The 112,045-nt window shown below is 59.4% G+C and carries 111 protein-coding genes and 6 tRNA genes (1 of these 117 cut by a window edge); 40 read left to right on the top strand and 77 right to left on the bottom strand.

The annotated features are described in order from the left end of the window. A protein-coding gene (gene ubiT, locus ACUTQY_RS13635) for a ubiquinone anaerobic biosynthesis accessory factor UbiT (RefSeq protein ID WP_033644181.1) crosses the window boundary here: on the bottom strand, positions 1 to 50 show its 5' portion. It extends 472 nt beyond the left edge of the window; the window shows 50 of its 522 coding nt (coding positions 1-50); its start codon is at positions 48 to 50; its stop codon lies off the left edge, out of view. A 258-nt stretch (positions 51 to 308) separates the two neighbouring features. Between ubiT and ubiU the strand changes: the two genes are divergently transcribed. After that, positions 309 to 1,304, top strand: a complete 996-nt coding sequence (gene ubiU / locus ACUTQY_RS13630) for a ubiquinone anaerobic biosynthesis protein UbiU (RefSeq protein WP_033641666.1) — start codon at positions 309 to 311, stop codon at positions 1,302 to 1,304. Positions 1,305 to 1,315: 11 nt separating this feature from the next. Continuing rightward, positions 1,316 to 2,194 carry a U32 family peptidase gene (locus ACUTQY_RS13625; protein WP_033641665.1) on the top strand — a complete coding sequence of 293 codons (879 nt, stop codon included), beginning with the start codon at positions 1,316 to 1,318 and terminating at the stop codon, positions 2,192 to 2,194. Between the two features lie 128 nt (positions 2,195 to 2,322). Here ACUTQY_RS13625 and ACUTQY_RS13620 read toward each other — a convergent pair whose 3' ends face one another. The 5 genes from ACUTQY_RS13620 to ACUTQY_RS13600 all read right to left on the bottom strand — a co-directional run bounded on the left by ACUTQY_RS13620 (position 2,323) and on the right by ACUTQY_RS13600 (position 7,479). Further along, on the bottom strand, positions 2,323 to 2,865 hold the full coding sequence (locus tag ACUTQY_RS13620; RefSeq protein ID WP_042783539.1) for a chorismate mutase: 543 nt from the start codon (positions 2,863 to 2,865) through the stop codon (positions 2,323 to 2,325). Between the two features lie 13 nt (positions 2,866 to 2,878). Next, the gene (locus ACUTQY_RS13615) at positions 2,879 to 3,667 is read right to left on the bottom strand and encodes an alpha/beta hydrolase (protein WP_033641663.1); all 789 of its coding nucleotides are present in this window, start codon (positions 3,665 to 3,667) and stop codon (positions 2,879 to 2,881) included. 568 nt (positions 3,668 to 4,235) lie between these two features. Beyond that, a complete protein-coding gene (locus ACUTQY_RS13610; protein WP_016929316.1) occupies positions 4,236 to 5,375 on the bottom strand; it encodes an ABC transporter permease in 1,140 nt (379 codons plus the stop codon). Next, positions 5,372 to 6,526, bottom strand: coding sequence for an ABC transporter permease (locus tag ACUTQY_RS13605; protein ID WP_028127576.1), 1,155 nt, complete (start codon positions 6,524 to 6,526; stop codon positions 5,372 to 5,374). Before ACUTQY_RS13605 ends, ACUTQY_RS13610 begins: the two co-directional genes overlap by 4 nt. After that, positions 6,508 to 7,479 (bottom strand): HlyD family secretion protein, encoded by a 972-nt coding sequence (locus tag ACUTQY_RS13600; protein ID WP_033638900.1) that lies wholly within the window; start codon positions 7,477 to 7,479, stop codon positions 6,508 to 6,510. Before ACUTQY_RS13600 ends, ACUTQY_RS13605 begins: the two co-directional genes overlap by 19 nt. A gap of 232 nt (positions 7,480 to 7,711) precedes the next feature. Between ACUTQY_RS13600 and ACUTQY_RS13595 the strand changes: the two genes are divergently transcribed. Then, entirely contained in the window at positions 7,712 to 8,725 is a 1,014-nt protein-coding gene (locus tag ACUTQY_RS13595) for a luciferase-like monooxygenase (RefSeq protein WP_046688570.1), read from the top strand. Between the two features lie 37 nt (positions 8,726 to 8,762). On the opposite strand, the gene yedF is transcribed toward ACUTQY_RS13595, so the two are convergent. From yedF to rlmE, 19 genes are all read right to left on the bottom strand, one after another. Then, on the bottom strand, positions 8,763 to 9,002 hold the full coding sequence (yedF, locus tag ACUTQY_RS13590) for a sulfurtransferase-like selenium metabolism protein YedF (protein ID WP_033641662.1): 240 nt from the start codon (positions 9,000 to 9,002) through the stop codon (positions 8,763 to 8,765). Further along, a complete protein-coding gene (gene yedE, locus ACUTQY_RS13585) occupies positions 8,999 to 10,213 on the bottom strand; it encodes a selenium metabolism membrane protein YedE/FdhT (protein WP_016929320.1) in 1,215 nt (404 codons plus the stop codon). The genes yedF and yedE overlap by 4 nt, the downstream gene beginning before the upstream one ends. Positions 10,214 to 10,358: 145 nt before the next feature. Continuing rightward, positions 10,359 to 12,245, bottom strand: a complete 1,887-nt coding sequence (locus tag ACUTQY_RS13580) for a DEAD/DEAH family ATP-dependent RNA helicase (RefSeq protein WP_342188252.1) — start codon at positions 12,243 to 12,245, stop codon at positions 10,359 to 10,361. Continuing rightward, the gene (yrbN, locus tag ACUTQY_RS13575) at positions 12,235 to 12,309 is read right to left on the bottom strand and encodes a protein YrbN (RefSeq protein ID WP_223182019.1); all 75 of its coding nucleotides are present in this window, start codon (positions 12,307 to 12,309) and stop codon (positions 12,235 to 12,237) included. Before yrbN ends, ACUTQY_RS13580 begins: the two co-directional genes overlap by 11 nt. Positions 12,310 to 12,431: 122 nt before the next feature. Further along, positions 12,432 to 13,316, bottom strand: coding sequence for a lipoprotein NlpI (gene nlpI, locus ACUTQY_RS13570; RefSeq protein ID WP_004933495.1), 885 nt, complete (start codon positions 13,314 to 13,316; stop codon positions 12,432 to 12,434). 128 nt (positions 13,317 to 13,444) lie between these two features. Next, positions 13,445 to 15,562: a polyribonucleotide nucleotidyltransferase gene (pnp, locus tag ACUTQY_RS13565; RefSeq protein WP_016929321.1), complete on the bottom strand. Its 2,118-nt coding sequence runs from the start codon at positions 15,560 to 15,562 to the stop codon at positions 13,445 to 13,447. 256 nt (positions 15,563 to 15,818) lie between these two features. Beyond that, the gene (rpsO, locus tag ACUTQY_RS13560) at positions 15,819 to 16,088 is read right to left on the bottom strand and encodes a 30S ribosomal protein S15 (RefSeq protein ID WP_004933502.1); all 270 of its coding nucleotides are present in this window, start codon (positions 16,086 to 16,088) and stop codon (positions 15,819 to 15,821) included. Between the two features lie 124 nt (positions 16,089 to 16,212). After that, positions 16,213 to 17,157, bottom strand: coding sequence for a tRNA pseudouridine(55) synthase TruB (truB, locus tag ACUTQY_RS13555; protein WP_033641660.1), 945 nt, complete (start codon positions 17,155 to 17,157; stop codon positions 16,213 to 16,215). Continuing rightward, a complete protein-coding gene (gene rbfA, locus ACUTQY_RS13550) occupies positions 17,157 to 17,567 on the bottom strand; it encodes a 30S ribosome-binding factor RbfA (protein ID WP_004933508.1) in 411 nt (136 codons plus the stop codon). The genes truB and rbfA overlap by 1 nt, the downstream gene beginning before the upstream one ends. Before the next feature lie 70 nt (positions 17,568 to 17,637). Continuing rightward, complete coding sequence (gene infB / locus ACUTQY_RS13545) at positions 17,638 to 20,328, bottom strand: translation initiation factor IF-2 (RefSeq protein WP_019453339.1); 2,691 nt, start codon at positions 20,326 to 20,328, stop codon at positions 17,638 to 17,640. A 23-nt stretch (positions 20,329 to 20,351) separates the two neighbouring features. Next, positions 20,352 to 21,860, bottom strand: a complete 1,509-nt coding sequence (gene nusA, locus ACUTQY_RS13540) for a transcription termination factor NusA (RefSeq protein ID WP_004933514.1) — start codon at positions 21,858 to 21,860, stop codon at positions 20,352 to 20,354. A gap of 21 nt (positions 21,861 to 21,881) precedes the next feature. Then, entirely contained in the window at positions 21,882 to 22,334 is a 453-nt protein-coding gene (rimP, locus tag ACUTQY_RS13535) for a ribosome maturation factor RimP (RefSeq protein ID WP_033644179.1), read from the bottom strand. A gap of 217 nt (positions 22,335 to 22,551) precedes the next feature. After that, positions 22,552 to 22,628 (bottom strand) — tRNA-Met (locus ACUTQY_RS13530). 60 nt (positions 22,629 to 22,688) lie between these two features. Next, positions 22,689 to 22,775, bottom strand: a tRNA-Leu gene (locus tag ACUTQY_RS13525). 70 nt (positions 22,776 to 22,845) lie between these two features. Then, entirely contained in the window at positions 22,846 to 23,181 is a 336-nt protein-coding gene (secG, locus tag ACUTQY_RS13520; RefSeq protein ID WP_004933519.1) for a preprotein translocase subunit SecG, read from the bottom strand. 220 nt (positions 23,182 to 23,401) lie between these two features. Further along, entirely contained in the window at positions 23,402 to 24,739 is a 1,338-nt protein-coding gene (gene glmM, locus ACUTQY_RS13515) for a phosphoglucosamine mutase (protein ID WP_033648671.1), read from the bottom strand. A 4-nt stretch (positions 24,740 to 24,743) separates the two neighbouring features. Continuing rightward, the gene (folP, locus tag ACUTQY_RS13510; protein WP_042783532.1) at positions 24,744 to 25,580 is read right to left on the bottom strand and encodes a dihydropteroate synthase; all 837 of its coding nucleotides are present in this window, start codon (positions 25,578 to 25,580) and stop codon (positions 24,744 to 24,746) included. Positions 25,581 to 25,672: 92 nt separating this feature from the next. Beyond that, entirely contained in the window at positions 25,673 to 27,604 is a 1,932-nt protein-coding gene (ftsH, locus tag ACUTQY_RS13505; RefSeq protein WP_004933529.1) for an ATP-dependent zinc metalloprotease FtsH, read from the bottom strand. A gap of 56 nt (positions 27,605 to 27,660) precedes the next feature. Further along, the gene (rlmE, locus tag ACUTQY_RS13500) at positions 27,661 to 28,290 is read right to left on the bottom strand and encodes a 23S rRNA (uridine(2552)-2'-O)-methyltransferase RlmE (protein ID WP_004933533.1); all 630 of its coding nucleotides are present in this window, start codon (positions 28,288 to 28,290) and stop codon (positions 27,661 to 27,663) included. A gap of 143 nt (positions 28,291 to 28,433) precedes the next feature. Between rlmE and yhbY the strand changes: the two genes are divergently transcribed. Further along, complete coding sequence (gene yhbY, locus ACUTQY_RS13495; protein ID WP_004933536.1) at positions 28,434 to 28,727, top strand: ribosome assembly RNA-binding protein YhbY; 294 nt, start codon at positions 28,434 to 28,436, stop codon at positions 28,725 to 28,727. Positions 28,728 to 28,839: 112 nt separating this feature from the next. On the opposite strand, the gene greA is transcribed toward yhbY, so the two are convergent. Further along, positions 28,840 to 29,316 (bottom strand): transcription elongation factor GreA, encoded by a 477-nt coding sequence (greA, locus tag ACUTQY_RS13490; protein ID WP_004933539.1) that lies wholly within the window; start codon positions 29,314 to 29,316, stop codon positions 28,840 to 28,842. Positions 29,317 to 29,572: 256 nt separating this feature from the next. Between greA and dacB the strand changes: the two genes are divergently transcribed. The 3 genes from dacB to pmrB are packed head-to-tail and all read left to right on the top strand — an operon-like array spanning position 29,573 to position 32,735. Further along, positions 29,573 to 31,006: a serine-type D-Ala-D-Ala carboxypeptidase gene (gene dacB / locus ACUTQY_RS13485; protein WP_025159591.1), complete on the top strand. Its 1,434-nt coding sequence runs from the start codon at positions 29,573 to 29,575 to the stop codon at positions 31,004 to 31,006. Positions 31,007 to 31,014: 8 nt separating this feature from the next. Beyond that, positions 31,015 to 31,677, top strand: a complete 663-nt coding sequence (pmrA, locus tag ACUTQY_RS13480; protein ID WP_033641655.1) for a two-component system response regulator PmrA — start codon at positions 31,015 to 31,017, stop codon at positions 31,675 to 31,677. Continuing rightward, on the top strand, positions 31,674 to 32,735 hold the full coding sequence (pmrB, locus tag ACUTQY_RS13475; protein WP_046688108.1) for a two-component system sensor histidine kinase PmrB: 1,062 nt from the start codon (positions 31,674 to 31,676) through the stop codon (positions 32,733 to 32,735). The genes pmrA and pmrB overlap by 4 nt, the downstream gene beginning before the upstream one ends. A gap of 36 nt (positions 32,736 to 32,771) precedes the next feature. Here the strand turns inward: pmrB and cgtA are convergent, their stop codons facing one another. The 4 genes from cgtA to rplU all read right to left on the bottom strand — a co-directional run bounded on the left by cgtA (position 32,772) and on the right by rplU (position 35,624). Continuing rightward, the gene (gene cgtA, locus ACUTQY_RS13470) at positions 32,772 to 33,944 is read right to left on the bottom strand and encodes an Obg family GTPase CgtA (RefSeq protein ID WP_033641651.1); all 1,173 of its coding nucleotides are present in this window, start codon (positions 33,942 to 33,944) and stop codon (positions 32,772 to 32,774) included. Positions 33,945 to 33,960: 16 nt separating this feature from the next. Beyond that, positions 33,961 to 34,932, bottom strand: a complete 972-nt coding sequence (locus tag ACUTQY_RS13465; RefSeq protein WP_033641649.1) for a DMT family transporter — start codon at positions 34,930 to 34,932, stop codon at positions 33,961 to 33,963. 105 nt (positions 34,933 to 35,037) lie between these two features. Beyond that, positions 35,038 to 35,295 (bottom strand): 50S ribosomal protein L27, encoded by a 258-nt coding sequence (gene rpmA / locus ACUTQY_RS13460; RefSeq protein ID WP_004933559.1) that lies wholly within the window; start codon positions 35,293 to 35,295, stop codon positions 35,038 to 35,040. Positions 35,296 to 35,312: 17 nt separating this feature from the next. After that, on the bottom strand, positions 35,313 to 35,624 hold the full coding sequence (gene rplU, locus ACUTQY_RS13455) for a 50S ribosomal protein L21 (RefSeq protein ID WP_004933561.1): 312 nt from the start codon (positions 35,622 to 35,624) through the stop codon (positions 35,313 to 35,315). Between the two features lie 270 nt (positions 35,625 to 35,894). On the opposite strand from rplU, the gene ispB reads away from it, so the two are divergent. Beyond that, positions 35,895 to 36,866 (top strand): octaprenyl diphosphate synthase, encoded by a 972-nt coding sequence (ispB, locus tag ACUTQY_RS13450; protein ID WP_033641648.1) that lies wholly within the window; start codon positions 35,895 to 35,897, stop codon positions 36,864 to 36,866. Positions 36,867 to 36,916: 50 nt separating this feature from the next. On the opposite strand, the gene ACUTQY_RS13445 is transcribed toward ispB, so the two are convergent. Next, positions 36,917 to 37,273: a DNA-binding protein gene (locus ACUTQY_RS13445; protein WP_033644178.1), complete on the bottom strand. Its 357-nt coding sequence runs from the start codon at positions 37,271 to 37,273 to the stop codon at positions 36,917 to 36,919. 180 nt (positions 37,274 to 37,453) lie between these two features. Between ACUTQY_RS13445 and ACUTQY_RS13440 the strand changes: the two genes are divergently transcribed. After that, on the top strand, positions 37,454 to 37,714 hold the full coding sequence (locus tag ACUTQY_RS13440) for a helix-turn-helix domain-containing protein (protein ID WP_004933567.1): 261 nt from the start codon (positions 37,454 to 37,456) through the stop codon (positions 37,712 to 37,714). Between the two features lie 71 nt (positions 37,715 to 37,785). Here ACUTQY_RS13440 and mdh read toward each other — a convergent pair whose 3' ends face one another. Next, positions 37,786 to 38,724 carry a malate dehydrogenase gene (mdh, locus tag ACUTQY_RS13435; protein ID WP_033636811.1) on the bottom strand — a complete coding sequence of 313 codons (939 nt, stop codon included), beginning with the start codon at positions 38,722 to 38,724 and terminating at the stop codon, positions 37,786 to 37,788. Between the two features lie 464 nt (positions 38,725 to 39,188). Between mdh and argR the strand changes: the two genes are divergently transcribed. The 3 genes from argR (at position 39,189) to yhcN (ACUTQY_RS13420) (ending at position 40,710) form a co-directional block, all read left to right on the top strand. Beyond that, positions 39,189 to 39,659 (top strand): transcriptional regulator ArgR, encoded by a 471-nt coding sequence (argR, locus tag ACUTQY_RS13430; protein WP_016929335.1) that lies wholly within the window; start codon positions 39,189 to 39,191, stop codon positions 39,657 to 39,659. Between the two features lie 403 nt (positions 39,660 to 40,062). Then, positions 40,063 to 40,326, top strand: coding sequence for a peroxide/acid stress response protein YhcN (gene yhcN, locus ACUTQY_RS13425; RefSeq protein ID WP_046688569.1), 264 nt, complete (start codon positions 40,063 to 40,065; stop codon positions 40,324 to 40,326). A gap of 120 nt (positions 40,327 to 40,446) precedes the next feature. Then, positions 40,447 to 40,710, top strand: a complete 264-nt coding sequence (yhcN, locus tag ACUTQY_RS13420) for a peroxide/acid stress response protein YhcN (RefSeq protein WP_025305042.1) — start codon at positions 40,447 to 40,449, stop codon at positions 40,708 to 40,710. A gap of 197 nt (positions 40,711 to 40,907) precedes the next feature. Here the strand turns inward: yhcN (ACUTQY_RS13420) and mpl are convergent, their stop codons facing one another. Next, positions 40,908 to 42,287, bottom strand: a complete 1,380-nt coding sequence (mpl, locus tag ACUTQY_RS13415; RefSeq protein ID WP_046688107.1) for a UDP-N-acetylmuramate:L-alanyl-gamma-D-glutamyl-meso-diaminopimelate ligase — start codon at positions 42,285 to 42,287, stop codon at positions 40,908 to 40,910. Between the two features lie 169 nt (positions 42,288 to 42,456). On the opposite strand from mpl, the gene fbp reads away from it, so the two are divergent. Continuing rightward, positions 42,457 to 43,461, top strand: a complete 1,005-nt coding sequence (gene fbp / locus ACUTQY_RS13410; protein ID WP_004933587.1) for a class 1 fructose-bisphosphatase — start codon at positions 42,457 to 42,459, stop codon at positions 43,459 to 43,461. Between the two features lie 45 nt (positions 43,462 to 43,506). Here the strand turns inward: fbp and ACUTQY_RS13405 are convergent, their stop codons facing one another. Next, complete coding sequence (locus ACUTQY_RS13405; protein WP_033651483.1) at positions 43,507 to 45,060, bottom strand: methyl-accepting chemotaxis protein; 1,554 nt, start codon at positions 45,058 to 45,060, stop codon at positions 43,507 to 43,509. 260 nt (positions 45,061 to 45,320) lie between these two features. On the opposite strand from ACUTQY_RS13405, the gene ppa reads away from it, so the two are divergent. After that, positions 45,321 to 45,851, top strand: a complete 531-nt coding sequence (gene ppa, locus ACUTQY_RS13400) for an inorganic diphosphatase (RefSeq protein ID WP_004933594.1) — start codon at positions 45,321 to 45,323, stop codon at positions 45,849 to 45,851. Positions 45,852 to 45,904: 53 nt separating this feature from the next. Here ppa and ACUTQY_RS13395 read toward each other — a convergent pair whose 3' ends face one another. From ACUTQY_RS13395 to tamA, 3 genes are read right to left on the bottom strand one after another with little or no spacing between them, the layout of a single operon-like run. Beyond that, entirely contained in the window at positions 45,905 to 46,252 is a 348-nt protein-coding gene (locus tag ACUTQY_RS13395) for a gamma-glutamylcyclotransferase family protein (RefSeq protein WP_025159589.1), read from the bottom strand. Between the two features lie 2 nt (positions 46,253 to 46,254). Then, on the bottom strand, positions 46,255 to 50,073 hold the full coding sequence (tamB, locus tag ACUTQY_RS13390) for an autotransporter assembly complex protein TamB (protein WP_033641644.1): 3,819 nt from the start codon (positions 50,071 to 50,073) through the stop codon (positions 46,255 to 46,257). Continuing rightward, positions 50,070 to 51,788 (bottom strand): autotransporter assembly complex protein TamA, encoded by a 1,719-nt coding sequence (gene tamA, locus ACUTQY_RS13385; protein WP_169539905.1) that lies wholly within the window; start codon positions 51,786 to 51,788, stop codon positions 50,070 to 50,072. Before tamA ends, tamB begins: the two co-directional genes overlap by 4 nt. A gap of 304 nt (positions 51,789 to 52,092) precedes the next feature. Between tamA and msrA the strand changes: the two genes are divergently transcribed. Beyond that, positions 52,093 to 52,731 carry a peptide-methionine (S)-S-oxide reductase MsrA gene (msrA, locus tag ACUTQY_RS13380; RefSeq protein ID WP_089195519.1) on the top strand — a complete coding sequence of 213 codons (639 nt, stop codon included), beginning with the start codon at positions 52,093 to 52,095 and terminating at the stop codon, positions 52,729 to 52,731. Positions 52,732 to 52,911: 180 nt separating this feature from the next. Beyond that, positions 52,912 to 54,243 (top strand): hemolysin family protein, encoded by a 1,332-nt coding sequence (locus tag ACUTQY_RS13375; protein WP_033641641.1) that lies wholly within the window; start codon positions 52,912 to 52,914, stop codon positions 54,241 to 54,243. Positions 54,244 to 54,312: 69 nt separating this feature from the next. On the opposite strand, the gene ACUTQY_RS13370 is transcribed toward ACUTQY_RS13375, so the two are convergent. Beyond that, positions 54,313 to 54,519 carry a DUF1107 domain-containing protein gene (locus tag ACUTQY_RS13370; protein WP_033641639.1) on the bottom strand — a complete coding sequence of 69 codons (207 nt, stop codon included), beginning with the start codon at positions 54,517 to 54,519 and terminating at the stop codon, positions 54,313 to 54,315. 330 nt (positions 54,520 to 54,849) lie between these two features. Between ACUTQY_RS13370 and ACUTQY_RS13365 the strand changes: the two genes are divergently transcribed. Further along, positions 54,850 to 55,407 carry a YtfJ family protein gene (locus ACUTQY_RS13365; RefSeq protein WP_025159587.1) on the top strand — a complete coding sequence of 186 codons (558 nt, stop codon included), beginning with the start codon at positions 54,850 to 54,852 and terminating at the stop codon, positions 55,405 to 55,407. A 1-nt stretch (position 55,408) separates the two neighbouring features. Here ACUTQY_RS13365 and cysQ read toward each other — a convergent pair whose 3' ends face one another. Further along, entirely contained in the window at positions 55,409 to 56,149 is a 741-nt protein-coding gene (gene cysQ, locus ACUTQY_RS13360; RefSeq protein ID WP_033644177.1) for a 3'(2'),5'-bisphosphate nucleotidase CysQ, read from the bottom strand. A 255-nt stretch (positions 56,150 to 56,404) separates the two neighbouring features. On the opposite strand from cysQ, the gene ACUTQY_RS13355 reads away from it, so the two are divergent. Beyond that, positions 56,405 to 58,357, top strand: coding sequence for a bifunctional 2',3'-cyclic-nucleotide 2'-phosphodiesterase/3'-nucleotidase (locus ACUTQY_RS13355; protein WP_046688105.1), 1,953 nt, complete (start codon positions 56,405 to 56,407; stop codon positions 58,355 to 58,357). Positions 58,358 to 58,470: 113 nt separating this feature from the next. Next, a complete protein-coding gene (gene ytfE / locus ACUTQY_RS13350) occupies positions 58,471 to 59,136 on the top strand; it encodes an iron-sulfur cluster repair protein YtfE (RefSeq protein WP_033641636.1) in 666 nt (221 codons plus the stop codon). Positions 59,137 to 59,179: 43 nt separating this feature from the next. On the opposite strand, the gene fklB is transcribed toward ytfE, so the two are convergent. Continuing rightward, positions 59,180 to 59,800 carry an FKBP-type peptidyl-prolyl cis-trans isomerase gene (gene fklB / locus ACUTQY_RS13345; RefSeq protein ID WP_004933618.1) on the bottom strand — a complete coding sequence of 207 codons (621 nt, stop codon included), beginning with the start codon at positions 59,798 to 59,800 and terminating at the stop codon, positions 59,180 to 59,182. A 267-nt stretch (positions 59,801 to 60,067) separates the two neighbouring features. Here fklB and ACUTQY_RS13340 point away from each other — a divergent pair, with 267 nt between their 5' ends. Continuing rightward, positions 60,068 to 60,742, top strand: a complete 675-nt coding sequence (locus tag ACUTQY_RS13340; protein WP_046688104.1) for an OapA family protein — start codon at positions 60,068 to 60,070, stop codon at positions 60,740 to 60,742. Between the two features lie 3 nt (positions 60,743 to 60,745). Here ACUTQY_RS13340 and ACUTQY_RS13335 read toward each other — a convergent pair whose 3' ends face one another. The 5 genes from ACUTQY_RS13335 to rpsF form a co-directional block, all read right to left on the bottom strand. Further along, complete coding sequence (locus tag ACUTQY_RS13335) at positions 60,746 to 61,099, bottom strand: DUF488 domain-containing protein (protein ID WP_042783523.1); 354 nt, start codon at positions 61,097 to 61,099, stop codon at positions 60,746 to 60,748. Positions 61,100 to 61,211: 112 nt separating this feature from the next. Beyond that, positions 61,212 to 61,664 carry a 50S ribosomal protein L9 gene (gene rplI / locus ACUTQY_RS13330; RefSeq protein WP_004933629.1) on the bottom strand — a complete coding sequence of 151 codons (453 nt, stop codon included), beginning with the start codon at positions 61,662 to 61,664 and terminating at the stop codon, positions 61,212 to 61,214. A gap of 39 nt (positions 61,665 to 61,703) precedes the next feature. Beyond that, positions 61,704 to 61,931, bottom strand: coding sequence for a 30S ribosomal protein S18 (gene rpsR, locus ACUTQY_RS13325; protein WP_000135199.1), 228 nt, complete (start codon positions 61,929 to 61,931; stop codon positions 61,704 to 61,706). Between the two features lie 4 nt (positions 61,932 to 61,935). Beyond that, positions 61,936 to 62,253, bottom strand: a complete 318-nt coding sequence (priB, locus tag ACUTQY_RS13320; RefSeq protein WP_049233092.1) for a primosomal replication protein N — start codon at positions 62,251 to 62,253, stop codon at positions 61,936 to 61,938. A gap of 8 nt (positions 62,254 to 62,261) precedes the next feature. After that, positions 62,262 to 62,660 carry a 30S ribosomal protein S6 gene (gene rpsF, locus ACUTQY_RS13315; protein WP_004933634.1) on the bottom strand — a complete coding sequence of 133 codons (399 nt, stop codon included), beginning with the start codon at positions 62,658 to 62,660 and terminating at the stop codon, positions 62,262 to 62,264. A gap of 236 nt (positions 62,661 to 62,896) precedes the next feature. Here rpsF and ACUTQY_RS13310 point away from each other — a divergent pair, with 236 nt between their 5' ends. Next, positions 62,897 to 63,103, top strand: coding sequence for a hypothetical protein (locus ACUTQY_RS13310; RefSeq protein ID WP_127897167.1), 207 nt, complete (start codon positions 62,897 to 62,899; stop codon positions 63,101 to 63,103). Between the two features lie 10 nt (positions 63,104 to 63,113). After that, the gene (locus ACUTQY_RS13305; RefSeq protein WP_033638913.1) at positions 63,114 to 63,380 is read left to right on the top strand and encodes a YdgH/BhsA/McbA family protein; all 267 of its coding nucleotides are present in this window, start codon (positions 63,114 to 63,116) and stop codon (positions 63,378 to 63,380) included. A 99-nt stretch (positions 63,381 to 63,479) separates the two neighbouring features. On the opposite strand, the gene ACUTQY_RS13300 is transcribed toward ACUTQY_RS13305, so the two are convergent. Beyond that, the gene (locus ACUTQY_RS13300) at positions 63,480 to 63,854 is read right to left on the bottom strand and encodes a hypothetical protein (protein WP_033641632.1); all 375 of its coding nucleotides are present in this window, start codon (positions 63,852 to 63,854) and stop codon (positions 63,480 to 63,482) included. A gap of 124 nt (positions 63,855 to 63,978) precedes the next feature. Further along, positions 63,979 to 64,731 carry an esterase gene (gene yjfP, locus ACUTQY_RS13295; RefSeq protein WP_046688103.1) on the bottom strand — a complete coding sequence of 251 codons (753 nt, stop codon included), beginning with the start codon at positions 64,729 to 64,731 and terminating at the stop codon, positions 63,979 to 63,981. A 127-nt stretch (positions 64,732 to 64,858) separates the two neighbouring features. On the opposite strand from yjfP, the gene bsmA reads away from it, so the two are divergent. Continuing rightward, entirely contained in the window at positions 64,859 to 65,167 is a 309-nt protein-coding gene (gene bsmA, locus ACUTQY_RS13290; protein ID WP_046688102.1) for a biofilm peroxide resistance protein BsmA, read from the top strand. Between the two features lie 123 nt (positions 65,168 to 65,290). Further along, a complete protein-coding gene (locus ACUTQY_RS13285; RefSeq protein WP_025305027.1) occupies positions 65,291 to 65,566 on the top strand; it encodes a YdgH/BhsA/McbA family protein in 276 nt (91 codons plus the stop codon). Here ACUTQY_RS13285 and ACUTQY_RS13280 read toward each other — a convergent pair. From ACUTQY_RS13280 to nnr, 16 genes are all read right to left on the bottom strand, one after another. After that, a complete protein-coding gene (locus ACUTQY_RS13280; protein WP_015376394.1) occupies positions 65,563 to 65,961 on the bottom strand; it encodes a DUF350 domain-containing protein in 399 nt (132 codons plus the stop codon). The genes ACUTQY_RS13285 and ACUTQY_RS13280 overlap by 4 nt on opposite strands. Before the next feature lie 66 nt (positions 65,962 to 66,027). Continuing rightward, complete coding sequence (locus ACUTQY_RS13275) at positions 66,028 to 67,656, bottom strand: isovaleryl-CoA dehydrogenase (RefSeq protein WP_046688101.1); 1,629 nt, start codon at positions 67,654 to 67,656, stop codon at positions 66,028 to 66,030. Positions 67,657 to 67,772: 116 nt separating this feature from the next. After that, a complete protein-coding gene (gene rlmB / locus ACUTQY_RS13270) occupies positions 67,773 to 68,504 on the bottom strand; it encodes a 23S rRNA (guanosine(2251)-2'-O)-methyltransferase RlmB (RefSeq protein ID WP_004933653.1) in 732 nt (243 codons plus the stop codon). Between the two features lie 61 nt (positions 68,505 to 68,565). Then, on the bottom strand, positions 68,566 to 71,040 hold the full coding sequence (gene rnr / locus ACUTQY_RS13265; protein ID WP_046688099.1) for a ribonuclease R: 2,475 nt from the start codon (positions 71,038 to 71,040) through the stop codon (positions 68,566 to 68,568). 59 nt (positions 71,041 to 71,099) lie between these two features. Then, a complete protein-coding gene (nsrR, locus tag ACUTQY_RS13260) occupies positions 71,100 to 71,525 on the bottom strand; it encodes a nitric oxide-sensing transcriptional repressor NsrR (protein ID WP_015376391.1) in 426 nt (141 codons plus the stop codon). Between the two features lie 233 nt (positions 71,526 to 71,758). Then, the gene (locus tag ACUTQY_RS13255) at positions 71,759 to 73,057 is read right to left on the bottom strand and encodes an adenylosuccinate synthase (RefSeq protein WP_025159583.1); all 1,299 of its coding nucleotides are present in this window, start codon (positions 73,055 to 73,057) and stop codon (positions 71,759 to 71,761) included. Between the two features lie 98 nt (positions 73,058 to 73,155). Further along, entirely contained in the window at positions 73,156 to 73,356 is a 201-nt protein-coding gene (locus ACUTQY_RS13250) for a DUF2065 domain-containing protein (protein ID WP_004933666.1), read from the bottom strand. Between the two features lie 63 nt (positions 73,357 to 73,419). Next, positions 73,420 to 74,424 (bottom strand): protease modulator HflC, encoded by a 1,005-nt coding sequence (gene hflC / locus ACUTQY_RS13245; protein WP_004933669.1) that lies wholly within the window; start codon positions 74,422 to 74,424, stop codon positions 73,420 to 73,422. Positions 74,425 to 74,427: 3 nt separating this feature from the next. After that, positions 74,428 to 75,678: an FtsH protease activity modulator HflK gene (gene hflK / locus ACUTQY_RS13240; protein WP_033641626.1), complete on the bottom strand. Its 1,251-nt coding sequence runs from the start codon at positions 75,676 to 75,678 to the stop codon at positions 74,428 to 74,430. Positions 75,679 to 75,746: 68 nt separating this feature from the next. Next, entirely contained in the window at positions 75,747 to 77,027 is a 1,281-nt protein-coding gene (gene hflX / locus ACUTQY_RS13235; RefSeq protein ID WP_033641625.1) for a ribosome rescue GTPase HflX, read from the bottom strand. Positions 77,028 to 77,125: 98 nt separating this feature from the next. Continuing rightward, entirely contained in the window at positions 77,126 to 77,434 is a 309-nt protein-coding gene (gene hfq, locus ACUTQY_RS13230) for an RNA chaperone Hfq (protein ID WP_004933678.1), read from the bottom strand. A 114-nt stretch (positions 77,435 to 77,548) separates the two neighbouring features. Further along, positions 77,549 to 78,490, bottom strand: a complete 942-nt coding sequence (gene miaA, locus ACUTQY_RS13225) for a tRNA (adenosine(37)-N6)-dimethylallyltransferase MiaA (RefSeq protein ID WP_033641624.1) — start codon at positions 78,488 to 78,490, stop codon at positions 77,549 to 77,551. Continuing rightward, complete coding sequence (mutL, locus tag ACUTQY_RS13220) at positions 78,483 to 80,366, bottom strand: DNA mismatch repair endonuclease MutL (protein ID WP_046688098.1); 1,884 nt, start codon at positions 80,364 to 80,366, stop codon at positions 78,483 to 78,485. The genes miaA and mutL overlap by 8 nt, the downstream gene beginning before the upstream one ends. Before the next feature lie 22 nt (positions 80,367 to 80,388). Beyond that, the gene (gene amiB / locus ACUTQY_RS13215) at positions 80,389 to 82,185 is read right to left on the bottom strand and encodes an N-acetylmuramoyl-L-alanine amidase AmiB (protein WP_033651497.1); all 1,797 of its coding nucleotides are present in this window, start codon (positions 82,183 to 82,185) and stop codon (positions 80,389 to 80,391) included. A 7-nt stretch (positions 82,186 to 82,192) separates the two neighbouring features. Further along, entirely contained in the window at positions 82,193 to 82,663 is a 471-nt protein-coding gene (tsaE, locus tag ACUTQY_RS13210; RefSeq protein ID WP_025305017.1) for a tRNA (adenosine(37)-N6)-threonylcarbamoyltransferase complex ATPase subunit type 1 TsaE, read from the bottom strand. A gap of 10 nt (positions 82,664 to 82,673) precedes the next feature. Then, positions 82,674 to 84,188: a bifunctional ADP-dependent NAD(P)H-hydrate dehydratase/NAD(P)H-hydrate epimerase gene (gene nnr / locus ACUTQY_RS13205; protein ID WP_046688097.1), complete on the bottom strand. Its 1,515-nt coding sequence runs from the start codon at positions 84,186 to 84,188 to the stop codon at positions 82,674 to 82,676. Between nnr and queG the strand changes: the two genes are divergently transcribed. After that, positions 84,187 to 85,326 carry a tRNA epoxyqueuosine(34) reductase QueG gene (gene queG / locus ACUTQY_RS13200; RefSeq protein WP_046688096.1) on the top strand — a complete coding sequence of 380 codons (1,140 nt, stop codon included), beginning with the start codon at positions 84,187 to 84,189 and terminating at the stop codon, positions 85,324 to 85,326. The genes nnr and queG overlap by 2 nt on opposite strands. Positions 85,327 to 85,637: 311 nt before the next feature. Here queG and ACUTQY_RS13195 read toward each other — a convergent pair. The 4 genes from ACUTQY_RS13195 to orn all read right to left on the bottom strand — a co-directional run bounded on the left by ACUTQY_RS13195 (position 85,638) and on the right by orn (position 86,723). Beyond that, positions 85,638 to 85,713 (bottom strand) — tRNA-Gly (locus ACUTQY_RS13195). 54 nt (positions 85,714 to 85,767) lie between these two features. Continuing rightward, positions 85,768 to 85,843: transfer RNA gene (locus tag ACUTQY_RS13190), tRNA-Gly, on the bottom strand. 66 nt (positions 85,844 to 85,909) lie between these two features. Further along, positions 85,910 to 85,985 (bottom strand) — tRNA-Gly (locus ACUTQY_RS13185). 192 nt (positions 85,986 to 86,177) lie between these two features. After that, complete coding sequence (orn, locus tag ACUTQY_RS13180; RefSeq protein WP_033641618.1) at positions 86,178 to 86,723, bottom strand: oligoribonuclease; 546 nt, start codon at positions 86,721 to 86,723, stop codon at positions 86,178 to 86,180. Between the two features lie 245 nt (positions 86,724 to 86,968). Between orn and rsgA the strand changes: the two genes are divergently transcribed. The 3 genes from rsgA (at position 86,969) to mscM (ending at position 92,349) form a co-directional block, all read left to right on the top strand. Beyond that, entirely contained in the window at positions 86,969 to 88,018 is a 1,050-nt protein-coding gene (gene rsgA / locus ACUTQY_RS13175) for a small ribosomal subunit biogenesis GTPase RsgA (RefSeq protein WP_033641617.1), read from the top strand. Between the two features lie 76 nt (positions 88,019 to 88,094). After that, on the top strand, positions 88,095 to 88,988 hold the full coding sequence (gene asd, locus ACUTQY_RS13170; RefSeq protein WP_033641616.1) for an archaetidylserine decarboxylase: 894 nt from the start codon (positions 88,095 to 88,097) through the stop codon (positions 88,986 to 88,988). Positions 88,989 to 89,001: 13 nt separating this feature from the next. After that, positions 89,002 to 92,349, top strand: a complete 3,348-nt coding sequence (gene mscM, locus ACUTQY_RS13165) for a miniconductance mechanosensitive channel MscM (RefSeq protein WP_033641615.1) — start codon at positions 89,002 to 89,004, stop codon at positions 92,347 to 92,349. 73 nt (positions 92,350 to 92,422) lie between these two features. Here mscM and epmA read toward each other — a convergent pair whose 3' ends face one another. Then, positions 92,423 to 93,400 (bottom strand): elongation factor P--(R)-beta-lysine ligase, encoded by a 978-nt coding sequence (gene epmA, locus ACUTQY_RS13160; protein ID WP_004929681.1) that lies wholly within the window; start codon positions 93,398 to 93,400, stop codon positions 92,423 to 92,425. A gap of 385 nt (positions 93,401 to 93,785) precedes the next feature. On the opposite strand from epmA, the gene frdA reads away from it, so the two are divergent. From frdA to blc, 5 genes are all read left to right on the top strand, one after another. Then, positions 93,786 to 95,582 carry a fumarate reductase (quinol) flavoprotein subunit gene (frdA, locus tag ACUTQY_RS13155; RefSeq protein ID WP_042783510.1) on the top strand — a complete coding sequence of 599 codons (1,797 nt, stop codon included), beginning with the start codon at positions 93,786 to 93,788 and terminating at the stop codon, positions 95,580 to 95,582. Further along, positions 95,575 to 96,309, top strand: a complete 735-nt coding sequence (locus ACUTQY_RS13150; protein ID WP_033648713.1) for a succinate dehydrogenase/fumarate reductase iron-sulfur subunit — start codon at positions 95,575 to 95,577, stop codon at positions 96,307 to 96,309. The genes frdA and ACUTQY_RS13150 overlap by 8 nt, the downstream gene beginning before the upstream one ends. Positions 96,310 to 96,323: 14 nt before the next feature. Beyond that, a complete protein-coding gene (gene frdC, locus ACUTQY_RS13145; protein WP_025305010.1) occupies positions 96,324 to 96,716 on the top strand; it encodes a fumarate reductase subunit FrdC in 393 nt (130 codons plus the stop codon). Between the two features lie 12 nt (positions 96,717 to 96,728). Beyond that, entirely contained in the window at positions 96,729 to 97,088 is a 360-nt protein-coding gene (frdD, locus tag ACUTQY_RS13140) for a fumarate reductase subunit FrdD (RefSeq protein ID WP_004929672.1), read from the top strand. A gap of 84 nt (positions 97,089 to 97,172) precedes the next feature. Next, the gene (gene blc / locus ACUTQY_RS13135; protein ID WP_033641611.1) at positions 97,173 to 97,706 is read left to right on the top strand and encodes an outer membrane lipoprotein Blc; all 534 of its coding nucleotides are present in this window, start codon (positions 97,173 to 97,175) and stop codon (positions 97,704 to 97,706) included. Here blc and sugE read toward each other — a convergent pair. From sugE to efp, 4 genes are all read right to left on the bottom strand, one after another. Next, positions 97,700 to 98,017, bottom strand: a complete 318-nt coding sequence (gene sugE / locus ACUTQY_RS13130) for a quaternary ammonium compound efflux SMR transporter SugE (protein ID WP_033641610.1) — start codon at positions 98,015 to 98,017, stop codon at positions 97,700 to 97,702. The genes blc and sugE overlap by 7 nt on opposite strands. A 192-nt stretch (positions 98,018 to 98,209) precedes the next feature. Further along, positions 98,210 to 98,341, bottom strand: a complete 132-nt coding sequence (locus ACUTQY_RS13125; RefSeq protein WP_004929668.1) for an entericidin A/B family lipoprotein — start codon at positions 98,339 to 98,341, stop codon at positions 98,210 to 98,212. A gap of 120 nt (positions 98,342 to 98,461) precedes the next feature. Beyond that, positions 98,462 to 98,593 carry an entericidin A/B family lipoprotein gene (locus tag ACUTQY_RS13120; RefSeq protein ID WP_004929667.1) on the bottom strand — a complete coding sequence of 44 codons (132 nt, stop codon included), beginning with the start codon at positions 98,591 to 98,593 and terminating at the stop codon, positions 98,462 to 98,464. A 70-nt stretch (positions 98,594 to 98,663) separates the two neighbouring features. Then, entirely contained in the window at positions 98,664 to 99,230 is a 567-nt protein-coding gene (gene efp, locus ACUTQY_RS13115; protein ID WP_004929666.1) for an elongation factor P, read from the bottom strand. A 42-nt stretch (positions 99,231 to 99,272) separates the two neighbouring features. Between efp and epmB the strand changes: the two genes are divergently transcribed. Further along, the gene (epmB, locus tag ACUTQY_RS13110; protein ID WP_033641609.1) at positions 99,273 to 100,301 is read left to right on the top strand and encodes an EF-P beta-lysylation protein EpmB; all 1,029 of its coding nucleotides are present in this window, start codon (positions 99,273 to 99,275) and stop codon (positions 100,299 to 100,301) included. 87 nt (positions 100,302 to 100,388) lie between these two features. On the opposite strand, the gene ACUTQY_RS13105 is transcribed toward epmB, so the two are convergent. The 5 genes from ACUTQY_RS13105 to ACUTQY_RS13085 all read right to left on the bottom strand — a co-directional run bounded on the left by ACUTQY_RS13105 (position 100,389) and on the right by ACUTQY_RS13085 (position 105,551). Then, the gene (locus tag ACUTQY_RS13105) at positions 100,389 to 100,733 is read right to left on the bottom strand and encodes a DUF4156 domain-containing protein (protein ID WP_025305007.1); all 345 of its coding nucleotides are present in this window, start codon (positions 100,731 to 100,733) and stop codon (positions 100,389 to 100,391) included. A 303-nt stretch (positions 100,734 to 101,036) separates the two neighbouring features. Further along, positions 101,037 to 102,662, bottom strand: coding sequence for a methyl-accepting chemotaxis protein (locus tag ACUTQY_RS13100; protein ID WP_046688095.1), 1,626 nt, complete (start codon positions 102,660 to 102,662; stop codon positions 101,037 to 101,039). A gap of 226 nt (positions 102,663 to 102,888) precedes the next feature. Further along, the gene (gene groL, locus ACUTQY_RS13095; RefSeq protein WP_004929662.1) at positions 102,889 to 104,535 is read right to left on the bottom strand and encodes a chaperonin GroEL; all 1,647 of its coding nucleotides are present in this window, start codon (positions 104,533 to 104,535) and stop codon (positions 102,889 to 102,891) included. 44 nt (positions 104,536 to 104,579) lie between these two features. Continuing rightward, complete coding sequence (locus ACUTQY_RS13090) at positions 104,580 to 104,873, bottom strand: co-chaperone GroES (RefSeq protein WP_004929661.1); 294 nt, start codon at positions 104,871 to 104,873, stop codon at positions 104,580 to 104,582. Positions 104,874 to 105,062: 189 nt separating this feature from the next. After that, positions 105,063 to 105,551: an FxsA family protein gene (locus ACUTQY_RS13085; protein WP_046688094.1), complete on the bottom strand. Its 489-nt coding sequence runs from the start codon at positions 105,549 to 105,551 to the stop codon at positions 105,063 to 105,065. A gap of 369 nt (positions 105,552 to 105,920) precedes the next feature. Between ACUTQY_RS13085 and aspA the strand changes: the two genes are divergently transcribed. From aspA to ACUTQY_RS13055, 6 genes are all read left to right on the top strand, one after another. Next, a complete protein-coding gene (gene aspA, locus ACUTQY_RS13080; protein WP_004929659.1) occupies positions 105,921 to 107,357 on the top strand; it encodes an aspartate ammonia-lyase in 1,437 nt (478 codons plus the stop codon). A 249-nt stretch (positions 107,358 to 107,606) separates the two neighbouring features. Further along, positions 107,607 to 108,908, top strand: a complete 1,302-nt coding sequence (locus ACUTQY_RS13075; protein WP_033641606.1) for an anaerobic C4-dicarboxylate transporter — start codon at positions 107,607 to 107,609, stop codon at positions 108,906 to 108,908. Positions 108,909 to 109,017: 109 nt separating this feature from the next. Beyond that, the gene (gene cutA / locus ACUTQY_RS13070) at positions 109,018 to 109,341 is read left to right on the top strand and encodes a divalent cation tolerance protein CutA (RefSeq protein WP_004929657.1); all 324 of its coding nucleotides are present in this window, start codon (positions 109,018 to 109,020) and stop codon (positions 109,339 to 109,341) included. Then, the gene (locus tag ACUTQY_RS13065) at positions 109,317 to 111,035 is read left to right on the top strand and encodes a protein-disulfide reductase DsbD (RefSeq protein ID WP_149542711.1); all 1,719 of its coding nucleotides are present in this window, start codon (positions 109,317 to 109,319) and stop codon (positions 111,033 to 111,035) included. The genes cutA and ACUTQY_RS13065 overlap by 25 nt, the downstream gene beginning before the upstream one ends. Positions 111,036 to 111,074: 39 nt before the next feature. After that, the gene (gene dicD / locus ACUTQY_RS13060) at positions 111,075 to 111,650 is read left to right on the top strand and encodes a division control transcriptional repressor DicD (protein WP_015376374.1); all 576 of its coding nucleotides are present in this window, start codon (positions 111,075 to 111,077) and stop codon (positions 111,648 to 111,650) included. A 161-nt stretch (positions 111,651 to 111,811) separates the two neighbouring features. Continuing rightward, positions 111,812 to 111,887, top strand: a tRNA-Phe gene (locus tag ACUTQY_RS13055). Positions 111,888 to 112,045 lie beyond the last annotated feature (158 nt).

The raw sequence follows: 112,045 nt of genomic DNA, 5'->3' as shown, positions 1-112,045 counted from the left end.
AGCAGCGACGGCCCCTGGCGCACAAGGCGTGCTCGTAGTTGTTCCAACACGGTCATCCACTCCTTTCAATACGGACTACCGCTATTTTGCCACACTGACGCGCGGCTTCAGCGGTCTATATCAACAAATAGTGCATTTCACCGCCATGTTTATCAATACGCCATAAGCTGCCTCAAATCAAAACCCGTGCGCGCCCCTTTGCCTAAAATGGCCTCCCCGATTCGCGTTTGCCGGCGGAACACCGTCGTCGGCAACCTTTAAAGACAGCGTGCGCCCGGCCGGGCGTACGGCTAAGCCAGGATAAATCTATGGAGCTGCTTTGTCCCGCCGGCAACCTGCCGGCCCTGAAGGCCGCGGTGGATAACGGCGCCGATGCCGTTTACATCGGGCTGAAAGACGATACCAACGCGCGCCACTTCGCCGGCCTCAACTTCACCGAGAAAAAGCTGCAGGAAGCGGTCGATTACGTGCATCGCCACGGCCGCAAACTGCATATCGCCATCAACACCTTCGCCCATCCCGACGGCTACGCCCGCTGGCAGCGTGCGGTGGATATGGCCGCCCAACTGGGCGCCGACGCGTTGATTCTGGCGGATCTGGCGATGCTGGAATACGCCGCCCAGCGCTACCCGCAGCTGGAGCGCCACGTTTCGGTGCAGGCTTCCGCCACCAATGAGGAGGCGATCCGTTTCTACCAACGCAACTTCGAGGTCGGCCGGGTGGTGCTGCCGCGGGTGCTGTCGATGCACCAGGTGAAACAGCTGGCGCGTACCAGCCCGGTGCCGCTGGAAGTGTTCGCTTTCGGCAGCCTATGCATCATGGCCGAGGGGCGCTGCTACCTCTCCTCCTACCTGACCGGCGAGTCGCCGAACACCGTCGGCGCCTGTTCGCCGGCGCGTTTCGTGCGCTGGCAGCAAACCGCACAGGGCATGGAGTCGCGCCTGAACGACGTGCTGATCGACCGCTATCAGGACCACGAAAACGCCGGTTACCCGACGCTGTGCAAGGGCCGCTATCTGGTGGACGACGTGCGCTACCACGCGCTGGAAGAGCCCACCAGCCTCAATACCCTGGAGCTGCTGCCGGAGCTGCTGGCCGCCAACATCGCTTCGGTGAAGATCGAAGGCCGCCAGCGCAGCCCGGCTTACGTCAGCCAGGTGGCGCGCGTCTGGCGCCAGGCGATCGACCGTTGCCAGGCCGATCCGGCCGCCTACCGCGCCGATGCCGCCTGGATGGAGACGCTGGGCGCGATGTCCGAAGGCACCCAAACCACGCTGGGCGCCTATCACCGCAAATGGCAGTAGCCGGAGGAAACATGAAATACGCACTCGGGCCGGTACTCTACTACTGGCCGAAAAACGACATCGCAACGTTCTATCAACAGGCAGCGGACAGCAGCGCCGACATCATTTATCTCGGCGAGAGCGTCTGCGCCAAGCGCCGCGAGATGAAGGTCGGCGATTGGCTGGCGCTGGCGCGCGAAATCGCCCGCAGCGGTAAACAGGTGGTGATCTCCACGCTGGCGCTGCTGCAGGCGCCGTCCGAACTGAATGAGCTGAAACGCTATGTGGAAAACGGCGAGTTCCTGTTTGAAGCCAACGATCTGGGCGCGGTGAACATGGCGGCGGAGCGCGGCCTGCCGTTCGTCGCCGGCCATGCGCTGAACTGCTACAACGCCTATACCCTGCGCCTGCTGCGCCGCCAGGGCATGATCCGCTGGTGCATGCCGGTCGAGCTGTCGCGCGACTGGCTGGCCAATCTGCTGACGCAGTGCGACGAGCTGGGCTTCCGCCACGACTTCGAGGTGGAGGTGCTGAGCTACGGCCATCTGCCGCTAGCCTATTCCGCGCGCTGCTTCACCGCCCGCTCGGAGAACCGCGGCAAGGACGAGTGCGAAACCTGCTGCATCAAGTATCCGCAGGGCCGCATGATGCGTTCGCAGGAACAACAGCAGGTGTTCGTACTCAACGGCATCCAGACGATGAGCGGTTACTGCTATAACCTCGGCAACGAGCTGCCGAACATGCAGGGGCTGGTGGACATCGTGCGGCTGTCGCCGCAGGGCGCCGAGACGCTGGCGCAGATCGATGCCTTCCGCGCCAACGAGCGCGGCGAGCAGCCGCTGGCCTTGACCGACCACGCCGACTGCAACGGCTACTGGCGCCGCGTGGCCGGGTTGGCGTTGGTGGGGTGATGGAGGCCGGCGCCGGGCTTTCCCTCGCCTGAGGGCCCTTTCAACGCCATTATTCGGCTGGCCGCCCGCGAGGAGAATGCGCCCGAAACCACACATCGGGCGCATTCAGCCAGAACAACGGCAGGCGATTACCCTTTCAACGCAATTCGCTTTAATGACTGCCACAGGCGTTCTTTATCGCCAACTTTCAGGTGGGTCTGTTCCAGGGATTTCATAAAAACAAACCTGTCATTAAAGCGCTCGCCTTTCTTCAATTTATTGCTGACGCTGGTCAAAATCTGGGTATTCAGCCGGCTGATTTTCGCTCTCACACTGTCCAGCGATTCAGGCTGCCAGCCGTTTTCCGGCGCCGACAGCCAGTCTGCCCGATAGCGATACTGAATCGCTTTGGCCGCATCCATTTGCGCCTGTATAAAAGGAGCCACCGACTTGCCATCCAATCCCAATGCTTCCGCCTCGCGGACTGAGTTGGCCAATACGTTGGCTTCCTGAGGCAAATCCTCAATGGCCAGATGGTTGTTTGCCTTATACCCGGCAACGTCTTTCATGTAAGACAATCGCTGGTTAATCAATGAGGCGGTCTCGTCGGTTTGAACAGGCTTTGCCACCGCCGTGATAGAGAAAAATAATCCAGCCAAAAGCAGCAACCCTCTCGTCACTTTAAAATCCATTTAACCTCTCCTGTCACAGCCCTGTTGGCAGTGGTTTTTGGCTCGCAACGAAATTCGCTATGCGTGCATAATCTTTTGCCACCGCCGGATGTTTGCGCCCGGGAAGAAACTCGAAGCTGCAGCGCTCGCCGTCTTTCACTAACTGCGACGCCAGATTCCTGACATTCAACCTTGGGTTATCCCCTATGCGCTGGAAGATCTCTTTCTCAAGATCGGTACTGTCCGGCTCCGCCCGCTCCTCGCGGCTGCCTAAGAGCAGCGATAACCAATCAATGCTTGCGGCAAGCTTAACGTCGCCTTCGGGCAGCACCGCGCCATTCGCCCACCAGAGCGCGGGACTGGCGGCAACATAGCGCTGAAAAGCCGTTTGATGATGAAACGCCACGTATAAGGTGAAATGCCCGCCAAACGAATGCCCCGCCAGCGTTTGCATTTGCTTATTGACCTTAAAACGACATTCGACCCACGGTTTGACGACATCCTGAATAAATCGATAAAATTGCTCCGCTCCGCCCCCGTCTTTAAAGCGCTCGCTGCCATCGCTCACCGTATAGTCGAATGTGCGAGCCGCCTTAATATCGACCCCCTCCTGATAACCGATTCCAATATAAAGCACAGGGGATACATCATCACCGTGATAACCCGCCTTAATTAGGGTCTCAAAGTGTCTGTTGGCATCTAAAAAATACAACGGATTTAATTCGTTGCACCCAACATGCCGTTTATCGCATGCCAGGAAGACCTTATATTTTTGTCCATGATATTCAAACAGAACCGTTTGAACGCTTAACTTACCCGTCATACATCATGCTCCTTCATATTTATTACATAACGGCACCTATCTGAAACATCCCGTTTACAGACCAATCTCATGACTATGAGCGAGCAATCCATTTAATTATCCTACAATTAATGATTTCCGCACGCTAAGATCGTAAATCCCGAGGAGTTCATCACACACATAAACAATTAAGCAAACTTAATCATTTTGGGCGAAATAGAAATATAACAATTAAAATTGGATAAGCAATGTTCTATCCCGGCAAATATCACTTTTGGCTAAATAGTCGAATGGTTATTTTTTAGGGATGATAAGGTTGAAAGAATTAGGAATAGCCTTATCAAAAAGAGAACATACCACTGCAACACAAACAGGCGTGATTGAAGGCGTGCGTGCTTGTCGGCGGGCCAGACCGAATTTCAAGAAGGGGTTGCTGCGTGCCGCTAACGAGGAGAGTTTATGCTCGGCCGAAACCCGATTGCCGGGTTGTGGTCGCTTTGCGTTATCTCCGCCGGCCTCGGGGATAACGCAATAACCCATTGGATTAATTATCTTTTAACGTCACCGGGAAAGGCATCAATGCCTCCCCTTACGCCCGCCGCTTCCTGAACATCCCGCGCAGCGCCACGCTGTTGCGCAAGAAGGCCACGCCGAAGCCCAGCAGGGTGTAGACCACGCCGAGTATCAACATCATCACCACGTCGCCCCACACTTCATTCAGCGACAGCCCCATCTGGTTGACGCCGGCGATCGCCTTGGTGCCCCAGGTGGAGGGAATGCTGTACGAGATGGCGCGCACCCAGGCCGGCATCGACTGCAGCGGCCAGATGGTGCCGGACAGGTAGAAGACCGGCGTAGTGATGAACGCCAGCGTCAGGTAGATCATCTCGACGCTGCGCAGGCACTCGGTCACCAGCTTGCCCAGCCCCAATACCGCCAGCAGGAACGGGAAGGTCAGCAGCAGCAGTTCGGCGATGTTCGCCGTCTGCCTATAGCCCAATACCCACGGCCACAGCACGAACAGCACGATCGACAGGAACAGCCAGATCGGCAGCAGCGCCGTCAGCCCGCCGAGGTGCGCCGCCAGCGGCGCTTTGCCGCCGGGCATGCTTTTCATGGCGATATTGACGCGGATACAGGCGATCAGCAACGAGTGCTGCAACAGCATCACCAACAGCCCGGGGAAGATGATCGCCGCAAAGCTGATGCCGGGGTTGAACACGTCCAGCGTTTGTCCCAGTATCGGCGTCAGCAGTATCTGCGCCTGCCGTTCGCTGAAGCCGCTGCGCAGCAGCAGCCCGTTGTTGTACTCCGTCAGCAGTTGCTGATAGGCCGCCACCACGTCTTGTTGGATCTGGCCGTTGGCCAGGCGGTTGGTGGCGTCGCCGTAGACCGGCACCACGATGTTTTGCCCGCTGAGAATTTTCTTCTCCAGATCCACCGGCATGATGATCACCGCAAACAGCTTGCGCCAGCTGAGATCGCGCTGCGCCTGTTCCAGGCTGTCGTAGGTTTCAATCGCGATCTTGGAGGTGGCGTCCAGTTGGCGGATCAGCTGGCGGCTGGCGGTGCTGTGATCCTGATCGACCACCCCCACCGGCAGATCCCACACCGTGCGGTTGGCGTACACCAGGCTCATGATGCACAGCGACAGGATCAGCATCAGCCACACCGGCCGCTCCAGCATGCCGAGCAGCACCTTAACGAAGGTTTGCCAATAGAGCTTCATCCGGCGTTCCCCTCTTTTGCCAACCGCGCCGGCAGGCGATTGCGCACCAGCAGCGCGGCCACCAGCGGATAGACCGCCAGCAGCGCGCACACGCTGAAGATGGCGCTGGCGTGCACCTGCCGCAGGAACACGTCGAACATCGCGTACAGCGCGTGGGTCAGTGGTTCGATGTTGGAAATGATGCGCGCCGGCAGCGGCATCGACAGCTCAGGCACCGCCATGCCGGAGAAGGTCATCGCGATACTGACCAAAATACCGATCAGGCTGTAGGCGGTGATGGTGCTGCCGGTAAAGGTGTACAGCAGCAGGCCGATGCTCTGCGCCGCCATCACGTAGAACAGGCCAATCATCAGCATAAACAGCGGGTTGCCGCTGACGCGGGCGTCAAAGATGCCCACCAGCGCCGCGATCTCGACCATCAGCAGGGTGGTGAAACACAGCGTGTACGGCGCCAGCTTGCCGAGTAGCGCCAGGCTGAACGGCTTGGCCTGCAGCAGCGACTTGCTGCGCGCCAGCACGTAGATCATGCAGGTCACCGCGAACAGCTGCAGCAGATGGATGGTGGCGGCGAACTGCTGGTAATAGATATAGCTGCCGCTGGCGTTGAACAGGCTGCCGTAGGAGAGCGTCACGTCCGCCAACGGCGGCAGCGTCTTGCCCATCTCGGTGGCGATGATGCTGCGGGTGCTGGCGTTGATTTCGTTCATCAGGCCGCCAAAGTCCTGGGTGGAGTACAGCCCGGCGCCGTAGAACAACGCATTGTAGTACATCACCACGCTCGGCTGTTTGCCCGACAGCGCGTTGGCCTCAAGGTCCGGCGGGATATACAGCAACGCGTAATCCTGCGCGCTGCGCAGGCGGCTCAGCGACTCCGGCAACCCGCCGCCGTAAGCCTCGACGTGGGCGTGCGAACCGGCGTCCAGCCGCCGCGTCAGCGATTTGGACAGCGGGCTGTGATCGCTGTCCACCACCGAGACCGGCAGATCGAGCAGCGTGCCTTCGGAGAAGTTGCTGCTGATCAGCGCAAACAGGATCAGCGGAAAGATCCAGCTCAGCCAGTGCACCACCGGGCTGCGAAAGGCGACGCGACACTCTTTGTCGAACGCGTGACTGAAGCAGCGCCAGCCGGCCCTTACTCTTTCCATTGCCATAAAGTGCTCATCCCCGGACGCAGGCCGTCCACCGGCTGTGACGGATACAGGCGCACTTCGAAGGTTTTCAGGTCGAAGTCGCCGGTGGCGCGGGTGGCGCGTTTGGTGGCGTAATCCCCCAGCGGCGCGATGTAGCGCACCTCGGTGTCGATCATTTTGTCCTTCAGCGCCGGCACCCGCAGCTTGACCTTGTCGCCTTTGCGCACGTGGGCCAGGATGTCTTCACGCAGGTTAAACACGAAGTAGGCGTCCGGCACCCGGATCAACGTCACCAGCGGGCTGCCGGCGTTCAGCAATTCGCCCACTTCGGCCGGGATCGGCCCCACTTCGCCGTCTACCGGCGCTTTCACCTGCAGATCGTCGCTCTGCGCCTGGATCTGCAGCAGGTTCTCTTCCGCCGCCCGCAGCGCCGCCGCATATTGCTGCCGCTGCTCGACGCGGTCGCCGTTGATGCCTTCATCCAGATTGGCCTTGGCGGCCTGCACCTGTTGGAAGGCGGTGTCGCGCGACCGGCGCGAAGCGTCCAGCTCGGACTTCGAGATATAGCCCTTGCCGGCCACGCTCAGGTTCCGGTTGTAGTCGTTTTGCGCATTGCGGTACTGCGCCTCGGCCTGCGCCAGGTTGGCGCGCAGGTTGCGGATGCTCTCTTCACGGGTGCCGTGCAGCGACAGCTCGAGCTGTGCCTTGGCCTCGTCGCGCGTCGCCTGTGCGGAACGCAGTTGCGCCATCAGTTCGGGGCTATCAAGTTGAATGATCAGTTGGCCGCTTTTCACGTCGTCGCCGCGTTCGATCAGGCGTTCAACGACCCGGCCTTTCGCCTTGGATGCGACGATCACTTCGGGGGCATCCACTTCACCCTGCAGCAACAGATCCTGATTGTGCGCGCGGAACAGGATCGCCAATGCGATCGCCGCCAACATCAGCAACAGGGTAAACAGCGTCTTTTTTTTCATTATGTCAGCTCCCGGAACGGTAAGCGGCGGGCGGGGATAATCATTTCCATGTCTCAAATTGCTCCAAAAAACACCATTGCACTCATGAGGATATCACAAGCACATATCTCCTCTTTTATAACTATAAATTGGATTATGCTTTTAACACTAAAAAGCATCTTTTTTTCGGCCTTTTAGTATGCAGACTCCTGCAATCGCCCTTTAAGCGATCCACTCTCTGATGGACGATGTCATGACTGAACACACTGCCGTACCGCTTTCGGTACTGGATTTATCGCCAATCCCGCAAGGGGCCAAGGCACGCGACGCTTTCCACTGTTCGCTGGACTTAGCGCAGCACTCCGAACGCTGGGGCTACCAGCGCTACTGGCTGGCCGAGCACCACAACATGACCGGCATCGGCAGCGCCGCCACCTCGGTGCTGCTGGGCTATCTGGCCGCCGGCACCCAGAGCATTCGCCTCGGCTCCGGCGGCGTGATGCTGCCGAACCATGCGCCGCTGGTGATCGCCGAACAATTCGGCACGCTGGAGTCGCTCTACCCGGGGCGCATCGATTTGGGGTTGGGCCGCGCGCCCGGCACCGATCAGCGCACCATGATGGCGCTGCGCCGCCACCTGTCCGGCGACGTGGATACTTTCCCGCGCGACGTGCAGGAACTGCAAAACTACTTCTGCGACGCGCAGCCCGGGCAACCGGTGCAGGCGGTGCCGGGCCAGGGGCTGCATGTGCCGCTCTGGCTGCTCGGTTCCAGCCTCTACAGCGCACAGCTGGCGGCGCAGCTTGGCCTGCCGTTCGCCTTCGCTTCACACTTCGCCCCGGATATGCTGTTCCAGGCGCTGCAGCTGTACCGCGAGAACTTCAAACCGTCCAAACAGCTGGCGCAGCCACACGCCATGGTGTGCGTCAACGTGATCGCCGCCGACAGCGACCGCGATGCGCGCTTCCTGTTCAGCTCGATGCAGCAGCAGTTCATCAATCTGCGCCGCGGTTCGCCCGGCCCGCTGCCGCCGCCGGTGGATAACATTCACGCGTTGTGGACCGCCGGCGAGCAATACGGCGTCGAGCAGGCGCTGCGGATGTCGATCGTCGGCGATGAAAAAACGGTGCGCCACGGGCTGCAAACGCTGCTGCGTGAAACCGATGCCGACGAGATCATGGTCAACGGCCAGATTTTCGATCATCAGGCGCGGCTGCGTTCGTTCGAGATCGTCGCTGGCGTGAAGGGCGACATCGTGAAGGGCTAAAAAGCGAAGAGGCGGTGGGATCCCCACCGCCTTGGCGTTAACGCTGGATCAGGTAGCGAATGGTCGGCCCGTCCTGCTGGATATCCAGCACCTTGTAGCCGTGGTTGCGCGCATCGAGCGGGATGTTGTTGATCGACTGCGGGCAATCGCTGATCACCTCCAGGATCTCCCCCGGCTTCAGCTGCGGCATCGCCTCCAGCGTCGCCACCGCCGGGTACGGGCAAGGCTCGCCCAGCATGTCCAGCCGGTAGTCCGGCACTATCGTTGTCGCTTTCATGGCATGCTCCTCAAATTCACCACCTGCGCCTCAGGCCGGGCGCGGAAAAAGCGTTTCTCCCACCACAGCATGGCGGCGAAGGCCAGCGCCAGCAGCAGGTAAGTCACCAGCAGGCCGCCGATCGGGCCGAAGGTATCGAGCAGGTTGATCTTGTCGTAGTCGGTCGCCAGCGCCGGCGCCAGGTCGTCCCAGTAATAGGCCAGCAGCGTAGCGCCGATGATGTTGCCCAGCCCCACCCACCAGTAGTGCACCTGCCCTTCCACGGCGCGGTACATCCAACCGGTCTCGCAGCCGCCGGCCAGCACGATGCCGAAGCCGAACAGCAAACCGCCCAGCACCGCATTCGGGCCGGCCCACATGATCTTCGGCGCCACGCCGAGCTGCACATAGCTGAAGATGCCGATGGCGCTCACCGCCATGCCGATGATGATGGCTTTCGCCATGTGAGTGCGGCCGGTGATCCACAGATCGCGGAACGCCGAAGTGAAGCAGATCTGCGCGCGCTCGATCAGCAGGCCAAAGCCGATGCCGAACAGCATGGCGATGCCGAGCTTCGGCGCATCGAACAGCGTCCACAGCGACCAGGCCACCGCGAGGCCGAAGACGGCCATGCCCAGCCGGAAGCGGCGGCGCGCCTGCTCAGGCTTCTGCGTCAGCGGCGCGGCGGCCTTCACCTTTTGCAATTTGACCGGGATGCGGAACATCGGCAGCAGCGTGAATTTGGCGCCGAAGTAAGAACCGGCGGCGGTCGCCAGCGCGAAAAACCAGGCGTGCAACGAGAACTGAGGAATGCCGGTGAAGAATGCCGCCAGGTTACACCCCATCGCCAGGCGCGCGCCGAAACCGGCGATGATGCCGCCCAGCAGCGCCTGCACGATGCGAATACGATGCTGCGGTTGACGCAGCTTGATGTTGTTGGCCCACAGCGCGGCGGCGATACAGCCGGCGAACATGCCGATGATCATGCGCCCGTCGATGCGCTCCAGCGGCGTGCCCTGCAAACCGATCACCTTGAAATAGCCCCACTGCTCAGGGTGCAGACCGAACCACTGCAGCACATGGCCACCCCAGCGCGTGAATTCGCCGGTCACCGCCCAGAAGGTGCCGGTCATGCCGAAGTAGTAGGTAGAGAGGATCCCGGCGGCGATCACCGCCGGCAGCGGCGCCCAAAAGCGCACCAGGTATTGAGATTTGAACTGCTGCCAACTCATGGCATCTCCCGTGCATATCATCCGTAAGAAAAAACCTTATGAATGATACGCCATTCAGGGGCGTTTGACGGCAATTTTCAGGCATAAAAAAACCAGCCCGCAGGCTGGTTTTTCAGAGCACTCACCGCGAACGGAGAATCGGCGATTACGCGTCGCCGAAACGACGACGTGGTGCCGCCGGTGCGCCGTCATCACGGCGTGGCGCCGGCTTGCCGTCACGGTTGTAGTTACCGCCACGACGCTCGCCGCCGTTACCGCCTTCACGACGTTCGCCGAAGGAACGACGTGGGCCGCCTTCGCGACGTTCGCCGTTGAACGGACGACCGTTGCCGCGACGTTCGAACGGCTGCGCATCGCCCAGCAGCTGCATGTTCATCGGCTTGTTCAGGATGCGAGTGCGAGTGAAGTGATTCAGGATCTCGCCCGGCATGCCTTTTGGCAGCTCGATGGTGGAGTGGGAAGCGAACAGCTTGATGTTGCCGATGTAACGGCTGCTGATGTCGCCTTCGTTAGCGATAGCGCCAACGATATGACGGACTTCTACGCCATCGTCACGGCCCACTTCGATGCGGTACAGCTGCATTTCGCCAACGTCACGACGTTCGCGACGCGGACGATCGCCGTCACGGCTGTCGCGGCTGTCACGACGGTCGCCGCGGCGATCGTCACGGTCGTTGAACTCACGACGCTGACGCGGCTTGAAGACCGGATCCGGCGGCAGGATCAGCGGACGTTCGCCCTGAGCCATTTTCAGCAGCGCTGCGGCCAGGGTTTCCATATCCAGCTCTTCTTCCGGCTGCAGTTTGGTCAGCAGTGCGCGGTACAGATCCAGATCGCTGCTTTCCAGCTGCTGCTGAACTTTCGCGGCAAACTTGGCCAGACGACGCTCGCCCAGCAGTTCTGCGTTCGGCAGCTCCACTTCAGGGATGGTCAGCTTCATGGTGCGTTCGATGTTGCGCAGCAGGCGGCGTTCGCGGTTTTCCACGAACAGCAGCGCGCGGCCGGCGCGACCCGCACGACCGGTACGGCCGATACGGTGAACGTAAGACTCGGAGTCCATCGGGATGTCATAGTTGACAACCAGGCTGATGCGCTCGACGTCCAGGCCACGGGCCGCAACGTCGGTCGCGATCAGGATATCCAGACGACCGTCTTTCAGGCGCTCCAGGGTCTGCTCACGCAGCGCCTGGTTCATGTCGCCGTTCAGCGCGGCGCTGCTGTAACCGCTGCGCTCCAGTGCTTCGGCCACTTCCAGGGTCGCGTTCTTGGTACGGACGAAGATGATCGCCGCGTCAAAGTCTTCGGCTTCCAGGAAACGCACCAGCGCTTCGTTTTTACGCATGCCGTAGACCGACCAGTAGCTCTGGCTGATGTCCGGACGGGTGGTCACGCTGGACTGGATGCGCACTTCCTGCGGCTCTTTCATGAAGCGGCGGGTAATGCGACGGATCGCTTCCGGCATGGTGGCGGAGAACAGCGCGGTCTGATGTTCAGCCGGGATCTCAGCCATGATGGTTTCTACGTCTTCGATAAAGCCCATGCGCAGCATTTCGTCGGCTTCATCCAGCACCAGACCGCTCAGGTTAGAGAGGTTCAGGGTGCCGCGCTTCAGGTGGTCCAGCAGGCGGCCTGGGGTACCCACAACGATTTGCGGGCCCTGGCGCAGAGCGCGCAGCTGCACGTCGTAACGCTGGCCGCCGTACAGGGCTACCACGTTGACGCCGTTCATGTGTTTGGAGAAATCGGTCATCGCTTCAGCAACCTGAACCGCCAGTTCGCGGGTCGGTGCCAGCACCAGGATCTGAGGTGCTTTCAGGTCTGCCTGCAGGTTGTGCAGCAGCGGCAGCGAGAACGCTGCAGTTTTACCACTACCGGTCTGTGCCATGCCCAGCACGTCGCGGCCGTTCAACAGGTGAGGAATACACTCAGCCTGGATCGGAGATGGTTTTTCATAGCCCAGATCGTTCAGGGCGGAAATGATTGGAGCAGACAGCCCCAGATCAGCAAAAGAGGTTTCAAACTCAGTCGTCATGTACACGTGCCTCATTAATAATGGCAGCCAGTCTACATAACTCGTCGAGAAAATTTTCAGTCATTTTCATTGAAAAGTGTGAACCGGCTCAAATTAGATTATAAAACGAACAAAAAAGCCCTCGCCCGTTAAGGCGATAACTTTGGTTAAAAACCAATGTTCATCAGGCTGATAGGTGTTCGTCAGCTATTGCTGGTCCGATTCCGATAGGTCGTCTTGCTCTTGGCCCAAAAGCGCCAATTCCAACAATGCATAGCGGTGCTCAACGAAGTTGTGAACGTTGTTAGACACCGTCAGTTTGAACAGCGCCGAAGCGGTGTCCTTGTCCCCCAGACTCAGGTAGTGTTTACCCAAATAGAAGTCAGTTTCACTGAGATGCTCAGCGAGCGAAGTGTTATCCGTTGCATCTGCCTTGAGGCGTTCCATCAGCGTTTTTTCGCTGATCTTGCCCAGGTAGAATTCGACAATATTCCATCCCCATTGCCCTCTGTCCGCTTTGTCATAGCGCTGCTGAAGCGCTACCTCGGCCTTCTTGGGATCGATTTCTCGCTCCACCAGATACAGCCATAACGAACGGAAGGGATCGTTTGGGTCGTCTTGATAAAACGCCTGCAGATCATCCTGCGCCAACGGGAAGCGGCCGCCATAATACAGTGCGATGCCCCGGTTTAAACGCGCGTAATTGTAAGTTGGATCAAGCTCTAGTACAGAATCAAACGCTTCATAGGCAGCATCAAAATTGCCTGCCTGCGTTAAGTAAATGCCCAGGTAGTTGAAAACTTCCGGCATGTCGGGACGTATCGCCAGCGCCTGCGAGAAATCATTGCGCGCTAATGCACGTAACCCGAGGCTATCATACAGCACACCGCGCTCATATAAAAGCTGTGCGCGTTCGTCATCCGTCAGTGCCCGGCTGGCAAGAATTTGTTCCATGCGCGCCAGGATCACTTCCTGCTGCAACGTAGGCTGCAACGGGATTGCCAAAACTTCGTCTTTACGCCAATCATGGTTGCTGCATCCTGCCAGCATGAGTGCTGTCGCAACGTAACACCAGCGCAAGAAAGGCTTCATTTCCCACTCCCGAAGACAAACATTGGATGAACGTCCTGTCCTCCGTTTGCTAAAACGCGGGCATCCTACCCGCGCGATACGAACAGCTCCCAACCCCGTGGCGGGGAGCTGTAAAACTATCTATACAGTTATTCTGCTTCAGGCGCAGGTGAACCTGCTTCCGGCGCCATCGCTTCTTTGATGCTCAGACGCACGCGGCCCTGACGGTCAACTTCCAGTACCTTAACCGGCACTTCCTGACCCATCTGCAGATAGTCGGTCACTTTCTCAACGCGCTTGTCGGCGATCTGAGAAATGTGCACCAGGCCTTCTTTACCACCGCCGATAGCGACGAATGCGCCGAAATCAACGATACGGGTCACTTTACCCTGGTAGATACGGCCCACTTCGATCTCTGCCGTGATCTCTTCGATGCGACGGATAGCGAATTTCGCTTTCTCACCGTCGGTCGCAGCGATTTTAACTGTACCATCATCTTCAATTTCGATGGTAGTGCCAGTCTCTTCGGTCAGCGCGCGGATAACGGAACCGCCCTTACCGATCACGTCTTTGATTTTATCCGGGTTGATGCGGATAGTATGAATACGCGGTGCGAATTCGGAGATATCGCCGCGCGGAGTGCTGATAGCCTGTTCCATTACGCCCAGGATGTGCAGACGCGCGCCCTTGGCCTGGTTCAGAGCCACCTGCATGATTTCGCGGGTGATGCCTTCGATTTTGATGTCCATCTGCAGCGCGGTGATACCGTCGCGGCTACCGGCCACTTTGAAGTCCATGTCGCCCAGGTGATCTTCGTCACCCAGAATGTCGGACAGAACCACATAGTTGTCGGCTTCTTTCACCAGGCCCATCGCGATACCCGCAACGGCAGCCTTGATTGGCACGCCGGCGTCCATCAGCGCCAGAGACGCGCCGCACACGGAAGCCATGGAAGAAGAACCGTTGGATTCGGTGATTTCAGACACCACGCGAACCGTGTACGGGAAATCTTCCGGTTTAGGCATCATAGCCAATACGCCGCGTTTCGCCAGGCGACCGTGACCGATTTCACGACGCTTAGGAGAACCGACCATGCCGGTTTCGCCTACGGAGTACGGAGGGAAGTTGTAGTGGAACAGGAAGCTGTCGGTCTTCTCGCCCATCAGCTCGTCCAGGTTCTGTGCGTCGCGCGCGGTGCCCAGGGTCGCGGTAACCAGCGCCTGAGTTTCGCCACGGGTGAACAGCGCGGAACCGTGGGTGCGCGGCAGTACGCCGGTGCGCACATCCAGGCCACGGATCATGTCTTTTTCACGGCCGTCGATACGCGGCTCGCCACGCAATACGCGGCTGCGCACCACGTTCTTCTCGACGGTGCCCAGGATGTCCTGGATTTCGCCGGCGTCCAGCGTTTCGTCCTGCGCCAGCAGGGTTTCAACCACGCTGTCTTTGATCGCGTCAACCTGAGCGTAACGCTCTTGTTTTTCGGTAATGTGGTAAGCGTCGCCCAGGCGAGCTTCAGCCAGTTCAGCCACGCGCGCGTGCAGCGCTTCGTTGACCGCAGGCGCCTGCCAATCCCACTTCGGCTTGCCGGCTTCGGCAACCAGCGCGTTGATGTTTTCGATAACCACTTGCTGCTGGTCATGGCCGAACACCACGGCGCCCAGCATCTGATCTTCGCTCAGCACGTCAGCTTCGGATTCCACCATCAGCACCGCGCCGGCGGTACCGGCAACCACCAGATCCAGACGGCTTTCTTTCAGTTCGTCGGTCGTTGGGTTCAGTACGTACTGATCGTTGATGTAACCTACGCGCGCGGCGCCGATTGGGCCGTTGAACGGAATACCGGACAGGCTCAGGGCGGCAGAGGCGCCGATCATCGCAACGATGTCCGGGTTCACCTGCGGGTTAACGGAAACCACGGTCGCGATCACCTGAACTTCGTTCAGGAAGCTGTCCGGGAACAGTGGACGGATCGGGCGGTCGATCAGACGGGAAGTCAGCGTCTCGCCTTCGCTCGGACGGCCTTCGCGGCGGAAGAAGCTGCCCGGGATACGGCCGGCGGCGTAGGTACGCTCTTGGTAGTTCACCGTCAGCGGGAAGAAGCTCTGGCCCGGCTTGGCTTTTTTCTGGCCAACGACGGTAACGAATACGGCGGTGTCATCCATGCTCACCATAACGGCGGCGGTGGCCTGACGCGCCATCATACCGGTTTCGATGGTGACGGTATGCTGGCCATATTGGAATTTGCGAATGATCGGTGTCAGCAAAATTATATCCTTGATTAACGGCGCGCAATCGCATTGACGACTCGACACGCCTGTGACTCGATTTGCCTTCTCACTACATCCTCGCGACTAATGACAATCCTTATCTCAGGCGGGAGATAAAGCCTCTCATTAGCCGCGCGAACCTCTGTAACGGAAGAACCTGTTTGGAAACATCAGTAATACATTAACCTGATTTGCTTATGCTTCCTAGAAGAAAGGGGCCAAAATAGGCCCCTTTCCACTGAAACTTGCTAGATTAGCGACGCAGACCCAGACGCTCGATCAGGCTGGTGTAACGTGCCACATCTTTACGCTTCAGGTAGTCCAGCAGCTTACGACGCTGAGAAACCATACGCAGCAGACCACGACGGCTGTGGTGATCTTTTTTGTGCTCGGAGAAGTGGCCTTGCAGATGGTTGATCTGCGCAGTCAGCAGGGCAACCTGAACTTCGGTAGAACCGCTGTCGTTAGTACCACGACCGAAATCAGCTACGATTTGAGCTTTAGCTTCAACACTTAGAGACATTGTAATACTCCAGATTATAGATAATAAAAACAGGCGCCGATCTCTAATTCAGCAACCCAATGCATAAGCTGCGCCATTCTACTCTTAGCGCAGTGCGATCGCAAGGCGACGCAGTGCCCCGCCGTCAGTCGAAATGCTCGACCACCAGGCGGCGCGGCGCCACGCGACCATCCTCGGCGATGTCGCCAACGCCGATGAATTTCCGCTCTTCACCCTCGGTGATGCGCACCAGGCCGGATGCCGGCGCGCCGGCCACTTGCACCGGTTGCCCCTGCTTGACGTAACCCGCCACCACCGGCAGCAAATTCACTTCCGGATAGTTCTCAACCGGGCTGTCCATCGGCATCAGCAGCGGATCGAGCAGCTCACCGGGCGCGATCGCTTGTTCCTGCGCCTGCGCCACCAAGGCGTTCAGCTGTTCCAGCGTCACCATGCGCGCGATGGGATAAGTCGCCACCTGCAGGCGGCGCAGATAGATCACGTGCGCGCCGCAGCCCAGCAGCTCGCCGAGATCGTCGGTGATGGTGCGGATGTAGGTGCCTTTCGAGCAGTGAATCTCCAGCTCGAGTTCATCCCCTTCCCAGCGGATAAACTGCAGCTCGTACACCGTAATGCTGCGCGCTTCGCGCGGCACTTCGATGCCCTGGCGCGCATACTCGTAGAGTTTCTTGCCCTGGTATTTCAACGCCGAATACATCGACGGCACCTGCTGGATGTCGCCGCGGAAGGTGTCCAGCGCCGCGTCGAGCTGCGCCTGGGTGAAGTTCACCGGGCGTTCCTGCACGATCTGCCCGTCGGCGTCGGAGGTATCGGTACGCTGCCCCAGCTTGGCGATCACCCGATAGCGCTTGTCGGAATCGAGCAGGTATTGCGAAAACTTGGTCGCTTCGCCCAGACAGATAGGCAACATGCCGGTCGCCAACGGATCGAGCGCGCCGGTATGGCCCGCTCGGTTGGCGTTGTACAGACGTTTTACTTTTTGCAGCGCATCGTTGGACGACAACCCCTGCGGCTTGTCCAGCAACAGCACGCCGTGGATGTCACGGCCGCGGCGACGAGGGCGACTCATTAATCCTCCTTGTCATCGCCTGAGGCGGAACGGCGCTCTGCGTCGTTCTTCACCACGTTGGTCACCAGGTTGGACATGCGCATGCCTTCCACCAAGGAGTTGTCGTAAGCGAAGGTCAGCTCCGGCACCACGCGCAGGCGCATCGCTTTGCCCAGCAGGGTGCGGATATAGCCGGAAGCGTCCTGCAACGCTTTGATGCCGTTGGTGACCAGATCCGGATCGTGGTTCTCGGTCAGCACGTTCAGGAAGGTGACGTAAACCTTGGCATACGCCAGGTCGCGGGACACTTCCACGCCGGAAACGGTCGCCATGCCGACGCGCGGATCTTTCACTTCACGCTGCAGAATGATCGCAATCTCTTTCTGCATCTCTTGCGCCACGCGTTGACCGCGGCTGAATTCTTTTGCCATTTTGGATTCTCCAGACAAATCGGGGGGCACAAAGGCCCCCCGTAAACAGATATAAGCAGATGTGCAATCGTTAAGCGATGGTGCGTTGGATCTCAATGATTTCGAACACTTCGATCATGTCGCCGACGCGCACGTCGTTATAGTTCTTAACGCCGATACCACATTCCATGCCGTTACGGACTTCGTTAACGTCATCTTTGAAGCGACGCAGGGATTCCAGCTCGCCTTCATAGATAACCACGTTGTCGCGCAGTACGCGGATTGGGTTGTGACGCTTGATGGTCCCTTCGGTAACCATACAGCCGGCGATAGCGCCGAACTTAGGCGATTTGAACACGTCGCGCACTTCGGCCAGGCCGATGATCTGCTGCTTGTATTCCGGCGCCAGCATACCGCTCATCGCCTGCTTCACTTCGTCGATCAGGTTATAGATCACGGAGTAGTAACGCAGATCCAGGCTTTCCGCTTCGATCACGCGGCGCGCAGAAGCGTCGGCACGCACGTTGAAGCCCAGGATGATGGCGTTGGAAGCCGCAGCCAGCGTCGCGTCGGTTTCGGTGATCCCACCTACGCCGGAGCCGACAATCTTCACCTTCACTTCGTCGGTGGAGAGTTTCAGCAGCGAGTCGCTGATCGCTTCGCAAGAACCCTGTACGTCGGATTTCAGTACGATGTTCAGCTCGGACACTTCGCCGTCGGTCATGTTGGCGAACATGTTTTCCAGCTTGGACTTCTGCTGACGCGCCAGTTTGACTTCGCGGAACTTGCCTTGACGGTACAGCGCCACTTCACGCGCTTTCTTCTCGTCACGCACCACGGTCGCTTCGTCACCCGCTGCAGGCACGCTGGACAGGCCGAGGATTTCCACAGGGATAGACGGACCGGCGGAGGTCACTTCACGACCCAGCTCGTCACGCATCGCACGCACGCGGCCGTATTCGAAGCCGCACAGGACGATATCGCCCTTGTTCAGCGTACCTTCCTGAACCAGCACGGTAGCAACCGGGCCACGGCCTTTATCCAGGAAGGACTCGATCACTACGCCGCTCGCCATGCCGCTGCGAACCGCTTTCAGCTCCAGAACTTCGGCCTGCAGCAGGATGGCCTGCAGCAGCTCGTCGATACCGGTACCGGCTTTCGCGGACACGTGAACGAACTGCGCTTCGCCGCCCCACTCTTCCGGCATAACGCCGTACTGAGACAGTTCCTGCTTAACGCGATCCGGATCGGCTTCCGGTTTGTCGATTTTGTTCACCGCAACCACCAATGGCACCTGCGCCGCTTTCGCGTGCTGGATAGCTTCGATGGTTTGTGGCATCACGCCGTCGTCGGCCGCCACCACCAGAACCACGATGTCAGTCGCCTGAGCACCGCGAGCACGCATCGAGGTAAACGCGGCGTGGCCCGGGGTGTCCAGGAAGGTGATCATGCCGTTCTCGGTTTCTACGTGGTAGGCACCGATGTGCTGGGTAATGCCGCCGGCTTCGCCCGCCGCCACTTTGGTGGAGCGGATGTAGTCCAGCAGAGAGGTTTTACCGTGGTCAACGTGGCCCATGATGGTCACGACCGGCGCGCGCGGCTCGGCCGCAGCGCCCGTATCACGGTCGCTCATCAGCGCTTCTTCCAGCTCGTTTTCACGACGCAGGATAACTTTGTGGCCCATCTCTTCGGCAACCAGCTGTGCGGTTTCCTGGTCGATAACCTGGTTGATGGTGGCCATGGCGCCCAGTTTCATCATCACTTTGATGACCTGAGAACCTTTGACCGCCATCTTGTTGGCCAGCTCGGCCACGGTGATGGTTTCACCGATCACCACGTCACGGTTAACCACCTGCGCCGGCTTGTTGAAGCCCTGCTGCAGAGCGCTAGGCTTGCGTTTGCCGCCTTTGCCGCCACGGGTAACGGCACGCGCTTCTTCGCGATCCGCTTTGGATTCGGACAGCTTGTTGCCTTTCTTCTGCTTGGTGGCTTTGCCGCCGCGGGTGCGGCTGCGACGATCGCCTTCAACTTTGGCGTCGTTTTCATCTTCAGCGGCACGGGCGTGCTGAGAGGTGGTCACGTGATAGTCGGCGCTTTCAACCGCAGCGCTAGCCGCGTCGGCCTGGGCCCACTTCTCGCCGTTCTCTTCGGCCATGCGACGGGCTTCTTCCGCCACGCGCTTGGCTTCCTCTTCAACCTTGCGGCGCACTTCCTCTTCCGCTTTACGTTTCAGTTCAGCGGCTTCGGCTTCACGGCGTGCTTTTTCCGCCTGAGCTGGCTTGGTCATTTCGTCGGTATGTTGATTGGTCACTTTTTCTTTTTCCGCTGAATTACGCTTAGCAATCTCCGCGGCCTCACGTTTGGCTTGCTCTTCGGCTGCGCGCTTCGCTTCCGCTTCGCGTTTTGCGAGCTCTTCCGCTTCGCGCCGTGCCTGCTCTTCCGCTTCACGCTGTGCCTGCTCTGCCGCTTCAGCCAACTGGGCTTCCTGCGTATCGCGATTTACATAAGTGCGTTTCTTGCGGACCTCAATTTGCACCGATTTACTTTTACCGCCGGTGCTCGGGATATTCAAGGTGCTGCGCGTTTTGCGCTGCAAAGTGAGTTTACCCGGCGCGCTGCCGTGTTCACGGTTCAGGTGCGCCAGTAATGTTTCTTTTTCTTGCTGGGTAACAGAGTCCGACTCGGACTTGTTGATCCCTGCATCAGCAAACTGCTGTACCAGGCGATCAACCGGAGTCTGAATCTCTGCTGCCAGCGATTTTACGGTTACATCTGTCGTCATGCTGTTCCTTCCTGCTACAGTTATTACGCGTTGTCGCCAAACCAACAGATATTGCGTGCAGCCATGATCAGCTCGCCGGCTTGCTCATCGCTAAGCCCTTCAATATCAGCCAGATCGTCAACACCCTGCTCGGCAAGATCTTCCAGCGTACAAACCCCACGCGCGGCCAGTTTAAAGGCCATGCTGCGCTCAAGACCCGGCAGGTTGAGCAAATCGTCGGCCGGTTTGTTGTCGCCCAGGCTTTCTTCTTGTGCCAGGGCCAGCGTGGTCAATGCAGCTTTGGCGCGTTCGCGCAATGCTTCAACCGTATCTTCATCCAGACCGTCGATTTCCAACAGCTCTTTGATCGGCACGTAGGCCAGCTCTTCCAGCGTGGAGAAGCCTTCTTCAACCAGTACGGTGGCGAAATCTTCGTCGATATCAAGATACTTGGTGAAGGTATCAATAGCGGCATGAGCCTCGGCCTGGTGCTTGGCCTGCAGGTCGTCCGCCGTCATCACGTTCAGTTCCCAACGATCGTCGCCGCGGTGTTGTTTCAGCAGCTGGGAAGCCAAACGCACGTTTTGGCCGTTACGGCCGATCGCCTGCGCCAGGTTGCTGGCTTCAACGGCGATATCCATGGTGCAGTTATCTTCGTCTACCACGATCGACGCGACGTCGGCCGGCGCCATGGCGTTGATGACGAATTGCGCTGGGTTATCATCCCACAGGATGATATCGATGCGCTCGCCGCCGAGCTCGCTCGACACGGCCTGAACGCGCGCACCGCGCATACCTACGCAGGCGCCGACCGGATCGATGCGCTTGTCGTTGGTTTTCACTGCAATTTTCGCACGGGAGCCTGGATCGCGGGCTGCCGCTTTAATCTCGATCACTTCTTCGCCGATTTCCGGCACTTCGATGCGGAACAGCTCTTTCAGCATTTCCGGGCTGGAACGGCTGACGAACAGCTGCGCGCCGCGAGCTTCGGGACGTACGGCATACAATACGCCGCGAATGCGGTCGCCCGGACGGAAGTTTTCGCGCGGCAGCATGTCTTCACGGCCAATGACCGCTTCGGCGTTGTTGCCCAGATCCAGCGCGATGCTGTCACGGTTCACTTTCTTCACCACGCCGGTGACGATCTCACCTTCGTGTTCACGGAAAGCGTCGACCACCATCGCGCGCTCGGCCTCGCGCACTTTCTGCACGATAACCTGCTTGGCGGTTTGGGTGGTGATGCGGTCGAAGGTCACGGATTCGATCTGATCTTCGACGTATCCGCCGAGCTCGATGCTCGGATCTTCAAACTGAGCGGCTTCCAGCGTGATTTCACGCGTCGGCTGAGTCACTTCGTCTACGGCGACCCAACGGCGGAAGGTATCGAAATCGCCGGTTCTGCGGTCAATGCTGACGCGCACGTCGATTTCCTGCTCGTATTTTTTCTTGGTTGCGGTGGCTAATGCAGTTTCCAGCGCTTCGAAAATCTTCTCGCGCGGAAGGGATTTTTCATTGGAAACTGCTTCAACAACAGCCAGAATCTCTTTGTTCATCCTAGTTGCCTCTTCCAAACTTTAAAAGTGGGGTACCAGGTTCGCTTTCTGGATGTTGCTCAGCGCGAACACTTCATCTTTCCCTTCCACAGTAACCGTGATCATCTCGCCTTCGACAGACTTGATAATACCCTGCCACTTGCGACGGTTCTGTACCGCCATGCGCAGGACCAGGCTGACTTCTTCACCGAGGTAACGCGTATAGTGTTCTGCGGTGAACATCGGGCGATCAAGGCCAGGAGAGGAGACTTCCAAGTTGTAAGCGACCGTGATTGGATCTTCGACGTCCAATACAGCGCTGACCTGGTGGCTGACATCAGCGCAATCATCAACATTGATGCCGTTATCACTATCAATATAGATGCGGAGCGTCGATTGGCGCGCACGAATGAATTCGATGCCTACAAGCTCAAAGCCCAACGCTTCTACCGGTGCCGAAAGCATCTCTGTTAACTTTTGCTCTAATGTGGACAAGCCCACCCCCAAGACATAAAAAAAGGGCTAAATAGCCCAGTGATTCTGTTGCCAAATAACAAAAAACCCCGAAAAATCGGGGCTTTATGCAACTGGACCCTGTTTGCCGCTAGGCGGCCTCGGTACAACTTTCGAGCAAGTGTCATTTTCAAATGTTGATCGAGAAAAGCGGGTTTCAATCGAAAAGTGTATTTGAAAATAAACACTTAAAGGAAAGTGGTTGCGGGGGCCGGATTTGAACCGACGACCTTCGGGTTATGAGCCCGACGAGCTACCAGGCTGCTCCACCCCGCGTCCGAAAACGTGGCAAATACTACGCCGATAATCGCAAAATTGCAAGTTATCTCTGGGATTTGGTACCGAGGATGGGACTCGAACCCACAAGCCCGTTAGGGCACTACCACCTCAAGGTAGCGTGTCTACCAATTCCACCACCTCGGTACTGATTCTTACTGCTAACGGCCGTTGTTCTTTCGAGTTCACAACCACCGCTTTCAAACTTTGTTACGGCTTACTGCGGGATATCGCTGCTCGGCTTGGCTGGTGCCGCCGGCGCGGTCGTCTGCTCAGTTTTCACTGGCTGACCCAGGTTTTCCCACTCGCTGCCTTTCTTGCTCTGGTTGCTGCTGAGGTTGCCCAGAATCAGGCTGATGACGAAGAACAGCGTCGCCAGCACAGCAGTCATGCGGGTCATAAAGTTACCGGAACCACTCGAACCGAACAATGTGCCTGATGCACCTGCTCCGAAAGAGGCTCCCATATCAGCGCCTTTACCTTGCTGCAACATAATCAGAGCAACCAGCCCGATTGAGATCAGCAGGAAAATTACCAGAAGAGCTTCGTACATAGTAGTACCCGTATCCTTGCGGCCTTACCGCATGCCAAATGCTTCACACTCATCAAGCAGGCGTTTTTATAAACTGCCTACTGAAGCGGGTGTGAATACTAACCAAAGCCGCCAACCCGCGCAAGGGCAATTTGCAGCCGCCGGCGCGTTTGCGGAAAAAAACGCCAACAATCGCCTGTTCGGGCTCAGCGATGCCAAGCCCGGCGGCTAACTGTCTGTTTTAACCTGCGGATTTCACCGCGTCGGCGATGCGATGCGCCAGCGCGGTCACCTGCTGCTCGTCTTCGCCTTCCACCATCACGCGGATCAGCGGCTCGGTGCCCGATTTGCGCAGCAGCACCCGGCCGCGGCCGGCCAGCTCGGCCTCCACTTGCTCGGTGACTTTGCGCACCGCGTCGGACTCCAGCGGATTGTGCTCGCCGGCGAAGCGCACGTTGACCAGGATCTGCGGCAGCAGCTTCATGCCGCTGCACAGGTCATGCAGGCTCATGTGGTTGCGCACCATGGCGGTCAGCACCTGCAGCCCGGCCACGATGCCGTCGCCGGTGGTGGTTTTGTCCAGCAGGATCACATGGCCGGAGTTTTCCGCGCCGATGCGCCAGCCCAACTCCTGCAGCTTCTCCAGCACGTAGCGGTCGCCCACTTTGGCGCGAGCGAACGGAATGCCCAGCTGTTTCAGCGCCAGCTCCAGCCCCATATTGCTCATCAGGGTGCCGACCGCGCCGCCGCGCAGCTGGCCCTGACGCAGGCCTTCACGGGCGATGATGTACAGGATCTGGTCGCCGTCCACCTTGTTGCCCAGGTGATCCACCATCATCACGCGGTCACCGTCGCCGTCGAACGCCAGGCCGACGTGCGCTTTTTCCTGCAACACGCGCTCCTGCAGCTGACGCACATCGGTAGCGCCGCATTTTTCGTTGATGTTCATCCCGTCCGGCTCAACGCCGATGGCTATCACCGTGGCGCCCAGCTCGCGCAGCACGCTCGGCGCGATGTGATAAGTCGCGCCGTTGGCGCAGTCAACCACGATTTTCAGCCCCTTCAGGCTCAGCTCGCTCGGGAAAGTGCCTTTGCAGAATTCGATATAGCGGCCGGCGGCGTCGATGATACGGCTGGCTTTACCCAGCTCGGCGGACTCTACGCAGGTCAGCGGTTTTTCCATCTCGGCTTCGATCGCCTCTTCGACGTTGTCCGGCAATTTGGCGCCGTCGATCGAGAAGAACTTGATGCCGTTGTCATAGAACGGGTTGTGCGAAGCGGAGATGACAATGCCCGCTTCCGCGCGGAAGGTGCGCGTCAGGTAGGCCACCGCCGGCGTAGGCATCGGCCCAGTGAAGGAGGCGGATAATCCGGCGGCCGCCAGGCCGGCTTCCAGAGCGGACTCCAGCATATAACCGGAGATGCGCGTATCCTTACCGATGATGATCTTGCGGGAACCGTGACGCGCCAGCACTTTACCGGCCGCCCAGCCCAGTTTCAGCACGAAGTCCGGCGTGATGGGGCTGTCCCCGACCTTGCCTCGGATGCCGTCGGTGCCAAAATATTTGCGCTCGCTCATGTCTCTACTGTCCTTTAGCTGAAAGTGTTGCCTCGACGACACGCATCGCCTCGACGGTTTCTTTAACGTCATGCACTCTGACAATCTGCGCCCCCTGCATCGCCGCGATCACCGCGCAGGCCACGCTGCCGATAACCCGTTGATCCGGCGGCACGTTCAGCAGTTGTCCAATCATCGATTTGCGCGACATGCCGACCAACAGCGGCAAACCGAAACGATGAAATTCCGACAACCGGGCCAGAAGCTGATAGTTGTGCGCCAAATTTTTACCGAAACCGAAGCCTGGGTCGAGCAGCAATTTCTGATTTGTTATCCCCGCCTCGTTACAGCGCCGGATATGGTGCTCGAAAAACGTCTGAACGTCGGCGATCAGATCGTCGTAGTGGGGCGCCTGCTGCATGGTGCGCGGCTGCCCCTGCATGTGCATCAGGCAGACCGGCAAACCGCTTTCCGCCGCCGCCGCCAGGGCGCCCGGCTCCTGCAGCGAACGGATGTCGTTGATCAAGTGTGCGCCGGCGTGCGCCGATTCGCGGATCACACCCGCTTTCGAGGTATCGACCGAGATAAAGACTTCAAAGCGCTGCGCCAGCGCTTCCACCACAGGCACGACCCGCTCAAGCTCCTCCTCTTCGCTCACTTCCGCCGCCCCCGGCCTTGTCGATTCGCCGCCGATATCAATCATCGTGGCGCCGGCCGAAATCAGCGCATGCGCATGTACCAGCGCCTGGTTCAGGGTGTTGTGGCGGCCGCCGTCGGAAAACGAATCCGGCGTCACGTTGAGGATGCCCATCACCTGAGGATGGGAGAGATTGAGCGTCATGTCGCGCACGGTTAACTGCATGGTTGGTCCACCTTACTGTTGCCTGGTTCACTGCCCGCCGGGCAAAAAAAAACCCCGGCATGCCGGGGTTTGATGTTATTACACAGCCGCTGTTACTTGTCGAGCTGTTCGGACATGGTGTTGCCCGGCGTTGGGGTGCGCGGCTCATCTACCGGCGTCGGGGCTTTCGGGGTGCCACCGTTGTCGGAGCTGTTGCCTTTGTTCGCATCGTCCCAGCCCGCCGGCGGACGCACGTCTTTGCGGTTCATCAGATCGTCGATCTGCGGCGCATCGATGGTTTCATACTTCATCAACGCATCCTTCATCGAGTGCAGGATGTCCATGTTTTCCATCAGCAGCGAGCGAGCACGCGTGTAGTTGCGTTCGATCAGCGACTTCACTTCCTGGTCGATGATACGCGCGGTTTCATCCGACATGTGCTTCGCCTTGGCCACGGAACGGCCCAGGAACACTTCGCCCTCTTCTTCCGCATACAGCAGCGGCCCCAGCTTCTCGGAGAAGCCCCATTGGGTCACCATGTTGCGGGCGATGGAGGTCGCCACTTTGATATCGTTCGACGCACCGGTAGAGACTTTTTCCGGCCCGTAGATGATCTCTTCCGCCAGACGACCGCCGTACAGGGTGGAGATTTGGCTCTCCAGCTTCTGACGGCTGGCGCTGATCGCATCCCCTTCCGGCAGGAAGAAGGTCACGCCGAGCGCCCGACCACGAGGAATGATGGTGACCTTGTGCACCGGGTCGTGTTCAGGAACCAGGCGGCCAATGATGGCGTGGCCCGCTTCGTGATACGCGGTCGACTCTTTCTGCGCTTCAGTCATCACCATGGAGCGGCGTTCCGCACCCATCATGATCTTGTCTTTGGCTTTCTCGAACTCCACCATCGACACCACGCGCTTGTTGCCGCGGGCGGCGAACAGCGCCGCTTCGTTGACCAGGTTGGCCAGATCGGCACCGGAGAAGCCCGGCGTACCGCGCGCAATGACGGAGGCGTCGATGTCAGCCGCCAACGGCACGCGGCGCATGTGCACCTTCAGGATCTGCTCGCGGCCGCGCACGTCCGGCAGCCCGACCACGACCTGACGGTCGAAACGGCCCGGGCGCAGCAGCGCGGGATCAAGCACGTCCGGACGGTTGGTCGCCGCGATGACGATGATGCCCTCGTTGCCTTCGAAACCGTCCATCTCAACCAGCATCTGGTTCAGGGTCTGCTCGCGCTCATCGTGACCGCCACCCAGGCCGGCGCCACGCTGGCGACCGACGGCGTCGATTTCATCGATGAAGATGATGCACGGCGCGGCTTTCTTCGCTTGTTCGAACATGTCGCGCACGCGGGATGCACCCACGCCGACGAACATTTCGACGAAGTCGGAACCGGAAATGGTGAAGAACGGTACCTTCGCTTCGCCGGCGATCGCTTTCGCCAACAGCGTTTTACCGGTCCCCGGCGGGCCAACCATCAGCACGCCTTTCGGGATCTTGCCGCCCAGCTTCTGGAAACGGCTCGGTTCGCGCAGGTATTCCACCAGTTCGCTCACCTCTTCTTTCGCTTCGTCACACCCGGCGACATCGGCGAAAGTGGTCTTGATCTGGTCTTCCGTCAGCATGCGGGCCTTGCTCTTGCCGAAGGACATCGCGCCCTTGCCGCCGCCGCCCTGCATTTGCCGCATAAAGAAGATCCAGACCCCGATCAGCAACAGCATCGGGAACCAAGAGATAAAGATAGAAGCCAGCAGGCTCGGCTCTTCAGGCGGCTCGCCGACAACTTTCACATTCTTCGTTAACAACGTATCCAGCAACTTAGGATCGTTGACAGGGATGTAGGTCGTGTATTTGTTACTGTCTTTCTTGGTAACGTTAATTTCACGTCCGTTGATTCGCGCTTCGCGAACCTGGTCCTGGGTCAGTTCGGACATGAAGGTAGAGTAATCCACCCTACGGCCATTCGACTCGCTGGGCCCAAAGCTCTGGAATACAGACATCAACACTACCGCGATGACTAACCAGAGAATTAGGTTTTTCGCCATGTCACTCAAGGGATTAACCTCATCTTACAACTGTGTTAACAAACAGCGTTAGGGTACTACAGTTTGCGCCCTGTCGCTACAATGTACACTTCGCGCGAACGGGCGCGGGAAGCGTCTGGCTTACGAATCTTAACCTTCGTAAACAGGGAGCGAATTTCCCGTAGGTACTCGTCAAAGCCATCTCCCTGGAACACCTTCACCAGGAAACTTCCGCCTGGTGCGAGGACATCACGACACATATCCAGCGCCAACTCCACCAGATACATCGACCTTGGAATATCGACCGCCGGGGTGCCACTCATATTCGGGGCCATATCGGACATGACCACCTGAACCTTACTCTCGCCTACTCGTTCCAACAGTGCCTTCAGCACCAGTTCATCACGAAAATCGCCCTGAAGGAAATCGACGCCAACGATAGGATCCATTGGCAAAATATCACAGGCGATGATGCGCCCGGTACCGCCGATTTGGGTGACCACATACTGCGACCAGCCGCCCGGTGCGGCGCCCAAGTCAACCACGGTCATGCCCGGTTTGAACAGTTTGTCGCTCTGCTGTATTTCATCAAGTTTAAACCAGGCACGGGAACGCAGTCCCTTTTTCTGCGCCTGCTGTACATATTTATCGCTAAAGTGTTCTTGTAACCAGCGACTGGAGCTAGCCGAACGCTTTTTATTAGCCATCTCGTTTTCCAACTATCATAAAAAGAGTCTTATGTCAGGGTCGCTGCTCACGTAGACTCACACCGGTGAAGACCGATTTGGTGATATACATGAGATGGCGGTAGAATGTACCGTTTTCAATCCCAACTTAAGCAAAAAAGACAATGAATCTGAATAATAAACAAAAACAGCACCTGAAAGGCCTGGCGCATCCGTTAAAACCGGTGGTGATGCTGGGCAATAACGGTCTTACCGAAGGGGTGCTGGCTGAAATTGAACAGGCTCTGGAGCATCATGAGCTGATCAAGGTAAAAATCGCCGCTGAAGATCGCGAAACCAAGACCCTGATCGCCGACGCTATCGTGCGTGAAACGGGCGCCTGCAATGTGCAAGTTATCGGCAGTACGCTTATTCTTTACCGCCCGTCGAAAGAGCGCAAGATCAGTCTACCGCGTTAATAACCATCAGGTTAACGAAAAGGTGCCATGCGCCTGACCAAGATAAAAGGCCGCTTGCGGCCTTTTTCCTATCTTTACAAAACGTTGGCGCATTAATGACCAACGGTCCCGATCAGAGATACTCGACCTTCAGGATCTCGTATTCCACGTCGCCGCCTGGGGTTTTGATCACCACCACATCGTCTTGCTCTTTGCCGATCAGGCCGCGCGCCATCGGCGAGTTTACCGAAATCAGATTTTTCTTGAAATCGGCCTCATCGTCGCCAACGATGCGGTAAGTCACTTCTTCTTCGCTGTCCAGATTCATCACCGATACGGTGGCGCCGAAGATCACCCGACCGGTGTTCGGCATCTTGGTGATGTCGATCACCTGAGCATTGGACAGCTTGGCTTCGATTTCCTGAATGCGGCCTTCACAGAAACCCTGCTGTTCGCGGGCGGCATGGTACTCGGCATTTTCTTTCAGGTCGCCGTGTTCACGCGCTTCAGCGATATCCGCAATGATTTTCGGGCGGCGCACGCTTTTCAGATATTCGAGCTCTTCGCGCAGTTTTTCAGCGCCAAACAAGGTCATCGGAATTTGGTTCATCGTATAAATACCTCTAAATCTTTCCTGTTCAAATAACCGTCATCCTGACGTATTCGTATGAAAACACGGTTGGCATACCGCCCCCCGCCTCCAGGCGACAAACAAAAGAAACCTGACTCGGAACGGAGCCCAAGCCAAGATCGGTTTTGCATTTTGATACGCATTTTAGCCTAGAGTTCCTTGAGGGTCATCGTTTACTTTTTCCCTGATTGCACCGTAGTATGACGGCACGTTATCCAGCTGTTATCCCGAGATTATGCGTTTTTCACGAATTGTCAGTGCATTGGCTTGCGCATTTGTTCTGAATGCGAATGCGGCCCCGGTTGAAGAGTACACACAATATCTGCCTGATGGGGCCAACCTTGCCCTGGTCGTTCAGAAGATCGGCGCCGGCTCGCCGACGATCGATTACCACTCTCAGCAAATGGCGCTGCCGGCCAGTACCCAAAAAGTGCTGACGGCGCTGGCGGCATTGCTGCAACTCGGGCCCGATTACCGTTTCACCACCACGCTGGAGAGCCAGGGCGATATCCGCGACGGCGTGCTGCGCGGCAACCTGATCGCTCGCTTCAGCGGCGATCCGACCTTCAAACGCCAGAGCCTGCGCAATATGGTGGCCGTCCTGAAAAAGCAAGGCGTGCGCCAAATCAGCGGCGACGTGCTGGTCGATACCTCGGTCTTCGCCAGCCATGACAAAGCGCCCGGTTGGCCGTGGAACGATCTGACGCAGTGCTTCAGCGCGCCGCCGGCCGCCGCCATCGTCGATCGCAACTGTTTCTCGGTCTCGCTCTACAGCGCTCCGAATCCGGGCGACATGGCGTTTATCCGCGTCGCCTCCTATTATCCGGTTAATATGTTTAGCCAGGTACGCACCCTGGCGCGCGGCTCGGCAGACGCACAGTACTGCGAGCTGGACGTGGTGCCGGGCGAGCTGAACCGCTTTACCCTGACCGGCTGCCTGACGCAGCGCAGCGAGCCGTTGCCGCTGGCCTTCGCCATCCAGGACGGCGCCAGCTATGCGGGCGCCATCTTGAAAGACGAGCTGACGCAGGCCGGCATCCAGATCGACGGGCATTTGAAACGCCAGACGCGTCCCGGCATTACCGGCACGGTGATCGCGCAAACCCAGTCGGCACCGCTGCACGATCTGTTGAAGATCATGCTGAAAAAGTCGGACAACATGATTGCCGATACCGTCTTCCGCACCATCGGCCACGAGCGCTTCGGCGTGCCGGGCACCTGGCGAGCGGGCTCCGATGCGGTGCGCCAGGTGCTGCGCCAAAAGGCCGGTATCGATCTGGGCAATACCATCATCGCCGACGGTTCCGGCCTGTCGCGCCACAACCTGCTGGCCCCGGCGACCATGATGCAAGCGCTGCAGTACATCGCGCAGCACGACAACGAGCTGAACTTTATCTCGATGCTGCCGCTGTCCGGCTATGACGGCACCCTGCGCTACCGCGGCGGCCTGCATGAAGCCGGCGTCGACGGCAAGGTGTCGGCCAAGACCGGCGCGCTGCAGGGCGTCTACAACCTGGCGGGCTTCATCACGACAGCCAGCGGCCAGCGTATGGCCTTCGTACAGTATCTCTCCGGCTACGCCGTGCCGCCGGAAGATCAGAAACAGCGCCGCGCGCCGCTGGTGCGCTTCGAAAGCCGCCTGTATCGGGATATTTACCAAAACAACTGAGGGTCATCATGAAGCTGCTGGTCGTTGAAGATGATGAACTGCTGCAACAGGGGCTGGCGTTGGCGCTGACCGGCGAGGGTTACGTCTGCGACTGCGCCGCCACGGCGGCGGAGGCCAACAGCCTGCTCATCACCAGCCAATACAGCATGGTGATCCTGGATCTCGGCCTGCCGGATATGGACGGCGCGGCGCTGCTGCGGCAGTGGCGCCGCCAGCAGATCGATCTGCCGGTGCTGATCCTGACCGCCCGCGACGCCCTGGAAGATCGCGTCGACGGGCTGGACGCCGGCGCCGACGACTACCTGGTCAAACCCTTCGCGCTGGTTGAGCTGCAGGCGCGCGTGCGCGCCCTCCTTCGGCGCTACCAGGGCCACAGCGACAATCTGATGCAGGTGGATGACCTGCAGTTGAACCTCTCCAGCCAGCAGGTCTACCTGCAGCAACAGCCGGTGGAAGTCACGCCAAAAGAGTTCGCCATTCTGTCGCGCCTGATCATGCGTGCCGGGCAGACGGTCAACCGTGAGCTCCTGCAACAAGATCTCTACACCTGGCAAGACGATCTGGGCTCCAACACGCTGGAAGTGCACATCCACAACCTGCGCCGTAAACTGGGCAAGGATCGCATCCGCACCGTGCGCGGCATCGGCTACCGCCTGGAACCTTCCTCATGATCAGCATGCGCCGCCGCCTGCTGCTGATGTTGGCGCTGATCCTGTTGGTCACGCAGCTCATCAGCGCCTTCTGGCTGTGGCACGAAAGCCAGGAACAGATCAGCTTCCTGGTGGACGAAACCCTGTCCGCCAAAGTGCGCAGCGAGCGCGTCGATACCGAGATCGCCGAGGCCATCGCCTCGCTGTTGGCGCCTTCGCTGATCATGATGATCGTGACCCTGCTGGCGTCTTTCTGGGCCATCAGCTGGATCACCCGCCCGCTCAACCAATTGCAGCAGCGGCTGGAAAAGCGCTCTGCCGATAACCTGACGCCGCTGCCGATCACCAGCGACAGCCAGGAAATGGTGGCGGTCACCAATGCGCTCAATCAGCTGTTCTCACGGCTGGACAACACCATTCAGCAGGAACGCCTGTTCACCGCCGACGCCGCCCACGAGCTGCGCACGCCGCTGGCCGGCATCCGCCTGCATCTGGAACTGATGGAAAAACAGGGCGTCAAGGGCAGCCAGGCGCTGCTCGCCCGCATCGATCAACTGATGCACACCGTCGAGCAACTGCTGATGCTGTCGCGCGCCGGGCAAGACTTTGCCAGCGGCCATTACCAGCATTTCGATTGGGTAGCCGATGTGATCCAGCCGCTGCGTGAAGAGCTCGACGAAATGACCGCCCAACGCGGGCAAACGCTGGCCTGGCAATTGCCGGCCGCCGCTGCGGTGAACGGCGATCCGGTGCTGCTGCGGCTGCTGCTGCGCAACCTGGTCGAAAACGCCCACCGATACGGCCCGGAAGGCGGCGCGATACAGGTGCGGTTAACGCCGCAGGATCGCGGTTATCTGCTGCAGGTCATCGACGATGGCCCGGGGATCAAGGAAGAGATGGTCGGGGAGCTGACGCAGGCGTTTCGCCGCATGGATCAACGCTACGGCGGCAGCGGACTGGGCTTGAATATCGTGATCCGCATCGTGCAGCTGCACCAGGGGCGCTTGACGCTGGAAAACCGCCGCGATGCGCGCGGCCTGAATGCCCAGTGTTGGCTGCCGGAAAAGGCGCTCAAATAATAAGGGCCCAGCGTTGCTGAGCCCTTTATCACCGAATTACTTCTGGTAAATGATTTCGACACCTTCGTCGTCGTCTTCGTCCCAGTCGTCATCCCAGTCGTCATCCGCCTCCGATTCCATCTCCGCCAGCTGTTCGCGGTGATAGTCGTCCCACATGAATTCGACTTTTTCCGGCGCGCTTTCTTCGATCGCCATCGCTTTCGGCTGGGTGTTGATGAAGTTCATCACGTCCCAGCACAGCGCGTTGACGCCTTCGCGGTTGGCGGCGGAGATCATGTAGTACTTTCCTTCCCAGCCCATGCCTTCCACAATCGCCTTGGCGCGTTCGGCGGCTTCTTCCTCACCAATCACATCAATTTTGTTGAACACCAGCCAGCGTGGCTTCTGCGCCAGATTTTCGCTGTATTGGTTCAACTCGTTGATGATGACTTTGGCGTTTTCCACCGGATCGGATTCGTCGATCGGCGCAATGTCCACCAGGTGCAGCAGCACGCGGCAACGCTCCAGGTGTTTCAGGAAGCGAATGCCCAGGCCCGCGCCTTCGGAGGCGCCCTCGATCAGACCCGGAATGTCGGCGACCACAAAGCTCTGCTCGTGGTCCATGCGCACCACGCCCAGGCTTGGCACCAGCGTGGTAAACGGATAATCGGCCACCTTCGGCTTGGCGGCGGACACCGCGCGGATGAAGGTCGATTTGCCGGCGTTCGGCAGCCCCAGCATGCCCACATCGGCCAGCAGCAACAGCTCCAGCAACAGATCGCGCGCTTCGCCGGCGGTGCCCAGCGTCTTCTGACGCGGCGCACGGTTGACCGACGATTTGAAACGGGTGTTACCCAGACCGTGCCAGCCGCCTTTGGCGACCATCAGTTTCTGCTCGTGACGGGTCATGTCGCCGAGGATCTCGCCGGTGCCCTGATCCTTCACGCGCGTGCCGACCGGCACCTTGATGATGACGTCTTTACCGCGTTTACCGGTACAGTCGCGACTCTGGCCATTCTGACCGCGCTCGGCGCGGAAAGACTTCTCAAAGCGGTAGTCGATCAGGGTATTGAGGTTCTCGTCCGCCAGCAGGTAGACGTCGCCGCCGTCGCCGCCGTCGCCGCCGTCAGGCCCGCCGTTAGGGATATATTTTTCGCGGCGGAAGCTGACGCATCCGTTGCCGCCATCGCCTGCAACGACCAGAATCGCTGCTTCATCTACAAACTTCATTTACCGTCTCCGTAAATCATTCACCGGGCTGCTTCAAAGGAGCAACCTGGGGGGGTTCTGCCCGTCGCGGCCACCACCGGTGACCAATTGCGGAAAACATAGCGCCCGCCACTACCACAAACGCGCCAACATAGCCGACGAGATTTAACGTCGGCGCGGCGAACGCCTGGGGCCAGGCCAGCGCCAATAAATCAGAAAACAGCAGGGTAAACAGCGGGGTCAGCGTCACCAACGCACTCACCTGCGCCGCCTGCCAGCGCGCCATCGCTTCCGCCAGCGCGCCATAGCCGATCAACGTGTTGGCACCGCAAAACAGCAGGCACGCCAATTGCCAGCCGCTAAGCTGGAAAATCACCTCGGGTTTGGCCAGAGGGAACAACGCCATCGCACATAAAGTGTACAACATAACCAGGATCTGCGGCGAAGCCAGCCGTCGCAGCAATACCTTCTGCGCCACGCCGTAGCTCACCCAGACCATCGCCGCACACACGCCCAGCATGACGCCCAGCGTGTAGTCCGTCAGCCGGGTAAAGATCTCTATCAGACTGACGTTGAAAAACAACATCAGTCCACAAATCAGCATCAAGGCGCCAATGACCTGGGTGATGCGCATGCGCTCTTTTAAAATCAGCACGCTGGCGAACATCATGCCCACCGGCGACAGCTGGCCAATCACCTGCGACGCCGTCGGGCTCAGGTATTGCAGCGAGGAACTGAAGAACACAAAGTTGCCCAACAGCCCCGCCGTGGCGATCGCCAACAGCAGCAGCCAACGCGGTTGACGGAACATCTTCAGCGGCGGCAGCTTGCCGCGCACCGCGAGGATCACGCCCAAACCGATGGCGGCCATGGTAAAGCGATACCAAACGACGGTAAACGGCTCCATCACCGCCAACACTTCTTTCATCGCGATCGGCAACGCGCCCCAGCAAACCGCCGTGGTTAACGCCAGGGAAATACCCACGCCGACCTGCTGCTTCGTATCCATATTACCTTCGCCAACGCTGACAGGGCTGCCCGCAGGCAACCCATAAATGTAAAAAGCCCCGCAACGAATTGCGGGGCTTACATCTATTTCGTAAGGCTCGAAAAATTATTCAGCTTCGATGCTGATGAATTTACGATTGCTCGGGCCTTTAACTTCGAATTTGACTTTACCGTCTTTCAAAGCAAACAGAGTGTGGTCTTTGCCGCAACCCACGTTGGTACCAGCGTGGAATTTGGTGCCGCGCTGACGAACGATGATGCTGCCTGCCAGTACTGCTTCGCCGCCAAAGCGTTTTACGCCCAGACGTTTAGCTTCTGAATCGCGACCGTTACGAGTCGAGCCGCCAGCCTTTTTGTGTGCCATTAATCCGCTCTCCTAACTTAAGCGCTGATGCCGGTGATTTTAACGTCAGTGAACCACTGACGGTGGCCCTGCTGCTTACGGTGGTGTTTACGACGACGAAACTTAACAATTTTAATTTTCTCGCCACGACCGTGAGCAACGACTTCAGCTTTGATCTTGCCGCCATCGACGAAAGGAACGCCGATTTTGATATCTTCGCCATTAGCGATCATCAGAATCTGGTCAAACTCAACCGCTTCACCAGTTGCGATGTCCAGCTTTTCCAAGCGAACGGTCTGACCTTCGCTTACTCGGTGTTGTTTACCACCACTTTGGAAAACCGCGTACATATAAAACTCCGCTTTCCGCGTGCCCGACTGTGTTAGTTCAGAGCGCGCTATAAATATTCACAATAGGGCGCGAATTCTACGCAAAAAAGCGGCGCATGACAAGAGCAGAATAAGACCAGATGTACAAAAAAGAAGAAAAAAAACACAGTTTCTTTCGTGGCGTTTATCTGAACCGTTTTTCAAGTACAATCATAGGGACAGTTACCGCCATGTACCGATGTGAGCAGCGATCTCAACGCGGTGAAGAGAAACACAGCTGAAAAAAACACAATGAACCTAGAGCAAATTACCGAGTTAACCGCGCAAGATATGGCGGCCGTGAACGCAACAATTCTCGAACAGCTGAATTCCGATGTCACGCTCATCAATCAGCTTGGCTATTACATTATCAGCGGTGGCGGTAAACGCATCCGGCCGATGATCGCCGTCCTGGCGGCGCGAGCGTTGGGCTATGAAGGCAACAAGCACGTCACCGTGGCCGCCCTGATCGAATTCATCCATACCGCCACGCTGCTGCATGACGACGTCGTCGACGAATCGGACATGCGCCGCGGCAAAGCCACCGCCAACGCCGCGTTCGGCAACGCCGCCAGCGTGCTGGTCGGCGACTTTATCTATACCCGCGCCTTCCAGATGATGACCAGCCTGGAATCGCTGCGCGTGCTGGCGCTGATGTCGGAGGCGGTCAACGTCATCGCCGAAGGCGAAGTGCTGCAGTTGATGAACGTGCACGATCCTGACATCAGCGAAGAAAGCTATATGCGGGTGATCTACAGCAAAACCGCCCGTCTGTTTGAGGCGGCGGCGCAATCGTCGGCGATCCTGTCCGGCGCCAACGCCGAGCAAGAGAAGGCGCTGCAAGATTATGGCCGCTACCTCGGCACCGCTTTCCAGCTGATCGACGATCTGCTCGACTACAGCGCCGACGGCAGCACCCTGGGCAAAAACACCGGTGACGATCTGAATGAAGGGAAACCGACCCTGCCGCTGCTGCACGCGATGCACAACGGCGACGACGCACAGCGTGAGATGATCCGCGGCGCGATTGAGCAAGGCAACGGTCGTCATCTGCTGGAGCCGGTATTGCAGGCGATGCAACAATGCGGTTCGCTGGAATACACTCGCCAACGCGCCGAGGAAGAAGCCGACAAGGCGATCGCCGCGCTGCAGGTCTTGCCGGCCTCGGAGCACCGCACGGCGCTGGAAGGCCTGGCGCATCTGGCAGTGCAACGCGACTTTTAAGAAATAAAAGTTTCTTAACATTCTTATCAGGCCCGCTGAGGCGGGCCTGTCTAGGTATTGTTCTCTTCGTCAATACGCGCCAGCAGGCCGCCTATCCCTTCCCGCATCAGGAAAGCCACCATTCTCTCGCGCTCGCTCTCCGTCAAATGGTAGTAATACTCGATCCATACCGCTAACGGATCCTGGCGTTCTACGTCATACGCCGCCCCATCTTCTTTCAGCATCAGCAGGTTGCGTGCACCAGGCGGCAGGCTGTCGATATGATACTCCAACGCTTTTCCCTGCACGCCTTTACGCCTGCGGCTTATCCAGCCTTCGCGCCGGGCCATCAGATTGATTCCCTGTGGTGAGGAAGGTAATCCTGCGATGCCTGTCAGTTCCTTGGCGGCAAACCACTCGTTTTTCATAGCCATCATCTCTGGGCAATAGTGGGCAAAGTCATTTTTGGAAATTACTTGGGTATTTTTTAGGAAATTTAATGGTATTCTTGTTTCCGAATAAGCGTTTCACGTTGTTCAAACGCCTAACCCTGATCCGTTAGTTATACCACTAACGCAACTTTGGCTAATCAGAAAAGGAATGTAAACATGAATTCAAGGAACCCAGATTGGCATCCGGCAGATATCATCGCGGCGTTACGCAAACAGGGCACCACGCTGGCGGCGGTGTCGCGCAAGGCCGGATTAAGCTCATCAACGCTGGCCAACGCGCTGTCGCGTCCCTGGCCGAAGGGGGAATGGCTGATCGCCGAAGCAATCGGCATCCACCCATCGGAGATCTGGCCAAGCCGCTATTATGATCCGCACAGCGATTGCCTGCTGGATCGAAAAGCCCGCATCAAATCGTGAACGCGGGGCAAAAAAAACCGCCGGAACAGCGTCCGGCGGCGTTTATCGGCTGACTATCGGCGACGAGACGATCAGTTATTGATGAACTTCTCGCCCAGTTCGATATCTTTGTGCAGCACGTCCAGCATCTCATTCAGCGCTTTCTGTTCGAAGGCGCTTAGCGTGCCGATATCCTTGCGTTCTTCAACGCCGTTTTTACCCAGCACCAGCGGCTGTGCGAAGAAGCGAGCGTATTTGCCGTCGCCTTCAACGTAAGCGCATTCCACAACGCCTTTCTCGCCCTGCAGTGCGCGCACCAGAGACAGACCGAAACGCGCGGCCGCCTGGCCCATGGACAGCGTAGCAGACCCGCCACCGGCTTTGGCTTCCACCACTTCGGTGCCGGCGTTCTGAATGCGTTTGGTCAGATCCGCCACTTCCTGATCGGTGAAGCTCACGCCAGGGATCTGCGACAGCAGAGGCAGGATAGTCACGCCAGAGTGGCCGCCGATGACCGGCACATTCAGCTCTTCCGGCTGCTTGCCTTTCAGCTCGGCCACGAAGGTGTTGGAACGGATGATATCCAGCGAAGTCACGCCGAACAGTTTGTTCTTGTCGTAAACGCCGGCTTTTTTCAACACTTCCGCCGCGATGGCGACCGTGGTGTTAACCGGGTTGGTGATGATGCCGATGCAGGCTTTCGGGCAGGTTTTCGCCACTTGCTCAATCAGGTTACGCACGATGCCGGCGTTAACGTTGAACAGGTCAGAGCGATCCATGCCTGGCTTACGGGCCACGCCGGCGGAAATCAGCACCACGTCCGCACCCTGCAGAGCCGGGGTCGCGTCTTCGCCGCTGAAGCCTTTGATTTTAACTGCGGTTGGGATGTGGCTTAAGTCGACGGCAACGCCTGGGGTAACGGGGGCAATGTCGTAGAGAGAGAGTTCAGAACCTGAAGGAAGCTGGGTTTTGAGTAGAAGGGCGAGGGCCTGGCCGATACCGCCAGCAGCACCGAGAACTGCAACTTTCATCCTATACTCCTTTATTGTCTTAAATATATAAAGCGCCGTGAATGTGTTGGTGACGGACCTTAAATTATTACACCTTTAAAAACAATAAATTAGCTAATTGTTGCCTGCAGGTGCAATAAAATGACCGCTGTCGCGCCCATTTTAGATTAAATCGCTTACGCATGAAGGGCATAGCGCACACTAATCAAAAATAGTGCGAGGTTATTCACGAGCAAGTTAACCGGCCGTTACATTACACCCTTACGCAACATCAGAACAACATCATTTTAATAACATTTTATTTACCAGCGCAGGCCGATTTTCCGACGTCAAAAGGGCATATTCATCACGGCCGGATTTTGTTAAAATGCCGCCCTTTCCTCGCCGCCCGGTCATGTTTATTTTCTTTGGGTCGGCCTTTGTTGCATAAAAATTCATCTATATGCATAATCATGACTTCCATTATCAACATTCCACGGTGCAAAATGCGTAATCCCGCAAAACAGGAAGATCTGATCAAGACGTTCAAAGCGTTATTGAAAGAAGAAAAATTCAGTTCTCAAGGCGAGATCGTTTTGGCGCTGCAAGAAGAAGGCTTCGAAAACATTAACCAATCCAAAGTATCGCGCATGCTGACCAAGTTCGGTGCGGTACGTACGCGCAATGCCAAAATGGAAATGGTGTATTGCCTTCCTGCCGAACTCGGCGTGCCGACCACCACCAGCCCGCTGAAGAACCTGGTGCTGGACGTCGACCATAACGACGCCGTCGTGGTGATCCACACCAGTCCGGGCGCCGCACAGCTGATCGCCCGCCTGCTTGACTCCTTGGGCAAATCCCAGGGCATCCTCGGCACTATCGCCGGCGACGACACGATTTTCGTCACGCCGTCCAGCGGCTTTACCGCTCAGAAGCTGCATGAAGCGATCCTGGGCGTGTTCGAGCAAGAGCTGTGAAACCTGGCGCTAACAAAGTGCGGCTACCGCCCGCATTTTGTTAGCGCTTCTTTAACCCTCGCGTTACCTTTTCGGCCTTCAACCGCGTTTAACACTGCTTTTTTATCCCGCAACAACACATTTCCATGACATATCCATGTAACCAGCAGTACCAACTGTGATCTTCCGCACTTTTGGTCAAAAGCACTTACCTTATTGAAATTACATAAATTTAACATCGAAAGATCGTTTTATGAGCGTTTTTTATTCCTTGTAGTTATAAAAAATAAGGTTCATCGGTTTAAAGTTTCACTAGCAACTGTTAGCGAACTATTAATTTTTCACGTTACTAGCTGTATACTCATTTCCGTGAACTGAATCACAGTTCGTTGGAACTGATAAAAGAATACGATGAGGTGAGATGATGAAAATTAAAGCTACCGTTGCAACCCTGAGCGTTCTGTCCATGCTTTCCTTTGGCGCATTCGCAGCACAATCTGTTGACACAACCCAGGCCGCAAAACTGCAGCCCGCCGGTGTGATCACCGTGAGCGGCGTCGCCGCTGCGCCTTCCGACATTCGTCAGGCGCTGTCCGATAAAGCCGACGCCAAAGGGGCAACCGCTTACCGCGTGATCGAAGCGCGCAACGACGGCAACTTCCACGCGACCGCTGAAATCTACAAATAAGTACCGGCATTACCCGGCAACGGGCAATACATCTCTGGAATCAAACGCTGTCATAACGGCCTTCAAGAATAAAAATCGCTGCCAAGCCCTTCCAGGCTGTTATGACCAAGGATCGCTATCATGAACATGAAAACTACTCTCGCTGCACTCGGTTTGCTGTCTGTCATCTCCTTTGGCGCGTCTGCCGCCCAGTTGGTGACTAACGATCAGACCGCCAATCTGCAATCTATCGGCACCATTACCGTCAGCGGTATCGACGGCGCACCGACCGACATTCGCCAGGCGCTGTCGGAGAAAGCCGATGCTAAAGGCGCGACCGCCTACCGCGTGATCGAAGCGCGTAACGAAGGCAACTACCACGCCACCGCCGAGATTTACAAATAACAACTCTGGGAACGGCTTTGCAGAGCTGATTACCCTCGTCACTGCCACTGCCGAGTTCTGACGCAAACGCCGATTTCCCAGAGACCCTCTCGTCGTCCTATCCGACGAACCCCGTTGCCCTCGCTCGCGAGGGCTTTTTTATGGGCGTAAAAAAGGCCGCGAATGCGGCCCTTAGGTTGGCTTATGCGGCTGAACAATCAGTAGGTCACCTTCGGTTCCTGCTTTTTCGCCAACGCGTCCAACAGGCGATCGTGAATGCCGCCGAAACCGCCGTTGCTCATCACCAGAATGTGGTCGCCCGGCTGTGCGGTTTTCACCACCATCTCCACCAGCGTGTCGAGATCCGCGCTCCAGTGCGCCGGCTGCACGCAGGCATCCGCCACTTCCGCAACCTGCCACGGAATGTGATGCGGCTGGAACAGGAACACTTCATCGGCACGGCCGAGCGAAGGCGCCAGATCGTTTTTGCTGATGCCCATTTTCATGGTGTTGGATCGCGGCTCCAGCACCGCCAGAATGCGCGCCGTGCCGCCTACCTTGCCGCGCAGCGCGGCCAGAGTGGCCAGGATCGCCGTCGGGTGGTGCGCGAAATCGTCGTAGACCGTGACGCCGTTGGCTTCGCCACGCAGCTCCAGGCGGCGACGGGCGTTGATGAAGTCGCCCAAGGCGCGGCAGGCGTCCGCCGGCTGCACGCCAACGTGACGGGTCGCCGCGATGGCCATCAGGCCGTTATGCATGTTGTGCTCGCCCACCAGCGCCCAGTTCACTTCGCCGACCTGCACGCCGTCGAGGAACACCGCGTAATGACTGGCGTCCGGCGTCAGCTTCTGCGCGCGCCAGGTGCCCTCTTCGCCCACCAGCTCCTGTTCGCTCCAGCAGCCCATCGCCATCACCTGCTTCAGGTGGCTGTCGTTGTCCGGCAGGATGATCTTGCCTTTGCCCGGCACCAGGCGCACCAGGTGGTGGAATTGTTTCTGAATGGCTTTCAGATCGTCGAAGATATCGGCGTGGTCGAACTCCAGGTTGTTCATGATCAGCGTGCGCGGGCTGTAGTGCACGAACTTGGAGCGCTTGTCGAAGAACGCGCAGTCATACTCGTCGGCCTCGATCACGAAGAACGGGCTGCCGCCGAGGCGAGCCGAGACGTCGAAGTTGCCCGGCACGCCGCCGATGACGAAGCCCGGCTGGTAGCCGCAGGCTTCGAGGATCCAGGTCGCCATGCCGGCGGTGGTGGTTTTGCCGTGGGTGCCGGCGACCGCCAGTACCCAGCGATCGCGCAACACGGCGTCGTGCAGCCACTGCGGGCCGGAAACGTAAGGGATACCACGCTCCAGCACCGCCTCCACGCACGGGTTGCCGCGCGTCATGGCGTTGCCGATGATCACCAGATCCGGCGCCGGATCCAGCTGGGCCGGATCATAACCCTGAATAAGATCGATCCCCTGGTTCTCCAGCAGCGTGCTCATCGGCGGATAGACGTTGGCGTCCGAACCGGTGACGTCATGCCCCAGTGAGCGCGCCAGCATCGCCAGCCCGCCCATAAAGGTGCCACAGATCCCAAGAATGTGAATGCGCATAGGTTTCTCATGTGAGTGCATCGAATGTTGGCATATTCTAACGCTCAGAATCGTCCAGAAGAAATGGATTTGCCTATGAATGGCGCGCATCTTTGGGCTACACTGCTCGCGAAAACGTTGGCGGTTTGTTAACAGGCCGCTATCCATCCGTAGATTCAGGGATTGTGTCATGAAAACGTTAGGCGAATTTATCGTCGAGAAACAGCACGACTTCTCGCACGCCACCGGCGAGCTGACCGCGTTACTTTCTGCCATTAAACTGGGCGCCAAAATCATTCACCGCGACATCAACAAGGCCGGCCTGGTTGATATTCTGGGGACCAGCGGGGTGTCCAACGTACAGGGCGAAGTTCAGATGAAACTGGACCTGTACGCGAACGAAAAACTGAAAGCGGCGTTGAAAGCGCGTGGTGAAGTTGCGGGTATCGCTTCCGAAGAAGAAGATGAAATCGTGATATTCGACGGCGAGCGAGCTGAAAATGCCAAGTATGTCGTATTGATGGATCCGTTGGACGGTTCGTCCAACATCGATGTCAACGTCTCGGTCGGTACGATTTTCTCTATCTATCGTCGCATCACGCCGGTCGGCACGCCGGTGACCGAAGAAGACTTCCTGCAGCCGGGCAGCGCCCAGGTCGCAGCGGGTTACGTGGTTTACGGTTCGTCCACCATGCTGGTGTACACCACCGGTTACGGCGTCCACGCCTTCACGTACGATCCGTCTCTGGGCGTGTTCTGTCTCTCTCACGAGAAAGTGCGTTTCCCGGCGAGCGGCAACATGTATTCCATCAACGAAGGCAACTACATCAAGTTCCCTCTCGGCGTGAAGAAATACATCAAGTACTGCCAGGAGCAGGATGAAGCGACACAGCGCCCTTACACCTCGCGCTACATCGGTTCTCTGGTGGCGGACTTCCACCGCAACCTGCTGAAAGGCGGCATCTACATCTACCCAAGCACCGCCAGCCACCCGCAAGGCAAGCTGCGCCTGCTGTACGAATGCAACCCGATGGCGTTCCTGGCCGAACAGGCCGGCGGCAAGGCCAGCGACGGCAAAAACCGCATTCTGGACATCACGCCGGTGAAACTGCACCAGCGCGCGCCATTCTTCGTCGGCACCAAGTCGATGGTGGAAGACGCAGAACGCTTCATCGCCGAAAACCCGGACGAGTAACGCGTTCTTTGCCAGGGTTCGGCGCCTTGCCGAACCCTTATTGCCTTACAGCTTGAACGCCGCCATGCTCTGCGCCAGCAGCTGAGCCTGATCTTCCAGCGAGCGCGTCGCCGCCGCAGACTCCTCCACCAGCGCCGCATTCTGTTGCGCCACCTGATCCATCTGCGCCACCGCCAGGTTCACCTGTTCGATACCGCTGCTTTGTTCGCGCGTCGCCGCCGAGATCTCACGCATCAACGCCGTCACCCGGCCCACTTCACCGGTGATGCCGCTCATGGTCTGCGCCGCCGACTCCACCATCTGTTCGCCTTCCTGCACCCGGTTTTGCGACGCTTCGATCAGCCCTTTGATCTCTTTCGCCGACTGGGCGCTGCGCTGCGCCAGGTTGCGCACTTCACCGGCCACCACCGCGAAACCGCGGCCCTGTTCGCCGGCGCGCGCGGCTTCCACCGCCGCGTTCAGCGCCAGGATGTTGGTCTGGAAGGCGATGCCGTCCATCACGCTGATGATATCGGCGATGCGGCGCGAGCTGTCGGTGATCGCCTGCATCTTGCTCATCACCTGGCTGACCACCTCACTGCCCTGGTTGGCGATATCGGACACGCTCAGCGCCAGCTGGTTGGCCTGTTCACAGTTCTCGGCGTTCATTTTCACCGTCGAGGTCAGCTGTTCCATGCTGGCGGCGGTCTCTTCCAGCGACGCGGCCGATTCTTCGGTGCGCTGCGCCAGATGCAGGTTGCCGGCCGCCAGTTCGCGCGAACCGGTGTCGATCTGGCTGCTGGCGTCGCGCACTTTGCTGACCGAACTGGCCAGCGCCTGCTGCATGCGCTGCATCGCCCGCACCAGGCGCCCCATCTCGGTATCGCCCTCGCCGCGGATCTCGTGGGTCAGATCGCCGCCGGCGATGTGTTCCAGCTGCGCGATGGACTCATCCAGCGGACGCAAAATGATCACGCGCAGCGCGAACCAGGCCAGCAACGCCAACAGCACGCTGAGCAGGCCCGCCACCACGATCAGCGAGATCTTGGTGCTGGCGTTGCTTTCCGCCTCATACACCTGCTTCTCGCCGAGCTTCATGGCGAAGCTGCGGAAATCGGTGAGATCCTTTTCAAACGCGATGCTCAAGGCGGAAATGCGCGTCTCCTGGATATGGTAATACTCATCGATCTTGCCGGCCTTGATGGCGGCGGCCATCGGCTTCACGCCCTGCTCCAGATAGGCGCGATAGCTGTTTTGCAGGCGGCTGGAGAGTTCGCGGCCGCGCTCGGTCACGGTGCCGACGCCGACAAAGCGCGCCATTTCCTTGTTCGACTGCTCGAGGTAGCCGTAGATGCGGCCCACGGTGGCGTCGGAGACATCAGTCTGGCCGATCTCCCGTTGGCGCACCGCCAGCGAGGCGGCGGTTCGGGCGCGCAGCGTCAGGTTGGAGCTGTTGGCCAGCGAGCCCAGCTCTTCGCCGAGGATCTGGTTTAAGGTATGGATCGAGCGCGATCCTTCGTTAATCGCGTTGACGCCAATAACGCTGACCATGATCAGCAGCATGGTCATCAGGCTCAGCAGGGCGATCAGCCCAGCCTTCACCGTAATCTTTTTTAGCATGAGTTCTTCCCGGCTTCAGAATAGTGAGATCAGACGTAGTAGGGGTGGCAAAACGCGGAGCCAGCTTTGCTGGCTCATTATTGTTTGTTGAAGTTATCGGCAGGCGGAGGCAAAACTTCATGCCGCGGCGGGATTAATCTGGAAATTATCCCTGCGTCGGCGCGCGGGGTTTTCGACGATGAAAAGGGCAGGAAATCGCAAAAGAGTCCGCTATAATAGCCGCCACTCCATTTCTGGTTTGATGATTAAAGGAAACCGACATGAGCTTGAATCTGGTCCCTGCTGGCAAAGACCTGCCGGAAGACATCTACGTAGTAATCGAAATCCCGGCCAACGCCGATCCAATCAAATACGAAATCGACAAAGAAACCGGCGCGCTGTTCGTTGACCGTTTCATGTCCACCGCGATGTTCTACCCGTGCAACTACGGCTACATCAACCACACCCTGTCTCTGGACGGTGACCCGGTTGACGTGCTGGTTCCAACCCCATACCCGCTGCAGCCGGGCTCCGTGATCCGCTGCCGTCCGGTTGGCGTGCTGAAAATGACCGACGAAGCCGGTGAAGACGCCAAGCTGGTTGCGGTGCCGCACAGCAAGCTGACCAAAGAGTACGATCACGTGAAAGACGTGAACGACCTGCCGGAACTGCTGAAAGCCCAGATCGCTCACTTCTTCGAGCACTACAAAGATCTGGAAAAAGGCAAATGGGTGAAAGTGGAAGGCTGGGCAGACGCTGCTGCGGCTAAAGCGGAAATCATCGCCTCCTTCGAACGCGCTGCCAAGAAGTAATTCCAGCCGCCGTCCGATGAAAAAACACCGCTCATTGAGCGGTGTTTTTTTTCTTACTGTTCTTCGAGACGCTTCAGCCAGTCACCGCTGGTAATTCGCGGGTAACCGTCCACGCTGTGTTTGTACAGGTAGATCCACGCACTCCCATAAGGCGTCTGAATCAGCTCGCGCTTATAGTCCTTGGTGTTGCTTTTCAGTTCGTCCAGCTCTGCCAGAATCGATGAGTTAATACGATACACCTCGCAATGTATCGTGCCCTCTCCAGGGATCGCCGCCGGGTAATGGCCCAGATTGTAAATCTGATAGCCTTCGAGCTCGTGCTCGCCGAGCCATTGGGCGTTGGTCATCCAATGGCTGTTTCCCTGTTTGCGTCGTAAACTGCCGTAGACAATTATTCGCATCGCTAAAACTCAAACTGATAGAGCAAATCTAATGCCTGGTCGAGACCAGACACCGCTTCAAGATACAACTTAGGCATCAGGCGATAACGCAACGTCAGCGTGGCCAGCGAGTCGAAAATGCCCACCCCATATTTTACTTGTAAGCCTGGGAGGACATAGCCGCTCACGACAACCTGGGAATTGTCGCCAACCCCTTGAGTGTCCAGAGCCAAATTACTCACGCCGAATGCCTCGCCGATTTTACCCACAAGTTGACCACTTTGTGCAACCCCCATGCCGATTAACATCGACGTCATGGCGTTGCCGTCGGCGCCTGAGCTGTTCAAGCCCTGGCCGCGCAGCAGATAAGACAGGGCTTCCTGTTGCGATTTGGCCGGATCGGAGAACACTTCCAGCTTCGGCGCATCCGCCAGGCCGGTCACGCGCACGCCGGCGGTCACGTCGTCCTCGGTGGATTCCGGGTTGCGGATCGCTTCGATATTGAGCAGCGGCTGATCCGGCGGGCCGGAGAACATCAGCTGCCCTTTACGCACGATCAAATCCTGACCATAAGCATGGAAGCGACCGGAAGGGATGTCAATCTGGCCGTTGAGGCCCAGCCCTTTCTTGTCCTGCACCACTTTCAAATCACCCTTCAAGCGGGCTTTGAGGCCGAAGGCGTCCAGCCGCACGTCATTGCCGACGTGGATCATCAGGTTGCTGTTGATCGGAATCGAGGCGGTCTTCGGTTGAATCGGCTTCAGCTGGTCGTCCAGCATCACTTCGTCGGAAGAGACGCCCACCGCGCTTTCCGGCAGCTCCTGCACCGTGATGCGCGCCCAAGGGATGTCGACCTTGCCGTTGAGCGAGAACAGCTGCGGCGTGGCTTCGAACACCAGATCCGGCGACACGTCGATGCGGATCATCGGCGGCACCGTCACCCGCAGCTTGTCGCCCTTGGCGGCAATGCGCGCACGCCAGGCGTTGATGTCACGCCAGTCGGCATCGCCCGCCAGATTCAGCTGGCCGCGCGTGGTGCTGAGCAGCCCTTCCAGCGTCGAGGTCATGCCATTGAAATTCACCGCCAGCCGCGCGTCGGTCATATCGAACGGCATCCAGTGGCCCTGCACCTTCGCCCGATCCAACGCCAGACGCCCGAACACCAGCGGCTTCTGCGCGCTGCCGCCCAGACGCAGGTTGGCGTTCAGCATGCCCGCCGCGCTTTCGCCCTTCATCAGCGCTGGGTTGATCAGCGCCAACGAAATGTTGGTGATATTGACGTTGCCGCTGATGGTGCGCCGCACCTGCGGATCCGCCACCTGGATATTGCCGTCGAACTGGCCGTTGTTGGTCAGTTTGATCCGCCAGTCGGCCTGCGCGCGGCCGTTGTTCAGACCGGCGTTGAGGGTCAGCGTATCGAAGGCGATCGGCAGCGCGTTGCCCTGCACCTGCTGCACCACCTTGACGCCGTTGCCGGCCAACGTGACCTTCGCCTCCGGCAGCGCGCCGCCCGGTTTCCAGCTGACGTCGGCCCGGCCGGTGAACACGCCGCTCAGGGCGGTCTCCGGGCCGAGGAACGGCTTGATCATCGCCAGATCGAACCGGTTGAGCACCACGCTGGCCTGGCCGCTCTGGCCGGCTTCGATGGTCTTCGGCACGCACAGCTCGGCATTCGGGTTCTGCCAACAGTGCGGCCCGATGCTGATTTTCTGCGCGGTGTTCAGGTAGTCCAGCGCGATGGCGCGCGTCAGGCGCCACTCCCCCACCGGCGTATCGAAGCGGGTATTGTTCAGATTGCCGCGCCAGCGCTGCTGCTGACGATCGAAGCTGCCCTGCAGCGCCAGCTGGCCGGAGACCGGCTTACCGTCGATCTTCAACTGCAGCTGATGCTGCTTCTCGCTGCCTTTGGCGTCCAGGGTCAGCAGGCTGACTTCCAGCGCGTCCTGCTTCAGCTGCTCGACGCGAACCGCCAACTGCCCCTGGATCTGATCCGTGGAGCGCACGTCACCGTCGATCTTCACCCGGTTGATGCGCAGCGCCTGCCACTGCAAACCGGAGGCGGTCAAATCCGCCAGCAGCTGAGGCGCCTGCAGATTGCCGCGCAGCTTCAGCAGCCCTTTGGCGGTGCCGCCCAGGCCCGGCAGCGCGCCGTCCAGACGCGGCGCGTCGATGTTGGCGTCCAGGTTCCAGCTCTTCTCGTCCAGCTGTCCTTTGACGTTCAGCTGGTTGCGCCCCAACGTCAGATCGATGCCGGGGATTTTCCACTGCCCGGCGGCGTTGCCGCTCAGCGTGCCGCGCGCCGTGACCTTGTTCTGCTTCACGTTGCCGTCCAGCTGCAGCACCGGCACCTGCAGCTGCCAGCTGCCGCCGTGCAGGCTGCCGCGCGTGGTGATCTTGCCGTCGAGTTTCGCCGGCCATTCCGGCCACTGCTTGGCGGTATTGATGCCGCTCAGCGTCAATTGCGAGTTCCAGCTGATGGCCTTGCTCCAGTCCACCAGCGCGGTGAGATCGGTATTACCCTGCAGCGCCGCCAGCCGCAGGCGCTCCAGCTTGAACTGCTCGACGTTGCCTTTGCCGTCCAGCGTCAGCACCGCCGGCGGCAGATCCTGACCTTTCAGATTGGCGCGCGTCGACAACGCATAGTCGGTCGCCTTGCCGTTAAAGCGCAGGCGGAAATCGTTAACCTGGTACTGCGCCTCGCCGCTCAGCGGCCATTTCAGCTGTTTGCTCTGCAGCGTCAGCGCCAGCGGCAGGCCGGCTTCGGCCAGCCGGGTTTGCACATCAAGCTGGGCACCGACCGGGCCGGACAGGTTCAGCGCGACCTTCAGCTCATCACGCAACCCGCCGCCGATGTTCAGCTTCACCTTCTCGCCCTTCAACGGGTCGATGTTCAACGCGCTGTTGGCGGTCAGGGCCACCGGCCAATCGCCGGTCAGGGTCGCCTGCCCCTGCACCGACAGCGTACCCTGCGGCGACTTCACGTCGAAGTTGTCCAGCTGGATATGCTGATCCTGCGTGCTGGCCTGCAGCAACAGACTCGTGATCAGCACGTCGGTATCGCCGGTCAAGCGCAGCTGTTCGCCGCTGATCTCTTTCACGGTGATATCCAGCGGCAGGCGGATGTCCGGCAGATCCGGCAACAGCGGTTTGGCGAACAGTTCCTTCAGCGTTTCGCCAAGCGGCTTCTCTTCCGGCTGCGGCGCCGGTTTCGCCGCGTCGGTAACCTGCTCACCGACCTTTTTCGCCACCTCGACCGCCGGTTGCACCGCTTCCGGCAACGGATTTTGCGGCGTTTTCGGCAAGGCGATCAGCAACGAGCCGATCTTGGTCGGCATCAGCGTCAGCGCACGCTCTTGCCACTGTGCGCCGGTGCGGAACTCGGCCAGAGAAATGGCGGTGTCGTCGACGGTGACCTTGACGTTGTTCAGCGCCAACAGGCGCAGGGTGATCGGATAAGGCGTACTGAGATTGGTGGTCGGCTCGCTGCTCTCCTCCACCGGCGCGGAGGGCGCCATCTCTTTGGTGTTCACCGCCACGTCCACGTCCTGAGCAGTCAAGGCGTTGACGCACAGCGAGCTGCGTTTAAAGCAGGAGAGATCGAGGGACAGATGGAATTGCCCGGCGTTGACCGTCACGCCCGGCATCTGATACTTCACGCCCTTCAGCGTCAGATCGCGCCAGCCGCCGCTGACGCCGGCGATCTCCAGCCCCGGCACCCAGCGCGCCGCGCCGTTGATGACCATATGCAAACCGGTGGTGGTCCCCACCAGAAAGGCCAGTCCGCCGATCAGCAGCAGCAGAACGACCAGAAATCCGAGACAAATCTTTTTAACCAGGCTCATAGTTCAGGCCCCAAACCGATGTAGAACTGCATCCCGTGAGTGTCCTTGTCTCCCACGGGCGCGGCGATATCCAGCTTCACCGGCCCCACCGGCGACTGCCAGCGCACGCCTACGCCGGCGCCGGTCTTGAAGTTGCTCTGCTTGATATCGTTCACCGCTTCACCGGAATCGACGAACATCGCCCCCCACCATTTGCCGGTCACGTTGTATTGATACTCCAGCGAGCCGGTCAGCATCTTGGAGGCGCCGGTCAGCTTGCCGTCGTCGCCGCGCGGAGAAATGTCTTTGTACTTGTAGCCGCGAATGCTGCGGTCACCGCCGGCGAAGAAGCGCAAATCCGGCGGCACCTTGTCGAAGTCGTTGGTTTCTATCCATCCCACCTGCCCGCGCGCCACGAAACGATGCTTGTCGGCGAGCGTGCGGATCCAGACGTTCTGCGCCTGCATCAGCGCGAAGTCCACGCCCGAGCCCCAGGTGGTGTCGGATACGTCGATGGAGTAGCGCTGGCTGTCGCCCCAGGTCGGCATCAGGCCGCCGCGCGAGCGGGTGCGGTTGAAGCTGACGCCGGGGTACAGCAGCATGGTGGTGTTGCTGACGTTGCCCTGGGTAAAGTTATCCCAGCGCCAGGTCAGGTTGATCGCCCGCTGCCAGCCGCTGGAGAGATCCCAGTTGCGCGAAGCCACCACTTTGGAGGTCACGGATTTGGTGTCGTTAAGGTCGACGTTCTTGAGCCCGCCCTGCAGCAGGTAATACTGCTCCAGCGGATTCTTCAGCAGCGGGATCTTATAGGTCAGATCCAGCTGCTGCTCCGGCGCCGACACGCTGGCGCTGGTTTCCAGGCTGTGGCCGCGATCGTTGAGCCAGGGCTTTTTCCAGGTGCCTTTCACCCGCGGGCCGACGTCGGTGGAGTAACCGATACCGGTTTCGATGGTATTGCGCGTACGCGGCGTTACCAGCGCGTCCAACGGCAAAATCTTGTTCTCTTTGGCATCGTTGAAATCAGGGGACACCACCACCGAGTTGAACCAGTTGGTGGCGGACAAACGGCGGTTCAGCTCGGCCAAATCCTCCGAACTGTAGTAATCCCCCTGATGAAAGGGCACCAGATTTTGCAGATAGTCTTCGCGGATTTGCGAACCGGTGAATTTCACCTTGCCGAAGCGGTAACGTTCGCCGCTGTTGAAATCGATATCCCAAAACGCCTTGTGCAGATCTTCTGCCACGCCGAGTTGGCTTTTGGTCATATCGGCGTCGAAGTAACCCTTGCGCAGCGCCAGGCCGGTCAGCGAGCCTTTGAAACTGTCATACTTGCCGTGGTTGAGGATCTCGCCGATGGTCGGCCGATCCTTCTTTACCAGCGCCAGGTAGTCCTCATCGGTCTTCGCACCGCCTTCCAGCACGATGTTGGCGCCGGCGATGCGCACCGGTTCGCCCGGATTGACCTTGGCATGCAGCACCGGACGCGACATCCCCGGCCGATCGTCCAGCGTAAACTCGATGGTCGGCTGGTAATAGCCGAGCGCGCGCAGCCCCTGGCGCACCGCCTCATCCACCCGTGCGCGGAAGCGACCGTCGGTGCCGACCTCTTCAGGCGTGATCGACGACAGCCGCACCCGGACGTTTTTTTCCAACTCTCCGCTTAACCCCTCCACCTGCAGCCGCACGTTGGCCGCATAGGCTGCAGGTGCCGCAAGCAACACAGATATCAAGCACATGACCGGGTACTTTGGCACGTGTTCTCCTTATTGATTTTACTTTCCTGTTATGGTGTTCGCTCCGGGGCCAGGGCAGACTCCGCGCTATCATGACGGCAGCCCTCTTCAACCTTCTTCCGGACGCCGCCCGCCGCGCTTTGCCGCCGCGCAACAGGCGAATTCTTCACTTTTGGCGCTCAAAATACTGCGTTAAGCTTATACAAAATCCCACTTGCCGCTTATTGTGGGCAAAGACGCGGTGAGATACAACCGAACCGCCGCCATGTAGGGTCAATTCTTACTGTGACAACAGGAGTCAACCGTGGTGCCATTTTTTGATAAATCACAAACCGTCGATAAGGCAAGCGCGCTGCCTGGCCGCACCACGCCAATGCCTGTCGCAACGCTCAACGTCGTCACCGAACACTCGATGACTCAGGTGCCGGCCGGCATGGAAGTGGCGATCTTCGCCATGGGCTGTTTCTGGGGCGTTGAGCGTCTGTTCTGGCAACAGCCGGGCGTCTACAGCACCGCCGCCGGCTACAGCGGCGGCTACACGCCGAACCCGACCTACCGCGAAGTGTGCAGCGGCCAGACCGGCCACGCCGAAGTGGTGCGCGTGGTGTTCGATCCGCAGGTCGTCAGCTACAAGCAGCTGCTGCAGGTGTTCTGGGAAAATCACGATCCGGCGCAGGGCATGCGCCAGGGCGGCGACGTCGGCACGCAGTACCGCTCGGCGATTTACACGCTGAGCCCAGAGCAGCAGGCCGAGGCGGAAAGCAGCCTGCAACGCTTCCAGCAGGCGATGGCGGCGGCGGGCGACAAGCGCGTCATCACCACCGAGATCGCGCCGGCGCTGCCGTTCTATTATGCGGAAGACGATCACCAGCAGTACCTGTTCAAAAACCCGGAAGGTTACTGCGGGCTGGGCGGCATCGGCGTTTGCCTGCCGCCGCAGGGCTGATCCGATGCCGGCCGGCGGCACTTTTTTAACCGCTGGCGGCCCCTGTGGGGCAACTGCTATACTGTACGGGCCGCTTCTGCGGCCCGATAGCTTCTCTTCTGGTTGTTATCGCTGCTTTTTTTACTATGTACTACCCTTCCTCAAGAGCGCCGGCATCCCGTCGGCACGTATGGATAGATTATGTTAAACAGTATTTTACTGATTCTTTTTCTGATCGCGGTGAGTGCGTTTTTCTCACTGTCGGAAATCTCTCTGGCCGCCTCGCGCAAGATCAAACTGAAGCTGATGGCGGACGAAGGCAACATCAACGCCGCCAGAGTGCTTAAACTGCAAGAAACCCCAGGCATCTTCTTCACCGTGGTGCAGATCGGCCTGAACGCCGTGGCCATCCTCGGCGGTATCGTCGGCGACGCGGCGTTTTCCGGCACCTTCCAACAGTTCTTTATTCGCTTCCTGTCGCCCGAACTGGCGGAACAGGTCAGCTTCATCTGCTCCTTCGTGCTGGTGACCAGCCTGTTTATCCTGTTCGCCGATTTGACCCCGAAGCGCATCGGTATGATTGCACCAGAGACGGTCGCCGTCCGGATCATCAACCCGATGCGTTTCTCCATCATGATCTTCCGCCCGCTGGTGTGGTTCTTCAACGGCATGGCCAACCTGATCTTCCGCATGTTCAAGCTGCCGATGGTGCGTAAAGACGACATCACCTCCGATGACATCTACGCGGTGGTAGAAGCCGGCGCCCTGGCGGGCGTGCTGCGCAAGCAGGAGCACGAGCTGATTGAAAACGTGTTCGAACTGGAATCGCGCACCGTGCCGTCTTCGATGACCTCGCGCGAAAGCGTGGTGTACTTCGATCTGCGCGAAAGCGAAGAGAGCATCAAGGAGAAGGTCTCGACCCATCCGCACTCCAAGTTCCTGGTGTGCGACGGCCATATCGATCAGGTGGTGGGTTACGTCGATTCCAAAGACCTGCTGAACCGCGTGCTGGGCAACCAGAGCCTGGTGCTGAGCAGCGGCGTGCAGATCCGCTCGGCGCTGATCGTGCCGGACACGTTGACGCTGTCCGAAGCGCTGGAAAGCTTCAAAACCGCCGGCGAAGACTTCGCGGTGATCCTCAATGAATATGCGTTGGTGGTGGGCATCATCACCCTTAACGACGTGATGACCACGCTGATGGGCGATCTGGTCGGCCAGGGCCAGGAAGAGCAGATCGTGGCGCGCGACGAAAGCTCATGGCTGATTGAAGGCGGCACGCCGATCGACGACGTGATGCGCGTGCTGGATATCGACGAGTTCCCGCAGGCGGGCAACTACGAAACCATTGGCGGCTTTATGATGTACATGCTGCGCAAGATCCCGAAACGCACCGACTTCGTCAAATACGCCGGCTACAAGTTCGAAGTGGTGGATATCGACAGCTACAAGATAGATCAGCTGCTGGTCACCCGACTGAGCGACAAACCGGCGGCGGTGCTGCCGAAAGCGCCGGACGACACGCCTGCGGCCTGACGGCGCGAAGGACAAAAACATCAGCGGCCCCATCGGGGCCGCATTTTTTTACCGCTGTCAGCGCCGTGTTCAGCCGACCTCGGCCTGCAGCAGCAGCACCTGGCGGTTCACTTCGGACATCACGCTGAAATGGCGCTTGTCGCGAATCTTCGGCGGCAGGATTTTCCCCTCGTCGAATTCAAATGCGCCCACGTCCTTGATATACAGCCTTCCGCGAAACAGGGTCTTAACGTACTTCGCCACTTTCAAAGGGTTATAACGCTGGAAGATTCTCATTCTTTTACGCTCCTCCCGTTGATCCATGCGCTCAGCGAGCCGCCAAAGGTGGCAGCCTCGAAATTCAGAACGCAACTTGATTGCATGTAGTAGACCCAGTAAAGACCAGATCGTTCACTTCCGCCCGGTGATCTGCACTGGATTTACACTTTTTGACAGAATTGTATATGATGATTTATAACGTTTTCAGGATATCCCTTCAAAATCTGATGATTAGCGAACCAAGGGAAAAACTGCGATCCGGTTAACAGGACAGACCTCTTATCACATCCTATGCTTTAGGCTGTCGAAGTGCTGTCGCACAAATTCCCCCATTTACAAGGAGAAAGCATGAAAACAAGTCGCATGCTGATGGTATCCCTGCTGCTCGCCCCGCTTTTCGCTTCCGCGCACAACTTCCAGCTCCAGCAGCGCGTGGCGCCGGTTGGCGTCAGCGATAAAGGAGAGCTCAATTACGCTGACGGTAATTTTAGCTACCAGAATTGGAACAGCGCGCAGCTCAGTGGAAAAGTGCGGGTGATACAGCACATTGCCGGTCGCAGCTCCGCCAAAGACATGAACGACCCACTGATTGAAGCGATTAAGAAGGCGAAACTACCACACGATCGTTACCAAACGACGACAATCGTCAACACCGACGATGCCCTGATGGGCACCGCCATGTTCGTGCGCAGCAGCATCGAAGACAGCAAGAAAGAGTTCCCGTGGTCGCAGTTTATCGTCGACAGCGACGGCAACGTGCGCAAAGCCTGGGATCTGCAGCCGAAAGGTTCCGCCATCGTGGTGCTGGATAAGCAAGGGCGCATTCAGTTCGCCAAAGACGGCGCGCTGACGCCGGAAGAGGTGCAGCAGGTGATGTCCAAGCTGCACCAGCTGTTGGCGAACTGACTCAGAACAGCGAAACCCGGAAGCCGGGGTTGAGGAAAGATTCACGCGGGGTATAGAGCAACGGCTTGCCCTGCCAATCGTGAATTTGCGCCCCGGCGGCCACCGCCACCGCGTGTCCTGCGGCGGTATCCCAAATATTGGTTGGCCCGAAGCGCGGATAGAGCTGCGCCTTGCCTTCCGCCACCAGGCAGAACTTCAGTGAGGAACCGACGGACACGGTCTGGTGCTCGCCCAGCTGCTGCAGATAGTCTTTCAATTCGTCGTCGATATGCGAGCGGCTCACCACCACCAGCGGCGGATGCGCGTTGCTGACGCCGATCGCCTGCCGCACGCCCTTCTCTTCTTTCCAGGCCTTGCCGCGCTCCGCCAGATACAACACGTCGATCGCCGGGGCGTACACCACGCCCATCACCGCCTGCCCGTCTTCAATCAGGGCGATATTGACCGTGAACTCGCCATTGCGATGCAAGAACTCTTTGGTGCCGTCCAGCGGATCGACCAGCCAGTAGCGCGTCCAGTTGCGGCGCTCTTCCCACGCCGGCGGATCCTCTTCCGACAGCAGCGGCACCTCCGGCGTCAGGGCCGCCAGGCCGCGCTTGATGATGTGATGCGCCGCCAGATCGGCCGCCGTCACCGGTGAGTCATCTTTTTTCTGTGCGACATCAAGCGGTTGTTCACCGTCGTACACCGCCATGATCGCCGCCCCCGCCTCGCGGGACAGTTGGCAAATTCGCTCTAACATCATGCACCTCAACTCTGCATCTCCGTGGGAAATTTCCCTCTGTCTCTGCTAGCAGACTAGTTTTTTTTACGCCGAATATCCATCTCAACCGGCTAAGCCGCGGGAATTCCTCAGATCTTGTTGGGCACAACTGTGAACTTCCCCGCGTTACCCGCCGCCGTTTTCTGCCACACTTCACAGTTTACTGTGGCAAGCAATGTTAATTACATTTCCCTCTGCGATAACACTCGAATAATGGAATGGAGAGAACCCCAAATGATGAAGCATCCACTGACGCTGTCCGCGCTTGCGCTGCTGGTGTGCGCCTCGGCGCAGGCGGCCACCGTCGATCTGCGCGTGCTGGAAACCACCGATCTGCACAGCAACATGATGGACTTCGATTACTACAAGGACACGCCGACCGACAAGTTCGGCCTGGTGCGCACCGCCAGCCTGATCCAACAGGCGCGCCAGCAGGCCGCCAACGCGGTGTTGGTGGATAACGGCGACATCATTCAGGGCAGCCCGCTCGGCGATTACATGGCGGCCAAAGGGCTGAAACCGGGCGACGTGCACCCGGTCTATAAGGCGATGAACACGCTGGACTATGTGGTCGGCAACATCGGCAACCATGAGTTCAACTACGGGCTGGACTACCTGAAGAACGCCATCGCCGGCGCCAAATTCCCGTACATCAACGCCAACGTCATCGACGCCAAAACGCAAAAACCGCTGTTCACGCCGTACATCATCGTCGATACCCCGGTGAAGGATCGCGATGGCAAGGCGCATACGCTGCGCATCGGCTACATCGGCTTCGTGCCGCCGCAGATCCTGGTGTGGGACAAAGCCAACCTGCAGGGCAAAGTGACGGTGGACGACATCACCGCCACCGCCAAGCGCTACGTGCCGCAGATGCGTAAACAGGGCGCCGATCTGGTGGTGGCGATCCCGCATTCCGGGTTGTCCAGCGAGCCTTACAAGGCGATGGCGGAAAACTCGGTCTATTACCTCAGCCAGGTGCCCGGCATCGACGCCATCATGTTCGGCCACGCCCACGCGGTGTTCCCGAGCAAGGACTTCGCCAACATCAAAGGCGCGGATATCGACAAAGGCCTGCTGAATGGCGTACCGGCGGTGATGCCGGGCCAATGGGGCGACCATCTCGGCGTGGTCGATCTGCAGCTCAACAACGATGGCGGCAGTTGGAAAGTGACCGCCGCCAAAGCGGAAGCGCGGCCGATCTACGACAAAGAGAACAAGAAATCGCTGGCGGCGGAAGATGCCGCGCTGGTGAAGGTGTTGGCGGACGATCACAAAGGCACGCGCGAGTTCGTCAGCCAGCCGATCGGTAAATCCGACGGCAACATGTACAGCTACCTGGCGCTGGTGCAGGACGATCCGACGGTGCAGATCGTCAACAATGCGCAGAAGGCCTACGTCGAACATTACATCCAGGGCGACCCGGACCTGGCCGATCTGCCGGTGCTGTCCGCGGCGGCCCCGTTCAAGGTCGGCGGCCGCAAGAACGACCCCGCCAGCTTCGTCGAAGTGGAAAAAGGCCAGCTCACCTTCCGCAACGCCGCCGATCTCTATCTCTATCCCAATACGCTGGTAGTGGTGAAGGCCAGCGGCAAAGAGGTGAAAGAGTGGCTGGAGTGCTCCGCCGGCCAGTTCAACCAGATCGACGTCAACAGCGCCAAGCCGCAAGGCTTGATCAACTGGGACGGCTTCCGCACCTATAACTTCGACGTGATCGACGGCGTCAACTACCAGATCGACGTCAGCCAACCGGCGCGCTACGACGGCGAATGCCAGCTGATCAACGCTAAGGCGGAGCGCATCAAGCAGCTGACCTTCAACGGCAAGCCGATCGATCCGAACGCCACCTTCCTAGTTGCCACCAACAACTACCGCGCCTACGGCGGCAAGTTTGCCGGCACCGGCGACAAACATATTGCCTTCGCTTCGCCGGATGAAAACCGCTCGGTGCTGGCGGCCTACATCACCGCCGAAACCCAGCGGCATGGCGCGGTGCGCCCGCAGGCGGACAACAATTGGCGTTTGGCTAACTTCAGCAGCAAGCAGCCGCTGGATATCCGCTTCGAGACCTCGCCTTCGGACAAAGCGACGAAGTTTATCAAAGAGCACGCCCAATACCCGATGAGCGCCGCAGACAGCGACAGCATCGGCTTCGCGGTTTATCGCATCGATTTAAGCGCGAAATAATCGCCAGGCCGGGGCAATCCCCCGGCCATCTCCTCTATTTTCCCGCTGGCGCGCCCATTAAATTGCATTTAAAATGCATGTTATAAAATTCCTTCGTTTAAAGAGGCACTACCATGGATTACCGCAATCAATCCCTTGGCGCGCTCGCTATCGCCATTCCCCGGGCATCCCGCCTGTTTCGCCAGCATCAGCTGGATTTCTGCTGCGGCGGCAGGCAATCGCTGGCACGCGCCGCCGAGCGCAAAGGGCTGGATATCGACAGACTGGAAAACGAACTGGCCGCCCTGGCCGCCACGCCGGCGCACAGTCGGGACTGGCGCACGGCGCCGCTCGGTGAGGTGATCGATTACATTCTGCCGCGCTTTCATCAGCGGCACCGCGAGCAGTTGTCCGAACTGGTGCTAATGGCGGAAAAAGTCGAACGCGTGCATGGCGACAAACCCACCTGCCCGCGCGGACTGGCGAAGCAGCTGAACCTGATCCGTCTGGATCTGGAGGATCACATGATGAAAGAGGAGCAGATCCTGTTCCCGCTGATCAAACAGGGCATGGGGCCGCAGGCCGCCGGACCGATCTCGGTGATGGAACACGAGCATGACGAGGCGGGTGAGCAATTGGAGGTGGTGAAATTCCTCACCGATAACGTGACGCCGCCGGAGGGCGCCTGTACCACCTGGCGAGCGCTGTATAACGGCATCGATGAGTTCATCGGCGATCTGATGGAGCACATCAGCCTGGAAAACAATCTGCTGTTCCCGCGCGCGCTGAGCGGCGCATAAAACAAGGGCGCCATAAAGGCGCCCAGAGCAATCCTCGGTAGGATTACAGGATTTCCAGCAGCTCGACGTCGAACACCAGCGCGCTGAACGGCGGGATGGACGCGCCTGCGCCACGTTCGCCGTAGGCCAGGTTGTGCGGGATATACAGCTGCCATTTGGAACCGACCGGCATCAGGGTCAGCGCTTCGATCCAGCCTGGGATCACGCCGCTGACCGGGAATTCTGCCGGCTGGCCGCGCTCGACCGAGCTGTCGAACACGTCACCGTTGATCAGACGACCGGTGTAGTGCACACGAACGCGATCCTGACGGGACGGGATTGGGCCGTTGCCCTGCTCCAGTACGGAGAACTGCAGGCCTGACTCGGTCAGCGTCACGTCGTCGCGCTTGGCGTTGTCGTCCAGGAATTTCTGGCCTTCAACGGCCATCGCCTGCTGGCGCTCGCGGCGCACCGCATCCGCACGCTCGTGGATTTCACGCAGCGCACGGTGCACCACGTCTACCGGAACCGCCGGGGCATTCCCTTCCAGCGCGTCGCGCAGACCCGCCAGCAAAGCTTCCGGTTGCAAACCTTCCAGCCCGGACTCTTGCAGCTGCTGGCCGACCTGTAAACCAATCCCGTAACTTGCTTGCGCTTCAACGCTGTCAAAAGAAGGGGTTGTCATGGGGTTTTCCTTAAGTCTGTAAAAAGTCGAAAGCGCAGCATAACAGCGCGTCAATGCCGGGTAAAATCTTGTGTGGAGAATGATGACTTTTGTCGTAGAAAAAGAAACAATAACCTTCTGTTAACGCCCGCAGCCGCAAACCCCGGCCCTGCCGCTCAGCCGCCTTTCACTTCAATCAGTTAGCGGACTATACTGAAAGCAGGATATCGGGCAGGCGACGCGCTTGCCGCGCCGCGCTTATTATTACGCCGTCGAAGAGAGGTCACCATGGGCAGAATCGCGCCCAGGAAAAGGAAAACCACCCGCATCTACCAGCCGCTGCTGCGCACCTGGCTGAACATCAGCCAGCGCCTGAAACCCGGCGCCGCACCCACGCAGGAAGACGCGGAGTCGCCATCGGAACCGCCGTCGGCCAACGACAAGATGCAGCGGGTCAAAGCGCTGCTGGCCAAAGTCTGGCATCTGCCGGACGGTTTCCATTGGATGGAACCACTGCCCTACTTTCACCGCCGCTGGGTGCTGATCTTCGGCATCATTCTGCTGCTGGCGTTGCTGTGGCCCTACTCGCCCGAAAGACAGCCGTTCCCGGTCTCTCAGCAGGAAACCAGCGTGCCGCTGCAGGCTGAGCTGCAAAACGGCGGTGGCGCCGCCACGCCGGCCAACGAACCGACGCCGGCGGGCAACTGGCAGCGTTATCAGATCCAGCCCGGCCAGACGCTGGCCCAGCTGTTTCGCGACAACAATCTGCCGGTGAATGAGGTGTTCGCCATGGCGCAGGTGGAAGGCGGCGACAAACCGCTGAGCAACATGAAAGCCGGTCAGGAAGTGCGCATCGAACGCGACGCCAACGGCGTGATTAACGCGCTGTCGGTCACCACCGTGGACAACAGCCAGGCGCTGTTCCGCCGCCAGGCCGACGGCAGCTACCGCCGGGAACGCTAATCGCTAAAGCTGCGCCAGCAAAAACTCGCGCAGCACCACGCCCTGGTTGTGCTCGGTATCTTTGCTCCCATACAGCAGCGTCAGCGCCTCCCCCTGCCGCAACAGCGCCACCAGCGGCTGCCAGGCGTCGTTGGCCGCCAGCTGTTGGCGGTAACGCGCCTCGAAGGCTTCCCACTGGTCGGTATGCTGATGGAACCACTTGCGCAGCTCGTCATCCGGCGCCACCTGTTTCAACCACTGCACGCCCGCCAGCCTCTCCTTGCTGATGCCGCGCGGCCATAGCCTGTCTATCAGATAGCAATGCGCCGGCGCCGGCGCGCTGAAATCGTAAACCCGCTGTAGCGTAATCGTTGCCATCACACGCTCTCCCTTTTCATCCCGTCTTCTAGCGTAGCGCGTTTTGCCGGGCGCAGAAAAGCAAAACGCCAGCGCGAGGCTGGCGTTTTAACCGGGTTAACAGCAGCGTAAATTACGCTTCTGCAACCACAACTACATTCAGCTGTGCGAACACGTCGCTGTGTACCTGGAAGTGCACTTCGTGCTCGCCAGTGGTACGCAGAACACCGTTCGGCAGACGAACTTCGCTCTTGGCAACTTCAACGCCTGCCGCAGTCACTGCGTCAGCGATGTCGCGGGTGCCGATAGAGCCGAACAGTTTACCTTCGTCGCCAGATTTGGAAGCGATGGTCACTGAACCCAGTTCGTTGATCTTGGTTGCGCGAGCTTCAGCAGCAGCCAGAACGTCAGCCAGTTTGGCTTCCAGTTCAGCACGGCGTGCTTCGAAGAACTCAACGTTTTTCTTGGTAGCAGGAACAGCTTTGCCCTGTGGTACCAGGAAGTTACGAGCGTAGCCCGCTTTAACGTTAACTTGATCACCCAGGCTGCCCAGGTTTGCTACTTTATCAAGCAGAATAACTTGCATTACCTTATCCTCTCAAAGTCGTTAATGGACAGTGGCCGATTACTGATGACGATCAGTGTACGGCAACAAAGACAGGTAGCGCGCGCGCTTGATAGCACGGGCCAGCTGGCGCTGATATTTTGCACGAGTACCGGTGATACGGCTCGGTACAATTTTACCACTTTCGGTGATGTAGTTTTTCAGCGTAGCGATGTCTTTATAGTCAATCTCTTGAACGCCTTCCGCGGTGAAACGGCAGAACTTGCGACGACGGAAATAACGTGCCATTTGGCTAGTCTCCAGAATCTATCAATTCAATCTGCTCGGCATGCAGAACCAATTTGCTCAGCCCGTTGCGCCCTTGATGGCAGCTTACAAAGCCTTGCACGGTAATCTGACTGCCGACCGTTAATCTTTGAGTTAGTGCTTGTGACTGTTGTCCGCTGACAACCACGGGCATTCGGCACCATGCTTGTCTGCTGAATCCGGCTTCCATCTGCTGCGAACGGTGCTCTAGCACAAATTGGCAGTGCGGTATCCCGGAAGGACTCACTTTTCGAACCGGCGCCTTGCACACAGTGCCCGACAAAACCAGACGATTAGCCGTCACGGCGGCAATTACTCTTCAGAATCCCCAGCATCTGCATCATCTGCGGTTTCGTTAGCGAAGTCTTCGCGGCGATCGCCACGACGTTCGTCTTTCGCTTTAACCATCGGAGATGCTTCAGTTACCGCGTGCTTAACGCGCATAACCATGCTGCGGATAACGGCGTCGTTGAAGCGGAAGTTAGTTTCCAGCTCATCGATCGCTTCCTGCGGCGCTTCAACGTTCAGCAGAACGTAGTGAGCTTTGTGCAGTTTGTTGATCGGATAAGCCAGCTGACGGCGGCCCCAGTCTTCCAGACGGTGAATCTGACCTTGCGCGTTAGTGATGGTAGCACTGTAACGCTCGATCATGCCCGGAACCTGTTCGCTTTGGTCAGGATGGACCATAAAAACGATTTCGTAATGACGCATCGAATTGCTCCTTACGGATTATTCAGCCTCCTGTCAGGGTCAACCGCGGCCCATGGAAGCAAGGAACGTGTTTAGTGTGCGGCTGAAAAATGACGCGTAATCATACTGACGCAGGGCGGGAAACTCAAGGACTGCGTGGGTTTTATTCGCGTTATTGAGAGGGGGTATGGGAAATAGCACGATTTGCTGGCGGGGAAACCTATGTACGCCAATCCATCAGTTTCAAAAATCTTTCAATGAAATCAGCGCTGAGTCACAAATCTATTTCATTTTTTTTGAAAGAGGCCATCAAAACGCCCCGCTTTTTAATCCGCCGCAACCGACTAAAATTAACCTTATCCGCCGCAGACAGCGCGACGAAAAAGATTCCAGGTTATTCAATGCAGATAAATGACTTTTTGCCGCAGCGACACTCGCTGTCAGGCCGTAACGGCAAAAAGTAAGAGAGGCACTATGAAACGCATCATTCTCGCGACGGCGCTTGCCGCCCTGTTCTCCGCCAACGTGATGGCCGCGACGGAGATCTCCTCGCACCAGGCCGATCAACGCCAGAGCGTTGGCTTCGTCACCCTGAACCAGAACGTGGTCTCGCCGGATGACGCCAGCAGCCAGGTCAGTAAAATCGCCGATCAACGCGGTGCAAGCTCTTATCGCATCATCGCCCTGCACGAACCGGGCGACAACAGCACGATGCACGTCAGCGCCGAGCTGTACCGTTAAAAAGACGCGCCACGCCAGGGAAATCCCCAGGGCTTCATCAGAAAGCCCGTTCAGTCCGCATCGGAGCGCCGCCTGTCGGGCGCTCCACTTCCTCACCCATCACAGTTTGAGCAACGTCGGCGCGCTGAACGCTTTGCCCGGATTGTGCAATTGCAGCGCCATCCGCAGATAGTTTGTCCGTGCCTGCAGCAGTTCGGCGCTTTCCTCCAGCGTCGCCCGCTGCTCGAAGGAGAGCGAGCCGGCCTTCGCGGTTTGCGCGGCCGCCGCTTTCGGCGCGGAGGCGAACAGCGCCGTCATGTTTTGCACCGTATGCGCGGTGATGCGCGACAGCGGATTTGCCTTGTTTTGCCGCGCCTTGCCGTCGGCTGCCCCCAGCATCTCACTGAAGGCCATTGAGTTAAGATCGGCGCGCGCTTTCATCGTTCCCGCCAGCCCGCGCGCTGTCTCGGCCGTATTGCTGATACCCTTTATCATGCTCTCCGCTCCTTGCCGCCCCTGAAAGAATTCACGCTGACATTCTCCTCCGCCATGCGTCAAACAATGACCGAAACAGCCTACAGAGAGCACCGCAATTCCACGCATCGCGCCCGGAGGCGCATTACAATTCGCGGCGAAAGAAATCGGTGGTGGCGGACAGCGCCAGCGGCGTGATGCGATGCTTCACGCCCGGCTCGACGAGCGATGTCAAACGGCCGTCCGCACCTTGCTGCCGCAGTTCAGCCGCCAAACGCAGGCTGTCCGCCGCCGGCACCACGTCGTCCGTCTCGCCGTGCCACAGCAGCAGCGGCCGCCCTGCAATCTGCGCCAAACGTCCTTCCAGCTCATACTCCGCCAGCACGGCGGTGCGCGCCGCAAACGCCGCCGGCGAGAGCGCCTCGCCCGTCTCGCCCAACGGCGGATACAGCGTTTGCGCCAGCGCACGGTAATAGCCGGAACCCATCAGGCTGGCGGCCGCACGGATCCACGGAAAGCGCGCGAAGGCGCCAAGCGCGGTCATGCCGCCCATTGAGGCGCCGGCGACGCCGATGCGGCCGTCGGCGATCAGGCCAAGCCGCTCAAAATGCGCGTTGATCTGCGGCAATTCATCGATATTGCTGCGCAGGATCTCCCAGAATGACGCCAGGCGCCGCGCCTCATCGCCGTCGAATCGCTCGCCGTGCCGATCGGCATCCGGCAACACCGCCCGAAAACCGGCGCGCGCCAGCGCATAGGCGAAATAAGCGTACACCTCTTTCGACGAGGTATAGCCATGGCAGAAGAACACCGTCGGCAGCGGCCGATGATACTGCCCCGCCGGCACCGCATGGATCACCTCGATATCGCCAACCCGCTCGTCATGAATTTCGATCATCCGTTCATCCTCAACTCACCTGTTGGCATTCATCATGACAAACTTGCGCGAAGCAGCGTTAGCTCAATCTGTTACAGCTTATATTGCGTTACACTGAAGCCATCGCACCGGCGCTTACGAGGTCACCATGACGATTGCCCGCACACTCATTACCCTGACGCTGGCCGCACAGCTTTCCGCCTGCGGCATCATGACCACCACGCCGAAACCGCCGCCGCCCCCCACCGCTCAGGCGCAGGAGATCGTCCGCGCGCAGACCGCCGAGCTGGTGAAAATGGGCACCGTCACCGCCGTGGTGCGCGGCAGCCCGATGGACGTGGAAGCGGAGATCCAACGCAAGGCCACCGCCGCCGGCGCCCGTTATTACATGATCATCATGAACAGCGAAACCGTCGTGCCGGGCCAATGGTATTCCCAGGCGATCCTGTATCGCTAAGGCGGGGATTTTTTAAGCAGCTTTACACTGGCTTTGCACTGGCTGAAGAAGGGTGTTGCACACTGAGGGACAGCATGCCGCATGTTGCGGGTGTCGATTCAGGATCTGACGAAGGGGAACGCCATGAAACGCTCCACCGCACTCACCTCCCTCTTGCTTTCCATGGGATTGCTCAGCACCGGCGCACAGTCCGCCGAGCTGGCGCCCGCCGATCGCGTGACGCCGCTCAGTGAAATCGCCGAGATCACCTTCAACGATTTGCCCGGCTCACCGCAGGAGGCGGAACTGGCCATCGCCCGCACCGCCGACCAACACGGAGCCAGCTATTACCGCATCCTGCGGATGGAAGAGCAGGCGCACCCGCTTGGCTGGCGCGCCTCGGCCATCTTATACCTTTAGTAGCTCATGCAAGCCGCATTCAACACGCCGCCGCTGACGGAGACGCCCCCCAGGAAAATCCCGGCGGCCAGGTGGTTCGCTTCGATCTTGTCGCTGATGCGTGGCATGTAGATCTTCACGGCCGCGAACAGCAGCAGTTGCACCACCAGCGCCACTACGCCCCACAGCAGGTAATCCAGCAGGCTGATCGAGTTGATCGCCGCGCTGGCCAGCGGGATCACATATCCCAGGCAAGCGCCGATAAAAGCGAAGGCGGCGGATTGATTATCGGCCTTGATCAGCGCCCATTCGTCGTGCGGAGTGATGCGGGTATAGACGAACAGAAACACCAAAATCATGGCGAAACCGCTGAAGAAATAAGAGGCGAACGCCGCCAACGCGCTGAGAATATCCATGTGCATTTTCCTGTCAGAGTGAGGCTGAATTAAAAAGGTTTTCGCCGCCGCGCGCCACCCTTTTCCCTAACCGCCGATAGCGCGGTTGAGCAGCAGTTCGCACGCCTCGGCCGACAGCAGGCTCTCGCCGCGGTGATCCAGCGTCAGGTGGCACCAGGCGTCGGCTATCTGCGGGCTGGCATGCTGCAGCAGCTGCGCGGCGCAGCACAGGTCGAACAGCTGCTGGGTCAGCAGCCGCCCCATCTCTTCACGCGGTTGCCGGGCACGCTGCTGCCACTGCCGCCAGGCGTGATCGAACAAGCGATTTTGGCCGCGCACCGGCTGCAGCTCGAACTGCAGCATTTCGAGCGCGCCCGGCAGCTTGTGCAGGCTGCGCAACACGTCCAGACACATGATGTTGCCGGAACCTTCCCAGATGCTGTTGACCGGCATCTCGCGATACAGGCGCGGCAGTTCGCTCTCTTCGCAGTAGCCGATACCGCCCAGCACCTCCATCGCCTCGGCGATGAACGGCATGCCCTGGCGACAGATGCTGTATTTGGCCGCCGGGGTCAGCAGGCGGCTGTAGATCAGTTCGCCCTCATTGCTGCGGCTTTCCCAGGCGCGGGCCAGCCGGAACAGCAACGCGGTATGCCCTTCCAGCCGCAGCGCCATGCGCGCCAGAACCTGGCGCATCAGCGGCTGTTCGATCAGGAGCTTGCCGAACGCCTGCCGCTGCAGCGCATGATACAGCGCCACCGACAGCCCGCGGCGCATCAGGCCGTGGCTGCCCAGCGAACAGTCGAAACGGGTCAGGCCGCCCATCTTCAGGATATGCCGCACCCCGTCGCCCTCATCGCCCAGCAGCCAGGCAGTGGCGTCCTGAAACTCCACCTCGCTGCTGGCGTTGGAGCGGTTGCCCAGCTTGTCTTTCAACCGCTCAAGGCGAATGGCGTTGCGGCTGCCGTCCGGCAAAATGCGCGGCAGGAAGAAACAGGACAGCCCGCCTTCGGCCTGCGCCAGCACCAGGTGCGCATCGCTTTGCGGCACCGAGAAGAACCACTTATGCCCCACCAACCGGTAGGCTTCGCCCGGCCCGCGCGCGCCGAGCGGCGTGGCGGTGGTGGTATTGCTCAAGACATCGGAGCCGCCCTGTTTCTCCGTCATGCCCATGCCGATCAGCAGGCCGCGCTTTTGCCCGCCCGGCAGCAGATGAGCGTCATAACGATCCGACAGCAGCGGCGTCAGCCAGGCGCGAAACTCGGCCGGTAACGCCTGCAGCAGCAGCGGCGTGGCGCCGAAGGTCATGGTCACCGGGCAGAGCGTGCCGGCCTCGACCTGCGCATGCAGCATAAAGCGCGCGGCGCGCGCCACGAAGGAACCGATGCGCGCATCCTCTTGCCAGGGCAGGTTGTGCACCCGGTTGGCGATCAGCCCCTGCATCAGGATATGCCAGGCCGGGTGAAAGCGAACGTCGTCCAGCCGCTGGCCGGTGGCGTCGTAGCGCAGCAGCTCCGGCGGGTTGGCGTTGGCCAGCCGCCCCAACTCCAGCGACTCCTGCGTGCCGAGCTGCTGGCCCAGCGAAGCCAATACCTCGGCGTCCCAACCGCCTTGCTCGCGCTGCAACGCTTCGCGCAGCGGCGTATCGGAGAGAAACAGGTTGCTGTTGCCCAGCGGCTTGGGTTGGTTAAAAACGGTGTGCGTAGTCCAGACCATGAGAGTGCTCCCTGAAAAAAGCGTCAGGAGTAAGTATGGTCGGCGCAGAGATTTCTGCCGCAGGCGGGATCACAAGAGGGGGAATTAACGGGAGCACGGCGCCCCCGTCAGAAGAATCAGCCGCGCTGGCGCACCGCTTCGAACAGGCAGATGCCGGTGGCGACCGACACGTTCAGTGAAGAGACGGTACCGGCCATCGGGATGCTGATCAGCTCATCGCAGTGTTCGCGGGTCAGGCGGCGCATGCCTTCGCCTTCCGCGCCCATCACCAGCGCCATCGGGCCGGTCATTTTGCTTTGATACAGCGTATGGTCGGCTTCGCCGGCGGTGCCGACGACCCAGACATTCATCTCTTGCAGCAGACGCAGCGTGCGCGCCAGATTGGTCACGCGGATCAAAGGCACGTTTTCGGCGGCGCCGCAGGCCACTTTCTTGGCAGTGGCGTTCAACTGGGCGGAACGATCGCGGGGCACGATCACCGCGTGCACGCCGGCCGCATCGGCGCTGCGCAGGCAGGCGCCGAGGTTATGCGGGTCGGTCACGCCGTCCAGCACCAGCAGGAATGGCGTTTCCACGCTCTCCAACAAGCCCGGCAGATCGTTCTCCTGATACTGACGCCCTTCGCGCACCCGGGCGATGATCCCCTGGTGCACCGCGCCTTCAACCTTGTCATCCAGCCATTGGCGGTTCGCCACCTGGATCACGATGCCGGTCGCTTCCAGCTCGGCGATCAGCGGTTGCAGGCGGCGATCTTCGCGGCCTTTCAGGATAAACACTTCCAGGAAGCGTTGCGGATCGCGCTCTAACAGGGCTTTGACGGCGTGGATGCCGTAAATAATTTCGCTCATGATGCTCTTTTAAAGTCGTGCGGCCGGCGATAACCGGCCGATGGTAACGATGTGCGGCAGGTTAAGCCTGCTCGGCACCTTTCTTCTTGGCTGCGCGTTTGGCTTTGGTCGCCGCCGCGATTTTCCGCGTTTTGTCGGACGCTTTCTTGGCTTTCTTTTTCGCCTTCTTCATGTTGTCCGCGGGCTTGGCGTCATCCTGCTTACGGAAGGCGCTGTCCGGCTCGAAGTTGGCCGGCGGTTTGCCGCCGCGGCGCTTGCCGCGCCCCGCATTGCCGCTGTCGCGCAGCGTGCGCTGGCCGCCCTTCTTGGCGCGATCGCGCTCGGTTTTGCCTTCACCGCGCGCTTTGCGGTTGCTGGACACCAGCGCGAAGTCGATCTTGCGCTCGTCCATATGCACCGCATCCACGCGGATCTCCACCGTATCCCCCAGGCGATAGACCGTGCCGGAAGACTCGCCGATCAGGCGCTGGCCGATATTATCGTAGCGATAGTAATCATTATCCAGCGTTGATACGTGCACCAGCCCGTCGATGAACAGATCGTTCAGGCGCACGAAGAAGCCGAAGCCGGTCACGCTGGAGATGATGCCGCTGAACACTTCACCGACGTGATCCTGCATGAAGTCGCACTTCAGCCAGTCGGCGACGTTGCGCGTCGCTTCGTCCGCGCGGCGCTCGGTCATCGAACAGTGTTCGCCCAGCTGCAGCATCTCTTCGAATTCGCTGTGCCAGCCGCCGGTCGGCGTCCAGCGCTCTTTCGGCTCGCCATGCTCTTTGGCCAACTGGTATTTGATCGCGCGGTGCAACGCCAGATCCGGATAACGGCGGATCGGCGAGGTGAAGTGGCCGTAAGAGGCCAGCGCCAGGCCGAAGTGGCCGCGGTTTTCCGGATCGTAAATCGCCTGCTTCATCGAGCGCAGCAGCATGGTTTGCAGCATTTCGTGGTCAGGGCGCTCGGACACTTCATCCATCAGCACCGCATAGTCCTTCGGCTGCGGCTTGTTGCCGCCGCCCAGCGTCAGCCCCAGCTCGCTCAGCACGCTGCGCAGCGCAGAGATGTGGTCGTCGCTCGGACGATCGTGCACGCGGTACAGCGCCGGCTCGTTGCGTTTCTCGACGAAGCGCGCGGCCGCCACGTTGGCCATGATCATGCACTCTTCGATCAGCTTGTGGGCGTCGTTGCGCACCGTCGGCTCCACGCGCTCGATGCGGCGTTCGGCGTTGAAGATGAATTTGGCTTCTTCGGTTTCAAACGCGATGCCGCCGCGCTCGGCGCGCGCCTTATCCAGCACCTTGTACATGGCGTGCAGCTCTTCCAGGTGCTTGACCAGCGGGTGGTAATGCTCGCGCAGCTCCTGATCGCCCTGCAGAATGTGCCACACCTTGTTGTAGGTCAGGCGGGCGTGGGAGCTCATCACCGCCTCGTAGAACTTGGCCGTGGACAGGCGCCCCTGGGCGGAGATGGTCATCTCGCACACCATGCACAGGCGATCGACCTGCGGGTTCAGGGAGCACAGCCCGTTGGACAGCACTTCCGGCAGCATCGGGATCACCTGCGACGGGAAATACACCGAGTTGCCGCGGCTGCGCGCTTCGTCGTCCAGCGCGGTGCGTGGACGCACATAGTAGCTGACGTCGGCGATCGCTACCCACAGGCGCCAGCCGCCGCCGCGTTTTTTCTCGCAGTACACGGCATCATCGAAGTCGCGCGCGTCTTCACCGTCGATGGTGACCAACGGCAGCTTGCGCAGATCGACGCGGCCCTTCTTGGCCGCTTCCGGCACCTGTTCGCTGAGATCGGCCACCTGCTTTTCCACCTGCGGTGGCCAGGTATGCGGGATCTCATGGGTGCGCAGCGCGATATCCACCGCCATGCTGGTGCCCATTTTGTCGCCGAGGATCTCGACGATCTTGCCGACCGCTTTGGTGCGGCGGGTTGGGCGTTGAGTCAGCTCCACCACCACCATGTAGCCCATGCGCGCACCGCTGACGCTGTCCGCCGGGATCAGAATATCGAAGCTCAGACGGCTGTCGTCCGGCACCACGAAGCCGGTACCGGCATCCATGAAGAAGCGGCCGACGATCTGGCTGGTTTTCGGCACCAGCACGCGCACGATGCGCGCTTCGCGACGCCCTTTGCGATCCGCGCCCAGCGCCTGCGCCAGCACCACGTCACCGTGGATCGCCATTTTCATCTGTTCGGCGGACAGATAGAGATCGTCTTTGCTGCCTTCAACGCGCAGGAAGCCATAGCCGTCGCGGTGGCCGATCACCGTGCCGCGCAACAGGTCCAAACGCTCCGGCAGCGCGTAGCACTGGCGGCGGGTAAACACTAACTGGCCATCGCGCTCCATGGCGCGCAGGCGGCGGCGCAGCGCTTCCAGCTGTTCTTCGCCGCTGAGGCCCAATTCGTTGCCCAGTTCTTCGCGGCTGGCCGGCGTTTCTCGTTTCGCCAAATGGGCCAGGATATATTCACGGCTGGGGATGGGAGATTCGTATTTTTCTGCTTCTCGTTCCAGGAATGGATCTTGTGACATTGCGGTTCCTCCGTTGTCATCAGCAGGATGACGTTGAGCCTTGTCTTCTCAACGTCGTTTTATTCGACAAGCAATAGCTTGTAGAGCGGCGGATTGTCTTCGACCATGTCGGCCAACGTATGCTTATCCAGCTCTTCAAGGAAATTCTGTACGCCCTGTTGGAGCACCTGCTTCAATCGGCAGGCAGGGGTGATGTGGCAAAACTCGCTGCTGCAGTTAACCAGCGCAAGCGGCTCCAGCGCCCGCACGACATCGCCGAGGCGAATGCTCTCGGCCGGTTTGCCCAAACGGATGCCGCCATGCTTGCCGCGCACCGCCGTGACAAAACCGACCCGGCTCAACTGATTGATGATCTTCACCATATGGTTGCGAGACACGCCATACACCTCGGTCACTTCCGAGATACTGGTCATCTTGTCCTGCGGCAACGAGGCCATGTAGATCAACGCCCGCAGACCATAATCAGTAAAACTTGTTAACTGCACATCTTACCTCTGGGTATGACTTTACCCGTCTGATACGCCGCTTTTCGGCGCTATTCAAAAGATTACTCATTGGATAATAAACCAGCCGGAGAGTTCGTCGCTAATTATTTAGCGAATCCCGCGCCCTAAGGCGGGTTTATGAAAGGATTTTTTGACGTGAAACCGCAATCGGAGGGAGTCAGGATAAAAACAAACCGGGACGCGCCCGGTTTGTTTAATGCCGCAAAGCCTGATTATGCGTCGAACGGGTCGCGCAGGATCATGGTTTCGCTGCGATCCGGGCCGGTAGAGATGATGTCTACCGGTACGCCGGTCACTTCTTCGATGCGCTTGATGTAGTTCAGCGCAGCCTGAGGCAGCTTGCTGTGCTCTTTCACGCCAAAGGTGGTTTCGCTCCAGCCCGGCATGGTTTCGTAGATAGGCTCAATGCCTTCCCAGCCTTCAGCCGCCAGCGGAGTGGTGTCCACTTCACGGCCGTCCGGCATGCGGTAACCCACGCAGATCTTCACTTCTTTCAGGCCGTCCAGGACGTCCAGTTTGGTCAGGCAGAAGCCGGACAGGGAGTTGATCTGCACCGCGCGACGCACCGCTACCGCGTCCAGCCAGCCGGTACGACGACGACGGCCGGTGGTGGCGCCGAACTCGTTACCCTGCTTGCACAGGTACTCGCCGGTTTCATCGAACAGTTCGGTTGGGAACGGGCCTGCACCCACGCGAGTGGAGTAGGCTTTCACGATGCCCAGCACGTAGTCCACATAACGCGGGCCGATGCCGGAACCGGTAGCCACGCCGCCGGCGGTGGTGTTGGAAGAGGTCACGTACGGGTAAGTACCGTGGTCGATATCCAGCAGGGTGCCCTGAGCGCCTTCGAACATGATCAGATCGCCACGCTTGCGCGCGCCGTCCAGCAGTTCGGAAACGTCAACCACCATCGCGGTCAGGATATCGGCGATAGACAGCACGTAGTCCAGCGTCGCCTGATAATCGACGGCTTCAACTTTGTAGTAGTTGACCAGTTGGAAGTTGTGGTAATCGACGATCTCTTTCAGCTTAACGGCGAAGGTTTCTTTGTTGAACAGATCGCCGACGCGCAGACCGCGACGAGCCACTTTATCTTCGTAAGCCGGGCCGATGCCGCGACCGGTGGTGCCGATCGCTTTCGCGCCGCGCGCTTTCTCACGCGCGTTATCCAACGCAACGTGGTAAGGCAGGATCAACGGGCAAGCTTCAGAGAGTAACAGACGTTCGCGTACCGGGATGCCACGCGCTTCGAGTTCACCCATTTCTTTCATCAACGCGTCCGGCGCCAGAACAACACCGTTGCCGATGATGCTGGTGACGTTTTCACGCAGAATGCCTGAAGGAATTAAATGAAGAACGGTTTTTTCACCGTTGATTACCAGAGTGTGGCCAGCGTTATGGCCACCTTGGTAGCGCACAACATATTGAGCCCGTTCAGTCAGCAGGTCTACAACCTTGCCTTTACCTTCGTCACCCCATTGGGTGCCCAGTACGACGACGTTCTTACCCATTTTTCAAAATCACCGATTGCTTAAAAATGGATTCTACCACCGTAATTTTCGATTTTCAGCACTTTTAGCATACGATTGCATAAATTTTGGGCTAGACTTTAAAGACCCGTGCGGCCGCTCAACATGTAGTAGATCACGCAGCCCGCAACCACTATTCCACCGCCAAATCGCCGCAGCGTCGCGTCCGGCAATTGCGACATCGCCACAATCATTTTGCGCCAGGCCTGCGGAAACAGCATCGGCCCCAGTCCTTCCAGCACCAGGACCAGCCCGAGCGCCAGCCAAATCGTTGAGTTCATGCATCCCCCAAAAACGAGAAAGGGCCCGCGAAAACGGGCCCTCGATCAGATTGCCTGCCGCGCTTATTTGCGCAGGGTATCAGGCGACTTCATGTAGCGGAAGAAATCACTGTCCGGGCTCAGTACCAGCACGTCCTGGTTGTCCTTGAAGCTGGCTTCATAGGCACGCAGGCTGCGGATAAAGGCATAGAAGTCCGGATCCTGGCTGAACGCGTTGGCGAACAGCTTGGCTGCTTCAGCATCGCCTTCACCACGGGTGATACGCGCCTGACGCTCGGCTTCCGCCAGGGTACGGGTCACTTCGTAGTCCGCGCTGGCACGCAGTTTCTCGGCTTCTTCCTGGCCCTGCGAGCGCAGGCGACGGGCTACCGCTTCACGCTCGGCGCGCATACGCTGGTAGATGGCGTCGGAGACTTCGGCCGGCAGGTTGATCTGCTTGATACGCACGTCGATCACTTCGATGCCCAACGCCGCCATGCTGTTCGGGTTCACCTGCGGCTGTTTGCCGGTGGTTTCCCGCTCAACGCGCGCCGCCGCAGAGGCGATAGCGTCATCGGCTTCGGTGGTCGCCACTTCTTCGCCGTCACCCACGGTGCCGGTGTTCAGCGCGTCACGCACGTCAGACATCAGCTTGCCGCGCGAGTCGGTCACGATGTCTTTCACGTCCAGGCGGCCGATTTCGGAACGCAGACGGTCGCTGAACTTACGCTTCAGCAGCACTTCGGCCTGGGAGACGTCGCCGCCGCCGGTCGCCAGATAGTAGCGGCTGAAGTCGCTGATGCGCCACTTCAGATAGGAGTCAACGATCAGGTCTTTCTTCTCGCTGGTCACGAAGCGATCGGCCTGGTTGTCCATGGTCTGGATACGCGCATCCAGGTTCTTCACGGTCTCAATGAACGGGATCTTGAGGTGCAGACCCGGCGCATACACCAGCGGCTTGTTTTCGCCGTCGCGCAGCACCTTGCCGAAGCGCAGCACGATGCCGCGCTGGCCTTCCTGCACCACGAACAGCGAAGCGTACAGCACCACCAGCACCGCGAGGACAATAACTACAAAAGACTTACGCATTGATTACTCTCTCCCTACGCGAGTGGTGTCGTCACGCTGCGCATTCGCCCGGCGCTGATCCATAACCGATCCGCTGCTGGTGCGCGGGGTGCTGCTGTTGGCAGCCGGCGCTGGATTCGGATTGAGGCGAATCAGGCTGGTATCCTTGTTGCCGCTCTCCGTCGCCGCGCCTTGGCCGCGCAGCATCTGATCCAGCGGCAGCACCATCAGGTTGTTGCCTTTGTCGCTCACCAACACCTTACGGGTATGGCCCAGCACTTTTTCCATGGTTTCGATATACAGACGCTCGCGGGTGATCTGCGGTGCGGACTTGTATTCCGGCAACAGCTTGGCAAAGCGCGCCACCTCACCCTGAGCTTCCAGGACGGTGCGGTCTTTATAAGCCTTGGAGTCTTCCAGCAGACGCTGCGCCTGGCCGTTCGCACGCGGCTGAACTTCGTTGGCGTAAGCTTCCGCTTCACGGATGTATTGCTGCTCGTTCTCACGCGCGGCGATCGCATCGTCGAACGACGCCTTCACCTCTTCCGGCGGACGCGCCGCCTGGAAGTTGACGTCCAGCAGCGTGATGCCCATGTTGTAAGGACGAATGGTCTCTTCCAGCATGCGCTGCGTATCGTTACGCACCACGGTACGGCCTTCGGTCAGGATGCGATCCATCGAGTATTTGCCGATCACGCCGCGCAGGGCGCTGTCGGTCGCCTGGCTCAGGCTGTCGTCGGCATTGACGACGCTGAACAGGTACGCTTCCGGGTTGGTCACGCGGTACTGCACGTTCATTTCCACGCGCACCACGTTTTCATCGGAGGTCAGCATCACGCCGGACGCCGCCAGCTCACGCACGGATTCCACGTTCACCGGACGCACGTCGTCGATGAAGGTCGGCTTCCAGTTCAGGCCCGGCTGCACCAGGTGGCTGAACTTACCGAAACGCGTCACAACGCCGCGCTCGGCTTCCTTGATGGTGTAGAAGCCGCTGGCGGCCCAGATCACCACCACGGCAACCGCCGCGATACCGATAATGCGGCCGCTGAAACCCGGGCCGGAGGCCCCGGTGCCGCCGCTATTGCTGTTGGAGCCTTTGCCTCCGCCAAAACCGCTCAATTTCTTGCTCAGTTTGCGGAAGATATCATCCAAATCAGGTGGCCCTTGATCACGACCGCCTTTGTTGTTACCGCCAGAGTTGCCGCCATTGTTATTGCTGCTCCCCCACGGGTCGCGGTCCTGTCCGTTATTACCGGGCTGATTCCACGCCATGTTTTAGCTCCATATTCTGTGATTGGGTACTTCAGGCTTTCGCGAAGCATAAATGTAACAGGATATGATCATACGATAAAGTCAATCAGGTCCTGTTCTTGCTTGCAGAGACGACGCCATTCGACGATCGGCATTCGCACCACCACGCCAATGCTGCCGTCCTCTTCGTTCCACTCTTTTTCAATCGCCTGAAGCTGGTAAAAACGGCTGCGAAGACGGCCTGCCCGTGGCGGTAAGCGCAATTCGTAATGCGCGATCTCCCCCGATAAGCGCTCCGTCAACGCCTGATACAGCAACGGAATACCCTCTCCGCTGGCGGCGGACAGCCACACCCGGATCGGCAGGTTTTCATCGTTGCGGTCGATACGCGGCACAAAATCGTCCAGCATATCTATTTTGTTCATCACTAACAGTGTAGGGATTTCATCCGAGTCTATCTCCGCCAGCACGGTGTTCACCGCGTCGATGTTCTCGTCGACGCGCGGATCCGCCGCGTCGATGACGTGCAGCAGCAAAGAGGCCTGGCGCGTCTCCTGCAGCGTCGCCTTGAAGGCGGCCACCAGATCGTGCGGCAGGTGCCGGATAAAGCCTACGGTATCCGCCAACACGGTATCCCCCACGTCCGGCACATCAATGCGCCGCAACGTAGGATCCAGGGTGGCAAATAGCTGGTCCGCCGCATACACCTCGGCAGACGTTATTCGGTTAAACAGGGTGGATTTGCCGGCGTTGGTATAGCCCACCAGCGATACGGTCGGCACATCGGCGCGGGTCCGCGCACGTCGGCCTTGTTCACGCTGCTTCTCTACCCGCTCCAGGCGGCGCAGAATCAAGCTGATGCGATCGCGTAACAGGCGACGGTCGGTCTCAAGCTGGGTTTCCCCCGGCCCGCGCAGGCCTATCCCCCCTTTTTGCCGCTCCAGGTGCGTCCAGCCGCGTACCAGACGCGTGGCGATGTGACGCAGCTGCGCCAGCTCCACCTGCAGCTTACCTTCATGGGTGCGGGCACGCTGGGCGAAAATGTCTAAAATCAGCCCGGTGCGATCGATCACCCGGCATTCGCACAGGCGCTCGAGGTTTCTTTCCTGCGCCGGGGAAAGGGAATGATCAAACAGGACAACAGACGCGCCGCTGGCTTTCACCGCATCTGCAATTTCTTCGGCCTTTCCTTCGCCGACAAAGTACTTCGGATGCGGGGCTTTGCGGCTACCAGTCACCACTTGCAAAGCTTCGACACCGGCTGAGGAGACCAGCGATTCGAACTCGCTGAGATCTTCCGTATCTTTGTCTTGCGAGAAATAGATATGAACCAGTACGGCCTGCTCACCGGCTTCATAACGGTCAAACAAGCGTGCAACCTCTCAAACGGACACTCACCGTGAGTTTGGGGGACATAAACAGCACGCGGCTGCTTATGCTCCCCGTCATGGTTGACTTGCAACGCGCTTTATTCAGCGTCATCGCTTTCCTGCTGCGGCTGTTGCTGCGCAGACGGATTGTTACCATGGTGATAGTTGCTTGAACCGCCGCTCGGATTGTTGCTGTGATGCGAGACCGGGCGTGACGGGACAACGGTAGAGATAGCGTGCTTGTACACCATCTGGCTAACCGTGTTCTTCAACAGGATGACAAACTGGTCAAAAGACTCAATCTGGCCTTGCAGCTTAATACCATTCACCAAATAAATAGAAACCGGAACACGTTCACGACGCAATGCGTTCAGGAACGGATCTTGCAAAGATTGCCCCTTAGCCATTCTATCTTTTCCTTATTTGCTTGTTGTTTGTAACTAAGAACCTGTCGGCTCTAAAATAAACGACGTAAAAAATTTGCGCGCTGAATACTCAGCAATTGTACACAATCACCCAACCTATGCACTAACAACCTGTGTCACCGAGTCCAAAGCCTCTCCCGGCTTTTCACTGTCCAACCAATGGACCGACTCCCAACCCCGTAACCAGGTCATCTGGCGTTTAGCCAACTGACGTGTTGCGCAAATACCACGATAAACCATCTCATCGTAACTAATTTCACCAGACAAGTATGACCACATCTGGCGGTAACCGACACAGCGAATGGAGGGCAAGTCCGTATGCAAATCACCCCGTGCGAAAAGTGCACGCGCTTCCGTCTCAAAACCCGCCGCCAACATTTGATGGTACCGCAGCTCGATGCGTTGATGGATCAACTCACGGCTGGTCGGCGCTATCGCAAATTGGTGAACTTGATACGGTAACGATTCACCCGAAATTTTAGTCAGTTCCGTTAAAGTTTTACCCGAAATAAAAAAAACTTCCAGTGCTCTGGACAGTCTCTGCGGATCATTCGGATGAATTCTCACTGCCGCGACCGGATCGATCGCCTGTAACTGACGGTGCAGCGCCTCCCAGCCCTGCTCCGCCGCTTGCCGTTCGATGCGCTCGCGCACTGCGGGATCGGCGGACGGCAACGGCGACAATCCTTCCAGCAACGCCTTGAAATACAACATGGTGCCGCCCACCAACAGCGGAATGCGGCCGGCGGCGGTGATGTCGGCCATCTCTTTCAGCGCATCGGCGCGGAACTCCGCAGCCGAGTAAGCTTCGGCGGGATCGCGAATATCGATCAGCCGATGCGGCGCCTGCGCCAATTCTTCGGTGCTCGGCTTGGCGGTGCCGATATCCATGCCGCGATAAATCAGCGCGGAATCGACGCTGATCAGTTCCACCGGCAGGCGCTCGCGCAGCGCGATCGCCAGCGCGGTCTTGCCCGAGGCGGTCGGCCCCATAATGAAAATAGCCGGGGGACGTGATGTCATTTCAGTTTCAGTCATGCTTGAGGGCCGCCAGTGCGGCCTGTAAATCAACGGGTTGTAAAAGTCCGTTCGGTGGCGATTTGACCAGCTGCGGGCAAAGTCGTTCAACGTCGGTCAGCAATTGTATCGCTTGCGAGGTGTTCCACTGTTCATGTTCGCTGCCGAGACGGCGAGCGAGCCAGGTGGCCAACACCGCGGGCGACATCTCCTGATGCTCGGCCAGATAGCCTAACAGTTCGGGTATCAGTTTTTGTAAATTTTGTTGGCGTAATGGTAAAGGCACTGCGCGCAGCGTCACACGGCCGTGATCCGTCTGCAAATCCAGCCCCATCATCGTCAGCAGCGCCTGATGCCGCGCGATGGCCGCCGCTTCGTTCTTGTCCAACGTCAGCTTGACTGGGATCAGCAGCGGCTGCGGCCGCAGCCCTTCCGTCGGCGGATTGAGCTGCGCCTGGCGCAGCCAGCGCTCGGCCACCGTCAGGTTGAGCAACGCCGGCTGCTGGCGCTGTTCAATCAGCGCGTAGCACGGCGGATGGATCATAAGCACCCGGCCAAAGCTGTGTTGCCCGCTCGCCAACGGCGTTTCCACGGCGGCTTTCACCGGTGGGAACAGCGGCGGCCGACTCGGGGCTTCCGGCGCGGCCTCAGCCTGCGGCTCGGCGGCAGGCCGCATCAGTTTGCCGTACAGCTCGCCTTCGCGTTTCTGGTAACCGCCCGCCGTTTGCCAACCGGGCTGCGGCGCGCGCTCGCGCGCAGCGCCGGCCGGTGGCGGCGTTTCGCGACGCGGCGCCGGCTGTGAAAAATGGTTGCCGCCGGCGGCGACGCGGTTTTCCTGCTGCCAGACCGGCGCAGGCGCCTCGTCAGGCGCTTCCGCCAGCGGCAGCGACGGCGTCTGCCCGGCCTGTTGCAGCACCGTGGTCACCGCCTGGTAGATAAAATCGTGCACCAGCCGCGCCTGATGGAAACGCACCTCGTGCTTGGCGGGATGAACGTTGACGTCCACCTGGTGCGGATCCACCTCCAGATACAACACGTAAGCGGGCTGCTGATCGTCTTTCAGCTGATCCTGATAGGCCTGACGAATGGCGTGGTTGATCAAGCGATCGCGCATCATGCGGCTGTTGACGTAGCAATACTGCATTTCACCCAGCTGGCGCGCCCCGTCCGGATCCGCCACCCAACCGCGGATGCTCAGATCGCCATGCTGCCAGTCGATGTTCAGCGCATGCTGCAAAAACGCCGGGCCGCAGATGCTGCCCAAACGGCGCTCGTGCTGGCTTTCTTCCTTCGCCGCCCGATATTGGCGGATCAGTTTGCCGTTGTGGCTGAGGTTGATCGCCACATCGAAGCGCGCCAGCGCGATGCGCCGCACCACTTCATCGATATGGCCGAATTCGGTTTTCTCGGTGCGCATGAATTTGCGGCGCGCCGGGGTGTTGTAAAACAGATCCAGCACTTCCAGCGTGCTGCCGACCGGGTGCGCGGCGGGTTTGACCGTCACCGCCTGTTCGCGCCCTTCGGCATAGGCTTGCCACGCTTCGCTCTGGTCTGCGGTGCGCGACGTCAGGGTCAAACGGGAAACCGAGCTGATGCTGGCCAGCGCTTCGCCGCGAAAACCGAGGCTGACGATCGCTTCCAGGTCGTCGAGCGTGCTGATTTTACTGGTGGCGTGCCGCGCCAGCGCCAGCGCCAGATCGTCCTTGCCGATGCCGCAGCCGTTGTCGCGAATGCGGATCAACTTGGCGCCGCCGCGTTCGATATCGATATCGATGCGCGTCGCACCGGCGTCCAGGCTGTTTTCCACCAGCTCTTTGACGACCGACGCGGGGCGTTCGACCACCTCTCCGGCGGCGATCTGGTTGGCGAGCTGTGGCGGTAACACCTGGATAGGCATGCTGACTCCTGTAGCGGTGGCGCTAGGCCTGCGGAATGGTCAGCGTCCGATCCAGCGGCGCGACGTCCGACTTCAGATTATTGACCCGTTTCAAATCGCCGACGCTGACCCCGTAGCGAGAAGCGATGGAGGACAGCGTGTCCCCGCGGGCCACTTTATGTTTAGACGGCTTCTTCGCCGGCGTTTTCGCTTTGGCGACGGCGGTGACGGCGGCGGTTTTCCCCGCCGGCACCTTCAGGCGTTGCCCGACCCACACGCCGTCTTTCTTCAGTTTGTTCAGATCCCGCAGCGCCGCCATGGTCGTGCCGTAGCTGTCGGCGATGCCGGACAGCGTCTCCGCCCGTTTCACCACGTGGATCTGGGTCTTGCCGCTTACGCTGCGGCTCGCGCCGGCCGAGCTGACGATAGGCTCAGGCTGGCGCACGTCTGGTGTTGAGGTGTTAACCGCCGCTGCGACGTCCAGCGGTCGGTTTTCCACCTTTGGGTCGGCTTGCAGCGGATGCGCCAGGAAGTAGCTGCGCAGGCCGTTATGAATGGCCTTGGCAATCTTCTCCTGATACGCGCTACTGCCCAGCAGCCGCTCCTCCGTGCTATTACTGATAAATCCTGTTTCCACCAGCAGCGATGGAATATCCGGCGAACGCAGCACGCCCAGGCTGGCGTGTTCCGGCCGGCGTTTATGCAACGATCCGACGCTCTGCAGCTGCTGCAGCACCTTCACCGCCACATCGTAGCCAACGCGCTGCGAGTGGCCGAACTGCAGATCCAGCACCGCCTGGCTCAGATAAGGGTCGGCCTGGCTGTTGGCCAGCAAGTCGCCGGCGCCGCCGAGCAGCTCGGACTGCTTCTCATGCTGTTCGAGCCAACCGGCCATTTCGCTGTTGGCGCGGCGATTGGACAGCACCCAGACGGAAGCCCCGCTGGCGCTGCGGTTTGGCGCGGCGTCGGCGTGGATGGAGACCAGTACGTTGGCGCCCTGTTTACGCGCAACGTCGGAACGCCCCATCACCGAAATAAAATAGTCGCCGTTACGCGTCAGCACCGGCTTGAACTGCGGATCGGCGTCCAGCATCGCCTGCAGGCGACGCGCGATGGCGATAGTGACATTCTTCTCCTTCAACCCGCTCGGGCCAATGGCGCCCGGATCCTGGCCGCCGTGGCCGGCGTCGATCGCCACCACCACCCGATCGCCGGAACCGGCGGAAACGCGGCTGCTGCGTGGCGTCACCTCAGTGGCGGTGCCCGCGACCACGCTCTGTTTATTGGTAAAGGGATTCGATCCCGTCGGCGCTTTGCGCAGCGGCGGCTCCGGCGCTTCACGCACCGCGACCGGCGCCTGACGCGGCGGTTGGCTGACGGCGACCGGCGCAGGCGTTTGGACCGGCGCTTTACGCGCCACGGTATTGACGCCGCCTTCGGCCGTAAGGGTGAATACCACGGTGTGCACGCCGCCGTTCTGGCGGGTGGAGACGCGGGTTTTAGCGCGCTGAGTCAGATCAAACACCAGGCGCACGCTCTGAGCGTCTTTCGGCGCGCTGGAGCGAATGCTTTTCACCAGGTTTTGGCCGCTGAAATTGAGCGGCAGCCCGCCGACCTTGCCTTTCTGGTTGACGTCCAGCACCACGCGCTCCGGGCCGTGCAGCGGGAAAAACGCGTAGTCCGGCGGGCCATTGAAGCTCACCGACACCGTCGCTTCGCGCTGGGCGTTGGACACTTTGATATCGGACAGCGAGGACGCCGCCAGCGCGTTCAACGCGCCGAGCGGCCCCAGCACGGCGATCAGCATGATGACCGCAAATTTTTTCAACGCATGCGTCATTGCAACATCATCCCTGTGATCCATGAATACGGTCTAACAGCTGGCTGCCGTAAGCAGAAATCGCCTCGATCTTCGCCTCTCGCCCCTCGCCCTGATAGCTGAGGTGCAGCGCCAGATCCGGCTCCGGCAGCACGCCGGTGCCCTGCTGTGGCCATTCGACCAGGCAGATGGCGTCTTGCGCGAAGTAATCGCGAATGCCCATAAATTCAAGCTCTTCCGGATCGGCCAGGCGATACAGATCGAAGTGATATACCGCCAAGGGCTGCAAGGCATAGGGCTCCACCAGCGTGTAGGTCGGGCTTTTGACATTGCCCTGATGCCCCAACGCCTGCAGGAAGCCACGGCTGAAGGTGGTTTTACCGGCGCCCAGGTCGCCGTAGAGATAGATGACGCTGGCGCGATCGCAGGCCTTGGCCAAAGTGGTGCCCAAAGCGACAGTCGCTGCCTCGTCCGGCAGAGGTAAAACGAGTTCTTTCATTCGATAAAGTCTATTTTGCCCACTCAGGGTTAACGAAATGAAGGATGTCCGGCAGTAAATCGGTCGCCAACATGCCTCTTGTTCCTTGTCTTTCCGCTACGCGATCGCCGGCCGCGCCGTGTACGACGCAGCCCGCACAGGCGGCATCATACAGCGAGAGCTTTTGCGCCAGCAAACCGCCGATGATGCCCGACAGCACATCGCCCATGCCGCCGGAGGCCATGCCGGCATTGCCGACGTCGGCGATCGCCATCTGGCCCTGCTCATCGGCGATCAGCGTGCCGGCGCCTTTCAGCACCGCCACGCCGCCATAGCGCGCCGTCAGGTTACGCACGGCAAGTAAGCGATCACTCTCGATGTCGGCAGTGCTGCAGCTCAACAGCCGCGCCGCCTCTCCGGGATGCGGAGTCATCACGCGATTCTGCCGTTTCTCGGGATTTAATGCCAGCAAGTTCAGCGCATCGGCGTCCCACAAGGCCGGTTTATCGCTGGTTTGCAGCACGTTCAAGGCGTTTTTGCCCCACTCAGCCTGGCCCAGCCCCGGGCCAATCACCAGCACGTCCGCCCATTGCATCGCCTGCCGCAAGGCCGTCTCGTCCAGCGCCTGCGCCATCAACTCCGGCCTGGCCGCCAGCAGCGGCGCGACGTGCTCAATGTGAGTAAGCACTCGCACCAATCCAGCCCCGCTGCGCAGCGCCGCTTCCGCCGCCATGCGAATGGCGCCGCCGAATCCGCGGTCGCCGCCCACCAGCAGCAGACGGCCATGCTCGCCCTTATGGGCGCAGGGGCGCCGCGGATGCAGCCAGCGCGGCAACACTTCGGCGGTAAGCCGCTGAATCTGTTCCGGTTGCTTCGTCAACCAATCCGATAAGCCTAGCGTATTCTGATGAAGTTGCCCGACCCAGTCGCGCGCCTGCCCGGTCAGCAAGCCCGGCTTGAGGCCAATGAACGTGACGGTATGCGCGGCACGCACGACCGCGCCCGGCGCCGCGCCGCTTTCCGCCAGCAGCCCGGACGGAATATCGAGCGCCACCACCGGCGCCGAATGGCGGTTGGCGGCCTCGATCAGCGCATCGTAAGGCGCACGCGGCGCACTGCCCAGGCCGGTGCCTAACAGACCGTCGATAATAAGAGAGACGGATGCCGGCCAGCGGCTGTTCGCCGGCAGAATATCGCCGCCGGCGGCCAGCCAGGCCTCGCGGGCCGCTGCGGCCTCCGGCGGCAAAGGGCGTGCGCCTTCGCAGGCGATCACCGTCACCTGCACGCCCGCCGCCTTCGCCAAACGCGCCACCACATAGCCGTCGCCGCCGTTGTTGCCGTGGCCACAGAGCACCAGCCAGTGGTTGCAGCAGGGATAAGTGTCGCGCGCCAGTACGTAGGCCGCCTGACCGGCGCGCAGCATTAAATCGTAAAGAGAAAGACCGAGCGAGGCCGCCGCCGCAGGTTCCGAACGACGGATCCAATCCGCAGGCCAGATAGAGTGTGGTAAACTGTCAGCGTATGCTTTTTCACTGTGGCCCGTCATGACGCACCCCCTCGATCTCCATCAACTCGCCCAACATATCAAGCAATGGGGGCAATCGCTAGGATTCCAGCAGGTTGGCATCTGCGATACCGATCTCAGCCTGGAAGAGCCGAAGCTGCAGGCCTGGCTCGACAAACAGTACCACGGCGAGATGGAGTGGATGGCGCGCCACGGCATGCTGCGCGCACGCCCTCACGAGCTGTTGCCAGGCACGCTGCGGGTGATCAGCGTGCGCATGAACTATCTGCCGGCCAAGGCGGCGTTCGCCAGCACCCTGCAGAACCCGCAATTGGGCTACGTCAGCCGCTATGCGCTGGGGCGCGATTATCACAAGCTGTTGCGTCAGCGCCTGAAAAAGTTGGGCGATCAGATCCAGGCCTACTGCGGCGAACTGAATTTCCGCCCCTTTGTCGACTCGGCGCCGGTCATGGAGCGCGCGCTGGCCGCCAAGGCGGGCATCGGCTGGGTTGGTAAACACTCACTAATTCTTAACCGCGAAGCCGGATCCTGGTTTTTCCTCGGCGAACTGCTGATCGACCTGCCGCTGCCGGTGGATCAGCCGCAGGAAGAGCAGTGCGGCCGCTGCGTCGCCTGCATCACCACTTGCCCGACCGGGGCCATCGTCGCGCCCTACACCGTCGATGCCCGGCGCTGCATTTCCTATCTGACCATCGAACTGGAAGGCGCGATCCCGGAGGAATTCCGGCCGCTTCTCGGCAACCGTATCTACGGCTGCGACGACTGCCAGCTGATCTGCCCGTGGAACCGATTTTCGCAACTCACCGACGAAGACGATTTCAGCCCGCGCGCCGCGCTGCATGCGCCGCAGCTGATCGATCTGTTCAGTTGGACGGAAGAAAAATTCCTGCGCATCACCGAAGGCTCGGCGATACGCCGCATCGGTCACCTGCGCTGGCTGCGCAATATCGCCGTGGCGCTGGGCAATGCGCCTTATGAGGACAGCATCGTGCTCGCGCTGCGCACGCGTTTGGGCCAGGACGCCATGCTGGACGAACATATCCACTGGGCACTGGCGCAACAGCTCGCTCGCCGTGAAGCACAGGGCATCGAGGTGCAAACGGCGCAGAAAAAACGGTTGATACGGGCTGTGGAAAAAGGTTTGCCAAGGGATGCCTGACGGGGTGCGCCGCGCGGGCGTATCGCCCGAAATCTCACTCTGTGGATTTGTGCATAAAAATAAAAACACGTTGTCTTTCAACTGCAACAAAAAGAGCAAGTGATCGGCATAACGTTTTGGGATAAATAAATAAGCTTATAAATCAAATATATAAATATTTAATTTGTATGACGTTGATTTTTCAGGCTGGCGGGTTTATGTACAGAGGCTGTGGATAACTCTGTTCACAACGTTTTTAGCAGGTGTGTAAAACGGGACAAAAACCCGCGCCGGAGAAGGCGTTGGATTTGAGTTTGAAACGAAGAGAAAATTGGAGCGGGAAACGAGACTCGAACTCGCGACCCCGACCTTGGCAAGGTCGTGCTCTACCAACTGAGCTATTCCCGCATTGAGATGCTTTTGGCATCCGGTCACCAAACACTGGCGTGACCTTTGAATTTTTGGAGCGGGAAACGAGGCTCGAACTCGCGACCTCAACCTTGGCAAGGTTGCGCTCTACCAACTGAGCTATTCCCGCGTCGCATAGGTACTGCTTGATACTGCTTTATTTATTCATCATGCCGCATCGCGACATTGTTGAATTTGGAGCGGGAAACGAGACTCGAACTCGCGACCCCGACCTTGGCAAGGTCGTGCTCTACCAACTGAGCTATTCCCGCCCGGCGTATCGATGGTGGAACGTTACGAAATTCTTCATCGGTACGGGGTGCGCATTATACGAGAAATCCTTTTTGTCGCAAGCCCCTGAAAGCAAAAAAACGCGATTTTTGTTTGATTGCCGATTAAAGCGCCAGATTGGCGAATTAAGCGGCTAAAAACGGCGTTTTTTCCCCGCAGAGGCCGCCATCGCCTTAAAGCTGAATGAAATGTTCGCGGTAATAAGCCAGTTCGGCCACCGATTCGCGGATGTCATCCAGCGCCTGATGGGTGCCCTGCTTCTTAAAGCCGCCGAGAATTTCCGGCTTCCAACGGCGCGCCAGTTCTTTCAGCGTGCTGACGTCCAGGTAGCGGTAATGGAAGTAGGCCTCCAGCTCCGGCATGTAGCGGAACAGGAAACGGCGATCCTGGCCCACGCTGTTGCCGCAGATCGGTGATTTGCCGGCCGGCACCCATTGCTGCAGGAAGGCGATGGTTTCCAGCTCGGCGGCGCGATCGTCCTGCCGGCTGGCTTTCACCCGCTCCACCAGCCCGCTGCCGGTATGGGTGCGCACGTTCCACTCGTCCATCAAGGCCAGCTGCTCGTCGGATTGGTGCACGGCGATCACCGGCCCTTCCGCCAGGATGTTCAGATTGGCGTCGGTGACCAGCGTGGCGATCTCGATAATGCGGTCACGCTCGGGATCCAGCCCGGTCATCTCCAAATCGATCCAAATCAGGTTATTTTCGTTTGCTGTCATGATGTTTCCTGCCTAAAAGCCGAGAGAAAAACGCTGTGCGGACGAGACGACGGCCGCCGCCGATGGCGACACGCCGCAGCCGGCGGCTAACAACGGTTATTTAATATAAAATAGCGTGTATCATAGTCTTTTTGGTCGCCATGGGCGACATATACCCTGACGGGTTCAAGGCTGCGCCCGGGGCAAGTCCCCCGCCGCGGCTGTGCGTATACGTAAAGGTATAAAACCGATTCAAGTGAGGCGCAGTGAGTAAGAACAAACTGTCCAAAGGTCAGCAACGCCGCGTGCAGGCGAACCATCAGCGCCGTCTGAAGCGCGCCGATAACAAACCGGAACCGGATGATTCCCAGCTGGGCGAGCCGCAGGAAGGCGTCGTCATCAGCCGTTTCGGCATGCACGCCGACGTTGAGGCGCCGGATGGCACTCAGCACCGCTGCAACATCCGCCGCACGCTGCGTTCGCTGGTGACCGGCGATCGCGTGGTGTGGCGCCCCGGCCTGGGCGCCCATGAAGGGGTAAAAGGCATTGTGGAAGCGGTGCACGAACGCACCTCGGTGCTGACGCGCCCGGACTTCTATGACGGCGTGAAGCCGATCGCCGCCAATATCAATCAGATCGTCATCGTGTCGGCGATCCTGCCCGAGCTGTCACTGAACATCATCGACCGTTATCTGGTGGCCTGCGAAACGCTCGAAGTCGAGCCGCTGATCGTGCTCAACAAAATTGACCTGCTGGACGCCGAAGCGCGCAAGCTGGTCGACGGCATGATGGATATCTATCGCAAGATTGGCTACCGGGTGCTGGAAGTCTCCAGCCAAACGCGGGAAGGCATGGCGGAGTTCGAACAGGCGCTGGCCGGGCGCATCAGCATCTTCGCCGGTCAGTCCGGGGTCGGCAAGTCCAGCTTGCTGAACGCGCTGCTGCCGCCGTCTGAAGAGCAAATTCTGGTAAATCAGGTTTCCGACGTCTCGGGCCTCGGGCAACATACCACCACCGCCGCGCGGCTGTACCATTTCCAGCACGGCGGCGACGTGATCGACTCCCCAGGGGTGCGCGAGTTTGGCCTGTGGCACCTGGAGCCGGAACAAATCACCCGCGGTTTTGTCGAATTCCGTGATTATTTAGGCGGTTGCAAATTCCGCGACTGCCGCCACGATACCGATCCCGGCTGCGCCATTCGCGCGGCGATGGAGAAAGGCGATATCGCGCAAGAGCGGTTCGACAACTATCACCGTATTCTGGAAAGCATGGCGCAGGTGAAGGTTCGCAAGAACTTCACGGACGCCGCAGACTGACACTGACGAGCGAGCATTGACGACGGCGGAGCCCTCGTTACAATGCGCGCCCTTTACCCTGATTCACGAGGTTAACGTGCTGGATAGCATCAAGATTAAACTGCAATATTGGCTGCCGAAGCTGGCGCTGACCCGCCTGGCGGGCTGGGGCGCCGACAAACGGGCCGGCTGGCTGACCCAACTGGTGGTCAAAACCTTCGCCCGCTTCTACCGCGTGGACATGCAGGAAGCGCAAAATCCGGACCTGGCGTCTTACGCCACCTTCAACGATTTCTTCGTGCGCCCGCTGCGCGACGGCGCGCGCCCCATCGTCGCCGACGCCAACTGGCTGGCGCTGCCTGCCGATGGTGCCATCAGCCAGCTCGGCCCGATCCGCGACGATCAAATCTTCCAGGCCAAAGGCCACCACTACAGCCTCGAAGCGCTGCTGGCCGGCAACTATCTGTTGGCCGAGCCGTTCCGCAACGGCCTGTTCGCCACCACCTATCTGGCGCCGCGCGACTATCACCGCGTACACATGCCGTGCGCCGGCGTGCTGCGCGAAATGATCTATGTGCCGGGCGATTTGTTCTCGGTCAACCCGCTCACCGCCGCCAACGTGCCTAATCTGTTCGCGCGCAACGAGCGCGTGATCTGCGTATTCGACACCGACATCGGGCCGATGGTGCAAATCCTGGTCGGCGCCACCATCGTCGGCAGCATCGAAACCGTCTGGGCCGGCACCGTCACGCCGCCGCGCGAAGGCATCATCAAGCGCTGGACCTACCCGGCCGCCGGCGAAGAAGGCGCCATCGCGCTGGAAAAAGGCGCCGAGATGGGCCGTTTCAAACTCGGCTCCACGGTGATCAACCTGTTTACCGCAGGCAGCGTGCAGTTTGCGCCGCAGCTGCATAACGGCACCGTCACCCGCATGGGTGAAGCCTTCGCCGAAATCCCGGCCGCCGCTGAAACGCCACAGACCCCGCTCTAAAGGAATCGACGCCGTGCGCCTTTTCATCACGCTTTTGCTCGGTTGCCTGCTGTGGCAACCGGCGCTGGCCGCCCCCGTGCCGACCGAGACCCAGCTCAAACAGGAGCTGAAGCAGGCGGAAAGCAGCAAAAACGCGCCGAATCAGGCGGAAACCACCGAGGCGCTGCAAAGCGCCCTCAACTGGCTGACGGAGCGCAAAGAGTCGCAGACTCGCTCCGAGCAGTATCAGAGGGTGATCGACGATTTTCCGAAGATGACGCAGGAGCTGCGCCGTCAGCTGGTGCTGGAAAGCAACAAGATCCTGCCTAACGGCGACGATCTGCCGGCCGCCGAGCTGGAACAGCAGATCCTGCAAACCAGCAGCCTGCTGCTGGAACAGGCGCGCCTGCTGCAGCAAGAACAGGATCGCACGCGGGAGATCAGCGATTCGCTCGGCCAGCTGCCGCAGCAGCAGACCGACGCCCGCCGTGCGCTGACGGAAGTGCAGCGCCGCCTGCAGGCGCAGCCCGCCAACCCGACCACGCCGTATGCGCAGGCCGCCCTGGCCCTGCTGCAGACCGAAGCCGCGGCGCGCAAAGCCAAAGTGGACGAGCTGGAGCTGGCGCAGCTGTCGGCCAACAACCGTCAGGAGCTGGCGCGCATGCGCGCCGAGGTCTATAAAAAGCGCCACGAGAAAATAGACGTTCAGCTGCAGGCGCTGCGCAATAACCTCAACGCCCAACGCCAACGCGAAGCAGAGCTGGCGCTGGAAAAAACCGAGCAGTTAGCCGAGCAGAACGGCGATTTGCCAAAAAGCATCAGCCAGCAGCTGCAGATCAACCGCGAACTGTCCGCCGCGCTGAACAGCCAGGCGCAGCGCATGGATCTGATTTCATCGCAGCAGCGGCAGGCGGCGGCGCAGACGCTGCAGGTGCGCCAGGCGCTGAGCACCATCATCGAGCAGGCCCAGTGGCTCGGTTCGTCGTCGGCGCTGGGGGAAACCCTGCGCGCCCAGGTGGCGACACTGCCGGAAATGCCCAAGCCGCAACAGCTGGACGGCGACATGGCCCAGCTGCGCGTGCAGCGCCTGCAGTTTGAAAACCAGCTGGAAAAACTGTCGCAGCGCGAATTCAAACGCGACGACGGCAGCGCGCTGACCAACCAGGAGCAACGCATCGTCGATGCCCAGCTGCGCACCCAGCGCGAGCTGCTCAACTCGTTGTTATCCGGGTGCGACACCCAAATCCTCGAGCTGACCAAGCTGAAGGTGGCCAACACCCAGCTGATCGAAGCGTTGAACGAAATTCGCGACGCCACCCACCGCTATCTGTTCTGGGTGCCGGACGTCAATCCGATCAACTTCTCCTACCCGCTCAACGTGGCGCACGATCTGACGCGCGTCCTGTCGCTGGACACGCTGTCTCAACTCGGCGGCGCCTTCATGATGATGGTGACCAGCCGCGAAACGCTGATCCCGATCTTCGGCGCCCTGCTGCTGGTGATTTTCAGCATCAGCTCGCGCAAGCACTACCACGCCTTCCTCGAGCGCGCGAGCAGCCGCGTCGGCAAGGTGACGCAGGACGAATTCTTCCTGACGGTGCGCACCGTGTTCTGGTCGATTCTGGTGGCGATGCCGCTGCCGGTGCTGTGGGCCGCGCTCGGTTACGGCCTGCAGAGCGCCTGGAACTACCCGGTGGCGGAAGCGATCGGCAAAGGGGTAACCGCCACGCTGCCGATCCTGTGGATCTGCATGATCTGCGCCGCCTTCGCCCACCCGCAGGGGCTGTTCATCGTGCACTTCCGCTGGCCGGCGAAGCAGGTTTCGCGCGCCATGCGCTACTACAAGATGTCGATCTGGCTGATCGTGCCGCTGATCATGGCGCTGATCACCTTCGATAGCCTGAAAGAACGCGAGTTCGCCAACACCCTGGGGCGGCTGTGCTTCATCCTGCTGTGTCTGGCGCTGGCGCTGGTCACCCACAGCCTGAAACGCGCCGGCATTCCGCTGTATCTGGATAAAAACGGCTCCGGCGACAACATGCTCAACAGCGCCTTCTGGGGGCTGCTGCTGTCGGCGCCGCTGCTGGCGGCGCTGGCCTCGACCGTCGGTTACCTCACCACCGCGCAGGCGCTGTTGGCGCGTCTGGAAACTTCGGTGGCGATCTGGTTCCTGCTGCTGGTCGTCTACCACATCATCCGCCGTTGGATGTTGATCCAGCGGCGGCGCATCGCCTTCGATCGCGCCAAGCAGCGCCGCGCCGACATTCTGGCCCAGCGCGCCCGCGGCGAAGACGAAACTTCACATACCCCGAACAGCACCGAAGGCGCCATCGATCCGGACGATTCGGACTTCGATCTGGACACCATCAGCGCCCAGTCGCTGCGGCTGGTGCGTTCGATCCTGACGCTGATCGCGCTGGTGTCGGTGATCGTACTGTGGTCGGAGATCCACTCCGCGTTCGCCTTCCTGGAAAACATCTCGCTGTGGGACGTAACCTCGACGGTGAACGGCGTGGAAACCGCCCATCCGATCACCCTCGGCGCGGTTCTGATCGCCATTCTGGTGTTGATCATCACCATGCAGCTGGTGCGCAACCTGCCGGCGCTGCTGGAGCTGGCGGTGCTGCAGCACCTGGATCTGTCCCCGGGCACCGGCTACGCCATCACCACCATCACCAAGTACCTGCTGCTGCTGTTCGGCGCGGTGCTCAGCTTCGCCTGGATCGGCATCGAATGGTCGAAACTGCAGTGGGTGGTTACCGCGCTCAGTCTGGGGTTGGGCTTCGGCATGCAGGAGATCTTCTCCAACTTCATCTCCGGCTTGATCATCCTGTTCGAGAAACCGATCCGCATCGGCGACACCGTGACGATCCGCAATCTGACCGGCACCGTCACCAAGATCAATACCCGCGCCACCACCATCTCGGACTGGGACCGCAAAGAGATCATCGTGCCGAACAAAGCGTTTATCACCGAGCAGTTCGTCAACTGGTCGCTGTCGGATACCCTGACCCGTGTGGTGCTGACCGTACCGGCGCCGGGCGAGGCCAACAGCGAAGAAGTGACCAAGATCCTGATGAACGCCGCCGAGCGCTGCGCGCTGGTGCTGGATAACCCGGCGCCGGAGGTCTATCTGGTCGATCTGCAACAAGGCATTCAGATCTTCGAGATGCGTATTTACGCCGCCGAGATGGGCCACCGTATGCCGCTGCGCCATGAGATCCACCAACTGATCCTGGCGGGCTACCGCGAGCACGGCATCACGCTGCCGTACCCGCCGTTCCAGGTGCGTACCGAGACGCTGTCGCGGCTAACCAACAACGGCCGCACGCCGCCGTCCACGCCGGCGCCGAACACCAAGCGCGACGCCGGGGGGCTATAAGCGCTTCTCGCGATAAAAAAAGGGGGTCGGCAAATGCCGACCCCCTTTTTTGCTTTTGACCCGTCCTGAAACGTCAGGCGATCCCGACCGGGAAGGCTAATACGTCGCTCAGGCTCTCGGCGCCCAGCGCCAGCATCACCAGACGATCCACGCCCAGCGCCACGCCGGAACACTCCGGCATGCCGTGCTGCAACGCCGCCAACAGGTTGTAGTCGATCGGTTGCTGCGGCAGGCCGCGCTCCGCGCGTTTGCGGTTGTCCTGCTCGAAGCGCTGCTGTTGTTCACGGCCGTCGGTCAGCTCGCGGAAACCGTTCGCCAGCTCGATACCCTTGAAGTACACCTCGAAACGCTCCGCCACGCGGTGGTCTTCGGTGCTGATCTCCGCCAACGCCGCCTGGCTGGCCGGGAAGTGGTACACGAACGCCGGTTTTTCACGGCCGATATGCGGTTCCACGCCCACGGTGAACAGCAGCTGCAGCAGCGTATCGCGATCTTCTTCGGTATCGGCGATGTTGCTCAGATCGAGTTTGGCCGCCGCTTCGCGCAGCTGCGCCTTCTCCGCCGACAGCGGATCGATGTCCAGATGGCGCAGGAACGCCTGCTGATAGGACAGGGTCTCCGCGCTCTCGCAGTCCAGCACCTGTTGCAGCAGATCGTCCACTTCATTCATCAGGCGGTACATGTCGTAGTGCGGACGGTACCACTCCAGCATGGTGAATTCCGGGTTGTGATGCCGCCCGGCTTCTTCATTTCGGAAGCTGCGCCCCATTTGGTAGATCGGGCCGCTGCCCGCCGCCAACAGGCGCTTCATGTGATATTCCGGGCTGGTCATCATGTATAGCGTCAGGCCCTCTGCCGCTCCCGGCCCGACGAAACGCGTCTCGAACGGGAACAGGTGAACGTCGGTGACCGTCGCCTGGCTCATGGTGGGCGTCTCAACTTCCAGCACGCCACGATCGGCGAAGAAACGCCGGATCTCAGCCAGAATCGCTGCGCGTTTCAACAAATTGGCGATGGGTGCACTAGGCTGCCAGCTTGCCGTTTCGCTCATGGTAATTAACTCCGAAATCAAACAGGGGATGCAGTCTACTCGCATCCTTGCAGCCAAACAAATTCTTCAGGATGCGCAACCGGCGATAACGCCAATTTCCGATAAAAGGGCGGCAAAAGCGCGTTAAAAAGGGTAAAGCCGGCCGAACGCGCAAAAAAACAGACAAGCCTGCCGGGCAAGCGTTAATCGACAAAACAATCGATCACATCAAATTTCGACTACTTAACTTTAGGTATAGTTAATTCCCCATTATTGGTGGGAGATATCTATCCTTAACCTTTAAGCAACATTAATCGGTTCAATTAGTTAGCACCCGAAGAGTTCGCTAAATTTTAAGCATAGATATTTAACTTGCCGTTCTTAACAAGAACATTGGAGGAATGCAGTGCAAACCTTTAACGCCGATCTTGCCATTATTGGGGCCGGGGGCGCTGGTTTACGTGCAGCAATAGCCGCAGCGGAAGCCAATCCCCAACTGAAAATCGCGCTGATCTCTAAGGTCTACCCGATGCGCAGCCACACGGTCGCCGCCGAGGGGGGCTCCGCCGCCGTCACCCAGGATCACGATACCTTCGACTATCACTTCCACGACACCGTCGCCGGCGGCGACTGGCTGTGCGAGCAGGACGTGGTCGATCACTTCGTGCATCAGTGCCCGCGCGAGATGACCCAGCTTGAGCAGTGGGGCTGCCCGTGGAGCCGTAAACCGGACGGTTCGGTCAACGTGCGGCGCTTCGGTGGCATGAAGATCGAACGCACCTGGTTCGCCGCCGACAAGACCGGCTTCCACATGCTGCACACCCTGTTCCAGACCTCGCTGAAATACCCGCAAATCCAACGCTTCGACGAGCACTTCGTGCTGGATATCCTGGTGGATGACGGCCAGGCGCGCGGCCTGGTGGCGCTCAACATGATGGAAGGCACCCGCGTGCAGATCCGCGCCAACGCGGTGGTGATGGCCACCGGCGGCGCCGGGCGCGTTTATCGCTACAACACCAACGGCGGCATCGTTACCGGCGACGGCATGGGCATGGCGTTCCACCACGGCGTACCGCTGCGCGACATGGAGTTCGTGCAGTATCACCCGACCGGCCTGCCCGGTTCCGGCATCCTGATGACCGAGGGCTGCCGCGGCGAAGGCGGCATTCTGGTGAACAAAGACGGCTACCGTTACCTGCAAGACTACGGCATGGGCCCGGAAACCCCGCTGGGCGAGCCGAAGAACAAATACATGGAGCTGGGCCCGCGCGATAAAGTGTCCCAGGCCTTCTGGCATGAATGGCGCGCCGGCCGCACCATCGCCACCCCGCGCGGCGACGTGGTCTACCTCGATCTGCGCCACCTGGGCGAGAAAAAGCTGCTGGAGCGGCTGCCGTTCATCTGCGAACTGGCCAAAGCCTACGTCGGCGTCGATCCGGTGAAAGATCCGATCCCGGTGCGCCCTACCGCGCACTACACCATGGGCGGCATTGAAACCGACCAGAACTGCGAAACCCGCATCAAAGGGCTGTTCGCAGTCGGCGAATGTTCCTCCGTCGGCCTGCACGGCGCCAACCGTCTCGGCTCCAACTCGCTGGCGGAACTGGTGGTATTCGGCCGCGTCGCCGGTGAACACGCCGCGCGCCGCGCGCTGGAAACCGCGCCGGCCAACGGCAGCGCGCTGGATGCGCAAACCCGCGACGTCGAAACCCGCCTGAGCAACCTGATGAAGCAGGAAGGCAACGAAAACTGGGCGAAGATCCGCGACGAAATGGGGCTGTCGATGGAAGAAGGCTGCGGCATCTACCGCACGCCGGAGCTGATGCAAAAAACCATCGATAAGCTGGCCGAGCTGAAAGAACGTTTCAAGCGCGTCAAAATCACCGACAACACCAGCGTGTTCAATACCGATCTGCTGTACACCATCGAGCTGGGTTATGGTCTGGACGTCGCTGAATGCATGGCGCACTCCGCATTTAACCGCAAAGAGTCGCGCGGCGCCCACCAGCGCCTGGACGAAGGCTGCACCGAGCGTGACGACGTCAACTTCCTCAAGCATACGCTGGCGTTCCACAATCCGCAGGGCGCGCCGCGTCTTGAATACAGCGACGTGAAAATCACCAAGCTGCCGCCGGCCAAACGCGTCTACGGCGCAGAAGCCGAAGCGCAGGAGAAAAAGAATAAGGAGCAGGCAAATGGCTGAGATGCAAACCCTGAAGATCGAAGTCATGCGCTATAACCCGGAAAGCGACGCCGAGCCGCATTTCGTCACTTACGCCGTGCCTTACGACGAACAGACCTCGCTGCTCGACGCGCTGGGCTATATCAAGGATAACCTGGCGCCGGACCTCTCCTACCGCTGGTCTTGCCGCATGGCGATCTGCGGCTCCTGCGGCATGATGGTCAACCGCGTGCCGAAGCTGGCGTGCAAAACCTTCCTGCGCGACTACGTCGGCGGCATGAAGGTCGAAGCGCTGGGCAACTTCCCGATCGAGCGCGATCTGGTGGTCGACATGACCCACTTCATCGAAAGCCTGGAGGCGATCAAACCGTACATCATCGGCAACGATCGCAAACCGGAGGATGGCCCGAACGTGCAGACTCCGGCACAGATGGCCAAATACCACCAGTTCTCCGGCTGCATCAACTGCGGCCTGTGCTACGCGGCGTGCCCGCAGTTCGGCCTCAACCCCGAGTTTATCGGCCCGGCGGCGATCACGCTGGCGCACCGCTATAACCTGGACAACCGCGACCACGGCAAGAAACAGCGCATGCCGCAGCTCAACGGCCAAAACGGCGTCTGGAGCTGCACCTTCGTCGGCTATTGCTCCGAAGTCTGTCCGAAACACGTCGATCCCGCCGCCGCTATCCAGCAAGGCAAGGTGGAGAGCGCCAAAGACTTCATGATCGCCATGTTGAAGCCGCAATAAGGGAGAAAATTGCCATGACAACTCAACGTAAGCCCTATGTGCGCACCATGACGCCCACCTGGTGGCAAAAGCTCGGCTTCTACCGTTTCTACATGCTGCGCGAAGGCACCTCGGTGCTGGCGGTCTGGTTCAGCATCGTGCTGCTCTACGGCGTGTTCGCGCTGAAGGGCGGCGCCGAGAGCTGGGCCGGCTTCGTCGGTTTCTTGCAGAATCCGCTGGTGCTGTTAATCAACGTCGTCGCATTGCTGGCGGCGGCGCTGCACACCAAAACCTGGTTCGATCTGGCGCCGAAGGCCGCCAATATCGTGGTCAACAGCGAGAAAATGGGACCGGGCCCCATCGTGAAAGGGCTGTGGGCCGTCACGATCGTCGTCAGCGTGGTCATCCTGGCCGTGGCCCTGTTCTAATCCGGAGGAAACATGATAAATCAAGCACCTAAACGCTCCGACGAGCCGGTTTTCTGGGGATTGTTCGGCGCCGGCGGCATGTGGGGCGCGATCGTCGCGCCGGCTATCGTACTGCTGGTCGGCATTCTGCTGCCGCTGGGGCTGTTCCCCGGTGAAGCGCTGGGTTACGAGCGCGTGCTGGCGTTCTGCCAGAGCCTGATCGGCCGCCTGTTCCTGCTGCTGATGATCATTCTGCCGCTGTGGTGCGGCCTGCACCGCATCCACCATGCGATGCACGATCTGAAGATCCACGTGCCGGCCGGCAAGTGGGTGTTCTACGGTCTGGCGGCAATCCTCAGCGTCGTCACCGTCATCGGCGTCGTCACTCTGTAAACCGCTCGGGTGGCCAACGCCCGTTGGCCGCCCTTTTCTCATCGGCTACACTGTCTACTCGCCCCCGGTAAACAGGAGTCACCGATGCGTTTATGGTCAAAGCTTTGCGTCATGCTTTCCGCCCTGCTCTCCGTCGCCTGCAGCGTCTCCCCGCCTAAAGACATCAAGGTCGTGAACAATTTCGACAGCCAGCGCTATCTCGGCACCTGGTATGAGATCGCACGTCTGGATCATCGTTTTGAACGCGGTTTGCAGCAGGTGACCGCCCATTACAGCCCGCGCGCCGACGGCGGACTGAACGTCATCAATCGCGGCTTCAATCCGCAGAAACAGCAATGGCAAGAAAGCGAAGGCAAAGCCTACTTTATCGGTTCACCGCAGGTCGCGGCGCTGAAAGTGTCGTTCTTCGGCCCTTTCTATGGCGGCTACAACGTGATTGCCCTGGATCCGGCGTATGGCTACGCGCTGGTTTGCGGCCCGAACCGCGACTATCTGTGGATCCTGTCGCGCACGCCGACGCTTGACGCCGCCGTGCGCGACCGTTTATTGCAGACAGCCAAAGGCTACGGTTTCGCCACCGACAAGCTGATCTGGGTGCAGCAGTCCGCCGATCACTGACTGCTGAACTTCAGCCCGAGTATGCCGACCACGATCAGGCACAGGCTGATGATGCGCGCGATATTGGTCGATTCGCCCAACAGCACCATGCCCATGATGGCCGCGCCCACCGCGCCGATGCCGGTCCACACCGCGTAGGCGGTGCCGGCGGGCAGCGTTTTCATGGCGTTGGCCAACAGCAACATGCTGACCACCATCGCGGCGATGGTGATGATGCTCGGCGTCAGCCTGGTAAAACCGTGGGTGTATTTCAGACCGATAGCCCAAACCACTTCGAGCAAACCGGCGATAAGCAGAATAATCCAGGCCATGAGACGGCCTCCCTACCACTGGGGTCGTCCCCGATAAAATGACGCGTAAACGGGTCGTCCCGTTTAGCGAGGTGATGCATGACGGGTAACCTCACCCGCACTGCGGCAGGATAGCAGCAGCGTTAACGCTCAGGCAAGGGATAGAAATGTGGCGGCTCTCCGCAGCCGGAACGCCGCCGGGTGGAATGCGGATTATTCCGCGCTGCGCTGAATAGCCTTGCCGCCGGCCTGAATGTCTTCACCCACACCGCGGGTGGTATTACAGGCGGTCAGCGAGCTCAAAATCATCAAAGAGAAGATCGCGATAATACTTTTCTTCAGCATAAGAAAGTCCTTATTTGTCGTTGATGAAAAAGTACGGCTTTCTAAGCGTAGTCAAAATTGACGGAGGGTGTGGGATCGTGACCGGCTTTGTGGCGCAAATACATCGGGTTAAAGGCGGGATCAGCTGGCCGTGCGGGAGATAGCGCCGCCGAGATGCTGAACGTCTTCGCCGAAACCGCGAAACGTATTGCAACTGCTGAGGGAGAAAAGGAACAACAGGGAGAGCACGGCCAACAGCGTTTTCTTGAACATGCGGATTTTCTGCCAACGAACGGGGATGGGATAAAACAGAGGAACCGCGGGGGTTCCTCTGTTTTGAAACTTACTTGACGCGAGAGACGTATTCGCCAGAGCGAGTGTCAACCTTGATCACTTCGCCGATCTGGACGAACAACGGCACTTTAACCACGGCGCCGGTGCTCAGGGTAGCCGGCTTGCCGCCAGTCCCTGCGGTATCGCCTTTCAGGCCAGGATCGGTATCGGTGATTTCCGCTTCGATGAAGTTCGGCGGCTGAACGGCGATTGGACGGCCATCCCACAGGGTGATGATGCACTCTGCGTTATCCTGCAGCCATTTGGCCGCGTCGCCGACGGTTTTGCCGTCAACCTGATGCTGTTCGAAAGACTCAGGGTGCATGAAGTGGTAGAACTCACCGTCGCTGTACAGGTAGTTCATGTTGGTGTCCATCACGTCTGCGCCTTCGCAAGAATCGGTAGACTTGAAGGTTTTTTCCACGCGGGTGCCGGTCAGCAGACGGCGCATTTTCACGCGCGCGAACGCCTGGCCTTTGCCCGGCTTAACGAACTCACTGGCTTCGACGGCGTAAGGTTCGCCCTCGAACATGATTTTAAGACCCGGACGGAAATCGTTGCTAGAATAAGTCGCCATGATGGCCCTCTGAATATTTGAACTGGTAGCTTAGCCAAAAAAATGGCACACATTATAACCCAAAGTACGGCACATAGAGAAGATTGGTTGCATCAACTCGCCGATGTTATTACCGATCCCGATGAATTACTGCAGCTTTTGTCACTGAATACGCACCCGGAACTGCCGCAGGGGCGCGATGCCCGTCGGCTGTTTGCCCTGCGCGTGCCGCGCGCCTTCGCTGCGCGCATGCGCCCCGGCGATGCCAACGACCCGCTGCTGCGCCAGGTGCTGACCGCCAGAGAGGAGTTCATCAACGCCCCAGGGTTCACCACCGATCCGCTGGATGAACAGCGCAGCGTGGTGCCGGGCCTGCTGCACAAATACCGCAATCGCGCGCTGCTGCTGGTCAAAGGCGGCTGTGCGGTCAACTGCCGTTACTGTTTCCGCCGTCACTTCCCCTATCAAGATAATCAGGGCAACAAGAACAACTGGCGGCAGGCGCTGGATTATATCCGCCAACACCCGGAACTGGACGAGATCATTTTTTCCGGCGGCGATCCGCTGATGGCCAAAGACAGCGAGCTGGAGTGGCTGGTCGGCGAGCTGGAGGCCATCCCGCATCTGAAACGCCTGCGCATTCACACCCGTCTGCCGGTGGTGATCCCGGCGCGCATTACGCCGGCGCTGTGCCGCCTGCTGTCGGCCTCGCGCCTGCAGGTGCTGATGGTCACCCACATCAACCACGCCAACGAAATCGACCGCAAGCTGCAGAACGCCATGGCCCAGCTGCGCCTCGCCGGCGTCACGCTGCTCAACCAGAGCGTGCTACTGCGCGACGTCAACGACGATGCCGATACGCTGGCGGCGCTCAGCAACGCGCTGTTCGACGCCGGCATCCTGCCCTATTACATCCACGTGCTGGACAAAGTGCAGGGCGCGGCGCATTTCATGGTCAGCGACGATGAAGCGCGCGTCATCATGCAGGCGCTGCTGAGCAAGGTGTCCGGTTATCTGGTGCCGCGCCTGACGCGTGAAGTAGGCGGCGAACCGAGCAAAACGCCGATCGACCTGCGCCTGATGCAGGAGTGACGCGCGCCACAGGGCTCGACGAAACGAAAAGAGGAATGCCGTGGCATTCCTCTTTTTTATCTCTTCGCGGCGTTAGGCCTCAGCGCCTTACGGGCACTTGTAAACCTGGCCGACCATTTTGCTGTCCAGCGGCGCGAAGCTGGAGAGCAGGTTCTGGCTTGGGCTGTTGGCGCCGTAAATGACGTTGCCGCCCATCGCCGCTGCCTTGTTGCGCAGATCGTTGGCCGCACCGCGCATGGAGCTGCCTTCACCGCCGTTGCCGGACAGCCAGTTGCTCTGGGTGCCGGTCACTTCCCCCAGCAGCTGGCATTCCGCCGCCGGCTTGCTGTCGGTGAACTTGATCTGCTGACCCGCAGCGGTCAGTTCATGAGTGGTGCTGCAACCCGCCAGCAGCATCGCTGCCGAAAGACCCAGTAAGGCTTTAATCCGCATCTTGTTCCCCATTCGATGTTGAGAATTACGCAAAATCTTCTACCCGTCGCCTTTCAAGCTGTAGCGTTGTTGACTGCACTCGCTCACCCCAGTTACTTACTCAAGTAAGCGCCTGGGGACTCACGAGCTGGCCGCCTAGCTACAACTTGAAATTCATAGGGTATATCAGAAAGCGATGCCATCTCTTAAGCATCCGTTGCCGCGCGAGCGGGCCAACGTCTTGAGCGACAGCTGATGACTTACCAGTTTACCAGCTAAATCGCCCCGGGCGGCAAAAATATCATCAAATACAGTGCGGCGGCGTTATACCCAACCGGCAACGGCCGCCGATGGCTGCGCCTGCTCTTCGCCCTGACGCGGTTCCCCCTCCGCCAGTTTGAATACCGCCACCGCCTGCGCCAGCAGGGCCGCCTGTTCCTCCACGCCGACGGCGGTGGTCGCCACCTCCTCCACCAGCGCGGCGTTCTGCTGGGTCACCTGATCCATCTGGGTCACCGCCACCCCGACCTGCTCGACGCCTTTGCTTTGCTCTTCCGACGCATAGGAGATGTTATCCATCAGCGACGTCACCTGGTTCACCGAGCCGACGATGGCATTCATCGTCTCGCCCGCCTGTTCCACCAGCCGCACGCCGGCGGCGATATCGCCGGTTACGCCGTCGACCAGACCGCTGATCTCCTTGGCCGAAGTCGCGCAGCGCTGCGCCAGATTGCGCACTTCGCCGGCTACCACCGCAAAACCCCGCCCCTGCTCCCCGGCACGCGCGGCCTCGACGGCGGCGTTCAGCGCCAGAATGTTGGTCTGGAAGGCGATGCCGTCGATCACGCTGGTGATATCCCCCACCTGACGCGCGCTGTCGTTGATCGCCCGCATCTTGTCGACCGCGCTGGCCATCAGCGTTTCGCCGTTGCGGGCAATGGCGGCGGTCTGATTGACCATGCCGGCGGCCTGAGTGGCGTTATCGGCGTTTTGCCGCACCGTGGCGGTAATCTGCTCCATGCTGGCGGCGGTTTCCGTCAGCGCGCTGGCTTGTTCTTCGGTGCGGCTGGAGAGATCGGCGTTGCCGACGGCGATCTCGTGCGTACCGTGGTTGATCGACTCCACACCGTCACGCACCTGCTGCACGGTGGCACTCAGCTCCTGCTGCATCGCGCGTAGGCTGGCGAACAGCATGCCGATCTCATTGTTGTTGCGTACCGCGATCTCGCTGCGTAGATCGCCGCGCCCAACCTTTTGCAAGTGTTCGGCGATCTGGCGCAGCGGCAGAATCAAGCGCCGGCGGAAATCACGCTGCACGGCGACCAGCAGCAGCAGGATCGCCGCCAGGGTGCCGCTCAGCAGACGGGCGAAGACTTTTTGGGTCTGCTCCGCCTCTTCCACTGCCAGACGGTGGGCGGCCACCGTGGCCCGCATGTAGTCGGCAAACTGGTTATCCAGCCGCTGGCGCACCTGGCGCTTCTCTGCCGCCATGGCGTGCAGCCGCTCGATCAGCGCCGCCTGCGGCGTGTCGGCCAACAGCGTCAGTTCTTGCTTCAGCACCGCCTGCTGCGCCAGGTAGACCTTTTTCATCGCCTCGCCCAGATCCGGGCGCGATACCGTCAGGCCCGGCGTCTCCCAAAACAGATTGAAAGCGACGTCGGCGCTGCGCAGCTCACCGCGCGCCTCATCGATACCCAGTTGAATATCGGCTCTGCTGGTCTGCGCCCAGCGCTCGAACGCCATGTTGTCGATCAGCGTCTGCGTTTGCAGCAAAGCACGCCAACTGCGGTTCAGCGCCGCTTCCTCGTCGGAGAAGGTGCTCATCCTGTCGATGCTGTGGCCGTTTTGCTGCATGAAATAGAAGGCGATGGCGCCGGTTCCCATGGGCATCAAGCCCAGCAGCAACAGCATCAACATCAGCCAGGTGGCTATTTTCATATTTTTCAGCATAAGTCGTCTCCGTTGACAGTCACACCGGCGAGGGGAAATTCCCCGCTCGGTAAGGGCTATATCGGTACGAAACGACAACGGTTTAGGGTAAAAGCAAAATAATGCAATAATTCATTCAGTGAACTAATAACAAGCTAAATAAACATTCTTTTTATTGATTTTTAAGCTAAAAAAAAACCCCGGTCATTTGACCGGGGCCTTCAGCACACAAGCGTGTGGGGGATGATTACATCATGCCGCCCATACCGCCCATGCCACCCATGCCGCCTGCTGCGCCCAGATCCGGTGCGTCAGCCTTCGGCAGGTCGGTGACCATGCATTCGGTGGTGATCATCAGGCCAGCCACGGAAGCCGCGTACTGCAGAGCAGAACGGGTCACTTTGGTTGGATCCAGGATACCCATCGCGATCATGTCGCCGTATTCTTCAGAGTAAGCGTTGTAGCCGTAGCTGCCTTCGCCCGCTTTCACCTGGTTGGCGATAACGGAAGCTTCTTCACCGGCGTTGACCACGATCTGACGCAGAGGGGCTTCCATTGCGCGCAGCGCAACTTTGATACCCACGTTCTGGTCTTCGTTGTCGCCTTTCAGCGCGGCGATTTTGCCTGCAACGCGGATCAGCGCTACGCCGCCGCCGGCAACCACGCCTTCTTCCACTGCGGCGCGGGTCGCGTGCAGGGCGTCTTCAACGCGGGCTTTCTTCTCTTTCATTTCAACTTCAGTGGCTGCGCCAACCTTGATAACGGCAACGCCGCCGGCCAGTTTCGCTACGCGCTCCTGCAGTTTTTCACGATCGTAGTCAGAGGTCGCTTCTTCGATCTGCTGACGAATTTGAGCAACGCGGCCCTGGATGGTCGCTTCGTCGCCCACGCCATCGATGATGATGGTGGTGTCTTTGTTGATGACAACGCGTTTCGCCTGACCCAGGTCTTCCAGGGTGGCTTTTTCCAGCTCCAGACCGATCTCTTCAGAGATAACGGTACCGGCAGTCAGGGTAGCGATGTCCTGCAGCATGGCTTTACGACGGTCGCCGAAGCCAGGCGCCTTAACGGCAGCCACTTTCACGATGCCGCGCATGGTGTTGACCACCAGGGTCGCCAGCGCTTCACCTTCAACGTCTTCAGCGATGATCAGCAGCGGTTTGCCTGCTTTGGCAACGGCTTCCAGCACCGGCAGCATTTCGCGGATGTTGGAAATCTTCTTGTCAGCCAGCAGGATGAACGGGCTTTCCAGCTCAACAGAACCGGTTTCCGGCTTGTTGATGAAGTATGGGGACAGGTAACCGCGGTCGAACTGCATACCTTCAACCACGTCCAGCTCGTCTTGCAGGCCGGTGCCTTCTTCAACGGTGATAACGCCTTCTTTGCCCACTTTCTCCATCGCTTCCGCGATCAGTTTACCCACGGTTTCGTCGGAGTTGGCGGAGATGGTGCCGACCTGAGCGATAGCTTTGGAATCGGAGCAAGGTACGGACAGTTTTTTCAGTTCTTCAACCGCAGCGACAACCGCTTTGTCGATGCCGCGCTTCAGATCCATCGGGTTCATGCCTGCAGCAACCGCTTTCAGGCCTTCGGTGATGATGGATTGAGCCAGTACGGTTGCAGTGGTGGTGCCGTCGCCCGCCGCGTCGTTCGCTTTGGAGGCCACTTCTTTCACCATCTGTGCGCCCATGTTCTCGAACTTGTCTTCCAGTTCGATTTCACGCGCAACGGAAACGCCGTCTTTGGTGATGGTCGGTGCGCCGAAAGATTTATCCAGCACTACGTTGCGGCCTTTCGGGCCCAGGGTCACTTTTACTGCATCAGCGAGAACATTCACGCCGCGGAGCATTTTCACGCGAGCGTCATTGCCGAATTTTACGTCTTTAGCTGCCATTGGTATTTCCCTTCAACTCGTTCAGTTCAGAAGATAAAGCGCAATTACGCTTCAACAATTGCCAGAATGTCGCTTTCGGACATGATCAACACTTCTTCATTGTCGATCTTCTCTGCTTTCACGCCGTAGCCGTCGTTGAAAATCACGATATCGCCAACTTTCACATCCAGCGGTTGGATGTTGCCGTTTTCCAGCACACGCCCTTTACCCACTGCAACCACTTCACCGCGAGTGGATTTACCCGCAGCAGAGCCAGTCAGGACGATGCCGCCAGCAGATTTTGATTCAACTTCTTTGCGCTTGACGATAACGCGGTCATGCAATGGACGAATACTCATTGAACGCTCTCCTGTAAGAAGGTCTCTATCAGATTTAGGGTTGTACACCGGATGGTTGTTATTACCGGCCTCGTGGCATTTGAGATGGGGGCGTTCCAGCCCCCTTCAAGGGGGCGAACAAAAAAAATTTCGCATTTTTGGTCCGACGAGTGCCGCAGAGATGAAAAACGCGGCCAGAGCCGCGTTTGCTTAACGATCGTGAGGTTTGCGATCCTCGTCCGAGCGGTGTTCCAGCACCGGGCGTTCGTCGTCCTTGCGCTGGAATTCGCCGTCGAAGGTATTGCCGTTGGCGGCGTCGCCGCCCGTCCAACCGCCGGGGCGATACACCGACAGGTGCGGCATCAGTTTCAGCGTCAGCGATTTTTGCACCGGCGGCAGCAGCAGCAACAGGCCGAGGAAATCGGTGAAGAAACCCGGTATCAGCAGCAGGAAGCCCGCCAGCACCAGCGAAACGCTTTTCACCATTTCCGCCGCCGGGCTTTCGCCGGCCGCCAGTTTTTGCTGCATCTGCACGAAGGTTTTCATGCCCTGATTGCGCACCAGCGAAATGCCGACGCAGGAGCTGAACACCACCAGCAGCAGGGTGACAGCCACGCCGAGCACGGCGGCGACTTTGATAAAGATGGATATTTCTATGTAAGCCAGCAGAAATATCAGCAGTAGCGGTAACCAGCGCACCTGGTTCTCCTATCGGTAGGTAAGGCACGGCCGCCACGGGGCGACGGCGCGAAAAAAGAGGCCGTAAACGGCCGACACTATTACAATGAGGGCATCCCCCCACCATTTCAACCGAGAGCCGGTTTTTATTGCTAAAGTTCACAAACGTGAAAGAAGTCACAGAACCGAAAAAGGGCATATCCTTAAACACCATAAGGTGATCTGGATTCAGTCATTTCTTACCAACCAGCATATGATCTGGGCAGCTACGGGCGATTTGGTTAATCGTTTCACGCCCCAAGCCTTCGGCAATATTAATTTAGGCTGTGCCCTTACTAGCCTTGACCTGACAAATTATTAATTCGGCAGCAACACATAGAGAAGGTTCTCATGTCAAACAACATTCGTATCGAAGAAGACCTGTTAGGAACACGTGAAGTCCCCGCAGACGCTTACTACGGAGTTCACACTCTGCGTGCGATTGAAAACTTCTACATCAGCAACAGCAAAATCAGCGATGTCCCCGAGTTCGTTCGCGGCATGGTGATGGTGAAAAAGGCCGCGGCGATGGCCAACAAAGAACTCAAAACCATCCCGCGCAAAATCGCCGACGTGATCATCCAGGCCTGCGACGAGGTGCTGGATAAAGGCAAGTGCATGGATCAGTTCCCGGTGGACGTATTCCAGGGCGGCGCGGGCACCTCGCTGAACATGAACACCAACGAAGTGCTGGCGAACATCGGCCTGGAGCTGATGGGCCATCAAAAAGGCGAATACCAGTACCTGAACCCGAACGATCACCTCAATAAATGCCAGTCCACCAACGACGCCTACCCAACCGGGTTCCGCATCGCGGTGTACGCCTCCAACCAGAAACTGATCGACGCCATCAACCAGCTGCGCGAAGGCTTCGATCGCAAGGCGAAAGAGTTCGAAACCATCCTGAAAATGGGCCGCACCCAGCTGCAGGACGCGGTGCCGATGACCCTCGGCCAGGAATTCCACGCCTTCAGCGTGCTGCTGAACGAAGAGACCCGCAACCTGCACCGCACCGCGGAGCTGCTGCTGGAAGTGAACCTCGGCGCCACCGCCATCGGCACCGCGCTCAACACCCCGGAAGGCTACCAGCCGCTGGCGGTGCAAAAACTGGCGGAAGTCAGCGGCCTGCCGGTGGTGCCGGCGGAAGACCTGATCGAAGCCACCTCCGACTGCGGCGCCTACGTGATGGTGCACAGCGCGCTCAAACGCCTGGCGGTGAAACTGTCCAAAATCTGTAACGACCTGCGCCTGCTCTCCTCCGGCCCGCGCGCCGGCCTGAACGAAATCAACCTGCCGGAGCTGCAGGCGGGATCGTCCATCATGCCGGCCAAAGTGAACCCGGTGGTGCCGGAAGTGGTCAATCAGGTGTGTTTCAAGGTGATTGGCAACGACACTTGCGTTACCATGGCGGCCGAAGCGGGCCAGCTGCAGCTGAACGTGATGGAGCCGGTGATCGGCCAGGCGATGTTCGAGTCGATCCACATCCTGACCAACGCCTGCTACAACCTGCTGGAAAAATGCATTAACGGCATCACCGCGAATAAAGAAGTCTGCGAACACTACGTCTTCAACTCGATCGGTATCGTCACCTATCTGAACCCGTTCATCGGCCACCATAACGGTGACATCGTCGGGAAGATCTGCGCCGAAACCGGCAAGAGCGTGCGCGAAGTGGTGCTGGAACGCGGCCTGCTGACCGAAGCCGAGCTGGATGACATCTTCTCCGTGGAGAACCTGATGCACCCGGCCTATAAAGCCAAACGCTATACGGATGAAAATGAACAATAACAGACCTACCCGGTAGCCCTGAAAGGCACGCTAAATCCTCTGGATAGCGTGCCTTTTTACTTTTAGGCGCCCACAAAATTTTAACGTTTTATTTTCAATTTACACCCTAAATCATTGGGACTGCATCAAGGCGGCAAGAGCGCAAGTCCCCAGGAGCTTACTCAAGTAAGTGACTGGGGTGAGCGCTCGCAGCCAACACCGATGCAGTTTCAAGGATGACGGGAAATCTCATTTTAAGGAGTAAACACTATGCTAGCCGTAGAATTGGTTATCGTTCTGCTGGCCATCTTTTTAGGGGCCAGATTGGGCGGTATCGGTATCGGGTTCGCGGGGGGACTGGGCGTATTGGCGCTGGCGCTGATCGGCGTCAAACCGGGCAACATTCCCTTCGACGTCATCTCCATCATCATGGCGGTGATTGCGGCGATCTCCGCGATGCAGGTCGCCGGTGGGATGGACTACCTGGTGCAGCAGACCGAAAAACTGCTGCGCAAGAACCCCAAGCACATCACCATTCTCGCCCCTATCGTCACCTACTTCCTGACCATCTTCGCCGGCACCGGCAATATCTCACTCTCGGCGCTGCCGGTGATCGCCGAGGTGGCGAAAGAACAGGGCATCAAGCCTTGCCGCCCGCTGTCGACCGCCGTGGTCTCCGCCCAGATCGCCATCACCGCCTCGCCGATCTCCGCCGCGGTGGTGTACATGTCTTCGGTGATGGAGGGCCACGGCGTCAGCTACCTGCACCTGCTGATGGTGGTGATCCCGTCCACCTTCTGCGCGGTGCTGTTGATGTCGCTGCTGGTGACCTGGCTGTTCGATTCCAAGCTGTCTAACGATCCGGTGTACCTGAAACGCCTGGAAGAAGGCCTGATCACCCTGCGCGGCAACAACGCGCTGGCGATCAAACCACGCGCCAAAACCTCGGTGCTGCTGTTCCTGCTCGGCGTGCTGTGCGTGGTCGCCTACGCCATCATCAACAGCCCGGGCCTGGGTCTGGTGGCCAAGCCGCTGATGAACACCACCAACGCCATTCTGATCATCATGCTGAGCGTCGCCACGCTGACCACCCTGCTGTGCCGCGTCGACACCGACATGGTGCTGAACTCCAGCACCTTCAAGGCCGGCATGAGCGCCTGTATCTGTATCCTCGGCGTCGCCTGGCTGGGCGATACTTTCGTCCAGGCCAACATCGATTGGATCAAAGAGACGGCCGGCAGCGTCATTCAGGCGCACCCGTGGCTGCTGGCGGTGATCTTCTTCTTCTGCTCGGCGCTGCTGTACTCGCAGGCCGCCACCGCCAAGGCGCTGATGCCGATGGCGCTGGCGCTGAACGTGTCGCCGCTGACCGCCGTCGCCTCCTTCGCCGCCGTTTCCGGCCTGTTCATCCTGCCGACCTACCCGACATTGGTCGCCGCGGTGCAGATGGATGATACCGGCACCACGCGCATCGGCCGCTTCGTGTTCAACCACCCGTTCTTCATTCCCGGCACCATGGGCGTGATTTTCGCGGTGGTATTCGGCTTCCTGCTCGGCAGCGTCATGCTGTAAGGCGTCGACCGGGGCTGCGGCCCCGGTTTTCTTTCTGGCGATAAACTCGCCTTCTAGCCAATCCGCCTTCAGGGTATAGTGCCCATTCGAACCGATGAGAGGGCTGAAGATGTCTGATTGCGAAGCTGTCGTCATACTCTGTACCGCACCCGATGAAGCCAGCGCCCAGGAACTGGCGGCGCGGGTCCTGGGCGATAAGCTGGCGGCCTGCGCCACGCTGCTGCCCGGCGCCACCTCGCTGTATTACTGGGAAGGGAAACTGGAACAGGAATACGAAGTGCAGATGCTGTTCAAAAGCGATCGCCGCCGTCAGCAAGCCCTGCTCGACACCCTGAAACAACATCACCCATACCAGACGCCTGAGCTGCTGGTCTTGCCGGTGATGGCCGGAGATAAAGACTACCTGTTATGGATCAACGCTTCATTAAACTGATTTTGCTGCTGTGCAGCCTGTGCTTCCTGCCGCAGGCGGCGCAGGCTTCGCTGTTCGCGCCGAAGGGCGGCAGCCAGTTCGTGCCCGTCGATCAGGCCTTCGCCTTCGATTTCAAACAGCAAGGCGGCCAGGTGACGCTGAACTGGCAGATCCGCCCCGGCTATTACCTGTATCGCCAGCAGATCAAACTGGTGCCGCAGCAGGCGACGCTCGGCGCCTTTACCCTGCCCGAAGGGCTGAGCCACAAGGACGAGTTCTTCGGCGAAGTGGCGATTTTCAAGCAACAGCTGAATCTGCAAATACCGCTGCAACAGGCGGCGGCCAACGCCAGCCTCAGCGTCACCTATCAAGGCTGCGCCGAGGCCGGCTTCTGCTACCCGCCGGAAACCCGAACCATCCCGCTGGACGCGGTCAGCGCCACCGCAGCCACGCCGCTCTCGGCCTCTGCACCGGCTGAAGCCCCCGCCGCACCGGCCAGCCTGCCGTTCTCGCCGCTGTGGGCATTGCTGATCGGCATCGGCATCGCCTTCACCCCGTGCGTACTGCCGATGTATCCGCTGATCTCCGGCATCATCCTCGGCCGAGACCGGCCGCAAAGCAGCGGCCGCATTCTGGCGCTGGCGCTGGTTTACGTGCAGGGCATGGCGCTCACCTACACCCTGCTGGGCTTGGTGGTGGCCGCCGCAGGATTGCAGTTCCAGGCGGCGCTGCAGCATCCTTACGTGCTGATTGGCCTGTCGGCGCTGTTCATCGCGCTGGCGCTGTCGATGTTCGGCCTCTATTCCCTGCAGTTGCCCTCGGGGCTGCAAACCCGGCTGGCAAACTGGAGCAACACCCAGCGCGGCGGCTCACTGACCGGCGTGTTCCTGATGGGCGCGCTGGCCGGGCTGATCTGTTCCCCCTGCACCACCGCGCCGCTCAGCGCCATCCTGCTGTATATCGCCCAGAGCGGCAATCTGTGGGCCGGCGGCGGCACGCTGTACCTGTACGCGCTGGGGATGGGCATTCCGCTGGTGATCGTCACCCTGTTCGGCAACCGCCTGCTGCCGCGCAGCGGCCCGTGGATGCAGTACGTGAAAGAGGCCTTCGGCTTCGTCATTCTGGCGCTGCCGGTGTTCCTGCTGGAGCGGGTGATCGGCGATCTGTGGGGCATGCGCCTGTGGAGCCTGCTCGGCCTGGCGTTCTTCGGCTGGGCCTTCGCCCTGAGCCTGAGAAGCGCGCGCGGCTGGGCACGCGCCCTGCAACTTCTGTTGCTGGCGGCGGCGGTGATCGCCGCACGGCCGCTGCAGGACTGGGCTTTCGGCACCGACCAGGCGCAGCAGGCGGCTCAGCCGCACCTGGCCTTTACCCGCATCAACAACGTCGAACAGCTCGATCTCGCGCTGCAACAGGCGCGGGGCAAGCCGGTGATGCTGGATCTGTACGCCGACTGGTGCGTGGCCTGTAAAGAGTTCGAAAAATACACCTTCAGCGACGCCGCGGTGCAGGCAAGCCTGGCCAACGCGGTGCTGCTGCAGGCGGATGTGACCGCCAACGGTGCGGAACAGGCGGCGCTGCTGAAGCACCTGCAGGTGTTGGGGCTGCCGACGATCCTGTTTTTCGATCCGGCGGGCCGCGAGCTGACGGCCGAGCGGGTCACCGGTTTTATGAAGGCAGAAGCCTTCAACGCGCATTTGCAGAAAGTGATGCGATAACTGACACTGAAGATCGGAAGCGAATGGGAGGAAGCACAAGTGCAACGTGAACACGTCCTTGATACCGCGCTGGGCCTGTTGGAACAACAGGGCCTGGCGACCGCCACATTAGAGATGCTGGCGGAAAAACTCGACGTTCAGCCCGGCGATCTCAAACGGTTCTGGCCGGATCGCGAAGCGCTGCTGTACGACTGCCTGCGCTACCACGGCCAACAGATCGACACCTGGCGCCGCCAGCTACTGCTGGACGAAAATCTGAGCCCGCAGCAAAAGCTGCTGGCGCGCTATGACGTGCTGGCGGAATACGTGCAGCAAGACCGCTACCCCGGCTGCCTGTTTATCGCCGCCTGCAGCTTCTTCCCGGAAACGGATCACCCGATCCACCAACTGGCGGAGCAACAGAAGTTGACCTCGCTGGAGCTGACCCGCGAACTGCTGCGCGACATGGACGCCGACGACGCCGACATGGTGGCGCAGCAAATGGAGCTGATTCAGGAAGGCTGCCTGAGCAAACTGCTGGTAAAACGCCAGCTCCAGGACGTATCGGTCGCCAAACGGCTGGCGGAGGACATCTTGCAGGTAGCACAGTGCCGCCGTAACGGCGCGTTGAGCTGAATCAGCAGGGTTGGCGGCACAGCCAACCCAAGGTGCGCCCCCGGCGCAGGCACATTTTTTGCGCCCTTTGCCTGAAAAGCCAGCAACCGGAGCCATTTTCGCGTATTTCACGCATAAAGCCGTTGACGGCTTTCGGCCAATACGGTTTAATGCTGCCCGTTGCCCGGATAGCTCAGTCGGTAGAGCAGGGGATTGAAAATCCCCGTGTCCTTGGTTCGATTCCGAGTCCGGGCACCATATTCAGAAGAACCCGCCTATGGCGGGTTTTTCACTTTTTGGGGTACGGACTCTCCATCGAACTGCGTTCGATTATTCGGCCTAAAGGCCTCACCCTACGGGCCAGCGCTAAAGCGCTGTTCAACGCGGCGCCAGCGCCGGTTGTCCGAGTCCGGGCA

The sequence above is a fragment of the Serratia sp. TSA_130.1 genome, from assembly GCF_052691795.1.
The sequence above is the reverse complement of the archived record's forward strand: the minus strand, read 5'-3'. Positions and strand labels throughout refer to the sequence as shown.

Excerpts from the sequence above, each read along its gene's own strand:
- ubiU (WP_033641666.1), top strand. The coding sequence starts at position 309 with ATGGAGCTGCTTTGTCCCGCCGGCAACCTGCCGGCCCTGAAGGCCGCG.
- ACUTQY_RS13625 (WP_033641665.1), top strand. The coding sequence starts at position 1,316 with ATGAAATACGCACTCGGGCCGGTACTCTACTACTGGCCGAAAAACGAC.
- ACUTQY_RS13620 (WP_042783539.1), bottom strand. The coding sequence starts at position 2,865 with ATGGATTTTAAAGTGACGAGAGGGTTGCTGCTTTTGGCTGGATTATTT.
- ACUTQY_RS13615 (WP_033641663.1), bottom strand. The coding sequence starts at position 3,667 with ATGACGGGTAAGTTAAGCGTTCAAACGGTTCTGTTTGAATATCATGGA.
- ACUTQY_RS13610 (WP_016929316.1), bottom strand. The coding sequence starts at position 5,375 with ATGAAGCTCTATTGGCAAACCTTCGTTAAGGTGCTGCTCGGCATGCTG.
- ACUTQY_RS13605 (WP_028127576.1), bottom strand. The coding sequence starts at position 6,526 with ATGGCAATGGAAAGAGTAAGGGCCGGCTGGCGCTGCTTCAGTCACGCG.
- ACUTQY_RS13600 (WP_033638900.1), bottom strand. The coding sequence starts at position 7,479 with ATGAAAAAAAAGACGCTGTTTACCCTGTTGCTGATGTTGGCGGCGATC.
- ACUTQY_RS13595 (WP_046688570.1), top strand. The coding sequence starts at position 7,712 with ATGACTGAACACACTGCCGTACCGCTTTCGGTACTGGATTTATCGCCA.
- yedF (WP_033641662.1), bottom strand. The coding sequence starts at position 9,002 with ATGAAAGCGACAACGATAGTGCCGGACTACCGGCTGGACATGCTGGGC.
- yedE (WP_016929320.1), bottom strand. The coding sequence starts at position 10,213 with ATGAGTTGGCAGCAGTTCAAATCTCAATACCTGGTGCGCTTTTGGGCG.
- ACUTQY_RS13580 (WP_342188252.1), bottom strand. The coding sequence starts at position 12,245 with ATGACGACTGAGTTTGAAACCTCTTTTGCTGATCTGGGGCTGTCTGCT.
- nlpI (WP_004933495.1), bottom strand. The coding sequence starts at position 13,316 with ATGAAGCCTTTCTTGCGCTGGTGTTACGTTGCGACAGCACTCATGCTG.
- rpsO (WP_004933502.1), bottom strand. The coding sequence starts at position 16,088 with ATGTCTCTAAGTGTTGAAGCTAAAGCTCAAATCGTAGCTGATTTCGGT.
- truB (WP_033641660.1), bottom strand. The coding sequence starts at position 17,157 with ATGAGTCGCCCTCGTCGCCGCGGCCGTGACATCCACGGCGTGCTGTTG.
- rbfA (WP_004933508.1), bottom strand. The coding sequence starts at position 17,567 with ATGGCAAAAGAATTCAGCCGCGGTCAACGCGTGGCGCAAGAGATGCAG.
- infB (WP_019453339.1), bottom strand. The coding sequence starts at position 20,328 with ATGACGACAGATGTAACCGTAAAATCGCTGGCAGCAGAGATTCAGACT.
- nusA (WP_004933514.1), bottom strand. The coding sequence starts at position 21,860 with ATGAACAAAGAGATTCTGGCTGTTGTTGAAGCAGTTTCCAATGAAAAA.
- secG (WP_004933519.1), bottom strand. The coding sequence starts at position 23,181 with ATGTACGAAGCTCTTCTGGTAATTTTCCTGCTGATCTCAATCGGGCTG.
- glmM (WP_033648671.1), bottom strand. The coding sequence starts at position 24,739 with ATGAGCGAGCGCAAATATTTTGGCACCGACGGCATCCGAGGCAAGGTC.
- folP (WP_042783532.1), bottom strand. The coding sequence starts at position 25,580 with ATGCAGTTAACCGTGCGCGACATGACGCTCAATCTCTCCCATCCTCAG.
- ftsH (WP_004933529.1), bottom strand. The coding sequence starts at position 27,604 with ATGGCGAAAAACCTAATTCTCTGGTTAGTCATCGCGGTAGTGTTGATG.
- rlmE (WP_004933533.1), bottom strand. The coding sequence starts at position 28,290 with ATGGCTAATAAAAAGCGTTCGGCTAGCTCCAGTCGCTGGTTACAAGAA.
- yhbY (WP_004933536.1), top strand. The coding sequence starts at position 28,434 with ATGAATCTGAATAATAAACAAAAACAGCACCTGAAAGGCCTGGCGCAT.
- greA (WP_004933539.1), bottom strand. The coding sequence starts at position 29,316 with ATGAACCAAATTCCGATGACCTTGTTTGGCGCTGAAAAACTGCGCGAA.
- dacB (WP_025159591.1), top strand. The coding sequence starts at position 29,573 with ATGCGTTTTTCACGAATTGTCAGTGCATTGGCTTGCGCATTTGTTCTG.
- pmrA (WP_033641655.1), top strand. The coding sequence starts at position 31,015 with ATGAAGCTGCTGGTCGTTGAAGATGATGAACTGCTGCAACAGGGGCTG.
- pmrB (WP_046688108.1), top strand. The coding sequence starts at position 31,674 with ATGATCAGCATGCGCCGCCGCCTGCTGCTGATGTTGGCGCTGATCCTG.
- cgtA (WP_033641651.1), bottom strand. The coding sequence starts at position 33,944 with ATGAAGTTTGTAGATGAAGCAGCGATTCTGGTCGTTGCAGGCGATGGC.
- ACUTQY_RS13465 (WP_033641649.1), bottom strand. The coding sequence starts at position 34,932 with ATGGATACGAAGCAGCAGGTCGGCGTGGGTATTTCCCTGGCGTTAACC.
- rpmA (WP_004933559.1), bottom strand. The coding sequence starts at position 35,295 with ATGGCACACAAAAAGGCTGGCGGCTCGACTCGTAACGGTCGCGATTCA.
- rplU (WP_004933561.1), bottom strand. The coding sequence starts at position 35,624 with ATGTACGCGGTTTTCCAAAGTGGTGGTAAACAACACCGAGTAAGCGAA.
- ispB (WP_033641648.1), top strand. The coding sequence starts at position 35,895 with ATGAACCTAGAGCAAATTACCGAGTTAACCGCGCAAGATATGGCGGCC.
- ACUTQY_RS13445 (WP_033644178.1), bottom strand. The coding sequence starts at position 37,273 with ATGAAAAACGAGTGGTTTGCCGCCAAGGAACTGACAGGCATCGCAGGA.
- ACUTQY_RS13440 (WP_004933567.1), top strand. The coding sequence starts at position 37,454 with ATGAATTCAAGGAACCCAGATTGGCATCCGGCAGATATCATCGCGGCG.
- mdh (WP_033636811.1), bottom strand. The coding sequence starts at position 38,724 with ATGAAAGTTGCAGTTCTCGGTGCTGCTGGCGGTATCGGCCAGGCCCTC.
- argR (WP_016929335.1), top strand. The coding sequence starts at position 39,189 with ATGCGTAATCCCGCAAAACAGGAAGATCTGATCAAGACGTTCAAAGCG.
- yhcN (WP_046688569.1), top strand. The coding sequence starts at position 40,063 with ATGAAAATTAAAGCTACCGTTGCAACCCTGAGCGTTCTGTCCATGCTT.
- yhcN (WP_025305042.1), top strand. The coding sequence starts at position 40,447 with ATGAACATGAAAACTACTCTCGCTGCACTCGGTTTGCTGTCTGTCATC.
- mpl (WP_046688107.1), bottom strand. The coding sequence starts at position 42,287 with ATGCGCATTCACATTCTTGGGATCTGTGGCACCTTTATGGGCGGGCTG.
- fbp (WP_004933587.1), top strand. The coding sequence starts at position 42,457 with ATGAAAACGTTAGGCGAATTTATCGTCGAGAAACAGCACGACTTCTCG.
- ACUTQY_RS13405 (WP_033651483.1), bottom strand. The coding sequence starts at position 45,060 with ATGCTAAAAAAGATTACGGTGAAGGCTGGGCTGATCGCCCTGCTGAGC.
- ppa (WP_004933594.1), top strand. The coding sequence starts at position 45,321 with ATGAGCTTGAATCTGGTCCCTGCTGGCAAAGACCTGCCGGAAGACATC.
- ACUTQY_RS13395 (WP_025159589.1), bottom strand. The coding sequence starts at position 46,252 with ATGCGAATAATTGTCTACGGCAGTTTACGACGCAAACAGGGAAACAGC.
- tamB (WP_033641644.1), bottom strand. The coding sequence starts at position 50,073 with ATGAGCCTGGTTAAAAAGATTTGTCTCGGATTTCTGGTCGTTCTGCTG.
- tamA (WP_169539905.1), bottom strand. The coding sequence starts at position 51,788 with ATGTGCTTGATATCTGTGTTGCTTGCGGCACCTGCAGCCTATGCGGCC.
- ACUTQY_RS13375 (WP_033641641.1), top strand. The coding sequence starts at position 52,912 with ATGTTAAACAGTATTTTACTGATTCTTTTTCTGATCGCGGTGAGTGCG.
- ACUTQY_RS13370 (WP_033641639.1), bottom strand. The coding sequence starts at position 54,519 with ATGAGAATCTTCCAGCGTTATAACCCTTTGAAAGTGGCGAAGTACGTT.
- ACUTQY_RS13365 (WP_025159587.1), top strand. The coding sequence starts at position 54,850 with ATGAAAACAAGTCGCATGCTGATGGTATCCCTGCTGCTCGCCCCGCTT.
- cysQ (WP_033644177.1), bottom strand. The coding sequence starts at position 56,149 with ATGTTAGAGCGAATTTGCCAACTGTCCCGCGAGGCGGGGGCGGCGATC.
- ACUTQY_RS13355 (WP_046688105.1), top strand. The coding sequence starts at position 56,405 with ATGATGAAGCATCCACTGACGCTGTCCGCGCTTGCGCTGCTGGTGTGC.
- ytfE (WP_033641636.1), top strand. The coding sequence starts at position 58,471 with ATGGATTACCGCAATCAATCCCTTGGCGCGCTCGCTATCGCCATTCCC.
- fklB (WP_004933618.1), bottom strand. The coding sequence starts at position 59,800 with ATGACAACCCCTTCTTTTGACAGCGTTGAAGCGCAAGCAAGTTACGGG.
- ACUTQY_RS13340 (WP_046688104.1), top strand. The coding sequence starts at position 60,068 with ATGGGCAGAATCGCGCCCAGGAAAAGGAAAACCACCCGCATCTACCAG.
- ACUTQY_RS13335 (WP_042783523.1), bottom strand. The coding sequence starts at position 61,099 with ATGGCAACGATTACGCTACAGCGGGTTTACGATTTCAGCGCGCCGGCG.
- rplI (WP_004933629.1), bottom strand. The coding sequence starts at position 61,664 with ATGCAAGTTATTCTGCTTGATAAAGTAGCAAACCTGGGCAGCCTGGGT.
- rpsR (WP_000135199.1), bottom strand. The coding sequence starts at position 61,931 with ATGGCACGTTATTTCCGTCGTCGCAAGTTCTGCCGTTTCACCGCGGAA.
- rpsF (WP_004933634.1), bottom strand. The coding sequence starts at position 62,660 with ATGCGTCATTACGAAATCGTTTTTATGGTCCATCCTGACCAAAGCGAA.
- ACUTQY_RS13310 (WP_127897167.1), top strand. The coding sequence starts at position 62,897 with ATGAAATCAGCGCTGAGTCACAAATCTATTTCATTTTTTTTGAAAGAG.
- ACUTQY_RS13305 (WP_033638913.1), top strand. The coding sequence starts at position 63,114 with ATGAAACGCATCATTCTCGCGACGGCGCTTGCCGCCCTGTTCTCCGCC.
- ACUTQY_RS13300 (WP_033641632.1), bottom strand. The coding sequence starts at position 63,854 with ATGATAAAGGGTATCAGCAATACGGCCGAGACAGCGCGCGGGCTGGCG.
- yjfP (WP_046688103.1), bottom strand. The coding sequence starts at position 64,731 with ATGATCGAAATTCATGACGAGCGGGTTGGCGATATCGAGGTGATCCAT.
- bsmA (WP_046688102.1), top strand. The coding sequence starts at position 64,859 with ATGACGATTGCCCGCACACTCATTACCCTGACGCTGGCCGCACAGCTT.
- ACUTQY_RS13285 (WP_025305027.1), top strand. The coding sequence starts at position 65,291 with ATGAAACGCTCCACCGCACTCACCTCCCTCTTGCTTTCCATGGGATTG.
- ACUTQY_RS13280 (WP_015376394.1), bottom strand. The coding sequence starts at position 65,961 with ATGGATATTCTCAGCGCGTTGGCGGCGTTCGCCTCTTATTTCTTCAGC.
- ACUTQY_RS13275 (WP_046688101.1), bottom strand. The coding sequence starts at position 67,656 with ATGGTCTGGACTACGCACACCGTTTTTAACCAACCCAAGCCGCTGGGC.
- rlmB (WP_004933653.1), bottom strand. The coding sequence starts at position 68,504 with ATGAGCGAAATTATTTACGGCATCCACGCCGTCAAAGCCCTGTTAGAG.
- rnr (WP_046688099.1), bottom strand. The coding sequence starts at position 71,040 with ATGTCACAAGATCCATTCCTGGAACGAGAAGCAGAAAAATACGAATCT.
- ACUTQY_RS13255 (WP_025159583.1), bottom strand. The coding sequence starts at position 73,057 with ATGGGTAAGAACGTCGTCGTACTGGGCACCCAATGGGGTGACGAAGGT.
- ACUTQY_RS13250 (WP_004933666.1), bottom strand. The coding sequence starts at position 73,356 with ATGAACTCAACGATTTGGCTGGCGCTCGGGCTGGTCCTGGTGCTGGAA.
- hflC (WP_004933669.1), bottom strand. The coding sequence starts at position 74,424 with ATGCGTAAGTCTTTTGTAGTTATTGTCCTCGCGGTGCTGGTGGTGCTG.
- hflK (WP_033641626.1), bottom strand. The coding sequence starts at position 75,678 with ATGGCGTGGAATCAGCCCGGTAATAACGGACAGGACCGCGACCCGTGG.
- hfq (WP_004933678.1), bottom strand. The coding sequence starts at position 77,434 with ATGGCTAAGGGGCAATCTTTGCAAGATCCGTTCCTGAACGCATTGCGT.
- miaA (WP_033641624.1), bottom strand. The coding sequence starts at position 78,490 with ATGACTGAAACTGAAATGACATCACGTCCCCCGGCTATTTTCATTATG.
- mutL (WP_046688098.1), bottom strand. The coding sequence starts at position 80,366 with ATGCCTATCCAGGTGTTACCGCCACAGCTCGCCAACCAGATCGCCGCC.
- amiB (WP_033651497.1), bottom strand. The coding sequence starts at position 82,185 with ATGACGCATGCGTTGAAAAAATTTGCGGTCATCATGCTGATCGCCGTG.
- tsaE (WP_025305017.1), bottom strand. The coding sequence starts at position 82,663 with ATGAAAGAACTCGTTTTACCTCTGCCGGACGAGGCAGCGACTGTCGCT.
- queG (WP_046688096.1), top strand. The coding sequence starts at position 84,187 with ATGACGCACCCCCTCGATCTCCATCAACTCGCCCAACATATCAAGCAA.
- nnr (WP_046688097.1), bottom strand. The coding sequence starts at position 84,188 with ATGACGGGCCACAGTGAAAAAGCATACGCTGACAGTTTACCACACTCT.
- orn (WP_033641618.1), bottom strand. The coding sequence starts at position 86,723 with ATGACAGCAAACGAAAATAACCTGATTTGGATCGATTTGGAGATGACC.
- epmA (WP_004929681.1), bottom strand. The coding sequence starts at position 93,400 with ATGAGCGAAACGGCAAGCTGGCAGCCTAGTGCACCCATCGCCAATTTG.
- ACUTQY_RS13150 (WP_033648713.1), top strand. The coding sequence starts at position 95,575 with ATGGCTGAGATGCAAACCCTGAAGATCGAAGTCATGCGCTATAACCCG.
- frdC (WP_025305010.1), top strand. The coding sequence starts at position 96,324 with ATGACAACTCAACGTAAGCCCTATGTGCGCACCATGACGCCCACCTGG.
- frdD (WP_004929672.1), top strand. The coding sequence starts at position 96,729 with ATGATAAATCAAGCACCTAAACGCTCCGACGAGCCGGTTTTCTGGGGA.
- blc (WP_033641611.1), top strand. The coding sequence starts at position 97,173 with ATGCGTTTATGGTCAAAGCTTTGCGTCATGCTTTCCGCCCTGCTCTCC.
- sugE (WP_033641610.1), bottom strand. The coding sequence starts at position 98,017 with ATGGCCTGGATTATTCTGCTTATCGCCGGTTTGCTCGAAGTGGTTTGG.
- ACUTQY_RS13125 (WP_004929668.1), bottom strand. The coding sequence starts at position 98,341 with ATGCTGAAGAAAAGTATTATCGCGATCTTCTCTTTGATGATTTTGAGC.
- ACUTQY_RS13120 (WP_004929667.1), bottom strand. The coding sequence starts at position 98,593 with ATGTTCAAGAAAACGCTGTTGGCCGTGCTCTCCCTGTTGTTCCTTTTC.
- efp (WP_004929666.1), bottom strand. The coding sequence starts at position 99,230 with ATGGCGACTTATTCTAGCAACGATTTCCGTCCGGGTCTTAAAATCATG.
- epmB (WP_033641609.1), top strand. The coding sequence starts at position 99,273 with ATGGCACACATTATAACCCAAAGTACGGCACATAGAGAAGATTGGTTG.
- ACUTQY_RS13105 (WP_025305007.1), bottom strand. The coding sequence starts at position 100,733 with ATGCGGATTAAAGCCTTACTGGGTCTTTCGGCAGCGATGCTGCTGGCG.
- ACUTQY_RS13100 (WP_046688095.1), bottom strand. The coding sequence starts at position 102,662 with ATGCTGAAAAATATGAAAATAGCCACCTGGCTGATGTTGATGCTGTTG.
- groL (WP_004929662.1), bottom strand. The coding sequence starts at position 104,535 with ATGGCAGCTAAAGACGTAAAATTCGGCAATGACGCTCGCGTGAAAATG.
- ACUTQY_RS13090 (WP_004929661.1), bottom strand. The coding sequence starts at position 104,873 with ATGAGTATTCGTCCATTGCATGACCGCGTTATCGTCAAGCGCAAAGAA.
- aspA (WP_004929659.1), top strand. The coding sequence starts at position 105,921 with ATGTCAAACAACATTCGTATCGAAGAAGACCTGTTAGGAACACGTGAA.
- ACUTQY_RS13075 (WP_033641606.1), top strand. The coding sequence starts at position 107,607 with ATGCTAGCCGTAGAATTGGTTATCGTTCTGCTGGCCATCTTTTTAGGG.
- cutA (WP_004929657.1), top strand. The coding sequence starts at position 109,018 with ATGTCTGATTGCGAAGCTGTCGTCATACTCTGTACCGCACCCGATGAA.
- ACUTQY_RS13065 (WP_149542711.1), top strand. The coding sequence starts at position 109,317 with ATGGATCAACGCTTCATTAAACTGATTTTGCTGCTGTGCAGCCTGTGC.